We start from the raw sequence: 94,838 nt of genomic DNA, 5'->3' as shown, positions 1-94,838 counted from the left end.
GCCCTTGGGGACGGCGACGCCGGTGCCGTTCTGGAAGTAGTTGATCATGTCGAGGACCTTGAGGCGTTCCTCGGTGGCGCCCATGGTGGTCGCGGTGAAGTCGAACCGGCCGCCCTGCAGACCGGGGATGATGGTGTCGAACTTGACGTTGTCGATCTGCAGCGTCACCCCGAGCTTGGCCGCGATCAACCGCGCCATGTCCGGGTTGAACCCGATCGGCGTCTTGTTGTCCGTCGCCATGAAGGTGGTCGGCGGACTCGACAGGTCCATCGCCACCGAGATCCTGCCCTTGGCCTTCACCGCTTCCGGCAACAGCTTCACCGCGGCGGGATCCGGCTGCACGCCCGCTGAGATGTCGTCGGTGTGCTCGACCTGATCGGACTCCTTGGGCTGGCTGGCGTCGACCGACCCGCACGCGACCAGCGCGAGTGTCAGGGACGTCGCGGCGAACGCGGCACGCAGTGGTGTGGTGACTCGCATGGTGGCCGTCCTTCTTCAGACTGGGAACGTGGTGCGGGACGAGGCGGTCCGCTCACTTCAGGAGGTCCTTGAACTTGTAGTAGGCGCCTGCGAAAGGCAGGAACCAGGGCGGTCCGAAGTGCCCGGGGATGCGGGTGAACTTCAAGTCGCGCCAAGGGTTCGCGCTCGTCGTCCCGTTCAGGTACTCGGCCATCTGCTTGCCCATGTGCGTGGCCATCTGCACGCCGTGACCGGAGTAGCCGAGCGAGTAGAACAACCCGTCGCGCTCACCCGCGTGCACCATGCGGTCCATGCTCATGTCGACCAGACCGCCCCAGCAGTAGTCGACCCGTGCCTTCGCGAGCTGCGGGAAGACCTCGGTCATCGCCTTCTGCAGGATGCGTCCGCACTTCTCGTCGGACTGCGGGTTGGACATGGTGAACCGCGCGCGGCCGCCGAACAGCAACCGGTGGTCCGGGGTGATCCTGAAGTAGTTCAACAGGTTCATCGACGTCGACGCCATCCGCCTGGTCGGCAGCAGCTCGTCGCAGACGTCCTCGCCCAGCGGCTCGGTCACGATGATGAAGCTGCCGACGGGTGCGATCCTGACCTGCTGCCAGCGGAACGGCCGGCCGGTGTACCCGCTGGTCGCGACGAGGACCTGATCGGCCCGGACGGTGCCGCGCGCGGTGACCAGCTCGTGTTTCGTGCCGCCCAGCCGGCGGAACTGCTCGACCGGCGCCTTCTCGTGGATCGTGGCGCCTGCCCGCACGGCCGCCTCGGCGAGCCCCTTCGTGAACTTGCCGACGTGCAGCCCCGCGCTCTTCGTGTCGACCGCCGCGCCGTGGAACCGGTCGGAGCCGATCTCCGCACGGAGCTCGTCCCTGCTGACCAGGCGCTGGTCGAAGCCGAGCCCGGCCAGCATCTCGGTCGTCTTGCGCATGCCGTCGAAGTGAGCGGGCTTGGACGCGAGGCTCAGCTTGCCGGTGCGGGCGAAGTCGCAGTCGATGCCCTCGTCGCCGACGAGCTTCTCCACGGTGTCGACCGCGTCGTGGTACGCGAGCAGGTACGCCTTCGCGGTGTCCAGGCCGTACCGGCCGATCGCGTCGCGAAAGCCGATCGACAGGCCGGTCGTGGCCATACCGCCGTTGCGGCCAGACGCACCCCAACCCACCGTCTCCTTCTCGAAGACGTGCACGTTGACGCCCTTGCGGGCCAGGTGCAAAGCCGTTGACAGGCCGGTGAGACCCGCTCCGACGATCGCGACGTCGACGTGGCCGCCGATGTCGGTGCGCGACCGGTCAGGGCCGCTCGGAGCGGTGTCGAGCCAGTAGGGGGTGAACTTCATGGCTGTTCTCCAGCTCTTCAGGTGCGGGGCAGGCCGAAGAGGACGGGGAGGTCGGCGATGTCGGTGATCCGCTTGCAGCCGAGCCACGGGTGGTCCGGCTCGAACCCGCGGTCCATGTACACCTTCTTGTCGAAGCCCATGACGGTCGCGGAGCGGAGGTCGTACTTCGGGCTCGCCGAAACCCACGCGATCTCGTCGGGCGTGGCGCCGAGCTTGTCCAGCGTGTACCGCCACGCGTGCAGCCGCGGCTTGTAGCAGCCCATCTGCTCGGCGGTGATGACGACCTCGAACGGAGCCTTGAGGTTCTCCGCGAGCTGCGGCGCGTGGACGTCGTCGGTGTTCGTCACGATGACCAGCGGAACCTCCTCGGCCAGGCGGTTCAGGGCCTCGGTGACACCGGGGTAGGGGGTGAACGTGGGGATCTGCTCGTACACGGCCTCAGCGTCACCGGCGCGGTACTCCAAGCCGAAGTGGTGCATGGTGCGCTCCAGCGAGTGAGCGATGATCTGGTGGAACGGCTTCCAGTCGCCCAGGGTCTCGTCGTACCGGAACTCGTTGCCCGTCCGCCGGAACTCCTCGGCGATCTCGGCCGGGAGCCGGTCGCCCAGGACCTCGCGGATCACGTCGTTGATGCGGAAGTGGATCAGCGTCCCGTTCATGTCGAACGCGACGAACTTCGGCTTGCTCTCGAACTCCACTGTTCCTCCTGTGTTCGACCGTCGTTTGTCGATTGTCGACCATCTTGGGAGGGCTGTCAACGCCGCATCGCCTCGACCCGCGGGCCGGGTCGATGGAGTGCAGGGGCGTTCCCGGGTCGACGAAGGCGCTGGAGCATGCGCGGCGGCAGTCGGCTGCCCGTGGGTGTACCCGACGGCCGGATTGGTCCGACCGGTCGCGACACCGGCCGAGCGGGCCAAGCGCCGCGACACATACGGGACCGGTTTCTGATGCAGTGGCGGACGAAGGTGCTCGGCAATCCCCCAGGCGTGTCCAGGCCGTCACGTTCGACCCGGCCACGTAGTTGCCTGACGGCAGGACGACTCGACGCGCTGGAGCAGGGCATCTGGTCCAGTGAGGCCGGCGACGGACAGTTGATCCACCACGGCGGCAAAGGCTCGACCTTCACCTCGCCCGCTTCATGCAACGCTTGGCGGACAAGGGAATCCTGCCGCTGACCGGTTCGGTCGGCGACTCCCGCGACAACGCGCTGATGGAGATCTTCTTCGCCGCACTGAACAAAGTTGCACCCTCACCTCCTTCCGTAACAGGGCATGACAGCCAGCGATACATCCCGCAGCGGCGGAATGCGAGGAGTTGTCATGGCTGAGCGGGGCCTGACGAGCTGCGGCACACGGGCGGTGCTCGGTTCGGCGATGCTCGTGCAGCTGTCCTGCGCGGTGGGCAACGTGCTGCTCGCTGTCACCGAGTCCGTGTGGTGGCCGCTGGCCGCGGGCGTGGGCTGGTGGGGTGTCGCGGTCGCCGTGGCGATCCAGGCCGAGGCGGCCACGACGCCCGGATCGAGAGCGCCGCGCGTGGCGCCGACGCCGATGGCTCCGGCTGTTCCAGCTCGTCGCGCCTGAAGTGCGCGTCTTCGCGTCACGGTGTCAGGGCTGACAACTGTGGCAGATTTCTGCCACTGCTCCCCGGTGTCGCCCAGCTTGCTGGAAGGTGACGTTGGTTCGCGAGTGGGGCCGGCCGTTGAGCCCTCGTCCCCGCTGCGGACCCGTGCTCCACCACGGCCTGTCTGTTCGCGAAGAAGCGGAGGGAAGAGCAGGGTGAAAACAGCCGTCATTGTCAGAAGGTCGTTGTTGGCCCTTGCGGTGCTGGTGTCCGCTGCACTGCTGCCGGTCACGGTAGACCAGTCGCGTGCCTCGGCCGCAGTCCAGGAAACGTATTACGTCGCTCCCGACGGAAGCGATGACAATCCGGGGACGATCACGGCCCCGTTCAGGACGTTGCCGCGTGCACGGGACGCTGTTCGTGCGGTGAACGCGAACATGACCGGGGACATCCACGTCCAGCTTCGCGGGGGGAACTACCCGATTGGCAGCACCGTGGATTTCACGCCGAGAGACTCGGGCACGAACGGGTACCGCGTCATCTATTCCGCGTACCAGAACGAGACGCCGGTGCTCAGTGGTGGCGTGCAGGTGACCGGCTGGACGCAGCACGGCGGCAACATCTGGAAGGCTCCGCTCAATCGCAGCAACAAGCTGCGGGCGCTCTACGTCAACGACAAGCGTGCCTTCATGGCCACCAAGACGATCAACTCGCAAGGGTGCTACGGCACGTACAACGTCACCGCCGGTCAGGCTCCATGGGCGTTGGAGTCGGGCTCGCAGTGTGACGGCGCCAAGTACAGTTTGGCTGATCTGCCCGCGATATCCCGCAACCCGGACGACATCGAGATCGAGACGGCGACCACCTGGCAGACGGCCATCGCCGGGGTCCGCCAGGTCACCACCAGCAGCGACGGCGCCAACCGCGTTGCGCTGTTCCAGCAACCGGGTGCGGCCATCGCGCAGGGCGCGTTCAACGGCAACTTCCAGTCCGGCGGAAGCCACAAGTTCATGAACGCCTACGAGTTCCTCGACGCGCCGGGCGAGTTCTACTTCGACAAGTCGAGTCAAACGGTCTACTACTACAAGGCCGACTCGGAGAACATGGCGACCGCGACGGTCTATGCGCCGAACAACGTGTCCACCCTGCTTCGGGTCGCCGGCACGTCCACGACCAACCACGTACGCAACATCACGTTCTCCGGCATCACGGTGCAGCACTCGGACTGGAACCTCTTCAACGTGGCCGGCTCCGCGTTCAAGCAGGCCCAGCAGGGCGGTCTCGGCAACACCGTGTACGTCAAGGGCAACTTCCACGTCTACTACTACCGCAATGTCGACACCACACCGGGCATCATCCAACTGGAGAACGCCGACGGGATAGCCCTGCTCCGCAATCGGGTGCAGCACACCGGTGTCGACGGGATCAACATGGTCAACGACGTGCAGAACACGCAGTTGATCGGGAACTACACGAACGACGTAGCCGGGTCCGCCATCACCGTGGGCCATCCGCAGCACGTGTACATCGGTGACCACACGCCGACGAACCGCGAGAAGTACTCCGCGCAAGTCGAAGGACTTCCGAAGAACATCGAGATCAAGAACAACTACCTCTACGACAGCGCCGTGTTGTTCAACGGGCACAGCCCCATCGCGGCGTTCTTCGTCGACACCCTGACGGTGCAGCACAACCGGATCGAAAAAGCCCCGTGGAACGGCATCACGCTCGGCTGGGGCTGGTGGAACTTCGACGGCTCATCGGGCTCTATCGCGCCCAACCGGCCGACGACCACGGCGCGGAACAACAACATCAGCTACAACCACATCATCGACACGGTTCAGCGCCTCAACGACACGGCCCCCATCTACACGCTCGGCAGCCAGCCGGGAACCACGATCAACAACAACTACCTCCAGGGTGTCCCGTCCGGGCACAAGTACGGACTTCACCCGGACGAAGGATCGGCGTACATCACCTTCCGCGACAACGTCCTGAGCGTGGACAAGAACGTCACGTGGCTCATCAACTCCGACGACTTCGGACGCAAGCACGACCTGAGCATCACGCAGACGTACGGTCCGATCAACAAGGTCTCCAACAAGAACCTGCCCAACAGCACCGTCCAGGACATCCTCGTCTACTCCGACTACGTCTGGCCGGCGGCGGCCCACGGCATCGCCGTGAACTCCGGTCTGGAGGACGCCTACCGGGATGTCATCCCGCAGAGCAACCTGTCCCGGCCGGACTACGCTCTGCCCGGCAGCACGTTCGTCGGCGCCGGCGGGACGTCGATCCCGATCCGGAGCACCGGCGACGCGACCAGGACTGTCTGGCTGGCTCCGCCGGGTACGACGACCTTCGCGGTCGGCCCGACGATGACCAGGGCGAGCGGGACGGCGACGACGATCGACGTCCCGGCCACCGCCGGTGACTACCGGCTCTACGTCCTCGACGCGCAAGGGAATCGGTCCGCCGAGTCGAAGTCGCTCGTGCGGCGGCAGGGCGGGAGCGGGCAGCAGGGCGCCACGATCGTCGGCGGCCAGTCCGGCCGCTGCATCGACATCAGCGGCGCGAGCACGGCCAACGGCGCACAGGCGCAGTTGTGGGACTGCCACGGCGGCACCAACCAGCGCTTCACCCACACCTCGGGCAAGCAGCTGCAGGTGTACGGCAACAAGTGTCTGGCCGCCAGCAACGGCGGTACCGGCAACGGCACCGCGGTGGTGATCGGGGACTGCAACAGCCAGACCAGCCAGCAGTGGAACGTCAACGCCAACGGCACGATCACCGGTGTGCAGTCCGGGTTGTGCTTGGACGCCAACGGCGCCGGCACCGCGAACGGAACCAGGATCATCCTCTGGACCTGCAACGGCGCCGGCAACCAGCAGTGGAGTCTGCGCACCTGACCACGGGGAGGGCGCTGTGCCGCAGGACTCCCTGCGGCACGGTGTCCTTTGTCGAGGATCGCTCACCATCCCGTGTGGACCTTCCGGCCCGGTGGGTTTCGCGCTGCCTCCACCTGTCGAACGGGATCGCATGAGACTGATCAGTAGTTCACAAATTGATCAGGGAGTGGCAGCAATGAGTCATACAAATATCGTCGGCCACTCGAGGGGGCCTGTGGTCCGTACGGCGCTGGGCGGTCTCCCGCCGCCGGACTACGGGCTGGAGCGATCGCCTGTGTGTCGAGAACGACCTGGTCGACGGCAGGGCCGGATGACTCGGCTGATCGGCGTCGGCTTGCGCCTTGTGGAGCAACCTGACTCATTCGGGCAACATGTACGACCTATTGACCGGGTCTGGCCCAGGCCCTACCGTGGAAACGGTCCGACTAATTGTTCGCTGGTCAACAAACGAATCGCGCGTGTCGGCGCGCGGCCCTGCCCTCGATTCGAGGAGTACCCGTGACAGTGCTGTCTCGTACTCTGTCCAGACCTTCGTGCCCGACGCGGTGGCGCTGCCTGTGATCACCACCAGGCGCGCTTCGCCGCCTCGCTGAGCAGCCGCAGGGCCGAGCTCGTCGACCGGGTTCACCAGCACCCGTCTTCTCCGGTCCGCCCAGGACCACGTCCGGAGCGCCGCCGCCCCCCCGGAACGTCCATCCGTTGTGGACACAACTCGGAACTGTTGCCAGCACGACGACTCCTGGCTGGCGGACAAGGAGTTCACGCATGGCTCGGGGGCGGTTCGCGGCCGTGGTCGCGGTGATGCTCGCTGTGGTCGGTACGACGGTTCCGGTGTCGGCGGCCGGTTCCGCCGCCGCCGCGGTGCCGGACGTGAACGGGGTCGCCGCGGGCGACGCCGCGATCCGGTCGGTCGACCTGGCCGGCAGGTGGAGTTTCACGCCGGCGGGCCGGCCCGCGACAACGATCACCGTGCCCGGTGGTGGCTGGTACAAGCAAGGCTTCACCGACGTGTCCGAGGCGACGTACTCGCGCACCATCACGGTGCCCGACTCGGGGCAGCCTCAGTCGGCGTGGATCGAGTTCGGTGCGGTGAACCACCAGGCGACCCTGTCGGTCGACGGACGGGTCGTCGCCACCCAGACGACCGCGTACACGCCGTCGAACTTCGACATCACCTCCTTCACCACGCCCGGCACGACGCACACGATCAGCGTGAACGTGAAGGGCCGCAACGCGTTGAAGACGCCGGCGGGCAAGTACCTGGTTCCCGACGCCGCCAACTGGTCGGAGGCGGTTCCGCAGGGGATCTTCCGTTCGGCGTTCCTGCGCGTGTACCCGGCCGTGCACGTGAGCGACGCCTTCGTCCGCACGTCGGTGACCGATCAGACCCTGACCTACGACGTGACGGTCGCGAACACCTCCGGCAGCGCCCGCACCGTGACCCTCGGCGGCACGCTCGCCTCCGACAACGGACAGGCCTTCGCCTACCCCGCGCTGCCCAGCCGCACGGTCACCGTCGCGGCCCGCTCCACCGCGACCGTGACGGTCGGTCCGGTGGCGTGGACTCTCGGCGCGGCCTCGTACTGGTGGCCGAACGTGCCGTATCGGCAGGGACATCGCGCCCAGCTGCACCGGCTGTCGGTGCACGCGACCACCGACGACGGCCGCACCAGCGACGCCACGTACCGCTTCGGGTTCCGGGAAAGCACCCAGAACGGCGAGTACTACCGCCTCAACGGCGTGCGGGTGAACGTGCGCGGCGACAACCTGCAGGGCGCCAACTACGACCGGGTCGACAACGGTGGCAAGGGTGACGCCTTCGACACGCTGCCGGGCTTCCTCCCGCCGTCGGCCGGCAACGGCGGCTGGCCGCAGGCGGTCGACAACTACCTGCGGCTCAACTTCAACGTCGTCCGCATCCACCAGGAGCCGGCCAGTCCGTACATGCTCGACGTGGCAGACGAGCTCGGTCTGATGATCATCGACGAGACCGCGATCCGCGGTGCCGGCAACGCCCAGGACTTCAACGCGGGCCGCGCCAACATGGTGGCCCACGCCCGTGCGCTGACTTTGCGCGACCGCAACCACCCGTCGATCATCCGTTGGAGCCAGGTCAACGAGCCGAACCTCGCCGACTCCGACTCCGAGCAGTTCCAGAGAGACCTGTACGCGGCCGTGAACGGTGCTGACGGCACCAGGCCGATCATCACCGAGCTCGCCCCCGGCGGGGCGCCCAACCGGTATCCCACCATGACGCAGGCGAACTTCAACCTCGTCCCGCACTACCTCGACGGCACCGGCCGCTACGGCGAGCAGACCTGGTCCGTGGCAGGCCGGCCGGACGGTGAGGGCGAGTACATCTGGCCGGCGTGCAGCAGCAGGCAGGGCTTCACGTGGTTCGCCACCGCGACCGCGGCCAAGCGCGGCAAGGACACCAGCGACCTGCGGCCCTACACCCTGCTGTCCGCCTGGGCGAGCGTCATCCCCGGTGTGCGGACCACGGACTTCACCCCGGAGGAGGGCGGCCGTCCCGTCTACGGCGCGGACAACCTGCCGGACCCGTGGAGCAACGCCCAGATCCAGCGGGTTCAGGCCGGGTTCAACCCGATCGCCGCGATCGACCTGCCCTACTGGTCGGCCTCCGGCGTGTCCGACGCGAACGGTGGCTTCCCGCTGCCGTCAGCGGTTCCGGGCTTCGCGGGCAACACCAGGGTCGACCGCACCATCACCGTCTTCAACGACGACCTCAGCGGTACCGCCGTGGACTTCGCCTGGAGCGCCCGCCTGGACAGCCCCACCGGTGCGGTGATCGCCTCGGGCAGCACGACGCTCACCATCCCGCTGGGTTCGCGCGTGCAGCAGCCGGTGTCCTTCACGACCCCTGCCAGCGGCTCACGGGTCTACCTCGTCCTGTCCACCAGCAAGTCCGGCGTCACCACGTTCACCGACACCGCCGAGTACTTCACCCTGGGCGCCGGCCAGGGGCCCACGCCCGGCAAGTACCGCATCGTGAACCGCAACAGCGGCAAGCCGCTGGCCATCGCCGGCAACTCCACCGCCGACGGTGCCAAGGCCGTGCAGCAGAGCGGGAACGCGACCTGGACCGTCAGCGCCGGGCAGAACGGATCCTTCACCCTGCGCTACGACGCGACGGGCAAGGTGCTCGACGTCAACGGTTCCTCGTCCACCACGGGCCTGCAGCTGCAGCAGTGGACCGCGAACGGCGGCACCAACCAGCAGTGGTTCCTGCGGTCGGCGGCCGGCGGGTTCTTCACGATCGCCAACGTCGGCAACGGTCTCGTGGCGGACGTGTACGGGCAGTCCACGAGTGACGGTGCCCAGGTCGTGCAGTGGACCGCGAACGGCGGTGTCAACCAGCAATGGCAACTCCTGCCGCAGAACTGAAGGAAACCGCACGGGGAAAGAGGAAGGCGCATGGCACGAGTACTGATGCTGGCGGGGGACGCCGCGGAGGAGCTCGATTCGATGTACCCGTTGTTCCGGCTGCGGGAGGACGACCACGACGTCGTCGTGGCCGCGCCCACGACACGTCCGGTGCAGCTGGTGGTGCACGACTTCGAACCGGGATGTGACGCCTACACGGAGAAGCCGGGTCGTCGGTTGCCCGTGGACCTGGCGTTCGCGGACGTGCGTCCGGAGGAGTACCAGGCGCTGGTGATTCCGGGTGGCCGGGCACCGGAGTACATCCGCACCGACCCGGACGTCGCCCGCATCGTCGCGTACTTCTTCGCTCACGAACTCCCGGTCGGCACGATCTGCCACGGTCCGCAGGTCCCGGCCGCACTGGGACTCCTGCGCGGTCGCACGACCGCCGCGTACCCGCCGCTGAAGGTCGACGTGGAGCAGGCCGGCGCCACCTTCGCCGACGGGCCGGACGTCGTGGACGGCGCGATGGTGTCCTGCCGCGGCTGGCCCGACCTGCCTCAGTGGTCGCGTGCGTTCCTGCGGGTTCTGGCGAAGTCGGGTGTTCCCGCCGAGTGATCGTCCACAATGGACGGCTGCGCGAACGTCGGTCGGGAAGGGCTGCTTCGACCGCTGGGTCAAGGGGCCAAATTGGCTGATATGTGACACCGTCACGACCTTGACCGTGCGAAAGGCGGCTCATTACTTTGACGGAAGACTGAATTCCCTGCTGTAGCAAGCAGTTCTCGGGGTTCGGAGGACTCAATGGTGAGCTCGTCCAGGCGTGACCTGATGACGGCCGCATCAGCTCCGCCACTGTCGGTCAGGGGACTGGTGAAACGCTTCTCCGGCGTGATGGCGTTGCAGGGCGCGGACTTCGGCGATCCGGCCGGACTGTCCACAATGGGCTTCGCCCGCCGGGCGGAGGCGGGTCGGCGGCAGGTCGGCAACGGCCGCACGGGTTCGCACCTGTCGTGGGCCGATCCTCGGCGGGGCTGGGACTTCGTCTCCACCGGACTCGGAAACGGATCGGTTCGTCGGTGCACGACGCGGTGTTCGGCTCGGACGGCAGAGCGGCCGGCCGGGGCCGGCTGACGAGAGGAGACGGTCGTGGCCGAACGAATCGGCTTGTGGTTGAACGGTGCCAGGGGATCGGTGGCGACCACCGCCGTGAGCGGGTTGCTCGCGTTGCGCGCGGGTCTGGTGCCGCCGGTCGGCTGCGTCACCGAGCTGCTGGACGCGCACCTGGCACCGTGGGGCGCGTTCGTGGTCGGCGGGCACGACATCGTGACCACGCCGCTGGCGAAGCGGGTCGAGTCCCTGGTGCGCGACGGCGTGCTGCCGTACGACGTGACGGGAGGTATCGCGAGCGGGCTGGACACCGTGGATGCGGAGATCCGGCCCGGTTACGACCCGGCGGCGTTGTCCGGAAGCCAGGCCGACGCCGCCCGGCGGCTGGCTGCGGACATCGCCGACTTCCGCGCCCGGCACGAGCTGGCCCGCGTCGTGGTGGTGAACGTGGCGTCGACCGAGCCACCCGTGCGGGTCGAGCACGACTCGCTCGCCACGCTGGAGGAAGCGCTCGCCGTGCCGGGAAACGTCGTGCTGCCGCCGAGCTCTCTCGTCGCCTACGCCGCTTTCCGAGCGGGATGCGCCTTCGTGGACTTCACGCCGTCCACCGGGGTCGCGGTGCCGGCACTGGCCGAGCTGGCGGTGGCGAAGGGACTGCCCTACGCGGGAAGGGACGGCAAGACGGGGGAGACGCTGCTGCGGGCGGCGCTCGCACCGATGTTCACCTCGCGAGCGCTGCGCGTGCTGTCCTGGACGGGCACGAACCTGCTCGGCGGTGGTGACGGGGCGACGCTGGAGGACCCGGCGCACGCGGACAGCAAGCTGGCGTCCAAGACCAGGGGGCTGGCGGCGTTGCTCGGTGAGGACGTGACCGCGCCCCTGCACATCGACCACGTACCCGATCTCGGCGAACGCAAGACGGCGTGGGATCACGTGTCGTTCGAAGGGTTTCTCGGCGCGCGGATGTCACTGCAACTGACCTGGAGCGGCCTGGACTCGTCCCTGGCCGCCCCGCTGGTGCTCGACCTCGCCCGCCTGATGGCCGCCGCCCACGCGGCGGGCCGGACCGGCGCCCAGGGCGCGCTCGCGTTCTTCTTCAAGGACCCGTTGGGCAGCGACGAGCACCGGCTCGCGGAACAGGCCCGCGAACTCCACGAGTGGGCCCGAACCCTGGGCACACGCTGACAGATCGATCCACCAGGTTGGACTCCGCTGCGCAACCCTTTCCCTGCAAAGGAGCAGGCGTGAACACCACCACGAGGAAGCGACGAGGCCGGCGAGCGGTTCTGCCAGTGCTCATGGCCCTGTTGTCCGTCATCGCCTTCGCCGTGCCGGTGCGGGCGGCGGACGAGTCCATCGCCGTCGACTTCTCCACGGGCGCCGGCGCTCCGACCTACCGGGCGTCGGGCTGGATCTACGGCATGACCGAGAACGCGTCCGGGCCCGCGGACAACTTCTACCGCGACGTGAAGTTCCGGTACATGCGCGCGGGCGGTGCCCAGCTCGACAGTCCGGGCGGCTGGGTGTCCGGGAAGTACGACCGCCGGTGGAACTCGACGCGCGCGCAGCTGTTGCGCACCCGTGCGCTGGGCGGCGAGTTCGTGTTGCTGCCGCACGACCTCTGGGGCGCGGACGGGTTCGCGATCTCGCGCTTCCCCGGTGACAACGGCAACTGGACCGACTACGACAACTTCCTCACCCGCCTGATCAGCGACGTGCGCGCCACCGGTGTGCCCGTCCAGTGGGACATCTGGAACGAGCCCAACATCACGTTGTTCTGGAACCGCCCGCAGTCCCAGTACTTCGAGCTGTGGCGCCGCACGTACCAGCGCATCCGGGCGGAGTTCCCCACTCAGCTGATCGTCGGGCCGAGCTGCGCGTGCACGCCGTCCACCGGCGGCTGGTGGCCGCAGTACCTCGACTTCGTGCGCTCCACCAACACCGTGCCGGACATCATCAGCTGGCACTCACTGCCCGGTGATCCGGTGTCGAACGTGCAGGTGGCGAACCAGACGCTCGACTCGCGCGGCATCCCGCACCCGAGGCCGTACCAGATCAACGAGTACGGCGCGTCGAACGAGCAGAACCCCGGCGACGGCTCGTGGTACATCTCGCGGCTGGAACGGGCGGGCGCGGACGGCCTGCGCGCCAACTGGGCCGGCGGCGGCAACCTGCACAACGACCTCGGCAACCTGCTCGTGCGCAACTCGGCCGGGCAGCACCAGCCGAAGGGGGAGTGGTGGGTCTACCGCTTCTACGGCTCGCAGACCGGCCAGATCACCACGGTCACGCCGAGCCAGAACTACGACGGGTTCGCGACGAAAGCACCGGGTGAAGCCAAGGTGCTGGTCGGCGGCGGTCGCACGACGGGCAACATCGCGGTGAACCTGCGGCGCCTGGACGCCACCGAGGGCATCGTGAAGAACAACCAGGTGCGCGTGCTCGTCGAGCGCATCCCGTACAACAACGGCGGCGCCGTCTCGGGCCCCGTGACCGCCATCGACACGGTCGTGACGCTGAACAACAACGGCACCACGGTGAACCTGCCGCACTCGAACGTCGACGAGTCCTTCACCATCACGGTCCTGCCGCCTTCCGGCACTCCTGGTGGGGCCTTCCAGTCCACCGCGGTCGCCCAGCACTCGCAGCACTGCCTGACCAACCCCGGCCGCAGCACCGCCGACGGCACCCGGCAGCAGCAGGTCACCTGCGGCACCGCCGACGAGCAGCGGTGGAACTTCAGCCCGGTGGCCGGAACGGCCGACACCTTCACTGTCACCAACCAGCAGTCGGGCAAGTGCCTGGACGTCAACGGAGTGTCCACAGCGGACGGTGCCGCGGTCATCCAGTGGAACTGCAACGGAGGGACCAACCAGCAGTTCACCCTGCGGAAGGTCACCTACGCGGGCAGTGCTCCCACCGACTTCCAGCTCGTCGCCCGGCACAGCGGCAAGTGCGTCGCGGTCGTGGGCGCCTCCACCGCGTCGGGTGCCCTGCTCGACCAGCGGACCTGCAACCCCGTGAACCAGGGCAGCCCGCTCAACCAGACCTGGCGCCTGCCCGGCCGCCAGACCACCTAGCACCACCTCGGCCCGCACTCCCGGCAACGGGGAGGCGGGCCGATTTCCGCCCCTTTCTGGGAGCGCTCCCGGAAAGGGGCGGAGCGGCAGACACCTTCAACGAAGAAGGACGATCATGGCCTCGTACCTCCATCCTCCGGCGCCGCCGCCGGGTTTTCGCGCGTTCCGCGGTCTTCTCGCTCGTCTCGGCCGGCGCCGTGACGCTCGCACCGGGTCCCTCTCCGACGGGTCCGCTCACCCGGACCTGCTCGACGTGCCGAATCCCCGGCCGTCCACCGCGAACCCCGCATCAGCGCGTCAACGAGACCCGAAGGTATGACCTCCCATGAGAAACCGACTCACCGCGGCGTTCTCCGCCGCGCTCCTGACCGTGGCCACAGCCGTCGCGGTGGCCACGACCGCCGCACCGCCCGCCGCTGCCCACACCGTCAACCCGGCCGACTTCCAGCAAGTCGAACTGGCCAAGGGCGTCGCCGAGATGGGCGAGCCGATGTCGATGGCCGTGCTGCCGGACCGCTCTGTGCTGCACACGTCCCGCAACGGCACGCTCCGCCGCACCACGGCGGCCGGCGCCACGAACGTGATCGCCAACATCCCCGTCTACACCCACGACGAGGAGGGGCTGCAGGGCGTCGCCGTGGATCCCGGCTTCGCGACCAACCGGCACATCTACCTCTACTACTCGCCGCCGTTGTCGACACCCGCCGGTGACGCGCCGTCCACCGGGACGAACTTCTCCCAGTGGAACGGCGTGAACCGCCTGTCGCGGTTCACCCTCAACGCCGACTTCACGCTCAACACGGCGAGCCAGGTGACCGTGCTGGACGTGCCGACGAGCCGGGGAATCTGCTGCCACGTCGGCGGTGACATCGACTTCGACGCGGCGGGCAACCTGTACCTGTCCACCGGCGACGACAGCAACCCGTTCGACTCCGCCGGCTACACGCCGATCGACGAGCGCTCGGGACGCAACCCCGCTTACGACGCGCAGCGCAGCGCGGGCAACACCAACGACCTGCGCGGCAAGGTGCTGCGGATCAAGGTGAACGCCGACGGGTCCTACTCGATCCCGGCCGGCAACCTGTTCGCGCCGGGCACGGCCCGCACGCGGCCGGAGATCTACGCGATGGGCCTGCGCAACCCGTTCCGGTTCAACGTGGACCCGGCCACCGGCACGATCTACCTCGGTGACTACGGACCGGACGCCGGCTCGACCAGCTCCAGTCGCGGACCGGCCGGGCAGGTGGAGTTCAACCGGATCACCTCGGCGGGCAACTACGGCTGGCCGTACTGCACGGGCACGAACACCACCGATGAGAACTACGTGGACTACACGTTCCCGTCCGGGCCGTCCGGCAGCCGCTTCAACTGCGCCGCGCCGGTCAACAACTCGCCGAACAACACCGGCCTGACCAACCTGCCCGCCGCGCGCCCGGCGTGGATCAAGTACGACAACTGCTCCTTCGCCGCGTTCGGCTGCGGGTCGGAGTCCCCGATGAGCGCGCCCGTGTACCGCTACGACGCGAACAACCCGTCGACCGTCAAGTTCCCCGCCTCGCTGGACGGGCACGTGTTCGCCACCGAGTTCGGCCGGCGCTGGATCAAGACCATCGACGTCAACCCCGACGGTTCCGCCGGGCAGGTCGGTGACTTCCCCTGGCGCGGCACCCAGGTCATGGACGCGAGCTTCGGTCCGGACGGTGCTCTCTACGTGCTGGACTACGGCACCGGCTGGGGCAGCGGTGACGCGAGCTCCGCGCTCTACCGCATCGAGTACATCGGTCCGCAGGGCAACCGCGCGCCGGTGGCACGGGCGTCGGCCAACCGCCTGTCCGGCACCGCGCCGCTGACCGTGGACTTCTCGTCGGCCGGCTCCTCCGACCCGGAGAACGGCGCGCTGACCTACTCGTGGAACTTCGGTGACGGCAGCACGTCCACGGCGGCGAACCCGAGCCACACCTACACCGCCAACGGTCAGTACACCGTCACGCTCACGGTGAGAGACCCGGCCGGGCTCACCGGCAGCACCAACGTGATCATCACCGTCGGCAACACCGCACCTGTCGTCACCTTGAACACCCCGGTCAACGGAAGCCTGTTCAGCTTCGGCGACAGCGTCCCGTACACGATCACGGTGTCCGACGCGGAGGACGGGACGATCGACTGCACGAAGGTGACGTTGTCCTACCACCTCGGCCACGACAGCCACTCCCACAAGATCACCTCGCGCAACGGCTGTTCGGGGACCATGGAGATCCCGGTGGACGGTGAGCACGACACGGCGGCGAACATCTACGCCGTCTTCGACGCCGAGTACACCGACAACGGTGCGAACGGCGTGCCGCCCGCGACCACCCACACCCAGCACGTGCTCCAGCCCCGGCACCGCCAGGCCGAGCACTACACGACGCAGTCCGGCACGGGCCTGTTCGACAAGACGGCGGCAGAGGGCGGCCGCACCGTCGGCGACATCCACAACGGCGAGTGGATCGCCTTCGACAACTACAACCTCACCGGCGCGAACCGGTTCACCGCGCGCGTGTCCTCCGCGGGAGCGGGCGGCACGATCACGGTGCGCACCGGCTCCCAGACCGGTCCGGCCGTGGCCACGCTGACCGTGCCGGTGACTGGCGGCTGGGACACGTTCCGGGAGGTCTCCACCGCGCTGACGAACGTGCCCACGACCACAGACAGGCTGTACCTGACGTTCGCCGGCAGCGGCACCGGTTACCTGTTCGACGTGGACGCCTTCACGTTCGACACGTCCTCGGGTGGCGGCGGCCGCACCGGGCCGATCACCGGGGCGGCGTCCGGCAAGTGCGCCGACGTCACCGGCGGCAGCAGCGCCGACGGCACGCGGATCCAGCTGTACACCTGCAACAGCGGCGCGAACCAGCAGTGGACGGTCGACGGGACCACGTTGCGGGCGTTGGGCAAGTGCATGGACGTCGCGAACGGCGGCACCGCCGACGGTGGAGCCGTGCAGCTGGGGACCTGCAACGGTGCCACGAGCCAGAACTGGTCTGCCGGAGCCAACGGTTCCGTGGTCAACACCAAGTCCGGCAAGTGCCTCGACGCCAACGGCGCCGGCACGGCCAACGGCACCGTGCTGATCATCTGGAGCTGCCACGGCGGCACGAACCAGCGCTGGACGTTGCCATGACGACTCCGCCGCGTGCTTCCACACCAAGGAGGATGAGATGACCTACCAGGCTTGGCGACGGGCGCTCGGCGTGGCCGCCGCGGCGCTCGTCGTGGGCGGGGTCGCACCCGCGCCACCGGCGGCGGCCGCGGACGCGCCTTACGACGTGCTGGTGTTCTCCAAGACAGCGGGCTTCCGGCACGACTCGATCCCCAACGGCATCCAGATGATCCGCGAGCTGGGCGCGGCCAACAACTTCACGGTGACCGCCACCGAGGACGCGGCGCAGTTCACGACCGCTAACCTCGCGCAGTACGAGGCCGTGGTGTTCCTCAGCACCACGGGGGACGTGCTGAACGCCACCCAGCAGAGCGCCTTCGAGTCCTACGTCCGCGGCGGCGGCGGTTACGTGGGGATCCACTCGGCGGCCGACACCGAGTACGACTGGCCGTTCTACGGCGAGCTGGTGGGTGCGTACTTCGCGTCGCACCCGGCCATCCAGCAGGCGACGGTCCGGACGGAGAACCGTGCGCACGCCGCCACCGCGCACCTCTCCCCGGCCTGGGTGCGCACCGACGAGCTGTACAACTACCGCGCCAACCCGCGTGCCAACGTCCGTGTTCTGTCCACTTTGGATGAATCCACGTACTCCGGCGGGTCGATGGGGGCCGACCACCCGATCACGTGGTGCAAGCCCATGGCAGGTGGACGCTCCTTCTACACGGGTCTCGGTCACACGAAGGAGAGCTACACCGAACCGGCCTTCCGCACGATGGTCCTCGGCGGCATCCGGTACGCGGCGAACAGGACCAAGGCCGACTGCCGTCCGGAGACCGGATACACGACCCTCTACAACGGGTCGACGACCGGGTGGACGCAGGCGGGCCCCGGCGGGTTCACCAACAGCGACGCCACGCTCACCTCGTCCGGTGGCCTGGGCATGCTGTGGTACAGCGCCAAGGAGTTCCGGTCGTACTCCCTCAAGCTGGACTGGCGGATGCCGGGAGACGACAACTCAGGTGTGGTGCTCGGGTTCCCGGCGGGCAGCACCCCGGACTCGGCTCTCGCCAACGGGTACGAGGTCCAGATCGACGCGACGGACACCGCGGACAAGACCACGGGAGCGATCTACGGGGTCAAGGCCCCCGACACCGCCGCCAGGGACGCCGCGCTGAACCCGCCCGGCGAGTGGAACACCTACGAGCTGCTCGTCGAGGGCGAACGCCTCCAGGTGTTCCTGAACGGCGTGAAGATCAACGATTTCACCAACACCGATCCGGCCAGGTCGCTCACCTCGGGGCACATCGCCCTGCAGAACCACGGGTCCGGTGACGACGTGTCGTTCCGCAACGTCCGGATCAAGGAGCTGGGCGGGACGGTTCCGCGCACCGGGCGGATCACCGGCGGCTCCGGCAAGTGCGTCGACGTCGCCGGCGGCAGCAGCGCGGACGGCACGAAGATCCAGCTGTGGACCTGCAACACCAACGCGGGTCAACAGTGGACGGTCAGCGGGAACACGTTGCGCGCCCTCAACAAGTGCATGGGCGTCGCGGGCGGCAGCACGGCCAACGGCGCGCAGGTGCAGCTGATGACGTGCAACGGCAGCGGATCGCAGAACTGGACGGCCGGGGCGAACGGCTCGCTGGTCAACCAGCAGGCGAACAGGTGCCTGGACGCCAACGGAGGCAGTTCGGCGGACGGCACCCAGCTCATCCTCTGGACCTGTCACGGCGGCACGAACCAGCGCTGGACCCTGCCGTGAGCGGCTCGACCCAGCGGCAGACCTTCTCAGGAGGTGCGGAATGAGACTCTCGGCAGTCTCGCCGGCGGTGCGGGCTCGCATCGCCTTGGCGGTGACCGTGTTGGCCGCGGCCACGTTGACGTGGTCCACACCGGCACCCGCGGCGGCGGCGACCACAGGACCGTGTGACATCTACGCCAGCGGTGGTACGCCCTGCATCGCGGCGCACAGCACGACGCGGGCGCTTTACGGTTCGTACAACGGAAATCTCTACCAAGTCAGGCGTGCGTCGGACAACACCAGCAAGGACATCGGGTTGCTGGTCGCGGGAGGCAACGTCAACGCGGCGACGCAGGACACGTTCTGCGCCGGCACCTCGTGTGTCATCACGGTGGTCTACGACCAGTCCGGTCGCGGGAACGACCTGTGGTACCAGGGATCGAGCGTGGTCCCGGGGTCGCCGCAGAGCCGTCCCGCGAACGCGACCTCCGAATCGCTGGTGATGGGTGCCGACAAGAGCAAGGCGTACTCGCTCTACATCAACCCCGGCAACAGCTACTGGCGGGACGGCAGCCGGACCGGTGTCCCGACCGGCGCCGCGCCGGAAGGCATGTACATGGTGACCAGCGGTACGCACGTCAACGGCGGCTGCTGCTTCGACTACGGCAACAGCGAGACGACCCGCAAAGCCGACGCCGCCGGGGCGATGGACGCCATCAACTTCAGCACGCAGTGCTGGTTCGGCGGCTGCCAGGGCCGCGGTCCGTGGGTTCAGGCGGATCTCGAGTGGGGCCTGTTCCCCGGCGGAAGCCAGCAGTGGAACCCGAACCAGCGGGCTTTCACGGACAAGTTCGTCACGGCGATCCTGAAGAACAACGGGACCACGCGGTTCGCGCTCAAGGGCGGCAACGCCCAGGCGGGCGATCTGACGACGTTGTACGACGGCTCGTTGCCCAACGGCTACAGCCCGATGAAGAAGCAGGGCGCGATCATCCTGGGCAGCGGTGGTGACTGCTGCAAGCCCGACGGTGGTGCCAACCTCAGTGCGGGCACCTTCTACGAGGGCGCGATGGTCGCGGGCTACCCGTCCGACGCGACCGAGAACGCCGTGCAGGCCAACATCATCGCTGCCGGGTACGGCGGTGGCGGCGGCAACGTGCCCGTGCCCGGTGGCGCTGTGCGTGCGGTGGGCGCGGGCAAGTGCCTGGAGGCGCCGAACGGCACCGCGGGCACGCAGACCCGGATCTGGGACTGCTCGGGCAGCGCGGGCCAGAAGTGGGCCCGGTCGGCGTCGGGTCAGCTCACCGTGTTCGACGGCACCGCCCAGCGGTGTCTCGACGCGTACGGCCAAGGGACCACCGCGGGCACCAGGGTGGCGATCTGGACGTGCAACGGCCAGTCCAACCAGCAGTGGAACGTCAACGCCAACGGCACGATCACCGGCGCGCAGTCCGGTCTGTGCCTGGACGTGTCCGGCGCGTCCACGGCCAACGGCGCGCTCGTCCAGCTGTGGACGTGCAACGGCCAGTCCAACCAGCAGTGGAGCTTGACCTGATCAGCGGTCGTGAGTGCTTTCCGCCGCCGCGGCGCCGGAAAGCACTCACGACCATCCCCATCACTGACAAAGGAGTCGTGTGATGCGCATGCCAGAGCCGAGGATCCACGACACCAGCCCGGCCGCGTGCTGGACGGACGGCTTCCGCACCGCGAACGGTGAATGCGGTGCCGTGCTGTACGGCGAGCCCGCGATGGAGAAGGTGGTCTTCGAGGCCGGCCGGTCCTGCCACCCCGCCTACGAGTTCCGGATCTCCAGTCCCGGCATGACCGCCGTCGGCGGCTACGGCCGGATCACCGACTCCCGGACCGGCGAGGTCACCTCGACCTGGACCGACCGGCACGGCACCTGGGCCCGCCGGGCCTTCGCGTCCAGAGCCGACCAGGTGATCGCCCACGAGCTGCTGCCGGCGCCCGGCCGGACGGTCGACACCACGCTGAGCGTCGACACCGCCCTCGACGGGCTGCTGGGCAGTACCCGCTGCACGACCAGGGCCACCGTCAGCAACGGCTCGGGCTACCTCAGCCTGCGGGGCGTCGGCCGGTCGGGTCGCGGTGTCTTCGGCTGCGAGGGCATCACCAGGGTGGTGGCGTTCGGTGGCAGCGTCTTCGCGAGCGGGGCCACGCTCGTCGTCATCGGGGCGGCCAGGCTGCTCCTGCTCACCAAACTCGACAGGTGCGAGTCGTCCTCGACCGGCTGGATCTTCCCCGCGCTGCGCACGGCGCTGGCCGGGCTCGAGAGCGACTACGCGACCCTGTTCGCGCGGCACACGGCCGCCACACCGGCCTGACCCGCGTTCGGCGACGATCACACGCAAGCCTGACGTTGAGCCCGGCTCTTTCGTTGCCGGTGTGACAATTGCCCGATGGAGAGCACCCATGGCATCGATTCCGGTTCGCCGAGCGCCGTGCTGCGCCTGTTGATGGACGGCAGGCCGCGCACCCGAGCGGAGATCGTGGCCGCGACCGGCCTCGTCCGATCCACCGTGCGGTTGCGGCTCGACCTGCTCCTGGCCGCCGGCCTGGTGACCGGAGGCGGCACCGAGGAGTCCACCGGCGGGCGCCCCGCGAGCCGGTTCGTGTTCAACCAGGGCGCGCACCTCGTGCTGGCGGCCGAGGTCGGGGCCACCCACGCGACCGTCGCGGTCTCCGACCTCGGGTGCCGGTTGATCGCGGTCGAACAGGTGGGCCTCGACATCGCGGACGGACCGGAGGCGATCCTCGAGCTCCTGGTCACGACCTGGCGCGAGCTGCTGCGTGGGGTGGACACCGCGGAGATCGCCGGCGTGGGCATCGGCCTGCCCGGCCCGGTCGAGCACTCCACCGGCCGTCCGAACAACCCGCCGATCATGCCGGGCTGGGACGGGTTCGACGTGCCGGCGGCGATCAGGGCGGAGTTCGACGTGCCGGTGCTGGTCGACAACGAGGTCAACCTGATGGCGCTGGGCGAGCACACCGCCTCGCACGCGGACGTGCTGCACATGATCGTGGTGAAGGCGGCGACCGGTGTCGGCGCCGGGCTGATCAGCAACGGCGTGCTGCACCGCGGCGCGGCGGGCGCGGCGGGGGACCTCGGTCACATCAGGGTGCCCGACGGTGAGGACGCGCTGTGCCGTTGTGGCAACACCGGGTGCCTGGAGGCGGTCGCCGGTGGTCCGGCGCTCGCGGCGAAGCTGAGGGAACTGGGACTCCCCGCGCACTCGACGGCCGACGTGGTGCACCTGGTCCGTGCCGGCAACCTCGAGGCAGGCCGGGTCGTGCGCCAGGCGGGCAGGGACATCGGCGAGGTGCTCGCCGGGTGCGTGAGCATGTTCAACCCGTCGCTCGTGGTCATCGGCGGGCTCGTGGCGGAGGCGGGGGAGATGCTGCTGGCGGGGGTGCGCGAGTCGATCTACCGGCGCTCCCTGCCACTGGCCACGGAGAACCTGAGGATCGTCGCGTCGACGGCGGGTGCGACCGCCGGTGTGCTGGGCGCCGCGGCAATGGTCGTGCAGCACGTGCTGTCGCCGGAGGTGCTGGACGCACGGCTCGGTGCGGTCGTCTCCGCGATCTCCGCCGGAGAGGCCTGAACTACTTTTGGCACATGCTTGCCATAATTTAGCCCGGTTGCGTCGTACTTTTGCATTGACCCTGCCATATGGTCGGGCTTACGTTCACCTGCATGTGGGACATCGGCGTCAACACATGGGTTTGGACCTCACCGCTCACCGATGACGGGTTGGCCGCGCTCGCGCCGAAGGTTCGCGAGTGGGGATTCGACGTCATCGAGCTGCCGGTGGAGCAGCCGGGCGACTGGGACCCGCGCCGTGCCGCCGACCTGCTGGCCGAGTTGAACCTCAGAGCCACCGTCTGTCTCGTCATGCCGCCGGGCCGTGAGCTGGTCGCGGCGGACACGGTCGCGGAGACCCAGGACTACCTGCGGCGGGTCGTGGACGTCGCGGCGATCGTCGGCAGCCCGGTCGCGGCGGGCCCCGCGTACAGCTCGGTCGGCCGCACCTGGCGCATCGACGACCGGCCGCGGGTGTACCGCGAGCTGCGCGCGAACCTCCTCCCCGTCGTCGAGTACGCGGCGCAGCGCGGTGTCCGCATCGCCGTGGAGCCGCTGAACCGGTACGAGACGAGCTTGCTGAACACCGTGGACCAAGCGCTGGAAGCGCTGGACGGGCTACCTGCCGAGGGGTGCGGGCTGGCGCTCGACACCTACCACCTCAACATCGAGGAAGCGGCGCCGGTGAAGGCGGTTCTCGCCGCCGGCGCGCGCATCGCACACGTTCAGGTGTGCGCCAACGACCGCGGTACGCCGGGTCGCGATCACCAGGACTGGCCCGCGCTGCTGGGTGCCCTGGGCGATGCCGGCTACCGCGGTCCGTTGTGCATCGAGTCGTTCACGCCGGACAACGCCGCCATCGCGACGGCCGCCTCGATCTGGCGGCCGCTGGCCGACTCCCCGGACGCCCTCGCCGTCGAAGGCCTCGCCTTCCTGCACGCTGCCGCCGCCGCTCTCACCCGTTAGCCGACCGCGTCACCACCCCCGGAGGAGTGGCAATGCAAGACAGACTCAAGCGACTACTGGCGGTGTTGGCCGGTGCTCTGGTGGTGATGGGGCTCGTCACGCCGATCACCCCGGCACAGGCCCACGGCCTGCACGTCCTGCTGTTCACCAAGACCGCCGCCGGGGCGTACCGGCACGACTCCATCCCGGCGGGCATCACGATGATGGAGCAACTGGCCGCCCAACGCGGCTGGGAGATGACCAAGACCGAGGACGCGTCGGTCTTCAACGACACCACGCTCGCCACGTTCAGCGTGGTCGTGATGCTGCAGACGTCGGGCATGGTGTGGGACACCGCCGCGCAGCGCACCGCGATGCAGAACTACGTGCGCAGGGGCGGTGGCGTGGTGGCGATCCACAACGCCACCGACATGAACATCGAGCAGCAGTTCCCGTGGTGGGACCAGATGCTCGGCATGACCATGACCCAGCACTCGTCGATCGTCTCCGGCACCGCCAAGGTCGCGGACCGCAAGCACCCGTCCGGCGCGAGTCTGCCGGACCGGTGGACGCGGACGGAGGAGTGGTACAACTTCAACCGCTCCGCGCGCGGTGACGTGCACGTGCTGGTCACGGCGGACGAGTCGACCTACGACGCGGGCCCGCAGAAGATGGGCGTCGACCACCCGATCTCGTGGTGCCGCAACTTCGAGGGCGGCCGGGTGTGGGCCACCGGCATGGGCCACAACGCCTCGAGCTACTCCGAGCCCCTGTTCCGCCAGCACATCACCGGTGGCGTGGAGACCGCGGGCGGCATCGTGGGCGCGGACTGCGGTCCCACGGTGTGGAGCAGCTTCCAGAAGGTGCAGCTCGACAACTCCACGATCGCGCCGAGCACGCTCGACGTCGCTCCGGACGGCCGGGTGTTCTTCAACGAGTACAACGGCAACCTGAAGATCTACAAGCCGGACACGAGGACGACGGTCGTCGCCGGCACGCTCAGCGTCTACGGCCAGGGGCAGACCTCGGAGGACGGCCTGGTCGGCATGGCGCTCGACCCGGCGTTCGCCACGAACAAGTGGGTCTACCTGAACTACTCCCCGGCGGGGAGCCAGGAGATCGCGAGGATCTCGCGCTTCACCATGAACGGCGACAAGATGGACATGGCGAGCGAGAAGATCCTGCTCACCGTGCCAGCGTCACGGCGTGAGGAGCCGGGGCACACCGGCGGCCAGCTGAACTTCGGCCCCAACGGCAACCTCTACATCAGCGTCGGCGACGACACGAACCCCAACGGTGACTCGGGCGGCTACGCGCCGATCGACGAACGCCCCGGCCGCGTGCTGTACGACGCGCAGGCAACCGCGGCCAACACCAACGACCTGCGGGGCAAGATCCTGCGCATCCACCCCGAGCCCGACGGCACCTACACCGTGCCCTCGGGCAACATGTTCGCGCCCGGCACGGCCAAGACGCGGCCCGAGATCTACGCGATGGGCTTCCGCAACGTGTTCCGGTTCAGCGTGCACCCGACCACCGGCGTGATCTACGCGGCCGACTACGGCCCGGACGCGGGCGGCGACAACCCGAACCGCGGTCCGGCCGGTCTCGTCGAGTGGAACGTGATCAAGTCGCCGGGCAACTACGGCTGGCCGTACTGCGTGGCGAACAACATCGCGTACAACGACTGGAACTTCGCCAACAACACGTCCGGACCGAAGTTCAACTGCGGGTCGCCGGTCAACAACTCGCCCAACAACACCGGCCTGACGACGCTGCCCGCGTCGCGGGGCGCGGACCTCTGGTACGGCAACGGAGCGAACGGCAACGCCTTCCCGGAGATGGGCCCGAGCAGCGGCGGCGAGGCGCCGATGGCGTTCCCCGCCTACCAGTACGACGCGGGCAACCCGTCGAGGACGAAGTTCCCCGCCTACTTCGACCAGACCCCGTTCTTCGGCGAGTGGTCCCGCAACCGCATGTGGGAGTTCCGGATGGACTCGTCCGGGAACCTGCTGAAGGTCAACAACTTCCTGTCGAACATGTCGTTCGCCTCGCCGATGGACGCGAAGTTCGGTCCCGACGGGTCGATGTACCTGCTGACCTGGGGAACGGGCTGGGACGACAACAAACCGTTGCCCGGCGCCGGGTTGTGGCGCATCGACTACACGACCACCGGTGAACGGCTTCCGGTGGCGCAGGCCTCCGCCAGTCCGCTGACCGGTCCGTCGCCGTTGACGGTGCGCTTCTCCAGCGCCGGTTCCAACGACCCGGGTGGTCTTCCGCTGACCTACCGGTGGACGTTCGGCGACGGCGCCACGTCCACGGAGCCGAACCCCTCGCACACCTACACCGGCAGCGGGAAGTTCACCGCCCAGCTGACCGTCACCAACTCGGCCGGCAAGATCGGCACCGCGAACGTGACGATCAGCGTGGGCAACACCGAGCCGGTCGTGAAGTTCACCGGTCCCGTCGACGGCGGGATGATCAACTTCGGTGACCCCGTCCCGTACACGCTGTCCGTGACCGACCTGGAGGACGGCACGATCGACTGCGGCAAGGTGAGCGTCCAGTCGAACATGGGCCACGACTCGCACAAGCACCCGATCGGCTCGCCGATGACCGGCTGCACCGGGTCTTTGCAGACGACCATCGACTCGGGGCACCAGGGGCTCAACGTGCACGTCATCGGCTCGGCCGAGTACACCGACAACGGTGCGAACGGGGTGCCGCCCCTGACCGGCAGCGCCCAGGTCGTGCTGCAGCCCAAGCAGAAGCAGGCCGAGTTCTTCAACGACTCGTCCGGCGTGACGATCGTGTCGCAGGCGGGTGCCGAGTCCGGTGCCAGGGTCGGTGACATCGGCAACAACGACTGGATCTCGTTCAAACCGGTCAACTTCACCGGCATCAACCAGGTGTCGTTCCGGGTGTCCGCGCCGTCGGGTGGCGGAGGGACGATCGAACTGCGCGCCGGTTCGCCGACGGGTCAGCTCATCGCGTCGTCGCCGGTCACCAGCACAGGTGGCTCGGACACCTACGCCAGCACGCCCGCGGTGAACGTGACCGCGCCGACCGGCACCGTCGAGCTGTTCGCGGTGTTCAAGACGTCGTCGTCGACCAGCTTCGACCTCGACTCGATCACCTACGTCGGACCGGGCGCGGGACAGCCAGGCGGTGGCGGTGCGAAGGAGATCGTCGGCGCCAGCGGCAAGTGCGTCGACGTCAACGGAGCCAGCTCCACCGACGGCGCCAAGGTCCAGCTGTGGACCTGCAACGGCGGCAACAACCAGAAGTGGACGCAGAACGGCACCACGCTGCGGTCGCTCGACAAGTGCCTCGACGTGACCGGCAACAGCCAGACCGACGGCGCGATCGTCAGGTTGTGGACGTGCAACGGCGCGTCCGGGCAGAACTGGTCCGTGCAGTCCGACGGCTCGATCCGCAACGGCACGAAGTGTCTGGACGCCAACGGCGCCGGCACGGCGGACGGAACCCAGCTCATCATCTGGACCTGCCACGGCGGGACCAACCAGAGGTGGACCTTCCGGTAGTCGAGGAGCCGGTCAGCGGTCTTCCGCTGACCGGCTTCCCCGCAACGGCGTCGAGGGAGCAACCATGAGCAGGACCGTTCGGTCACGTGCGACCAAGGCCGCCGTCTGGGCCACGCCGCCGCCCAAGCCGAAAGGGCGGCTGTGGGCCGGTTTCCTCACCGCCTTCCTGCTCGGCCTGGCGGTCGCGTACGTGATCACCTCGGGGAACGGACCGGACGCGACCCAGCGGCGGATCGCGGAACTCGAACGAGAGGACGCCGCACGCGACGCCGCGCAGCTCGGCCCGCTGACCGACCAGGCCAAGGACATCAGGGACCGTCTGGCCCCGGTGCTCGCGGCCATGGCGCAGGCGGCTCCCGTCGACGGGTCGGCCCCGAAGTCGCCACTCACCGCGGAGGTGGTGAACGGCTGGAAGGACGTTCTCTCGGCAGCGGAGAAGTCGTACGAGCAGTCTCCTTCCGCGGGAAACGGGATCAACGTGGCGCGCTCCGGCCTGCGCACGGCCGTGCAACAGCTCGCCGCGGCGGTCAGGGGGTTCGAGACGGCACTCGGTGTGGCCGAGCCGGTCAGGGGCACTCTCGTGGCGCTGGCGGGTGAGCAGCGCACGCTGGCACTGCGCACGTGGTCGGTGGCCGCGGTCCAGCTGGACGTGATCAACATCGACGCGGGGAGAGGGCACGTGCACGTCCAGCTCTCCACCGGCGGCGACACGGGCGCGCTCGCCCCTGACGGCGCGCCGGAGGGACGGTGATGACGGGTCACGTGGTGCTGCCGGCGTCCCGCCCCGTCCGTCTCCTGGTCGACGCGCGCACGCTGATCGAGCCCGTGCACCGGGCCGCGGTCGACGAGCTCGGCCCGGCGCTGCGTCGCGTCGCCGGCTACCACATCGGGTGGTGGGACGCGGACGGCAGACCTTCACCGCCGGGCGGCAAGGCGTTGAGGCCCGCTCTCACCCTCGCCTGCGCCCGCGCGTTCACCGACGGGCCTCCGGCGCCGGACGTGATCGCGGCCGCGACGGCGGTCGAGCTGATCCACGACTTCTCGCTCCTGCACGACGACGTCATGGACGGCGACGAAACGCGGCGGCACCGTCCCTCGGCCTGGGAGGAGTTCGGGACCACGGCGGCGATCCTCACCGGGGACGTCCTGGTGGGACTCGCACTGCGCCTGGTGCCGCCGTCCCTGGCCGGTGTGCTCGCCGACGTGCTGGTCGACCTGTGTGAAGGGCAGTCGGCCGACGTGGCGGCCGAGACCTCGGCGTCGGCCGACGTCGAGCAGTGCCTCACCACCGCGGCGAGGAAGACCGGTGCCCTGCTGGGGGCGGCCTGCCGCCTCGGCGCTCTCGCGGCCGGAGCCGGCCCCGCCGTCGCTGACCACTACCGGTGGTTCGGGGTGCATCTCGGCGTCGCCTTCCAGCTGGTCGACGACATCCTCGGCATCTGGGGAGACCCGGAGAGGACCGGCAAGCCGGCCCACTCCGACATCAGGGCCCGCCGAAGAACCCTGCCGGTCGTGGCGGCGCTGGCCGCGGACACGCCGGCGGGGCGCAGTCTCCGACGGATCTACCTCTCCGACCGCAGCGCGGACGAGACCGTTCAGCGCATCGTCGCGCTGGTCGCGGAAGCGGGCGGCCGGGAGTGGGCGGAGGCCGAGGCGGATCGCCGCGTGCGGCTGGCGTTCGGCTGCCTGGACCGAGCGGATCCGCGTCCGGCCGCAGCCCTGGATCTGCGCGGTCTGGCCCGTCTGGTCACGAGCAGGGACCGCTAGTGCTCGATGAACGGCGCTTTTGTCCACCTCAGGTGGACAAAAGCGCCGTTCATCGAGATCGAACGCGACGTCAAGGGGCGCTAGGCGAGTTGCTGGTCGACGATGCCGGGTGACAGGACGTGGTGGACCACCATGGTCGCCGCCCCGAGCACGCCTGCCACCTCGCCGGCACGCGACGGCACGATGCGCAGGTTCTCCGTGGCCAGTGGCAGCGAACGGCGGTAGACCGCCTCCCGCACTCCGGCCAGCAGCATCTCACCCGCAGCGGCGAGGTCGCCGCCGACGACGATCAGCGAGGGGTTGACCATGCTGACGCAGGCGGCGAGCACCTCGCCGATGGCGCGGCCGGCCTGCCGGATCGCCTGGCCGGCTTCGACGTTGCCCGCGCGGACCAGGGCGACGACGTCGGCGCTGGTGTGGGCCTCCACCCCCTTGGCGCGCAACCGGGCGGCGATCGCGGAGCCGCTGGCGACGGCCTCCAGGCATCCGGTGTTGCCGCAGCTGCAGGGGGCGTCGTCGCTGCCCGGTGTCCGGATGTGGCCGAGGTCGCCCGCCGCGCCGACCGCGCCGCGGTGCAGGACGCCGTTGCTGATGAAACCCGAGCCGATCCCGGTCGCCACCTTCACGACGATCATGTTGTCGGTGCCGGGGAACGAGTGCGCGTGCTCGCCCAGCGCCATCAGGTTGACCTCGTTGTCCACCAGCACGGGCACGTCGAACTCGGCGCGGACGTGCGCCGGCACGTCGAAGCCGTCCCAGGCGGGCATGATCGGCGGGTGGTTGGGCCTGCCCGACGAGTGTTCGACCGGGCCGGGCAGACCGATGCCGACACCGGCCGGCGACACGGAGGACACGCCGGCGTCGGAGACCAGTTCCCTCCAGGTCTCGGCCAGGCGCGCCAGCACCGGCTCCGGCCCGTCGGCGACGTCGAGGCCGAGCCTGCGCACGGCCAGCGGCCCGCCGGCGAGGTCGGTCACGGCGACGGTCGCGTGCGTGGCGCCGACATCGGCGGCCAGGACGGAACGGGCGGCCGCGTTGAACGCCAGCCGGCCCGCGGGTCTGCCGCCGGTCGACACCCTGATGCCGCGGTCGGTGAGGAACCCCGCGTCCTGCAGCGCGTCGAGCCTGGTTCGGACCGCGGCGCGGGTCAGGCCTGTCTGGCTCGCCAGTTCGGCACGTGTGCGCGGCACTCCGTCGAGCAGCAGCCGCAGCAGCTGTCCAGGAGAAGGCACAGGAGCCCAAGGTACGTCCGGCACTGGCCCAGTGAACCAGGGAACACCGAGTAATGGTGACGTTCATCCGTAAGACATGTGTTATCTGGCAGATAAGCGCCAACTTTTGATTGACAGTCGCCAATAGCCGCCCTACGTTCGCCTCATGGCTGTGACCCACGGAACACCGGGGACGGAACACCCCGTGGCCGTCGTGCGGCTGGAAGGCATCGAGAAGAGCTTCTTGGGCGTACCGGTGCTGCGCGGCGTCGATCTCTCGTTGCGCGCGGGAGAGGTGCATGCGCTGGTGGGGGAGAACGGCGCGGGCAAGTCGACGCTGCTGAAGGTGCTGGCCGGAGTTCACCGGCCGGACTCCGGACGGATCGTGGTGCGGGACGAGGAGGTCTCGTTCGCCGCGCCGCGTGACGCGCAGGCGGCGGGCATCGCGATCATCCACCAGGAGTTCACCCTGCTCGAGCACCGCACGGTGGCCGAGAACGTCTTCCTGGGCCGGGAACCCGTGCGGCGCGGCCAGGTCGACCGGCGCGCGATGGAGGCGGAGACCCGGCGGCTGCTCGACTGGCTGGGAGAGGACGGCATCGAGCCCGGCACCGAGGTGGCCCGGTTGTCCGTGGCCCGCAAGCAGGTGGTGGAGATCGTCAAGGCGCTGTCGGCGGACGCCAGGGTCCTCGCGATGGACGAGCCCACCGCGGCGCTGGCGGACCACGAGGTCGAGCTGCTGTACGGCTTGGTGCGCCGGCTTCGGGACCGTGGGATCGCAATCCTCTACGTGTCGCACCGGATGCGTGAGGTGTTCGATCTCAGCGAACGGATCACGGTGTTGAAGGACGGTGCGTTCGTCACCTGTGCGCCGACCGCCGATCTGGACACCGATCAGGTCGTGCGGCACATGGTCGGCCGTCCGCTGGAGGCGCTGTATCCCGAACGCACGGGCGTCCCCGGTGCGGTGCGGATCTCGTTGCGGGGAGCGGGAAACGAACGGGTGCGGAACCTGACGTTCGACGTGCGGGCGGGGGAGATCGTGGGCCTCGCCGGGCTGCAGGGCTCCGGTCGTTCCGCGATCGCGCGGGCGATCTGGGGCGTCGAGCCGTTCACGACCGGCACCGTGGAACTCGACGGCGTGCCGATCCGCGTCACCGGTCCGCGCACGGCCGTCCGCAAGGGCATCGGGTACGTCACCGAGGACCGCAAGGGCGAAGGCCTGGCGCTGCGGCAGTCGGTGCGGGACAACACCTTGCTGGTCCGTCGTGCGGCGTGCCGCGGCGCGGCGGCTCGCCAGGCCGCGGATCTGACGCGACTGCTCGGCGAGGTCGGCGTCATCGCGCGCGGGCCGCATCAGGAAGTGCGCTACCTCTCCGGCGGCAACCAGCAGAAGGTGGTGCTGGGCAAGTGGCTCGCCGTGCGGCCGCGCGTGCTGATCGTGGACGAGCCGACTCGGGGCATCGACATCGGCGCGAAGCAGGCGCTGTACCGGTTGCTGCGCGAACTGGCGGACGACGGCATGGCGATCCTCATGATCTCCTCCGAGCTGCCCGAGCTGATCGGCATGAGCGACCGGATCCTCGTCATGCACGAAGGCGCCCTGGCCGGCGAGCTGCCGGCCGGTGCCGACGAGGAAACCGTGATGGCACTGGCCACCGGGCATCGGCCGGAGGCGGTGGCGTGAGCACCGTGCGCGAGCAGGTCCGGGTCCGCGGCGCGGCGCCGCGGCGGACGCGCACGGGCGCGATCACCCCGGTCGTGGTCGTGTACCTCGCACTGGCCGTGCTGCTGGTGGTCGGCAGCGTGCTGGTGGGAGCCCAGGGAGGCGTACTCCTCGACCACGGCGGCATCCTCAACATCCTGACGCGCGCTACGGTGCTCGGACTGGTCGCGATCGGACAGACGCTGGTGATCGTCACCGGTTCCCTCGACCTGTCGGTGGCCTACCTGATCGGACTGTGTTCGCTGGTGGCCGCCGAGACGATGGCGGGCAGCCCGGCGATGATCGTGCCGGGTGTGCTGGCGGCGCTGCTGGTCGCGGCGGTGGTGGGACTGGTCAACGGACTGGTGATCACCGTGCTGAAGGCCAACGCGTTCATCGCCACGCTGGGCGTCGCGCTGGTGTTGCGCGGCTACCTGGAGCACAACTACACAGGCCCGGCGGGCAGCGTGCCGCGCGCGTTCCAGCACATCGGCTACGACCGGATCGGGCCGGTTCCGGTGGCGGCGCTGCTGATGTTGCTGCTCGCGGCGGCGGCGTGGTGGTACCTGCGGCGCACCCGCACCGGCTACCACATGTACGCGGTCGGCGGGGACGTCGACGTGGCAAGGCTTTCCGGCGTGCGCACCGGGCGGACGATCGTCACCGCGCACGTGCTGTGCGCGGTCATGGCCGGGCTCGCCGGGGTGTTCCTGGCCGGGCGGCTGGGGTCGGGCGCCCCGTACGTCGGCACCGACGCCGGGTACGACCTGGAGTCGATCGCCGCCGTCGTGCTCGGCGGCACGGCCCTGGCGGGCGGACGCGGCGGTGTGGCCGGCACCATCGGAGGAGTGCTGATCCTGTCCACATTGGACACGATCTTCGACGACCTCGAGCTGGACTCCTTCTTCAAGGACGTCGTGCGCGGCGTCGTGCTCATCGCGGCGGTGGCGCTGTACGCCCGCCGCAGGACTGCCGGGCGGTCGGCGTGAAGGCGCGGCCACGCCTGACCGACGGCACCGGGCCCGTGCTGGTCGTGCTGCTGATCCTGGTGGTGGCACTGGCGTTCGCAGGTCCCGCGTACGCGGAGCCCAGCGGCTACCTCGCGCTGCTCAAACGTGCGGCGCCGCTCGTGGTGCTGGCCGTCGGGCAGTACTTCGTGATCGTGTCCGGTGGTTTCGACCTCTCCGTCGGCTCGCTGGTCACGGCCGAGGTGGTCGTCGCCGCCCGGCTGGTCGACGGTGACGACGCGAACACCTGGTGGGTGATCGCGTTGCTGCTGGGCTGCGGAATCCTCGTCGGCCTGGTCAACGGGCTGATCACGACGAAACTGCTGGTGCCGTCGTTCATCGTGACCCTGGGGATGCTGCTGGTGCTCGACGGCGCGGTGTTCCTGTGGTCGGGCGGAGCACCGCGCGGCGCACTGTCCCCGTCGTTCCGCGTCCTCGGCCGGGGCAGTGCCGACGTTCCGGTCCTCGGCCAGCTGCCGTGGTCGGTGATCGTTCTGCTGGTCGTGGTCGTCGCGGCGGTGTGGTTCATGCGCAGCGGAACCGGACGCATGCTGCTCGCGGTGGGGGACAACGAGAACGTGGTCCGGCTCGCGGGCGGCCGGGTGGATCGGCTGCGCCTGCTCGCGTTCGTGCTGTCGGCGCTGCTCGCGTCGGTCGCCGCGATCCTGCTCGCCGGGTTCGCGGGAGTGTCGGCGCAGGTCGGTGAGGGCCTGGAGTTCCGTGCCATCACCGCGGTGGTGCTCGGCGGTGTCCTGCTCGGCGGTGGCCGCGGATCGGTCGTCGCCGCGGCCGCGGGCGCGTTGTCGCTCGAAGCGCTCTTCTCCCTGTTGAACCTGCTCGGTGTCTCGGGCGCGCTCGAGTCCGCCGTGCAGGGCGTGATCATCATCACGGCCGTGGCCTACGCCGCGCACGGAGCCGGTCTGCGGCAGCTGCTGCGCCGGCCCGTTCCCGACACCGCCTGAACCCTGCCTGTATCCCGTCGACGAAGCCGAGGAGCAGCTCAATGAACAGGAAATGGTCCGCCGCGGCCTTGGCGGGCGCTCTCACACTGGCCGGCTGTTCCAGCGACCTTCCCGCCCCGCAGGCCCCCGGCGGCACCTCCGAGTCCGCCAAGGCGAAGTCGGAGTTCTTCGACCAGGCCGAGTTCGAGCGCCAGCTGCGGTTCCGCACCGCGAAAGCTGTCGGGCTCGACTCGCAGGACGGTGCCGCGAAGCCCTGGGAGCAGGCGCTCGAACCGCAACTGGTCGACACGGCCAAGTACGCCAAGCCGGGCGGCGGCTACCACCTCTGCTTCTCCAACGCCTCGGTGGACAACCCGTGGCGGCAGGTCGGGTTCAAGACCATGAAGGAGGAGGTGAAGCTGCACCCGGAGATCACCAAGTTCACCGTGCTCGACGCGGAGGCCAAGGACGACAAGCAGATCAGCGACATCCAGTCGCTCGCGTCACAGGGGTGCAGCGCGCTGGTCGTCTCGCCGAACACGACCGCCACGCTCACCCCGGCCGTCGAGGCCGCCTGCGCGACCGGCGTGCCCGTGATCGTCTTCGACCGCGGTGTCAAGACCAGTTGCCCGGTGACGTTCATCCACCCGATCGGCGGGTTCGCGTTCGGTGCGGACGGGGCCGAGTTCCTGAAGGACAAGGTGAAGCCGGGTGGCAAGGTCCTCGCCCTGCGCATCCTGCCCGGTGTGGACGTCCTGGAGCAGCGCTGGGCGGCGGCCGACCAGATCTTCTCCGGCAGCCAGGTGAAGGTCGTGGGGGTCGAGTTCACCAACGGCGACGCGGCCAAGACCAAGAGCATCGTCAACGAGTACATCCAGCGCGAAGGCAAGATCGACGGCGTCTGGATGGACGCGGGCGCCACCGCGGTCGCGGCCGTGGAGGCCTTCCAGGACGCCGGCGCGGCGATCCCGCCGTTCGTGGGGGAGGACCAGCAGGACTTCCTGCGGATGTGGGCCGACGAGAAGATGACCGCGGTCGCCCCGACCTATCCGACCTACCAGTGGCGCACGCCGGTCATCGCCGCCCTGCGCGTGCTCGGCGGCAAGCAGGTGCCGAAGGAATGGGTGCTGCCGCAGCCGAAGGTCACCCAGGACACGTTGAAGGACTTCATCAAGCAGGACATGCCACCGCTGCACTACGCCATGTGCGGCTGCGAGGGCATGCCCGGCTACCCGGCGTCCTGGAAGTAGCCCGGGATGTTGAAGGCGTACGTGGACCTGGTGCGTGCACCGGCGGCGCTCACGGTGCTGGGCGACACGCTGGTCGGCGCAGGAAAACCGTTGCGGGGAAAGGGCTTGTTGCTGCCGCTGGCGTCCGTGTCGTTGTACTGGGCGGGAATGGCGCTCAACGACTGGGCCGACCGCGACCTGGACGCGGCCGAACGTCCGGAACGGCCGATCCCGTCCGGCCGGATCAGCCCGGACGCGGCCCTGGCCACCGCGGCCGGACTCACCGCGCTCGGAGTCGGTCTTGCCGCGGCGGCCGGGCGCAACGCACTGCCGCTCGCTTCGGCGGTGTGGGCCTACGACACCCTGCTGAAGGCCACGCCCGCCGGGCCGTTCGCCATGGCCGCCTGCCGGGCGTTCGACGTCCTGCTGGGCGGCCGGGCCGTCCTGCCCGCCGGACTGATGGCCGCGCACACCCTCGGTGTGACGGTGTTGTCGCGAGGCGAGGTGCACGGCACGTCACCCGCTACGGCGAAAGCGGTCCTGTCGGGCACGGTGCTGACGGCGGTGGCGGCGGGTTTCTCCACCCGGCGGTTCGCCGGGATCGCGGCGGCACTGGGCTACGCGGTCACGGTGGGGCGTGCGCAGTGGCAGGTGGTCCGGCAGCCGTCGGCAGAGTCCGTCCGCGCCGCGACGAAGGAAGGCATCCACGGCATGGTGCTGCTCCAGTCCGCGCTGGCCGAGCACGGCGCCGCGCTGCCGCTCGTGCTGCCACTGGCTCGTGCGTTGAGCAGGAAGGTGAGTCCCACATGACGTTCCACCTCGGCTACGGCACCAACGGGTTCGCCAACCACCGGCTCGACGACGCGCTCGCTGTGATCGCCGATCTCGGCTACACCGCGGTGGCGCTCACCCTCGACCACCACCACCTGGACCCGTTCGCCGCCGACGTCGTCAAGCAGACCGACCGGCTGGCCGCTCGCCTGCACGAACTGGGGCTGCGCGTCGTCGTGGAGACCGGCGCGCGTTACCTGCTCGACCCGCGCCGCAAGCACCACCCGACCCTGGTCAGCTCAGACCAGGAGGTGCGGATCGACTTCCTGGTGCGCGCCAAGCAGATCGCGCTGGACCTCGGCGCGGACTGCGTGTCCTTCTGGTCGGGTGTGGGATCCGCGGACGCCTGGGATCACCTGAAGTCGGGCGTCGCCGCGGTGCTGGAGAACGGGCCGTCCGTCCCGACAGGACTGGAGCCGGAGCCGGGCATGGTCGTGGAACGGCTCGACCAGGCACTGCGGCTGCGGACCGAGCTCGGGAACCCGGACCAGCTGCGGATCACCCTCGACGTCGGGCACTGCGTCGCGGTCGAGCCGCAGGACGCGGCGGCGTGCATCAGGCAGGCGGGCGACCTGCTCGTCAACGTGCAGCTCGACGACATGCTGCCGGGAGTGCACGAGCACCTGGAGTTCGGTGAGGGACAACTGGACCTGCCCGCCACGCTCGCCGCACTGACGGACATCGGCTACACCGGCGTCGCCGCGGTGGAACTGCCCCGGCACAGCCACGCCGCACCGGACGTGGCGGCGCGGGCACTGCGAGCGCTGCGCGCGGCGCAGTGGCTGGCCGACGCGGAACGGGCGGTCCGCGCCGACCCCGGCGTGATCGACACCTTCTTCCCCGCGGCGGGAAGGGCGGCGGGACCAGGGCAGGACGCCGCACGGGTCCGCCTGCTCACCGCGTTCGCCGACGTGTCCGACGATCCGGTCGACGGCTTCACGAGGCTCTACCGGTACGGCACCTCCGCGGAACGGAGAGGTGTCCTGCGCGGGTTGGCCGAGATGGGGGACCGTGCTCCGGCAGCCGGGGTCGCGTTGGTCGAGGACGCCCTGCGCAGCAACGAGACCGACCTGGTCGCGGCGGCGCTCGGCCCGTTCGCCACCCGGCACCTCGGCAGGCACGCGTGGCGGCACGGTGTGCTCAAGTGCCTGTTCATGGGCATCCCGCTGACCGTGGTCGACGGTCTCGACCGGCACTCGGACGCGGAGCTGCTGCGCATGGTGGCCGCGTTCGCCGACGAACGCCGCGCGGCCGGCCGTCCGGTTCCCGCCGACGCTCTCGCCCTGCTCGGAAAGGCTTGTTGATGCGCATCTTCGACCCGCACATCCACATGACGTCCCGCACCACCGACGACTACGAGGCCATGCGCGACGCCGGCGTGCGAGCGCTGGTCGAGCCCGCGTTCTGGCTCGGCCAGCCCCGGACGAACGTCGGGTCGTTCGTCGACTACTTCGACAGCCTGCTCGGGTGGGAGCGGTTCCGCGCCGCCCAGTTCGGCATCGCACACCACTGCGCGCTCGCCCTGAACCCCAAGGAGGCCAACGACCCCCGGTGCGCCGAGGTGCTGGACGTCCTGCCGCGCTACCTGGCCAAGGACGGTGTGGTCGCGGTCGGCGAGGTCGGGTACGACTCGATGACACCGGAGGAGGACGACGCGTTCGCTCGCCAGCTGGAACTGGCGCTGCGGCACGACCTGCCGGTCCTGGTGCACACACCGCACCGGGACAAGCAGGCGGGCACGCAGCGGACGCTGGACGTGGTCCGCGAGTCGGGCCTGGCGCCGCACCGCGTCCTGGTCGACCACCTCAACGAGACCACCGTGAAGATGGTGGCGGACGCGGGCTGCTGGATGGGGTTCTCCGTCTACCCGGACACCAAGATGGACGAGGCGCGGATGGTGGCGCTGCTCGCCGAGTACGGCACCGAGCGGATGCTGGTCAACTCCGCCGCCGACTGGGGCCGGTCCGATCCGCTGAAGACCCGCAAGACCGGGTTGGCGATGCTGGACGCCGGATTCGACGAGTCCGAAGTGGACACCGTGTTGTGGCGCAATCCGGTCGAGTTCTACGGCCAGAGCGGCAGGCTCGCGCTCGAACCGGTGGCGGCGGGTGCGGTCGACGCGGCCACCGGCAGCTCGGTGCTGCGGGGTGAACGGTGATCGCCTACTGCACCAACGTCCACCCGGCTCCCGATCTCGCGGGCATCCTGACCCAACTCGACCGGCACGCGGTCCGGGTGCGGGAGGCGCTGGAGGCGGACACGCTCGCACTGGGACTGTGGTTGCCCGCACCGGTCGCACGAGGACTCGTGGAGGACGGCAGCGCACTGCGGCAGTTCCGCGCCGAGCTCGCGAGCAGAGGGTTGACGGTCTCGACGCTCAACGCGTTCCCGTACGGCGACTTCCACGACGAGGTGGTCAAGCACGCGGTGTACTTCCCGACGTGGACCGATCCGCGCCGTCTGGAGTACACAGTGGACTGCGCGGCCGTACTGGCCGAGCTGCTGCCCGATTCCGCGTCCTACGGCAGCATCTCGACCCTGCCGCTGGCCTGGCGAGAGCCGTGGACGGGGCGCGACGACGACCGTGCCGCGGAGGCTCTCGCCGAGCTCACCCTGGCGCTGCGCGCCGAGACCCGCCGGCACGGCAGGCCGATCAGGCTGGCCGTCGAGCCGGAACCGGGCTGCGTGCTGGACACCGTCGCCGACGCGGTCGGCTGGCTGGCCGGCCGCGTCGACCCGGACCACATCGGGATCTGCCTGGACACCTGTCACCTCGCGGTGTCGTTCGCCGATCCGGCCGAGACGGTCGCGTCGGTCCGCGCAGCGGGGTTGGACGTGGTCAAGGTGCAGGCGTCGGCGGCACTGGAGGTGCCGGAACCGGGCACCGCGGCGGGCAGGAGCGCGGTCGCGGAGTACAGCGAACCCCGCTACCTGCACCAGGTCCGGGAGAACACCCCAGGCGGTGTCCTGGCAGCGGACGACCTGCCGGAGGCGTTCGAGACCCTGCCCGCCGAGCACCCGTGGCGCGTGCACTTCCACGTGCCGTTGCACGCTGTTCCGTCCGCACCGCTCACGTCGACCACCGACGTGCTCGTGGCCGCGGTGGCGGCGGTGGACCCCGGCACCCACGTCGAAGTGGAGACCTACACGTGGACCGTGCTGCCGGGTGCGGGCGATCTCTCCGACGGCATCGCGGCGGAACTGCGCTGGGCGGCGCAGCACCTGCGGACGGGGGTGGCGGTGTGAAACCGTTGGTGGTCCTCAACGTCGTCGGCATGACCCCGGCGCTCCTGAAACACATGCCCAATCTCTCGCGGCTGGGCTGGCAGGCGGAACTCGGCACGGTGCTGCCCGCCGTGACGTGCAGCGCGCAGGCCACGCTGCTCACCGGCCTGACCCCGGCACAGCACGGGATCGTCGGCAACGGCTGGTACTTCCGCGACCTGGGCGAGATCCACCTGTGGCGTCAGCACAACCGCCTCGTCCGCGGGGAGAAGCTCTGGGAGACCGCGCGTCGCGGCCGTCCTGGCTACACCGCTGCCAACATCTGCTGGTGGTACGCGATGGGAGCCTCGACCGACATCACCGTGACCCCTCGGCCGATCTACCACGCGGACGGGCGCAAGTCGCCGGACTGCTACGTCCGTCCACCCGGTCTGCACGACGAACTCACCGAGGCTCTGGGCGAGTTTCCGCTGTTCCAGTACTGGGGACCCACGGCGGCACTGGCGTCGAGCGAGTGGATCATCGGCGCCGCGCGGAAGGTCCTCGCCGAAAAGCGGCCTGACCTGTTGCTGGTCTACGTGCCCCACCTGGACTACGACCTGCAGCGGTTCGGACCGTCCTCACCGCAGGCGGCCGAGGCGGCGGCGGACGTGGACCGGGCGCTGGCGCCTCTGCTGGCCGACGCGTCGGACGCCACCGTCGTGGCGTTGTCGGAGTACGGCATCACCGACGCACGCCGCCCGGTCGACATCAACCGGGCGTTGCGAGCCGAAGGCCTGCTCGAGGTCTACGCACAGGCGGGCATGGAGTACCTGGATCCGTGGACGTCACGGGCCTTCGCGGTGGCCGACCACCAGATCGCGCACGTCTACGTCGCCGATCCTGCCGACCTCCCGAGGACGAGGGCGGTCCTCGCGGACCTTCCCGGTGTCGACGTGCTGTACGACCGGGCCGCGCAGGCGTCCGTCGGGCTGGACCACGAGCGGTCCGGTGAACTGGTGGCGGTGGCCGAGCCGGACGCCTGGTTCACCTACTACTACTGGACCGACGACCAGCGTGCACCGGACTTCGCCCGTGGTGTGGACATCCACCGCAAACCCGGCTACGACCCCGCGGAACTGTTCTTCGACCCGGCCGACCCGCTCGTCAAGGCCAGAGCCGGGTTGAACCTGGCCCGCAAGAAGCTCGGGCTGAGATACACGATGAACGTCGTGCCGCTGAACCCTTCGTGCGTGCGCGGCACGCACGGCAGGCTGCCCGACCGGGCGGCGGACGGGCCGGTGCTGTTGTGCTCGGATCCGGTGGCACCGCGATCGGTCGAGCTCACCGGCAGGATCACCGCGACCGAAGTCCGCGCTTTCCTGCTGGAACTGCAGGGGATTGAAGTGGAGGAGCTCAGCCGATGATCAGCTCCCCGACCGAGGCGCACCCGAATCGCGATTTCTCCGTGACGGTGGCCGAGGAGCCCACGGCGGCGACCCAGCGCCTGCTGAGGCTCATGCGCACGGGCGCGACCGATCCCGCGATCGCCCGCGAACTCGGTGTCAGCCTGCGCACCCTGTACCGGCGCATCGCCCGCCTGCAGTCGTTGCTCGGCGTGCAGTCGCGGTTCCAGCTCGGCGTGCTCGCCGCCGAGCTGGGATGGCTCCGGCCGGGTTGACCGACACGTGAGCCCTGAGCAGGCGGTCACCCGAACACGCGGCGCTGGATCTCCCGCCGGTAGTCCTCGAGGGTCCTGTCGACGTGCACGGCGGCGGCCGCGGCAGCAGCGTCCTCGTTCCCCTCGCGGATGGCCCGGTAGATCGCGGCGTGCTCCTCCACCGCCTCCGCGGTGTGACTGCCGACCCCGCCGTTCAGCCCGATGACGTTGGACTGGCGCTGCAACCGGCGCGCCTCGCGCACCGCCGCGAGGAGGAACTGGTTGTGCGACGCGGCCGCGATGCCCAGGTGGAAGTCCTCGTCGCCGCGGTCGAACAACGCCGCCTGCCCGGTGACGTGCCCTTCCCGGCACAGCTCGGCGGCGACCTCGATGGCGCGCAGCTCGGCAGGCGTCGCGCGGGTGGCCGCGATCCTCGCGGCTGCGGTCTCCTGGACCCGGCGGAACTCGAAGAGCATGTACACGTGGTCGAGGTCGGTGGGCATGAAGAAGCCACCCCACCGCGACGTTCCCAGCATGCCGTCGTCGTCGGCCACGTAGAGCCCGCGCCCCTTGTGGGCACGCACCCTCCCGAGCGCCGAAAGGATCTTCACCGCCTCCCTGACCACGGTCCGGCTGGTCCCCATCCGGCCCGCCAGCTCGTTCTCGGTCGGCATGCGATCGCCGGGACGCAACTCCAGCTCCGCGATGAGCTGCAGGATCCGCTCCGCCACCAGCTCGTAGCCCGGTCGGTAGGAGGCTGGCGGTGCGTAAGCGGCATCAGCGTCCACCGAGGGACTCCTCGTCATGAGTACGACTTTGCTTCTGGCAACGAGGGTACAGACGCCCGGGACGAGCAGGACCATCCGTTGAACGAGGAATGAAAGCTGGAAGAGCCGGCGGTCGAATGTCGTTTCAGCACGGGCGATGCAGGGTCAACCGTCGACGATCTGCCACTGCTGGTTGGTGCCCGTGTTGGTGGGCCACTCGATCACGCGGGCGCCGTCGCTCGTCGAGCCGCCGTCCACGTCCGCGCACAGACCGGTGCGCACGTTGACGAGCCGGTGGTAGCCGTCACCGGTGCCGGTGAGCTTCCACCACTGGTTGTCGCTGTTGGTGTCCTGCCACTGGTCCAGCTGGGTGCCCTGGCCGGCTCCGCTCGGGCTCTCGAGCAGCCGCCCGCTGTTGCGGTTCACCAGGCGGACCGAACCGTCCGGATTGGACAGAAGCTGCCACTGCTGGTTGGCACCGCCGGACCAGGTCCACTGGACGACCTTGACACCGTCGGCCGTCCCGTTCCCGGTGACGTCGAGAACCTTGCCGCTGCGCCGGTTGACCAGTCGCACGTACCCGCCCTGCAGCGCGACGGTGACGTCGACGAGCCGGCCTGCCGTCAGGGACAGGACTCTGGCGTGCGGCCCCAGCGGCGACACGGTGACGGGCGCGGAGGTGGTCACGGACGTCATGCCGCGGCGGCTGATCAGCGTGACGTCCTGGTCGACCGCCGACGTCACGGACAGCGTGGCCGTGCGGGCGGACAGGTCCCAGCTGAGGTTGTGGACCCGGATCTGGCCACGCGCCCGCACACCGGTGATCGAGCCCTTGGCCAGTTGCCCGGGCAGGGCGGGGAGGATCTCCAGCACACCGGGCCGGGAGTAGAGCAACGCCTCGGCCAGCACACCGGGTATCGCGTGGGCGGCGTCGGCGTTGTAGGTCTCCAGGTTCGGGTTGTGCGAGGTCATCAGCGACCGGAAGACCATGTTGTTGCCGATGATCTTGCGGAGGTTGGCGTAGACCTTCCCGCCGTCCTTGAGCCGGGTGGCGGCCAGTGCCCGGTGCAGGCTCCCGTGGGCGGAGAGGTTCTCGTCGCCGCGCAGCTCCAGTGCCCGCAACGCGGGTGCGACCAGGTCGGGCCGGGTCTCGGGATTGATCTCGTGCAGTGGCCAGGCCCCGTACAGGTGGTGGACGTGCCGGTGGTTGTAGTTGTCGTTCAGGCTCGGCCAGGACCACTCCGCCAGGGCGTTGTCCCCGTTGATCCGGTACGCGGGCAGTTTCCCGAGCAACGCCGTCCAGCGCTGGACGCCCTGGCCGCTGCCCTGCTCCACGCCGAGTGCGTTGGCCGCGGCGATGGCGGCCTGGAGCGCGTGCTTGCCGGCCATGATGTCACCGGTCGCGTTGACGGCGAACAACACGCGGGTGTTGCCGGGCGCGTTCTCCATCGAGAACGACGGTACGAACACGACTTTGCCGCTCGCGTCGGTTCGGGTCAGGAAGTCCTCGTAGAAGAGCGCCAGTTCCATGAGCGCGGGCCCCAGCTTGTCCCGCAGGAACGCCTGGTCACCGGTGACCTCCCAGTACTCGACGAGCGGGTAGAGCAGCCAGTCGGCGCCGCCGGTCCAGGTCTGGCCGGGGAAGCCGGCGTCGAAGTGGAGCATGTGCCCGTACTCGCCGTCGGTACGGGACGGGGCGAGGAATCCACGGGCGCCGTAGAGGTTCCGCGCGTTGGTGCGCCACTGGGCGAGCTGGCCGAGGACGAGGGCGAAGTAGCCCTGCATGGCTTCGGGGGTGTCCAGGATGTTGCCGCCGGCGACCTGGAGGTTGACGTTGGCGTCGGTGGTGAAGTCGTCGGCCCAGGCGCCGGTCCACGTGCCGGTCCAGATCCCCGTCAGCCGCGGCGGCAGGATCCCGCTGGAGCTGATGAACAGGTACCGCCCCGAGTCGTAGAGACGCTCCAGCAGCGCGATGTCGATGACGCTCTTGTTGTTGTTCTGCCTGGCGATCAGCTGGCTGACCGACAGGCTCCGGTCGGCGGACGAGACGTTGAGGTCCAGCCGCGAGCGGTCGTACCAGGCGGTGTGGATCGCGGTGTGCCGTGCACGCAGCGCGGTGTAGTCGGTGTCGACCGCGGCCAGCGCCGCGTGCAGCGGCTGGGAGTCCCACGCGTTCGGCGTCTCGTACCGGTCGAGCTTGGTGAGCAGCAGCAGCCGCGCTGCCCTGGACACGACGACGGTGGCCCCGCTGGCGGAGACGGTGCCTCCGGTCGCGACAACGCGCGTGACGCCCTCGTAGCCGAACGCGCCCTGCCCGGCGGGATAGGTGCCGCGCAGGTTCAGGTAGCCGGAACCGTTGCTGACCGCGGCCCGGGTCGCGAAGCCCACGTTGCCGGGCACTCCGTCCAACGCGGTGTGCACGCTCAGGGTCGCATCGATCGTCCGGCCGGGCGCCGGCGTCAGTTCGTGGACGATCACCCGGTCGGCGCGGGAGACGAACGCTCGGCGGGTCCACGTGCCGTAGCTGTCGGTCCAGCTGGTGGTGACCTCGCCGGTGCGGAAGTCGGTCACGCGGCCGTAGTCGTTGGCCGTGGTCATGTCCGGCGTGGCGATCCGCAGCTCGTACGCCGGGTGGTAGGTCTGGGTCCAGCGCAGCGACCAGCCGGCCGCGAAGTCCCGGTTCGCGCCGGCGTAGTCACCGGCGAGCGCCTTGTCCCGGACACTTTGCAGACGTCCCGAAATCACCGGCGGGGTCAGCGATCGGGAACCGTTGGGCAGCACGAGGCGGTGATAGTTGAGGATCACCTTCTCCAGCGTCGGCGCTCCGTACAGCGTGGCGCCGTACTCACCGTTGCCGGTGAGGAAACCGTCCGTCCAGGACGTGGCCGGACTGGTGTCGTGGACACCCCGCTCGGGCAGGGTGATCTGCGACGGTACGGCCGCCGCCGCAGTACCGGACAGCCATCCACCGGGCAGGCCCGCGGCCCCGGTGAGCGCGGCGGCGGTGAGGAAACGCCTGCGGTCGATGGGCAGGTCCATCACGCAACTCCTATCCCAGCGTCCATCGCTGGTTGCTGCCGCCGTTGCACGTTCACAGCTGGCCCATCACACCGTCGGCCGTGGACGCCCCGGTGATGTCGAGGCACTGTCCTGACTGGACACCGATCATCGAGCCGGCGGAGTTGCACAGCCACTGCTGGTTCGTCTGTTCGCGAGTGCTGAGCATGCTGTTGTAGTTCGCCGCGATGTCACCGGTGGTGCGCCAGCTGTTGTCCATACCTGCGCCCCAGGCCCACACGTTGTCCTGGCCCCAGTCGAAAATCAGTCGACTGCGCAGGAAAGAGACTTTCGTCTTCTGTCGACGTCGAAAGCGTGCTGGACTGCACATGCGGACCCCATCATCGTTGACGGCGAGCACGAACAGCGCAACGGCGACCGATCCGATCTGCACACGAATCGGCACACGCTGTGATGTGAACGCTAACGCAATCTGTGACCGGCGCCAAGCCGCCTACTGGCAGCAGGAGTTCCTGATCGTTTCGAAACCATGGTTGGTCATCAGTGAGCGTGCTCATCGAACTTTCGCAGACATGGCCTGCAGATGAGCGCCGGTGCACGGCCGACGACGGTCAATGGCCCGGAGCAGCAGCTGGGCTTTCATCGTTCGCACATCTCAACATCCGGGCCACGGGAGTGGAGCCTGCTCCACCTCGCACACGGCAGCTGAGGGGATCTTCAGAACAGCACCTGTTCACTAGCGTTTGTGGCATGACGAACATCGCGACGAACGCAAGCAAGCAACGCCAACGGTTTCTGCTGTGGACCGCCCTCGTGGTGAGCGCGATCTGCAACGCGGGGACGTCGATCGCAGGTCTCGGCACCGTCGTCAGCGTCACCTTCGGCGTGCTCACCCTGCTGTGCGGTGCCGGCTTGATCGCCCACTACCGCCAGCGCTGACCCATCAGTCTCATCCGTTGTGCGGCAACGAGTGCAAGGCGGAGCAGCAGCGACGAGCCCCGTTACTCCCGTGACCGTGTCACGTGGGTTTCGACGTCCGCGACTACCACCGCCTGGCCCCGACGGTCCGGCTACCAACTCCCGGCCCCAACGACCCGGCGTCGCAGTCCGAGGCCTCGGCGAGCGGGACGGCGAACACCGCCCGCTCGCCGACCTGCCCTGAGCTAGCGGGCGAACTGGAACCAGTTCACGTTCGCCAGGTCACCGCCGGTGCCACCGGTCGCCACCAGGTACAGCCGGTGCACCCCGGTCGCCCCCGACGCCGCCGCGGTCCGGCTCGTCCACGTCTGCCACCCGCCGGTGTTCGCCGCCGACACGGTGGCGACCAGCGGACCGATCGGGCTGTCTAGGCGGTACTGCAGGGTGCCGCCCGCGTTCGAGCCGGACGCGATCCGCGTGGTCACCGAGGTCGGTGGGGTGGCGCCGAAGTCGACGTCCGCGTAGGCCACGTAGTCGCCTGGCGTCAGGTAGCCGACGTTCTGCCCGCAGCCCGAGTCGGTGCACCGCTCGACCTGCGTGCCGCGCTGCTCGTCGTAGTAGGAGGCGCCGATCAGCGCGTAGGCGTTCTGCGTGGCCGGGAACTGCGCGCCGAACCCGTGGGGGAACAGGGGAGTCTTGCTGTCACCGACGTTGATCGGCTGCTGGCCGGCGCTCTGCATCCACGTGAACGGCAGCGTGCCGGTCGGCTTGTGGTCGCCGAACAGGACGTCCGCCACGCCGTTGCCCTCGGTGCCCGGCAGCCAGGCCGCGACCAGTGCGTGCCAGCCCGGCAGCTGGGCCGCGATGTCCAGCGGGCGCCCGGACACGAGCACCACGACGACCGGGACGCCGGACGCGCGCAGGGTGTTCAGCGTCGCGAGGTCCTCGTTGTCGAGGCCCATGCCGCTGGGGCGGTCACCGGCGCCCTCGGCGTACGGGGTCTCGCCGATCACGGCGACCGCGGCCTGGTAGCTGCCGTCGATGCCCGTGCCGTTGCGGTTGTAGGTCACCGTGGTGGAGGAAGACACGGCCGCGCGAATCCCTTGTAGCACAGTGGTTCCCGGGGTCACCGGCCCGCTGCCGCCCTGCCAGGAGATCGTCCAGCCGCCGCTCTGGTGGCCGATGTTGTCCGCGCTCTTGCCCGCCACGAACAACTTCGAGGCGGTCTTCGGCAACGGCAGCACGCCGTTCTGGTTCTTCAGCAGCACCTGGGACTTGCGCACGGCCTCCCGCGCCAGCGCCCGGTGCGCCGCGTTGCCGACGGTCGAGGTGTACGAGCGGTCGGTCAGCGGCTTCTCGAACAGGCCCAGCTCGAACTTCTTGGTCAGGATCCGGCGGTTCGCGTCGTCGATGCGCGACATCGGCACGCGGCCCGCCTGCACCTCCGCCTTGAGCAACGTGATGAACGACCGCCACTCGGTCGGCACCATGATCATGTCGAGGCCCGCGTTGATCGACGTGCGGACCTCGGCGGCGGTGAAGCCCGGCTGGCCGTCGATCTGGTCGATCGCGTTCCAGTCCGACACGACCAGGCCGCTGAAGCCCAGCTCGTTCTTCAGCACATCGGTGACGAGGTACTTGTGGCCGTGGGTCTTCACGCCGTTCCAGCTGCTGTAAGTGATCATCACCGAACCGACGCCGCGGGCGACGGCCTCGCGGAACGGCGGCAGGTGGACCGCCCGCAGCTCCGCCTCGGTGAGCTGCGTGTTGCCCTGGTCGTCGCCGTCGGTCGTGCCGCCGTCGCCGATGTAGTGCTTGGCGGTGGCCATCACCGAGCCGGGGTCGGACAGCTCGGTGCCCTGCAACCCGGTGATCAGCGTGGTCATCGACGTCGCGTTCTCGGGCGTCTCGCCGAACGACTCGTAGGTGCGGCCCCACCGGTCGTTGCGCGCGACGCACAGGCACGGCGCGAAGTCCCAGTCGATGCCGGTGCCCGACACCTCTTCCGCCGTGGCCCGGCCGATCCGCTGCACCAGAGCCGGGTCGCGGGTCGCGCCGAGGCCGATGTTGTGCGGGAAGATCGTGGCGCCGGCGACGTTGTTGTGCCCGTGCACGGCGTCCACGCCGTAGATCAGGGGAATTCCCAGCGGCGTCGCCGTCGCGGCGCGCTGGAAGTTGTCGTACATGTCCGCCCACGCCGTGGCGTTGTTCGGCGAGGGCGCGGACCCACCGCCGGACAGCAGCGAGCCGATCCGGAAGTTCGTCAGGTCGGCGTTGCTCACCGCGGCGCGCTCCGCCTGCGTCATCTGCCCGACCTTCTCGTCGAGCGACATCCGGCCGAGCAGGTCGGCGACGCGGGCGGGGATCGGTTGCGCCGGGTCCTTGTAGATCGGGTCGGCCGCGGCGGCGGCGCTGGTGGGGACTGCTGCGGCCGTGAGCAGGAGCACGGCCGCGAGGAGCTTTCTCATGAAGCCTCCGCAGGACGAGGGCCTGTTCACCTTGCGGCACAACAGGTTCGCCGAGCGTATCCCGCACCCCCAAAGTGGTGTAGACCATTGGTGAACCGGAACGATGACCGGTTCACCGGCACCAGGACTGCACCGTCTCCGCGAAGTCCGGGAACTCCGCCCGCGCCGCCGCCAGCACCTCGGCGGGCGTGCGGGGCTCGACACCGGAGTGCTTTTCCGCCACAGCACGGAGTTCCTCGTGCGGCACACCGCTGTCGGCTCCGAACTCCACGGCCTCCAAAGGCCCGACGCCACCGGCCAGCAGCCAGAGGAACTCGCCCAGACTGCGGGCCACGACACCGACCTCGCCCTCGGAACCGAAGAACGCCACGGGTTGCTCGGTCAACGCTCCCGGCCGCACGAGCCACAGCACGGCCAGACCACCGGTGCCGTCCTGCCCGAACGCCCGGAACGCGTCACCGTTCAGCTCGTCGTTGCCGGTCCAGGCCCTGATCCAGTCAGTGGTCTCCTCGGCGGAGTCGAACTCGTCGTAGGGCTCGTAGTCGATGTTGCCCGGATCCGGGGTGTCGGTCTTCTCGTCGTAGTCGTACGGGAAGTCGATGCCGCTCAGCGCGGCCAGCGCGGCGGGGAAAGCGCGGTCGTCGGTGATCTCCACGCGCGCACGGTACAGAGCTGCCGTCACTGAGCCGACGCGCCATCGAGCTGGGCTCGCTGGATAGGCGACCGGCCCTGAAGCACCACACCGGCGCTCAGCGCCCCGACCCACCCCGCGAGCACGGCGGCCCACGTCGGTTCCCACCCCGTCTGGCCCAGCCGCAACGCCCAGCTCACCCCGAACAGCGCGAGCACGAAGACCGCACCCAGGTCACGCCCGGACGCGCGGGTGACCGTCTCGCCGAAGATCCGGTCGAGCCACTGCGCGGCGGTCACCGCGATACCGAGCAGCAGGCCGGCGGCGATCAGGTGCCACGTGACGTAGGCGACCGCCGCGCTGCCGGTGAGCAGGTGCACGAGGTCGAGTCCGGCCGCGGTGGTCAACAGCACGAGCGGCAGCACGGCCAGGCGACGCGGCATGGTGGTGTTGCTTCCCCTGAGAAGCTGGGGGAGAGGTACCCGCGCGGAACGGGGATCACACCGCAACCACCCCAGGATCTCTGGTGTACGCCGCGTGCGGGTCTGGCTTTGGGTGGTTCGGCGCGGGTTCCAGCGGGGTGGGTCACCTTCTGCTGGTGTGGTCGCCTTGTGTTGGTGGTCGCTTTGGGTCGTATGACGAGCCGGGCCATTTCATCGCCGCTTCGCGACGATTGCGATTGGGGCTTGACTTCGGGGCCCTTGCGAGGCGCTGTGTCGGGCGGAAAAGGTCGGATGCTCCGCACCCGCCCGATCCGAAAAGGCTAGCACCTCGCACCCAAAGTCAAGCCCCAATCGCACTTGTGCGTGGTTGCGTTGGGTTGTTCGGCTCGCCTCATTACCGCTTGCCTGCGTTCGCCTAGCCCTGTACGGCTCGCCTTCGGCATCGCGTTCCCGTTGGGGTGTGACGGCTGGGTGATTCACTCGATTGTGTTCGCCATTTCCCGTTATCTTGTTGTGATCTTGCGGTAGAGTAGAACACGTGATCGAAACCCGCCTCCTCTCCACCGACGAGCTGCTGCGCAGTCTCGTCGACGAGGTGACGGAAATCCGGGTTCGTGAGAATGCCGCGTTGCAGATGATTGCCGAGTTGGATCGGCGTGGGGCCGCGAGCGAGCTGGGTTACAGGAATTTGCCGCAGGTGTTGCGGCATGTTGTCCGCTGGGATCTGCATGTCGCCACGCGGTGGATCGACACTGCCTTGTTGCTGACCGGCGAGATCACCCCGACCGGTAGTGAACTGGCTCCGGTGCTTCCGCTGACGGCGGAGGCGGTGGCCGAGGGCGTGTAGTCGGTCGAGCACGTGGCGGCGGTGGCCGCGGTGATGAGGACCGTGCCCGCCGAGCACGAGGCGACCGTGGTGGGCTACGCCCGCACCTTCGAGCCCCGCACCGTGCGCACCCTGGGCGGGAAACTCGCCTACTCCCTCTACCAGGACGACCCCGAGCCCCGCGAGCCCGACCCGACACCGCCACCTGCGAACGAGCATTCGATGCAGTGGAAGAACGGGCGGCTGGAGATCCGGGCGAAGCTGGACAAGGTCACCGGCGCCAAGTACGAGGCGCTGCTCGATCCCTTGGCCAAGCCCCGCCCGCAGACTTCGGACGAGGGCCCGGACCCGCGCACCCTCTCCCAACGCGAAGGCGACGCCCTGGCCGAGCTGATCGAGTTGATGCTGCGCGCCGACCAGCTGCCCGAACACGGCGGCGAGCCGGTCACGATGACGGTGACGATGCGCTACGAGGACCTGGTCCAGCAGGTGGGCGAGGCGATGCTGGACACCGGCCAGCACCTCCCCGCCGACCAGCTCCGCCGGGTGGCCTGCGACGCGGGCATCATCCCGGCGGTACTGGGTGGCGAGGGTCAGCCGCTGGACATCGGCCGCAAGACTCGTAGCTTCCCCGCCCGCATCCGCCGCGCCCTGGTTCTCAGGGATCGTGGCTGCGCCTTCCCGGGGTGTGACAGACCGCCCCGGCACTGCGACGGCCACCACGTCCGGCATTGGGCCGACGGCGGGGACACCTCGGTCGACAACGCGGTGTTGCTGTGCCGTGCGCACCACACGCTGATCCACCAGAGCAAGTGGGAAGTCCGGATGATCAACGGCATCCCGACCTTCTACGCACCGGCCTGGCTCGATCCCCAGCGAAGGCCCAGACGCAACCTGATCAACACCGCCTGACCACGGCCAGGCGGTGCCGATGAAGGCCGCCCCGGCCACGGCCAGGCACTCTCGCTACCGCTGCCGGGCCACCGCCAGGCACCTCGCCAACGCCGAGAAACCAACGGCGGCATGGGGCGGCCGTTGCCCCCTGCCTCGTGGTACTACAGCCGCGTAGAGACAATTCCGCGAGGCGATTCCCGCGAGGCGATTCCGGCGAGGGCAATCCCCCGAGATCAATCCTGCGGAGCTAGTCCCGCCGAGGTAATCCCGCAGGGGGTCCTGGGTGGTCACGTCCAGTGCAGTCAATCTCGCTAAGCCGAATCCGAAGCCGAGCCGGACAGGGCAATGCGTCATCGGGCAAGCGGTAATGACGGAAGCCGAACAACAAACGGGACCACGCACGATTGCGATTGGGGCTTGACTTTGGGAGCGAGATGCTACGCTGGTTGGATCGGCCGGGCTCCTTATGCCCGGCTTTTCAAGGCCGATGAGCGCCTCGCAAGGGCCCCGAAGTCAAGCCCCAATCGCAATCGTCGCGAAGCGGCGATGAAAAGACCCGGCTCGTCATACGACCCAAAGCGACCGTCAACACAAAAGTGACCACACCAGCGAAAGGCGACCCCTCTGCTGGAACCCGCGCCGGAATCACTCAAGCCTCCCGTGCGGGTCGGAGCCGTTGAGCGCGGCCACGACCTGGTCGTAGTCGCCGCGCGCCTCGCCGTAGCGCAGGAACTTCACGCGCTCGACCTGGATCTCGCGCGCGTCCGGCTGTCCCTCGATGATGCTCATGACCTCGGTGACGTAGGAGTCGAGCGGCATGGCGTGGTCGTTGTCCGCCTGGCCGGGCAGCAGGTCCGTCTGCACCGACGGCGGCTCCAGCTCCACCACCTTCACGGTCGTGTCGGCCAGTTGCAGGCGCAGCGTCTCGCTGAGCATGTGGATGGCGGCCTTGGACGCGTTGTAGCTCGGCGTCACCTTCAGCGGCGCGAACGCGAGGCCCGACGACACGGTCATGATCGTGGCGTCCGGCAGGCTCTGGAAGTGCTCGACGAACGCGGCGATCAGGCGGATCGGGCCCAGCACGTTGGTCGTGATGATGTTCTCGGCGGACTCCAGGAAGTCCGGGCGGTGCCAGTCCTCCACGCGCATGACACCCGCCATGGTGATCAGCACGTTCACCGCCGGGAAGCGGGCGATCACGTCCTCGGCCGCAGCCTGGACGCTGCCGGCGTCGGTGGTGTCGATGCGGACGGTCTCGACGCCGGGGTGTTCGGCCGCGATCTTCTCGAGCAGCTCGGTGCGACGTCCGCCCACGATCACGGTGTTGCCGCGCTCCTTCAGCGCGAGGGCGAGCGCCAGGCCGATGCCGCTGGTGGCGCCGGGGATGAAGACGGTGTTTCCGGTGATGTCCATGACCTGAGCTTCTGGCACCGCGACGAGCCGCGGCAGAGACCGCTCATCGGGGGATCGGCGATCCCTGGTCAAGGCGCGCAGTCTCTCCATACTGGGCCCATGGATCGTGTGGAGCTCGCGGCGTTCCTGCGCCGCCGCCGGGAAGAGCTGCGGCCGGAGGACGTCGGCCTGCCGGTCGGTGCGCGCAGGCGGGCGCCGGGGCTGCGGCGGGAGGAGGTCGCGTCGCTCGCCGCGATGTCCACGGACTACTACACGCGCCTGGAGCAGCAACGGGGTCCGCAGCCGAGCGAGCAGATGCTCGCCGCGCTGGCCCGCGCGCTGCGGCTGAGCGACGACGAACGCGACTACCTGTTCCTCGTCGCCGGCCGCAACGCCCCGTCGCCGCAGGTCACCTCCACGCACGTCGCGCCCGCGTTGCAACGGGTGCTGGACCGGCTCGACGACACGCCCGCGCTGATCCTGTCCAACCTCGGCGAGATCCTGGTGCAGAACCGGTTCGCCGAGGCCCTCTACGGCGACTCGTCCCGCTTCACGGGCCTGGCGCGCAGCGGGATCTACCGCTGGTTCACCGACCCGGACGAGCGCCTGATCTACCCGGAGCACGACCGCGAACGGCAGAGCCGCGCCCAGGTGGCGAGCCTGCGCGCCGCCTACGCGTCGATGGGCGCGCGTTCACGGGCCGGGGAGCTCGTCCGCGTGCTGCAACGCGAGAGCGACGAGTTCGCCGAGCTGTGGGAACGGCACGAGGTCTCGAAGAGGTTCGAGGACCACAAGGTGCTCGTGCACCCGCAGCTCGGCGAGATCGAGGTGGACTGTCAGGCACTGTTCACCGAGGACCAGTCACAGGCCCTGCTGGTGCTGACCGCACCGCCACGCACCGAGGCGTTCGAGAAGCTGCAGCTGCTCGGCGTGCTGGGCACGGAGAAGTTCGTCAGCTGAGTCGCAGGATGGTCTCCTCGATCTCCGCTTGCCTCGCCTCCGCGTAGCCGACGTCGGTGCCGACGACCTCGAAGCCCGCCCTGGTGAGCACCCGCAGCGAGCCCGCGTTGTCGCTGGCGGCGCGTGCGTACAGCGGGCGAACGGTGACCTCGCGCAGCAACAGTTCCACGGCCCGGCTGGCCACGCCCTGACCCCAGACGGCGCGGTCGACCCAGTAGGTGATCTCGGTGTCGCCCTCGATCACGAAGGCCGCGACGGTGCCAACGACCCGCCCGTCGCCGACGATCACGCGGTTCGTGACGTCGGTCCGCGCCAGGTTCCTGCGCAGGTGCGCGTCGAACGCGGCACGGTCGTCGGGGTCCTTCGCGGTGAACGCGGCCATCCGCACCGACTCCGGATCACGCATGAACTCGAACAACGTGTCGAAGTCCGCTTCCTCGACCGGCCTCAACGACACTTCACTCATCCCCATTTCCTGATTCAATCACAGTGGACCGGCTGGTCCAGGCTATTCTCGGAGGAATGGCACTCACGGCCAAGGGGCGCGCGACCAGGCAGCGCATCATCGAGGGCGCGGCGGCGTACCTGCGCAGCGACGACCCGGCAGGCGTGACGCTGGACGACATCCGCGCGATCACCGGCACCAGCAAGGGGCAGATCTTCCACTACTTCCCGCACGGCAAGGAGGAGCTCTTCCTCGCCGTCGCCCGCTTCGAAGCCGATCGCGTGCTGGAGGACCAGCAACCGCACCTGGGCTCGCTGACCTCGTGGGCGGCCTGGGACCGGTGGCGTGACTCGGTGGTCGCCCGGTACCGCGCGCAGGGTCGGTTGTGCCCGCTGGGGGCGCTGATGAGCCAGGTCGGCAGCACACCGGGCGCCAACGAAGTCGTGAGCACGTTGCTCAGCCAGTGGCAGTCCCACGTGCGACGAGGGATCGCCGAGATGCAGGCGGCCGGACTGGTGGGCGAGAGCGTCGACGGCGATCGCGTGGCGGCGGCGTTCATCGCGGGCATCCAGGGCGGCGTGCAGGTGCTGAGGTCTACCGGCGACATAGCGCACCTGGAGGCGGTGCTGGACACGTTGATCGATCACCTCCGATTTTCTGGACTTGCTGGTCCAAAAATGCCTGCCTGACTTCGAGGACGTGGCACAACGTCTGCAGGGCAGGACCGCCCTCGTCACCGGTTCCACCAGCAACATCGGCCGCGCGATCGCGGTCGCCCTCGCGGGGGAGGGCGCGCACGTCGTCGTCTCCGGGCGGGACGACGTGAGGGGTGCGGCCGTCGTCGACCAGATCCGCCGGGCCGGTGGACGGGCCGACTTCGCCCGCGCCGACCTCGACGGCAGCGCCGCGGCCAGCCGTGCGCTCGCCTCCAAGGCCGCCGAACTGCTCGGCGGCCGCGTCGACGTCCTCGTGAACAATGCAGGCATCTACCCGCCGTCGATCATTCCGACGACCGACGAGGAGACGTTCGACCGCGTCTACGGGGTCAACGTGAAGGCACCGTTCTTCCTCGTGCAGGCCCTCGTCCCGTCGATGATCGACTCCGGCGGCGGCGTGGTGATCAACCTGGGCTCGTGGATCGCGCGGCTCGGCGTGCGGGTGAACGCGATCTCGCCCGGCGTCATCGTCTCGCCGGACTGGGCCACCGCCACCGACCACCCCGGCGAGGTGATGATGAACGGCACGCCGGCCGGGCGTTCCGGGCATCCCGACGCGATCGCGGCCGCGGCCGTCTACCTCGCGTCCGACGACGCCGCGTTCGTGCACGGCACGGTCCTCGACGTCGACGGCGGCCGGACCGGAGTGGCGGTCGTCGCCGTGTGATCTGGATCACCTGTCGGCCCGGTTTCTGTGACCTGAGGTGAGACTCGCCGGTCTCCCATGACGTGCGGAAGTCGTCGGCGAAAGGTGTGGCAGTGACGGGTCGGGAGTGGCTGGGGCAGGTGGACGCGGAGCAGGTGGAAGCCGCGCGGGCCGGTGATCGGGCGGCGCTCGACACGGTCGTCGCGGCCTGCCTGCCGCTGGTCTACAACGTCGCCGGCCGGGCGCTGAACGCCGACGCCGAGGTCGACGACGTGGTGCAGGAGACGATGGTCCGCGTGATCCGCGGCATCGACGCGCTGCGGGAGCCCGACCGCTTCCGCTCGTGGCTCGTCGCCGTCACGATCAACCAGGTCCGCGAGCACTACCGGCGCCGCGACCTCGCACCGGCCCCGCTGGAGGAGTACGACAGGGCCGATCCGGGTGCCGAGTTCGTCGAGGCGGCCCTGTCGCGCCTGCACTTCGCCCAGCAACGCCGCGAGGTCGACGAGGCGGCCCGCTGGCTCGACCCGGCCGACCGCGAGCTGCTGGCGCTCTGGACGCTGGAACGCGTGGGGCAGCTGACCCGCGCGGAGGTCACCGACGCTCTGGACCTCGGCGCCCACGCGGTGACCGTCCGGGTCAGCAGGCTGAAGGGCCGGTTGGAGACCATCCGCCACCTGGTCCGCGCCTTGTCGGCGGAACCGAGGTGCGCGGGCCTGGACCGGGCGGCACAGGGCTGGAACGGCGAGCCGAACCCGTTGTGGCGCAAGCGGCTCCTGCGGCACGTCGACGAGTGCGGCCGGTGCCGTCGCGGGGTCGCCGACGCGATGCCGGTGGAGCGCATCCTGACGGGCGCGGCGCTGCTCACGGTGCCGGCGGCGTACCTGCCGCGGCTGCTGGAGAGCCTGGGGGAGGTGTGGCCGGTGGCGCACGCGGCGGACTCGGGTGCACAGGGCGCGCATGCCGCCGACCCTGGTGCCCACGTCGCCGATGCCGGTGCGCACGCTGCCGATCCTGACGTCGCAACGGCACTCGCCTCCAGCCTCGACCACCGCGCCGCCCATCTCGCGGAAGCCTCCGGCCCCTTCTCCCGACTCGCCGGTTTGGCCGGCGGCAAACCCGTCCTCGCCGTCGCGGGCGCCGCCGCCATCTGCGCGTTGGCAGGCGTCACCGCGACCATCGTGCTGTTCCCGTCCGACCCACCGGCCGCCGTGGCGATCCCGAACACCCCACCTCCAACGGCCCTGACCACATCGTCGGCCGCGGCGGAGACCACGTCCGCGACGACCACGAGCACCACCACTACAACGACCACGACCACCCAGACCCCGGAACCGGTCCGCGTCGCCACCCCCGAAGAACGCGTCCTGGCGCTGATCAACGAGACCAGGGCGAAGCAGGGCCTGCCGCCGTTGACCGTCGACCCGGCCCTGGTCACCGCCGCCGACCGGCACACGCGGGCGATGATGGGCAACGGGTGCGGCCTCTCCCACCAGTGCCCCGGCGAGAGCGGGCTCGGCGAGCGGAGCACCGCGGCGGGCGTGAAGTGGAGTTCGGTGGCCGAGAACGTCGGCATGGGCGGTCCGGTGAAGGACACGGTCGAGTCGATCTCGAAGATGGCGCTGAACCTGACCCAGGGCATGATCGACGAGAAGCCGCCGAACGACGGTCACCGCAAGAACATCCTCAGCAGGTCGTCCACCCGGATCGGCATCTCCGTGATCCGCGACGCCAAGGGGACCGTGTGGATGACGCACGACTTCGCCGGAAGTTGAGCGCGCCGGAAAAGATCATCCTGAAGTCGTACGCGGGAACGCGACCTCAGTCGGACGCGTGACGATCCGTCCCAACAGCACTGTCTCATCCGTGCAGACCGTCACCTACCGCTGGCCCACGCGCGTCACCGCCGACACCCCGGATCTGCTGCGCTGGACGGGTTTCGCCGGTGCGGCGCTGCTCACCGGCGGGGCGTGGGCCGTGAGCGCGGGGGCAGGGACGACCGCACTGGGTGCCGCGGTCGGGGGCGCCGGGCTGGTCGTGCTGGCGTGGGCGCTGCTCGGCCGCACCCGGCCGGACTCCTCGTGGCTGCGTCGCACGCTGGCCTGGTGGTGCGGTCCGCTGCTGGTGGCGCCGCCGTTGTTCAGCGCGGACGTGTTCAGCTACCTCGCCCAGGGGGAGGTGGCGGCGCGGGGGTTCGACCCGAACGTCGTGAGCCCGGCGGCCGGGGCGAGCGCGGAGGCCGTGGCGCGGGTCGGGGTCTACTGGCGTGAGACGCCGTCGCCGTACGGGCCGCTGTTCACCACGATCGAACGGCTGATCACCCAGCTCACGGGCGGGGATCCGGTGCTCGGGATCGTGCTGCACCGCGTGGTCGCGGTGGCGGGACTGCTGCTGATCGTGTGGGCGGTGCCGAGGCTCGCGGCGATCGCGGGGACGTCCGAGCGGGCGGCCTTGTGGCTCGGCGTGCTGAACCCGTTGGTGTTGTGGCATCTCATCGGCGGGATGCACAACGACGCGTTGATGCTCGGTCTCATGCTGTGCGGCACTGTCATCGCGTTGGACGCTTTGCCCGAGCTCAGGTGGTGGTCGCTCACGGCTGGTGTCACCCTCATCGGGCTCGGAGCGCAGGTGAAGCTGCCCGCGCTGGTCGCGCTCGCGGTCGTGGGCACGGCGCTGGCCCGCCGGCTGGGCGGAGGCGTGGTCCGGTTCGTGATGGCGGGCGCGAGCATGGTCGCGGCCGCCGTGGCGGTGTCGGTCATGACGTCACTGGCCGGCGGTGCGGGATTCGGCTGGGTGCAGGCGCTCGGCACGCCGTCGAAGGTCAACAGCTGGATGGCGCCGACGAACTGGCCCGGCTTCCTGGCGGGTGCGGTGTTCGGGCCGGAAACCGGTCAGGCGATGATCTCCTCGGCACGGATCGCGGGGCTCGTGCTGATCCTGTGCGGGATCGTGGTGGTGCTGAGCCACCAGCTGCGCGGCGGGATCTCTCAGGTGACGGCGCTGGGGATGATGATGAGCCTGATCGTGGTGCTGGGGCCGGTGATCCAGCCGTGGTACCTGCTGTGGGCGGTGCTGCCGCTGGCCGTGTGCCTGCCGGAGGGGAAGTGGCGGACGAGGGCCGCCGTGCTCGCCGGGGTGTTCGCGCTGCTGGTGCCGCCGCTCGCGGGCAACTTCGCGGGCCGCGTCCCGGAGCTGGTGCTCGCCTACGCGCTGGGGATCGCCCTGGTGGGTGGCGCGCACCTCGTCCTGCGCCGGGCGAGGGTGTCCGTTGCGCAGGCATGACCGGGTGCCGGCCACCACGCTCGTTCGCTACGGCGCAGCCGCACTCGCCGGTGGCGCCCTCGCGCTGAGCTTCCCGCCCCGCACCATCTGGTGGCTCGCCGTCCCCGCGTTCGCCGTGCTCTGGCTGACGTTGCGGGACGTGACCGGCCGCCGCGCCGCCGGCCTCGGGTTCGTGTTCGGCCTGGCGTTCTTCCTGCCGCACCTGTGGTGGATCCAGCACTTCCTGGGCCGCGAGTTCGGCCCGTGGCCGTGGCTGGTGCTCTCGGCGTTGATGGCGCTTTTCATCTGCGCCGTGCTGGCGCTGGTGCCGCTCGTGTCCAAGCTGCCCGCCGCACCGGTGTGGGCGGCGCTGCTGTTCGTGCTCCAGGAGACCGCGCGCGGCCTCGTCCCGTTCAACGGCTTCCCGTGGGGCCGCGTGGCGTTCGGCCAGGTCGACGGCCCGTTCGCGCGGCTGGCGATGGTCGGCGGCGCGCCGCTGGTCACGTTCGCGGTCGTCTTGACCGGGTTCGGGCTGGCGGCCTGGCTGCCGAAGCTGCGGGAGTGGCGTCGCGGCTGGGCTCTTCTGCCGTTCGCCGCGGCTCTCGCGCTCGGTCCGCTGGTCGCGGTCGACGCGCAGAACGGGCAACGCACCGTCGCAGTCGTCCAGGGCAACGCGCCCGACGTCGGCCTCGGCCTGTTGGAGGAGAGCGCCACGCTGCGGGCGAACCACCTGCGCAAGACCGCGGAACTGGCGGCGCTGATCCGCGGCGGCGCGGTGCCGAAGCCTGATCTCGTGGTGTGGCCCGAAAGCGCGACCAGGACCCGTGACCGCGACCCGGTGCTCGACCGGGCGATCACCGACCTCGGCGTGCCGACGCTGGTGAGCGCGTTGCGCGACGGGCAGAACTCCGTCATCGCCTGGCAGCCGGGCACCGGCGCGGGGGAGTCGTACGCGAAGCAGGAGCTCGTCCCGTTCGCCGAGCACATCCCGCTGCGCCCGCTCGCCCGGCTCGTCACGCCGTTCGCGGACCAGCCGGACCTCGAAGCGGGCACGAAACCGGGGCTGCTGACCATCGCGGACACGAAGGTGGGCCTCGGCATCTGCTACGAGGTCGCCTACGACTACGTCCTGCGGGAGAGCGCGGCCGAGGGCGCGCAACTGCTCGTGGTGCCGACCAACAACGCCTGGTACGGCCGCGGCGAGATGACCTACCAGCAGCTCGGGATGGCCCGCCTGCGCGCGATCGAACACGGCCGGGCGGTCGTGGTCGCGGCGATCAGCGGCGTCAGCGCGGTGGTGCGCCCGGACGGCAGCGTCGTGCAGACCGGGATGTTCACCGACGACCTGATCGTGGACACCGTGCCGTTGCGGTCGGACATCACGTTCGCGACGAAGTTCGGCGGCGCGATCCACGTCCTTCTCACCGGGGCCGCGTTCGCCGCGTGCCTGATCGGGTTGTGGACGCGCCGCCGTGCCTCAGTCGGTGCCGAGCAGGGCTGATCTCACGACCGCCGGGTGTACCTGTGCTTCACCCCGACCGGGAAGTACTCCGGGTCGCCGGACGGTCGCAGCACGACTTCGGGCAGTTGGCGCCCGGCAGGGACGTAGTGCGCGAACTCGCTGTTGAGCCGCAGCAACTGGTCCCGCACCGACTCGGCGATCGCGGTGGCGTCGGCGGTCCTGCCGGGCGCGGTCTCGACGGTGATCCGCAGCAGCCGGTCGCGGTCGGCGTCCTCGACGGACTCGATCACGAACTTGCCCGTCACGGTGTCGCTGATCCCCGGCTGCTCCAGCCCGACCGTCACGTTCTCCGGATAGACGTTGGCCCCGAAGAACGACACGGTGAACAGCGACCTCCCGAAGAGGTAGACGAACGGGAGCTCGGGGCCGGGCGGGGGAGTGAAGCCGTGGCCCGCGCAGAACTCCAGCAGCTCGGCGTGCCCGAAGATGCCGCCCTCGTCGGCGATCCGGTAGCGGATCAGCGGAATCCCGCCGTCCGCGGTGAACACCAGCGTGCCGTCGTGCACCTCGAAGAACCGGCTCGCCGGGTCGTACTGCACGAGCGTCGGCAGCCGCGCGTCGCCGAAGACCTCCCGCGCCAGGTCCGGGCGGATCGCGAAGAACCGCCGGATGCCGGTCGAGACCGCGGTCTCGTTGCCCAGCACGCCGGAATCCGCTGTGCCGTAGAGGGACGCGATGTCGCGGACGGGGTCGGCGATGCCCGCCCGCTGCGCGACCAGGTCGCGCCACTGCTCGCTGAACACCTCGCCGGCCAGCACCAGCTTGATCACGAACGACGGCCAGTCCACGCCCTCGGCCAGTCCCGTGTCGACGACGTCCTTGACGAACGGCGGATAGCCGAGCAGCACGACCTGCTCGAAGTGCGGCGCGAGCTCGGGGAGGACCCGCAGGATCTCCGCCTTGTTGTTGCCCGGCGCGACCACGGTGATCGGGCAGCCCTTGGCCGCGAGGTGCCGCACGCACGCCTGCGTGAACAGCCCGCCGACCCACGTGCCAAGAGGGAAGCACACCACGGCGAGCGAGCTGCGCCGGTCGGCGCCGAACCCGTCCACCAGCACCTGTTCGAACCGCCGCGCCACGTGCAGCTCGTCCTCCAACGACCGCGGCCAGATCGTCGGCCGTCCGCTCGAACCGGACGACACGGCGATCATGTCGCAGCCGCTCAAAGCCCCGTCGCGGCAGAGCTCCGGCAACGGATGGCGCTCGTGGTAGTTCGCCTTGTCGAGCAGTGGCAGCCGCTGGAAGTCCTCGAACGTCGTGATCGTCGCGGGGTCGATGCCGTTCTCCTGCAACAGCTTCCCGTAGGCGGGCACGGTCTGGGCGGTGTGCTGGAACAGGTCGAGCACCCAGCTGCCGGACCTCGGTTCGGTCGGTGCGAAGAAGTCGTCGAACGCCTGGCGCACACGGGTCTGCCGACTGCTGTCCATCGCCTGAGCCTATCGATCAACTTGCTCACTTCGTCAGCTCGATAGCTTCAGTGTTAACCAAAATAAACCATCTCATCGCATCTGCCCACACCCTCAGCGAACGATCACTACCGTCAAGGACGTGCGCATCCTCTTCTCGTGCCGCCCCGCCTACGGCCACCTCTTCCCGCTGGTGCCCCTCGCCCGCGCGGCGCGCGGGGCAGGCCACGACGTCGTCTTCGCGACCGGCCCAGGTTTTCTCGGCACGGTGCGCGAGCTCGGCTTCGAAGCGCACCCGGCCGGCATCTCGATCGGAGAGGCCGAAACCGAGGCACGGCGGCGCCACGGTGACGCGGACGTCGTCAAACTCATGATCACGATGTTCGGCGACGTGCTGCCGCGTGCGACGGTCGCGGACCTGACGACGCTCCTGCCGCAGGTGCGGCCGGACCTGGTCGTCTACGAGCAGAGCGACGTCGGGGCCGCGAAGGCAGCGCGGGACGCCGGGATCCCGTTCGTGTCGCACGTGATCGGACGGTCGATGCCGTCCGCGATCCTCGAGATCGCCGCCGGGGAGATGGCGTGGATGTGGGACGGCGAGGTGCCCGCCGACCTGATGCTGGGCGACACCGTGATCGACATCTGGCCGGACACCGTGCGCGATCCCGAGGTGACCAAGGTGCCCACGGTGCTGCGTGAGCGCCCGGCGGCGTTCGACCTGGACGTGCCGATGCCGGAGCTGGACTCGAAGAAGCCGTTGGTCTACCTGACGCTGGGCACGGTGGCCTTCGGCGCCGCGGACGTCCTCCGGGCGGCCATCGACGGACTCGCCCGCCTGCCCGTCGAGGTCCTGGTCGCGCTCGGCCCCGGCGACCCCGCCGCGCTGGGAGAGGTGCCCGCGAACGTGCGCGTCGCGAGGTTCGTGCCGCAGGCGAAGGTGCTGCGACGCGCGGACCTCGTCGTGCACCACAGCGGCACCGGCACCGTGCTCGGGACGCTGGCGGCCGCCCTGCCGCAGCTGGTGCTGCCGCAGGGCGCCGACCAGTTCGTCAACGCCGACGTGCTCACCGAAGCCGGTGCCGCAGCGAAGCTCGTCGGGCCGGAGATCACGGCGGACGCGGTCGCCGGCGCGGCGGCTCACCTGCTCGACGACCCGGCCGCGCGAGAGGTCGCCGCGAAGGCAGCGCGGGAGATCGCCGTGATGCCGGAGCCCGCCGCGGTCGTCGCGCGGCTCACCGAACTGGTGCGGGGGAGCGTTTGACGTCCGCCTGTGCCTCCAGGTGGTCGGGCAGCGAAGCGCGGTAGATCGGCATGGCCGCGGCGGTGGTGACGATCGCTACGGCGACGAGGATCGCGAACATCTCGGGTGTCACGAGGTCGTAGGCGAGACCGATGTTGATGAAGATCAGGATCATCAGGCCGCGGGCGTTCATCAGGCCGCCGACCGCGGACGCGTAGCGCCACGAGTAGCCCTGGGCGCGCACGACCAGCCCACAGCCGAGGTACTTGCCGGCGAACGCGGCCAGCATGATCACCGCGAGCGGGAACCACAGCTCGCCGCCCGCCCCGAACCCGGAGACCTGGGTGTTGAGGCCGCTGAACGCGAAGAACACCGGCAGCAGCAGGATCGAGTTCAGGTCGGTGAGCTTGGTTTCGAGCTCGTGGCGCACGACCGAGTTCTTCGGCATCGCGAGGCCGGTGATGAACCCGCCGAACACCGAGAACACGCCGATGTAGTCGGTGAACCAGCCCGCGACGAGCACCACCAGCAGGATGATCGCCATCATGTCCCGGCTGAGCTTGCCGTCGCGTTCGGCGCGTTCACCGAGCTTGGCGAGCCACTTGCGGCCGAGCGTCAGCATCAGCACGGCGAAGATCGCGGCACCGACGATCGTGCGCACCGCACCGCCGGGGCTGCCGGACGCGCCGACCGCGATGATCAGTGCGAGGAACGCCCACGCCACGGCGTCGTCGATCGCCGCCGCGACCAGGGTGAGACCGCCGATCGGGGTGTTGGCGATGCCGCGTTCCTGGAGGATCCGCGCCAGCATGGGAAAAGCCGTGATCGACAGGGCGCCACCGACGAACAGCATGAACACCCACAGTCGCGATCCCTGCGGGCTCAGCGAGTCGAAGAAGATCACCGCCGTGCCCGCGCCGAGCAGGAACGTCGGCACGATCCCGGAGACGGCGAGCACGGACGCCTTGCGCGCGTTCGCACCTGTGGTCAGGCCGTGGTCCAAAGAGGACCCGACGAGGAACATGTAGAACGTCAGCCCGATCGTGCTCAGCACGTACAGGGTGCTCTTGACGTCGGCGGGGAAGAGCTGGGCCTGCACACCCGGCGCCACGGCACCGAGCAGCGCCGGTCCGAGCAGCACGCCGGCGACCATCTCGCCGACCACTCTGGGCTGCCTGACCAGCATGGCGAGCCGCCCGCACACGGTGGTGGCGACGAGCACGACGGCCAGTGCGGCGAAGACCTGCAACGCGAAGTGGATCTGGTTCACGAGATCTCCCGGTCGGTGTCGAAGTAGCGGCCGGCGAGCCGCAGCCGGTGGGCGTGCAGCACCATCGCGGTGCCGAGCACGAGCTGGACGACGCTGAGCCAGACGTCCTCGCAGCGGTCGCGCACCCGCATGAGGGTCAGGCGCCAGGACGGGACGCGGCCGTCGCGCACGAGCAGGCACGGGCCGCGGCTCGGCAACGACCGGGTGTGGGTGACGGGGGAGTGCAGCGTGACGCGGCGCAGCACTTCCCTCGTGGCCGCGCGCATTGCGAGCGGGGACAGCCGCCACGCCGGGCACGGCCGGTTCGCGGCGATGCCGAACGGGATGTGGTGCGCGGTGCGGGCCGCTGTGCTCTGCCAACGGTCGGGGTCGAACCGCTGCGGATCCGCGTAGCCGGTGGCGTGGTAGGCGGGATAGTTGAAGCACAGCACCGAACCCGCCGGGAACGTCGTCTGCTCGTCGAGCGAGATGTCGGCGGTGGTGATGCGGTGGGCGATGCCGAACAGCGGGTAGAGGCGGAAGGTCTCGTCGAGGACGTGGGCGAAGTACCGGTCGTCGTCGATGCGTTCCGCCACTTCGGGGTGCTGGGCCAGGGCGAGCAGCAGGTGCGCCATCGCCTCGGACATCTGCACGACGGCGGTGTTGAAGTACGTGCCCTGCAGGTAGTGCACCTGCTCGGTCTCCGACAACGTCCGGGGCAGGGGGTGCCGGACGTCCGGAAGCCGTTCTCGCAGGTAGCGGGTGAGCTTCGCCCGCCGGGCGGGGTGTCGCAGGCCGGTGCACTTCAGCGACGTGACGACGTCGTCGGCGTGCCCGACGATCAGGTCACGGGCTTCGCGTGGACACGGTTCGCCGAACACCAGCTCGTAGAAGTACTCGGCCCACACCGGCATCATCAGGTCGCGCAACCGGACGCGGGTGACCCGTTCGGTGATCACCTCGTCGAGCACGTGGGCGGTGCACCGTGCTGCCAAGGCCGCGAGTGCTTCGCTCGACCCTGCGAGGAACGTGCGTGTCGTGCGCGCGACGTCGTCGTAGCGCGGCCCGGCTTCGAGGTGTTCCTGGTGCACTTCGGGGCCGGGGGAGAGCCAGTACCAGAACAGGTCCGACAGCCCCGCGCCACGGCTGCGGCCGTTGGCGGCGGGGTGGCCGTAGAGCTCCTCGAAGCGTTCCGGTCCGACCTGGGCGTTCGGGAAGGTGATCGCGTTGTCGCCGTTGACCTTCTCGAACACCTTGGCGCGCAACGCGACGACCCGCGCGGGCAGCCGGCTCAGCACCGGACCACGACCATGTCGCGGCTGAGCTGTCCGCCGCACAGGGCGAGGACGTGCTCGAACTCGTCCCGCAGGGCGTCGAGGACCTTGCGGACCCCTGCCTCGCCGTCCGCCGCGAGCCCCCACAGCACCGGCCTGCCGATGCCCGCGGCGGAAGCTCCCAGCGCCAGCGCCAGCGCGATGTCGGCTCCACTTCGGACACCGCCGTCGAGCACGACCGGTATCCGGCCGCCCACGGCGTCCACCACCGCGGGCAACGCGTCCAGAGCCGCCGGGACGACGTCGAGCTGACGGCCGCCGTGGTTGGACACGAAGATCCCCGCCACGCCGTGCTCGACGGCCAGCACCGCGTCGTCAGGGTGCAGAACTCCCTTGAGCCACACCGGAAGCGAGGTGAGATCCCGCACCCTATCGATGTCGGCCCAGGTGAACGGCGCCATCTCGATCCTGCGCAGACCGGGGGTGCCGGGCAGGTCCCGCATGTTCTCCGCCGCGAGTCCCGCGGGCAGGTCGTGGAAGCCGTGCGCGAGGTCCCTGCGGTGCCGGCCGAACACGGGGGAGTCGACCGTCACGACCAGCGCGGCGCACCCCGCCCGTTCCGCCCGGCGTATCAGCTCCTCAGTGACCTCGGGATCCGGCTGGAGGTACAGCTGGAACCACACGGGCCCGGTCGCGGCGGCCACGACGTCGGCGATCGGCACGGTCGAGGCCATGCTGGAGACGAGGACCGTGCCCGCTGCTCGTGCGGTCGCGAGTTCGCCGTCGGGGTGAGCGAGCTTGTGGAACGCGGTCGGTGAGATCAGCACCGGGAACTCGGGACCGTTCTCCTCGCCCCGCAGCACTCTCGGCAGCAACGCCAGGCGCCGGAACGCGGCCTCGTTCTCCGCGAGCACGACCTCGTCACCTGCCCCGCCCGCGAAGAAGTCGTAGTGGACGGGGTCGAGCACCGCGCGTGCCTTCTCGTGCAGTTCGGCGAGCACGGGGTTCACCTGAGGAACGTCCGCAGCGGCGCCTTGTGGACCTGTTCGCTGTCCCACTCGTTCTCGAGGTTCTCGGTCAGGTGGTGCTCGTCGACCAGCTCACCGGCGCGGAACCGGCGGACCACCGGGTGCAGGTAGCGGCCGTCGAGCCCGCTGGTGTCCTGCTGCGACGTGCGGCCGGCGGTGATGTCGAACGGGTTGACCTTGTCGTGGTCCGCGCCGTACTCGAGCGTGACGGTCAGGTAGGACTCGACGTCGCCGAACTCGCCGCGCGCCACGGCTTCGTGCAGGTGCGCGACCGGCACCTCCTCGACGTACCTCGCCGTGCCGTCGTGGGCGATCAGGACCGCGTCCGCCATGAACGCGAACAGCTGCCACAGCGCGGAGGTCCGGTTGACCCGTTCGATGATCGCGTCGGCGACGGCCTCGGGTGCGATGTCGCGACTGGGCCAGTCCACGCCGTGGCAGCGCTGTTCGAGGATCCGGTGCAGGGCGCGGACGCCGTAGCGGAAGCCGTGGATGAACCCGCTGGTGGACTTCTTGAAGTCACGCGACTGCGTGATCGTGCCCGCGAAGTAGAGATCCGGCACGTTCACCGACTCCCAGGCCGGGGTCAGGTGCGGGAAGCGCGAGTTGATCGTGAGCTCCGGCCGGCACTCCGCGGCGAAGATCGAGGCGTCGAACCGGAACCCGGTCGCGAGGATCACCCGGTCGTAGCGGATCTCCTTGATCACCTCGTTGACCCGCTGGAAGCTGACCTCCACCAGGTAGCCGTCGCCGTCGCGGCGGATGCCCGCGATGTGCCCGTCCAGCACGGCGTTCTGCGACTTGAGCTGGTAGGTGTCGAGGAAGTTGTTGTTCACCGCCCGCAGGTGGCCGACGAAGTGCGTCTGCCACGCGAGCTTGAGCGAGCCCGGTCCGGCGACGTGGATGACCGACGCGGTCTCGACGAGGTTGTCCGCGGTCTCGAACGCCGAGTTGCCGCGGCCGATGATCAGCACCTTCTGGCCGGTGAAGTCCTGTGGGGAGACGGAGACGTCGGAGTACGGCTCGGCGTGCTCGACACCGTCGATGTCCGGCACGTGCTGCTTCGAGACGCCGGTCGCGACGATGATCCGCTTCGCCCGGTAGGTCGCGCCGTGCTGGTCGCGCACCACGAAGTCGTCCGGCCGCGTCACCGAGACGACCTTGGTGTCGTAGCGGACCGGCAGGTCGTTCTTGACGGCGAAGTCGCCGAGGTAGCGGACCATGTCGTCGGCGTGCGGGAAGTAGCGCGGGGTGTAACCGGTGAACAGCAGCTCGGGATCGTCGCTGAGCAACGAGTTCCAGTCGACGCGCAGGTTCAGCTCCGGATCGTCCCAGCCCGTGTGGACCTTGTTGATGGAGATCAGCTGCCGGTGGCGGGGGAAGCGGGTGAAGAACGTCCCCGCCGTCGACCCCGCCTCCAGCACCAGGTGGTCGCGGCCGGCTCGCTGGAGCAGGTAGGACGCCTGCAACCCCGCCGGACCGGCGCCGATCACGAGACACTCGGTCGATACCTGGCTGGACACGGCTTCTCTCCTCACTCAGCTCAACTTGCGCTTGTCGGGTTTGCCGCTCGGAGCGAGGGGCGGTTCGGCGATGGCGGTGACGCGGACGGGTGCGCAGGCCGCGCCCAGCCGTGCGGTGACGAGGACCCGCAGCTCTGTCAGCGCGGGCTCGCGGTCCCGTCGCGGCACGACGAACGCGTGCACCGCCTCGCCGGTGTCGTCGTCCGGCACCGCGACCACGTAGGCCTCGGCGACGTCCGGGTGCTCGGCGAGGACCTGTTCGATCGGCCCGGCGTGGTGGAGGTTCGCGTTGACGATCACGACGTCCCTGGCGCGGCCGGTCAGGTGCAGGTGTCCGCCGGCGTCGAGGTGCCCGAGGTCGCGGGTGCGGACCCAGCCGTCGACGAACACCTCGGCCGACTCCTCGGGATTTCCCCAGTAGCAGCAGGCTTGTGCGGGTGTGCGGACGTAGATCTCGCCGTCGCGGATCTCCACGTCCACCGGCGGCGTCCCGACGGTGCCGGGCGGGTCGGACGGCGTGGCCATCGAGATCATGCCGGTCTCGGTCTGGCCGTAGCCGTGGAACACGACAGGGCCGAGCACTTCCAGGGCCTCGCGGTGGCGTTCGACGGTCAGCGGCGAGCCCGAGACGAGCAACGCGCGCAACGTCGGCAGGTCGGGGGAGCGGGCCACGAGTTTCGCCAGCGCGGGCACGGTGATCACGCGCGCGGTGGCCTCGTGGCGGGTGATCGCGTCCGCGGGGTCGTCGGCGACAACGACCACTCCGCCCGCGGTGAGGGTGATGACGGCGTACTCGAACATGACCTGGCTCGACAGGGACCCGAACACGAGGTAGCGGTCGAGGCGCCGGGCCAGCTCGCGGATCGCGGGTGGCCAGGCTTCCGGGCGGGCCGCCCAGGCGTTGGTCATCGAGGTGTAGGTCTGGGCGCACGCCTTGGGGGCGGACGTGCTGCCGCTGGTGTGGATGAGACGGGCGATGTCGTCGGGGCGGCCGTCGCACAGCAGTGAGGCGGGGGAGTTCTGTCGCAGGCCGGTGAGGTCGGCGTCTTCGACCACCAGCTTGATGTCGAGCCCGAGCAGGTGCCGGACCTGGTCGTCGGTGAGCCCCGGCCGCACCCCCACGACCCGCGCGCCCACCGCGTGCGCCGCGAGGATCGTGGCGAACGCCTCGACGGTCACCCCGAGCAGCAAAGCGACGCCGTCACCGGGGCCGAGTCCCTTGCGGCGAAACCCGTTCGCGATCCTCGCGATCAGGTCGAGCAGGTCGCCTCCGGTCACCACGCGGGTGCCGTGCTCGAACACCGGCCGGTCCGCGGCGGCGGCGAGCACGTCGAGCACCGCGCGCGGGAACGGCTCGGCCTCACGCGCCGGCAAGGCATTCCTTCACGAACACCACCAGCGGCTGCTGGTGCACCTCCGGCAGGTCCCAGTGGTTCTCCAGGTTCTCGGCCAGGTGGTGGGTCGCGGCGAGCACGCCCTGGCGGTAGTGGCGGATCACGGGGTGCAGGTAGCTCGCGTCGGCGGCGTTGGCCGCGTCGTTCTCGGCGACGCGGGGGATCGTGATGTCGAACGGGTCCACGGTGTCGTGGTCGGGTCCGTACTCGAGCGTCGCGACGAACCGGTGCTCTGCCGGGCCCAGGCCGCCGTCCGCGACGTAGGCGACCGGCACCTCCTCCTCGTAGCGCGCGGTCGTTCCGTCGACCGTCACCACGTCGCCGATCACCGCGAACTGCTGCCACAGGCACGAGGACCGGTTCACCCTGGCGACGATCGCGTCGCTGATCGCCTCGGGGGACAGCTCCAGTTCCGTTGCGGGCCACGGGGTGTCGTGGTGGCGGGCGTTGAGGACGCGGTGCAGGGCGCGGGCGCCGTAGCGGAAGCCGTGGATGAACCCGCTGGTGGACTTCTTGAAGTCGCGCGACTGCGTGATCGTGCCGGCGAAGTACAGGCCGGGGACGTTCACCGACTCGAACGCAGGGGTGAGCTCGGGGAACCGGTCGTTGATCACGAGTGCCGGGCGGCAGGTCTCGTCGAAGATCGAGGCGTCGAACCGGAACCCGGTGCACGCGATGATCCGGTCGTACTCCAGTTCGCGCAGCTTCTCGACCGTGCGGGCGTACCGGAACTGGATGCGGAACCCGCCCTCCGGCCGCGGCTCGATGCGTTCGATCGTGCCGTCGATGACCGCGTTCTCGGACTTGAGCTGGTAGGTGTCGAGGAAGTTGTTGTTCACCGCCCGCAGGTGCCCGACGTAGTGGGTCTGCCAGGCGAGCTTCACCGAGTGCGGTCCGGCGACGTGGATGACGGCGGCGTGCTCGACGAGCGCGTCGGCGGTCTCGAAGCCCGAGTTGCCCTTGCCGATCACGAGCACCCGCTGGTCGGTGAACCCCTCCGGGTCGGTGTCGAACGTGTCGTACCGTTCGACGTGCTCGATGCCGGGGATCGGCGGCACGTACAGCTGCGAGACCCCGGTGGCCATCACGAGGTTCCTCGCCCGCCAGATCTGTCCACTGTGGTCTTGTACCGTGAACCCGCTGCTGTTCTTGGAAATCCTGCTGACGTCCACGTCGTAGCGGACGTGCAGGGTGGCGGCGAAGTCCTGGAAGTACCGGACGATGTCGTCCGCGGCAGGGAAGTACTTCGGGCTGTAGCGGGTGAACAGCAGCTCCGGGTCGTCGGTCAGCAGCGAGTTCCAGTCCATCCGCATCCGCTGCTCCGGGTCGGTGAACCCGGTGTGGACCTTGTTGATGGAGATGAGCTTGCGGTGCCTCGGGTAGCGGGTGAAGAACGTGCCGGCCCCGCTGCCGCGTTCGAGGACGGCGTAGTCGCGACCGTCCCGCTCGAGCAGTGCGGCGAGCTGCAAACCGGCCGGTCCAGCGCCGATGATCAGGTAGTCGTACGCCATGGCACGGGAAGCTACCCACGTGATCTCAGAACTTTCTGAGATCGGCTGCCTACCGTCCGTGCAGTGACCACGACCGCTGTCCCGGTGGACCTCGGCTCCCCGCTGACCCCCGCACACCTGCTGCGCGCCGCCGCACCACTCGACGTGCTCGTCAGCGCCGCCGTCTCGGACCGGGTCGCGCGCGGCCGGGCGTACCTGCGCACCGTGCTCGCCGACGACGAACGCCCGGTGTACGGCGCCAAGACCGGATTCGGCGCCCTCGTGGGCTTCGCGGGCCGTTCCTCGGAAGCCGACCAGTGCGACAACACCCTCGCACACCTCGGCGCGGGCCAAGGGCCCGACCTCCCGTTGGACATCGCCCGTGCCGCGCTGCTCGTGCGGACCTGGTCGCTGGCCCAGGGCTTGTCGGGCGTGTCCGCGCACGTCGTGGAAGGGCTCGCGACCACGTTCGTGCCGGCGATCCCGTGCTACGGCTCCGTTGGCGCCAGCGGAGACCTGATCCCGCTGGCGTACGCGGCCCAGGCGTGGCGCGGCCGCGGCCACGCCTACCTCGACGGCGTCCGGCTGCCCGCTGCCGAGGCTTTGGCGTCGGCGGGCTTTCGGCGTTGCAGCTGGACGGGCGCGACGCACTGGCGTTGGTCAACGGCACCTCGGTGACCACTGCGGCCACCGCGCTGGCGCTCTCGTCGGTGCGCGCCTCACATCGCGCGTTGACGGACCTCACGTGCCTGCTCGTGGACGTCCTCGGCTGCGACCCGGGGTTCGTGGACGCGCGCCTGATCTCCGCGTTGCGCCTGCTGTGCGGGTCGCTCGCGCTGGGGCTGCGACAGGCGGTGCACGTGGGTGGCAGACGGCCGACGGCTGCGCGGTGTGCGGTGCTGCTGGACGCGCTGGTGGAGGTGATCGAGCCGGTGGATCCGGACCGGCCGCTGGACGCGGACGTGAGGGTGGCCGCGGACGTGGTGACGGGCAGGTAGTGGCGTCTGCAAGTACCACCAACTGCGAGTTGGTGGTACTTGCAGACACGGTCGATCACCCGCCCTCACGAGCAGCCCGACCCGATCCTCTCCCGCCTCACCAAGCCACGCCCCGCCACCGGCAACCGCAAGATGAACCGAGCCCCTCGCCCCGGATGCCCCACGGCCCGAACCGTCCCCCCGTGCCCGGCCACGATCTCCCGCACCAACGCGAGCCCCACCCCGAACCGCCCCTGGGCCCCGCGCTGGAACCGCTCGAACAGCCTCTCCGCCTCGGACTGCTCGAACCCGGACCCGGTGTCGGCCACCTCCAGCTCCACCCACCCGGCACCGGCCCGCAGCCGCACCGCGATCCGCCCACCCTCCGGCGTGTGGCGCACCGCGTTCGCCAGCAACTCGTCCACCGCCCGCCGCAACGCCGTCTCAACCCCCACGACCACCACCGGCCCGCCACCATCCTCAAGATCCAGCGAGATCCGCCGCTCGACGGCCCGCTCGGTCTCACCCACCACTGCAGCCGAAGCGATCGCGGCCAGATCCACCGGCGCCCCGGCAGACCCCTGGGACAGCTGAGCCGACAGCAGCAGGTCGTCCACCACGTCCGCCAGCCCGCGGATCGACCTGGCCAGCGCGTCTAGGTCGCCCCGCTGGTCCTCGGGCAGGTCCGCGGCCAGCAGCTGGGCCCGCAGGTACGCGCGGGCGATCGGGGTGCGCAGCTCGTGGCTCGCGTCCGTGACGAACCGTCGTTGCCTGGCCAGCGCTTCCGCCAGCGGGCCCACGGCGCGGCGGCTCACGCCGAGGCCGATCAACGCGGCCGCGATCAGGCCTGCCACCTGGGCGATGCCGAGCGCGAGCAGCAGGTGCCACCGGTCGGCCAGCAGGTAGCGCATGTCGAACACCGCCTGCACCACCGCGTTATCCGACCCCGCCGCCGTGAGCACCATGTACGAGGTGCCGTTCGCGGAGACGTCACGCGAAACAGCCGCACCCGTCGAGCGCACGGCGTCGAGGTCCGCGCGCAGCGGGAAACCGTCCGGCACCTTCAGCGTGCCCTCGTCGAGCACCCCGTCCCGGAGCGTGAACACCCACGCGCAACGAGGAGCGACGTCCGGCACGCCGTAGCGGGCGTTGTACCGCAGCTCGCGCGCCACCTGTGTCTCCTGCGCGTGCACCATGACCACGTAGGCGATCCCGCCGACGAACGCGATCATCAGCGTGATCGCCAGCCCCACGAGCACGCTGACCCGCAGCCGCGCCCGCCGCACCTCCGCGCGTTCCGCCTCGGCCCACGTCCTCACAGGGCCCCCAACCGGTAGCCGACTCCCTGAACCGTGTGCACGACGGTCCGTCCGACCTTGGACCGCAGGTAGTGCACGTAAGTGTCCACAATGGACGGTGAATACGCGTCGTGGAACACCGTCCGCCGCAGCGCCGCCCGCGTGTGCACGGTGTCGGGATGGGTGGCGAGCACCCGCAGCAGCGCGAACTCCCTGGAGGTGAGCGGGACCGTCGAGCCGTCGGGCAGCACGACCTGGTGCTGTTCGAGCTCCAGACGGCCGGCGCCGATCCGCAACACGGCGGCCAGTTCCGCGGCCCTGCGGCACAACGCCCGCAACCGCGCGGTCAGCTCGCCCAGGTCGAACGGCTTGACCAGGTAGTCGTCCGCGCCGGCGTCCAGGCCGTCGATGCGGTCGTGCACCGAACCCATCGCGGTGAGCACCAGCGCCTGGGTTCGCACGGACCGGGATCGCAACCGGGACAACAGGTCCAGCCCGTCGAGCACCGGCAGCCCGCGATCGATCACGACCACGTCGTAGGGCCGGGTGAGCGCGAGGTGCAGCCCGCGTTGCCCATCCAGCGCGACGTCCACCGCGTACCCCTCGCCGCGCAACGCTGCGGCGAGCAACTCCACCAGCTCCCGGTCGTCCTCCACGAGCAACAACCGGAACTGCTGCACAGGCCGGAACTTCGAGGTCCCCCGCACGTCATCACGATGGCACGTGATCACCGGGCCCGGCCAGCTCCCCGAAGTGGGCCAACAGCCAACGGACAGCGGTTCGCAAACGTGATCACCAGGCGTTCAGCAGCGGGATCTCAGCCGCGGGGAACCGGTTGATGCGTCATTCGGCGGACGCCTGAGCAGCAGGCGCACCGCCGGGCCGGTAATTCAACGGTAAACAGGGAAATCACGGGCCCAGCCTGACCTGCGGGCACGCCACAGGTGTGAACAGCTACCAGGCGGGAGCCACGGCGGCACCGGTCGGCAGGCCACCCACCCAGCCCGCGGTCGCGACCGCGCGCAGCCCGTCGTCGCCCTCGGCGAGCCGTCCGTGCGGGCCCAGCACGTCGGCGTTGCCGTCGTGCCAGCGCACCGGCAGGCGGCCGTGCCGTTGCAGGAGGTCGGCGAACTTCGTGGTCAGCTTGGCGCTGCCGATGTGCACCCACCGGCTGGGGAAGAGGTCGAGCAGCTCGATCGTCGCCGGGCTGAGCTCCGGCACCACCGTGATGCCGTGATCGCGGCCGTACTCGACGAGGTCGCGCAGGGCCTCCGGATCGCCCTCGGGGAAGACGTGCAGGACGTTGAGCTTGTAGGCGGCCATCCTGTCGATGGCCTTGCGCATCTCCGGCGCGGGCAGCAGGGCGCTCGACACCCCGCGCCAGGCGAACGCGGGGGAGTCCCGCAGGTCGGCCGCGCGGACCGTGCCGTCGCGGGTCATCAGCTGCCGGAACGACTGCACGCCGTGCCGCAGTCCTGCCTGGGTGCCCGCGCGGAGCATCACCGCGTCGTTGCTGACCAGCAGCGCGTAGCCCTCCGGACCGAGGCCGCGCATCGCCGGGTCGTGCGACACCATGAGCATGCCGTCCGGCGACTCGGCGAGCAGGTATCCGGTCTGGTTGAAGACGTGGTCGCGCAGCATCGCGGCCGCGGTGCGGGCCTGTCCGGTCACGCGGACCGCGACGTCTTCGGTCAGGACGAACGAGCCCGTGCGACGGGGCGCGCTCGTGGGCATGGGAACAATCACCGGTTTCCTCTCCAGCGGACTAACGCTGGCAGTATCAGGTGAGTTCCGGCAACCGGAGGGTGAACGTGGTGCCCAGGCCTGTTGTGCTGGTCACACCGACGGTGCCGCCGTGCGCCTCGACGAGCTTGCGGACGATCGCGAGACCCAGCCCGCTGCCTCCGGTGCTGCGGCTGCGCGAGCGGTCCGCGCGCCAGAACCGGTCGAACACGTGCGGCAGGTCCTCCTGCGCGATGCCGGTCCCGGTGTCCGCGACCGCGATCACGACCTCGCCGTCCCCGGCGGACGCGCTGACCGTCACGGACCCGCCGGAAGGTACGTAGCGCAGGGCGTTCGCGACGAGGTTGTCGAGGATCTGCCGCAGCCGCACCGCGTCAGCGCGGACGACGAGTGAAGGGTCCGCCGTCACCGACAACGTGACGCCCGCCTGCGCCGCCCGTGCCTCGTGCGCCGCCCGGACCTGCTCCAGGGTGCCCGCCACCGGCAGCGGTTCGACGGTGAGCCGCAACGCGCCGGCGTCGGCCACGGCAAGGTCCTGCAGGTCGTCGACGACGTGTTGCAGCACGAGCGCTTCCTTGAGCAGCAACGTGATCAGCGCGGGGTCGAGGTCGCTCACGCCGTCCTCGGCCGCCTCCAGCCAGCCCCGGATGTTGCTCAACGGCGTGCGCAGCTCGTGCGCGACGTCGCTGACCATGGCCTTGCGCGCCTGCTCCAGCTGCGCCCTGTTGGCGGCCATCGTGTTGAACGCCCTGGTCAGGCCCGCGATCTCGTCCTGGCCGCGTACGGGAACCGGTGGGATGTCGCTGCCTCCGGACATGTGCTGCGCGGCGGCGGTCAGCGCCCGCAGCGGCCGGGTGATGCGGGCTCCCGCGAACGCCGCCACCCCGACCGCGGCCAGCAGCACGGCGGCCGCGGCACCGGCGACCGGCCAGCCGTTGCCGGACAACGAGATCGCGGTGGTCGGCGTGCCGGAGGGGTTGGTGAGGTAGAGCAGGACCGGCGGGGCCACGTACGGCGCCAGCTGCTCCTTGCGCGACGCCGTGACGCAGGCGGCGACGGCGGGCTCGTCGGGGACCGGCAGGCCGGTGGTCTGCTTGGCTGCGGGGGTGTAGTCGGGGTCGAGCTCGACCGGCGGCAGCGATTTGCGCGTGAGGCAGGCGTTGACCAGGTTCTCCAGGTCGAGCAACGCGTAGAAGTCGGCGGCCGTGTCGAACGGCAGCTGCGAGTCCCTGCAGTCCACCCCGATCTCCTTGCGCTTGACGAACCGCAGGCAGATCAGCGTTCCGGTGCGGTCCTCGCGGTCGCGGAAGTCGATCGGCGTGCGGAACGGCCCCAGCACCCGCTTGTCGATCCGGTCGGCGGGCGCGTCCGGCACCAGCACCGGGTCGACCGCCAGCGGGTCGACCACCGCCGAGGCCGTCGCGGGCAGCTGGCCGCCGTCGCCGCCGCGGTCGGAGATCGTGCGGCCGTCCTTGGTCACCAGGACCATCCGGCGGCCGGGGTGCTCCGACATCAGCGACGACACGTAGGCGTCCACTTCGGACCAGTCGCGGTGCCCGGCCGCGTAGGCGAGCAGCGTCGCGTAGATCCGGTTGTCCGAGGCGAGCTCCCTGCCCTGTTCGCGCGCGATGGAGGCGGTGGTGAGCAGGGTGGCGAGCCAGGCGGTCGCGGCGATCGAGCAGACCGCGATCAGCACCACGACGACGAGCAGGCGGGTGAAGACGCTACGGCGCATCGCGGCGTCCGGCGGTGAGCTTGTAGCCGATGCCGTACACGGTGACCAGGTGCTCGGGTGTGCGGGTGTTGGTCTCGATCTTGCGGCGCAGGTTCTTCACGTGCGTGTCGATCGTGCGGGTGGTCAGGAAGCTGTCGAAGCCGTGCATGCGTTCCAGCAGCTGCTCGCGGGTGAACACCCGGTCCACCTGGGACGCGAGCACCTCCAGCAGCCCGAACTCGCCCGGCGTGCACTCGATCGGCTCGCCGCGCACCGTCACCTCGTGCCGCACCGGGTCCACCACGATCGGCCCGACCCGCAGCGACGGCACCGGACGTGCGGCCGGGCGTCGCCGCAGCAACGTCCGCACTCGTGCCACGAGTTCGCGGGGGCTGAACGGCTTGGTCATGTAGTCGTCGGCGCCGATCCCCAGCCCGTGCAGCAGGTCGTCCTCGGTGGACCGCGCGGTGAGCATCAGCACCAGCACGTCGGAGTCCGTGCGCAACGCACGGCAGACGTCCAGGCCGCCCAGGCCCGGCAGCATCAGGTCGAGCACGACGAGCTCGGGCTGGTGGATGCGGACCACGTCGAGCGCGTTGCGGCCGTCGTGCACCACGAGCACCCGGTGGTGGTCCTGCTCCAGGTAGCGCCGGACGAGTTCGGCCTGGTTCTCGTCGTCCTCCGCGACCAGGATGAGAGCGCTCACGGGGGCGATCATAGAAACGCCCTCGGCGTGATCACCGGTTCGTCACAGGATCCTCACAACCGCCTTCGAAGATCCACGGCATGCGCAGGACAGTCATCGCGGCCACGCTGCTCGTCGTCGTGGTCGCCACCGCCGTCGTCGTGCTGGTCGTGCGCGGCAGACCGCCGGAGCCGGCGGCGGCACCACCACCCGCGGTGAAGACCACGACCGTGCGGAAAGGAGACCTCGCGAACACCCGCCTGCTGCAAGCCAACCTCGGCTTCGGCGCCGCCCGCCCGGTCAAAGGAGGCACGGGAACCGTCACGAAGCTGCCCGCGGTCGGCCAGGTTACGGAGCTCGGCAAGGAGCTGTACCGGGTGGACGACCAGCCGGTGGTCGTGTTCTTCGGCGCGACGCCGCTGTTCCGCGCCCTCGACGCACCGGGACTCAAGGGCTCGGACGTCGCCGTGGTGATGGACAACCTCGCCGCACTCGGCTACCAGGTCGGCACCAGGCCCGGCGACGTCTCGAAGGCCGAGTTCACCCCGCGCGTGGTCGAGGCGCTGAAGAAGTGGCAGAAGGCGCTGGGCGTGGAGCAGAGCGGCGCGCTGGCACCCGGCCGCGTGCTGGTGCTGGAACGGCCGATGCGCGTGGCGTCGGTGAAGGCCCAGCTCGGCGCGCCCGCCGCCGAGGAGCTGTTCGAGATCACGCCGACGACCCGCCTGGTCACCGCCCAGGTGCCGGTGAACGAGGCCGGCGTGCTGAAGGCGGGCCTGCCGGTGACGGTCGTGCGTCCGGACAGCCGCGAGGTGCCCGGCAAGGTCACGTCGGTCACCACTGCGTCCGCGCAGGAGAACAGCCCCGGAGAGAAGATCGACGTCGTCGTCACCCCGGACAACCCCGCCGACGTCGGCGACCTGGACACCGCACCGGTGCGGCTGAAGGTCACGACCGAGAGCCGGACCGGTGTGCTGACCGTCCCGCTCGCGGCGCTGATCGCGTTGAAGGAAGGCGGCTACGCCGTGCAGCTGCCCGGCGGCGGCTTGAAGGCCGTGAAGACGGGCCTGTACTCGCAGGACAAGGTCGAGATCTCCGGCGACGGCATCTCCGACGGCCTGGAAGTGGTGACGGCGCAATGACCCCGGTGCTCGCGCTGCGCTCGGTGACCAAGACCTACCCCGGCGGCGTCACGGCTCTGAACGACGTCTCCCTGCAGGTCGGCGCGGGGGAACTGCTCGCGATCGTCGGCCCGTCCGGCTCCGGCAAGTCGACCCTGCTGCACCTCGTCGGCACGCTCGACCTCCCGTCGTCCGGCACCGTGGAGATCGACGGCCAGGACGTCTCGTCGCTGTCGGACCGCCGGCTGTCGGCGTTGCGCGGCAGCAGGCTCGGGTTCGTCTTCCAGCAGTTCCACCTCTCCGACGGCCTGACCGCCACGGACAACGTCGCCACCGGCCTGCTCTACGCCGGCGTGCGCCGCAAGGACCGGCGCGCACTGGCCGTGGAGGCGCTGCACCGCGTGGGCCTCGGCCACCGCACCGACCACCGCCCGCCGCAGCTGTCGGGAGGGGAGAAGCAGCGCGTCGCGATAGCCCGCGCGGTGGTGAACAACCCGTCGCTCGTGCTGGCCGACGAACCGACCGGGGCGCTCGACACCGCGAACGGACGTGCGGTGCTGGAGCTGCTGCGGGAGCTGAACGATCAGGGCACCACGATCGCGTTGATCACGCACGATCGCGAGATCGCGGCGTCGTTGCCGCGGCAGGTGGAGTTGCGGGACGGGCGGATCGTGGCGGACACGGGGGTCGCTGGTGAACGGACTGTGGTGGACGTGAGGGGCGAGCGGCGAAGCGATCCGTCCGCCGTCGACCCCACCGCCGCACCCACGCTCCGGTTCCCCCGCCCCAGGAGCGCCCGGTGAACCGCCTCTCCTTCGCCGACCTCCTCGCCCTGGGCTCCCTCGGCATCCGCACCCGCAGACTCCGGGCCGCCCTCTCGGCCCTGGGCATCGCGTTGGGCATCGCCACCGTCGTCGTGGTCACGGGCATCCCCGCCTCCAGCCAGCAGGCGCTGCTGGACGAGCTGACCGCGCTCGGCACCAACCTGCTGCGCGCCCAGCCGACCCAGCGGCAGGAGAACCCGGTGCGGTTGCCGGAATCCTCCGTCGCGATGGTCGGGCGCATCGGCCCGGTGACCGCCGCCGCGGCCGTGGCCAACACCCACGTCCGCGTCCGCCGCAACGACCTGCTCGACCCCGGCCACAGCTCGGACATCACCGTCCTCGCCGCCACCCCCGGTCTGCTGGAGACGGTCAACGGCCACGTCCAGAGCGGGGAGTTCCTGTCCCGCCCCGACTTCCCGTCGGTCGTGCTCGGCAACGTGGCCGCGCAACGGCTCGGCATCCCCGACGTCGGCGAGCGGCCTGCGGTGTACGTGGGGGAGCGCTGGTTCACCGTGACCGGCGTGCTCGGCCCGATGCCGCTCGCCCCCGACCTCGAACGCTCGGTCCTGGTCGGCTGGGACGCCGCGCGCACCCAGCTGGGCTTCGACGGCCACCCGACCGTCGTGTACGTGAAGGCCCGCGAGGAGTCCATCGAGGACGTCCGCGCGGTCCTGCCCGCCACCCTGTACGGCGAGGTCCCCGGTCTGGTGCAGGTGAGCCGTCCGTCCGACGCGCTGGCGGCCAAGCGCGCGACCCAGAACGCCTACAGCGCCCTGTTCCTCGGCCTCGCGGGCGTGGCGCTGCTGGTGGGCGGCGTCGGCGTGGCGAACACCATGGTGATCTCCGTGCTCGAACGCCGCAGCGAGATCGGCCTGCGCCGGGCGCTGGGCGCCACCCGAGGCCAGATCCGCGTCCAGTTCCTCACCGAGGCGGTCCTGTTGTCCGGCCTGGGAGGCCTGGTGGGCACGGCGCTGGGGGCGGCCGGCGTCGCCGGCTACGCGACCCTGCACCGCTGGCCGCTGGTCATCCCGCTGCCGATCCTCGCCTCCGGTGTGCTCGCCGCGTTCGTCGTGGGCGCCGCCGCGGGCCTCTACCCCTCCATCCGCGCCGCGCGGCTCACCCCGACGCAGGCGCTCTCCGCGTGACGAAAAGGACTCCGATGAAGAAACCCGCACTGGCTCTGCTGCTGCTCCTGGCCGCCTGCTCCAAGCCCGCGGACCAGCCCCAGGTCGCGTCGATCTCAACGCCGCCGAGCAACTCGGCCCCGTCGTCGGCCGCGCAGGAACAACGTCCCCGCGAGCGCCTCGACATGTCGCCGGAGGACCTCGACGCCCTCTACAACGCCTACGACCGGTGCATGGGGCAGTTCGGCCTGGACAAGAAGGGCCAGGTGACCTCGGCCCAGGCCGGTTCGCCGCCGATCAGGGGAGACGTCGACAAGGCGGTGAAGGCCTGCGAGTCGAAGGACCCGCTTCCCCCGTGGGAGAAGGACGTCAACAACCCGGACGCGCTCGACTTCGCCGCCCGAGTCGTGCAGTGCCTGCGGGAGAAGGGCGTCCGCTACGTCGAGGTGCACAACGAACCCGGCGCCGAGGCCGTCGGCTACGCGTTCGGCGGCCCCAACAACGACGCGGCGTCGATCACGCTCGGGCTGGAGCACGTGAAGGAGTGCGAGATCGCCTCGTCCAAGAAGTGATCAGCTCGCGCTTGTCTCGCGAGGCGGGCTCGGGGCACGCCCGCTAGCTTTCCAGGCATGTGGGACGGCGGTGACGCGTACGAGCGCTACGTGGGCCGGTGGAGCCGGCCGGTCGCGGTGGAGTTCCTGAAATGGCTGGACGTACCGCCCGGCCGGACGTGGCTCGACGTCGGCTGCGGCACGGGCGCGCTGAGCGAAACGGTGCTGGCCCACGCCGAACCGGCGTCGGTCACCGGAGTCGACCCGTCGGCGGCCTTCCTGGAACTGGCCCGGCAGCGGGTGTCCGGCGCGACGTTCGAGCTCGGCAACGCGATGGACCTCGGCGACCGGGCCGTCGACGTCGTGGTCAGCGGCCTGGTGCTCACGTTCGTGCCCGACGTGCCCCGCGCGGTCGCGGAGTTCGCGCGCGTTGGGGCGTACGTCGGGTCGTACCTGTGGGACTACACGAGCGGCATGCAGATGATGCGGCTGTTCTGGGACGCGGCGAAGGACGTCGACCCCGCCGCGGCGTCCGAGGACGAGGGACTGCGCTTCGGCGAGGTGAGCGCCCCCGATCCGCTGCGCATGTTCTGGCGCGACGCCGGTCTGCGCGACGTCGAGGCCCGCGCCATCGTCGTGCCCACGGTGTTCCGCGACTTCGACGACTTCTGGAACCCCTTCGAAGGCGGCACCGGCGCCGCGCCCGCCTACGCCGCGACCCTGCCGGCGGAGCAGCGCGGCGCCATCCGCGACCTGCTCCGCTCCCGGCTGCCCCAGGCGGGCCCGATCGAACTCACCGCGAGGGCCTGGGCCGTCAGAGGTTCGCGCTGAGGAACCGCTCCAGGTGGGGGTTCACGTCGGCGGCGTGCGTGAGGCTCAGGAAGTGCGCGCCGTCCTCGACCAGCACCAGTTCGGCCTTGGGCAACGCCGCCACCAGCGCCTCGGCCTTCGCGACGGGGTAGGCGAGGTCGGCCGTGCCGTGCAGCACGAGCACGGGCGTGGTGATCTCCCCGACCCGGTCGAGCACACCGTCGCGACGGGTGAGCGCGTTCGCGATCAACCGCAGCCGCTCGGGCTCGACCGCACTCCACTTCGGCGTCCACTCCGACGCGTCGTAGTCACCCAGGCAGATCTTGGCGGTCGCGTCGACCACCGTCTCGGGCCCCTGCGCGATCCACACCTCGGCGAGCTGGTCGTACGCGGCGGCGATCTGCTCGTCCTCCGCCTCCCCGGACGTCCCGAGCACCGCGAGCGCCGTGACCCGTTCCGCTGCCAGCAAAGCCATCCGCAGCGCCACGAACCCGCCCTGGCTCGTGCCGACGACAGCAGCCCGGTCGATGCCGAGGTGGTCCAGCACCGCGAGCGCGTCGCGGGCGACGTCCCAGTAGTCGAACGGCGCGTTCACCGGCGTCTCACCGTGGCCGCGCTCGTCGATCGCGATCAGCCGGTACCGCTGCCCGAACGCGGCGACCTGCGGCGCCCACATCGTCACGTCCATCAGGAAGCTGTGCAGCAGCACGACCGCCGGGCCGTCACCACCGTGGTCCACGTAGGACACCAGCTGCCCGTCACCCGTCGTCATCGTCGCCATGCTGTGCACCCCAGTCGTCGTTTCCGTCGAGTGGATCATGAGCCGCCGCTCGCGCGGTGCGCAACAGCCTGCCGGGATGCGACAGCTGATCGAACTCCCGTGGGACCCGTCGACCCCGTCCGAGGTCGCGGAGCTGTTCTCCGCGACGTCCTGGTGGATCGCGGGCGGCCACGCGATCGAACTGGCTGCCGGTCGCCCGTTGCGCCCGCATTCCGACATCGACGTGGCGTTGCTGCGCCGCGACCAGCTCACCGCGCAACGAGCGCTCACCGGCTGGGAGTGGTGGGCGGCCGACCCGCCGGGAGAGCTGCGTCCGTGGCGGCCCGGCGAGATCCTGCCCGTGCGGGTGCAGGACGTCTGGTGCCGCCCGGCCGGTTCCGAGCGCTGGCGAGTCCAGGTGATGCTCGACGAATCCGACGGCGAGGAGTGGATTTTCCGGCGTGACCCACGTGTGCGGCGTCCAGTCGCCACGCTCACTCACGTCACCCCGTCCGGCATTCCGCACCTGGCGCCGGAGATCCAGCTCCTCCACAAGGCCGCGGCGCCGCGCGCGAAGGACGAAGCGGACTTCGCCGCGGTGTTGCCGCTGCTCAGCGCCGCGCAACGACGATGGCTGGCCGAGGCGATCGCCCTCACCTGCGGCACGCATCCGTGGCTCGACCGGCTGCCGGAAATGACATTTCCTGATTTCGAAAAGGATAGGCTCGCCTAATTCCTTTCGAATTGCGGGCCTTCTGCCGTGGTGGCATCGTCCGAATCACCCGAACCTTTCCACCACGGCAGGAGCGGACATGACCACCCTCGAGAACCCGGCGATGCCCGCCGTCCACGATTGCACCGTGAGCGACTGCTCCTACAACCACGACGGCTGCCACGCCTTCGCGATCACCGTGCGCGGCGACAACGGGGCCGCCGACTGCGGCACCTTCATCCCGCTGGGCACCAAGGGCGGCCTGGACAAGGTCATCGCGCAGGTGGGCGCCTGTTCCCGCACGGACTGCGTGCACAACTCGTCGCTGGAGTGCACGGCGCAGAGCGTGCGCGTCGGCCAGGGCGAGGGCGACCACCACGCGAACTGTCTGACGTACCAGCCGCGTTAGACCTCCTCGTCCTTGCGGTCCACGGCCCGGCCCAGCTCCCGCAGACCGACGTTGACCGCGATGATCGCCACCGTGCCGGCCGCCGCGACGACGTGCAGGCCGGCACCGGCCAGTGAGCCCACCGCGGCCGCGCACCACAGCGTGGCCGCGGTGTTGAGCCCGCGCACCGACAACCCGTCGCGCAGGATCACGCCCGCGCCGAGAAAACCGATGCCGGACACGACCTGTGCCGCGACCCGCGTGGGGTCGCCCTGGCCGTCGAAACCCTGTGCGGACAGCAGAACGAACAGCGCCGCCCCCACCGCCACGAGGGCGTTGGTCCGCAGGCCTGCCATGCGCGAGCGGTACTGCCGCTCAAAACCGATCAACGCGCCGAGGCCCATGCTCTCGGCAATGCGCAGCGTCATGTCGAAGACGTGCATCGTGTGACTCCCCTTGTGTGCAGGGGTGTGCGTCACACGCCAGAACTCGAGCGTGCGAGGTGAAATGACCTGCGCGGGCTACTGTCGCCTGGCATGTGTCGCTCACCTCGCTTCCTGTGTCTGGTTGGCAAGACCTGTCCACGTTAGCGGAGCGGGCGTGAGTCCGGCGTGAGAGTGGGACGCACGTCCCAGTCGATGTGGCCGTCCTCGAACACGAGGAGCCGGTAGACGGGGTCGGTGTTGTTCCGGAGCATCTGCAGGACGTGCTCGAGCATCGCGGCCACGCTCGTCCACTCCGGTCCGGAGTAGCGACCGTGACCGTGTTCGTACATCACGACGTTCCCGTGCGTCAGGCCTTCGCGAAGATCGACGAAGAGCACGTCCTCCTCACCGAAGCAGTCGGCGGCGATGGGCAGCCACTCCGGCGACCAGCCAGCGTGCGTGCGCAGGCAGGTCTCCCGCTGCCGGAGCGCGGCGTCAGGGCCGAGCGGATGCCAGTACACCGGGATGAGCGGGCTGTCGTCCTGCAGCGCCGCCCGATTCACCCCGCCGAAGACCTGCCACCAGGCCGCCAGGTCCGGTGGCAGCCCCGCGATCCGGACGTCCGCGGGCGGCAGGAAAGCCGCGTGCAACGCAGGTGCGTTCTGACGAACCCAGTTCTCGATCTCTCCCCAGCTCACGTCCGGAACTAAAGCATCTCGAGCGGCCCCGGCCCCTCCGGAGGCGGAAACGCGCCATCCAGCTGGGCGAAGTCCTCGTCGGTCAGCCGCAACGACAGCGCCGCCGCGTTCTCCCGCACGTGCTCCACCGTGCCCGCCTTGGGGATCGCGTTCACGTGCGGCAGCCGCAGCACCCACGCCAGCGCCACCTGAGCGGGTGTGGCGTCGTGCCGGGCCGCCACCGATGCCAGCGCCGGCGAGTCCAGCAGCCGACCCTGTTCGACGGGGGAGTAGGCCATGACCGGGATGCCTGCCGACGCGTGCCACGGCAGCAGGTCGTGTTCCGGGCCGCGGCGCGAGAGGTTGTAGAGGATCTGGTTGGTCTGGCAGTGGCCGGGCAACGCCGTGAGCTCGCGCATGTCGTCCAGGTCCAGGTTGCTGACGCCCCAGTGCCGGATCTTGCCCGCTTCCTGCAGCCCCGCGAACGCCTCCACGGTCTGGGCGAGCGGCACGCTGCCCCGCCAGTGCAGCAGGTACAGGTCGAGGTGATCGGTGCCCAGGCGGCGCAGGCTCGCCTCGCACGCGCGCACCGTGCCGGACGCGGAAGCGTTGGACGGCAGCACCTTCGACACGAGGAACACCTCGGAACGCCGTCCCGCGATCGCCTCGCCGACGAGCGACTCGGCGGCGCCGTTCGCGTACATCTCCGCGGTGTCGATCAGCGTCAGACCCAGGTCGAGGCCCTCGCGCAGGGCGGCGATCTCGGAGGCGCGGCGGGCAGGGCTCTCGGCCATCATCCACGTGCCCATGCCGAGCGCGGGGATGGTCGAGCCGGACGGCAGCGCGACAGTCATGCACCCCAGCTTGCCGGGTACGTTGGTGTGATGCGACGCGGAGGCCTGATCCTGCTGGTGCTGCTCGTCGTCGCGTTGGCCGTGCTCGCCCAGTTCGCCGAGATCCCCGACGGCGCGGTGCTCCGCGACGAGGTCGGCAAGGCGGGCGGTGCGGCTCCGCTGGTCTTCGCCGCGGTGTGCGCGCTCGGGACGGCGGTGTTCTTCCCCAAGCCGGTGCTCGCGACGGCGGCCGGGTTGCTGTTCGGCGTCGGGTGGGGGAGCGTGCTGGCGATCGCCGGGTTCACGGCCGGGGCGATGATCGCGTTCACGATCGCGCGCAGGCTCGGACGGGCCGCGGTCGAGGGCTGGTTGGGGGAGCGGCTGCACGTTCTCGAACAGGTCTTCGCGCGCAAGGGCGTCGAGGCGACGCTCGTGATCAGGCTGCTGCCGGTCGTGCCGTTCACGCTCGCCAACTACGGGGCGGGCGTCACGTCGGTCAAGGGCAGGCACTTCGCGGCGGGCACGGCGCTGGGGCTGGTGCCGTCGACGGTGCTCGCGGCGGTGCTGGGGGACGCGCTGAGCGATCTCGGGTCGCCCCGCTCGATCGCCGCGTTGTCGATCTGGGCCGTGCTGGCGGCCGTCGGGGTGTGGTGGGGCCGGAACTTGATCACAGGGGTTGCACGGGCCTCCTAGACGCGCGAAAAGCCGCCCCGGCGGGAGACCGGGACGGCTTGAAGCGTGTGTGATCTTCTCCGCGAAGAGATCAGGCCGTGCGGGTGCGGCGTCCGCGAAGCTCTTCGAGTCGCTCGTCGAGCAGCTCCTCGAGCTCGGGGATCGACCGGCGCTCCAGGAGCATGTCCCAGTGCGTGCGCGGCGGCTTGACCTTCTTCACCTCCGGCTCGACACCATCGATGATCTTCGACTCGGTGCCGTGGAGACGGCATTCCCAGGTCGGCGGCAACTCGGCGTCGTCGGAGAACGGGACCTCGAAGTCGTGTCCCTTGGGGCAGGCGTACCGCGCTGCCCGGCGCGGAGCGAGATCGTGATTGCGGTCGGTCTCGTAGCTGACTGCTCCGAGCCGGCTTCCACGCAAAACGCGGTCGGCCATGGCGGTGTCCTTTCGCTCGGCTCAGGGCCGGGGCCCAGGCTTCTTGCTCACCGTGTGCAACGCCCGGATTGCTCCGTTTGTTTCCGGCTCGCTCTCATGGTCGCCCACAGTGACGTCGTTCACTCGTCAACGAAGGCTTCCTACTAATGGATGCGATCGCCACAGGATCGTGACGCGTTATCAAGCTCCTGCGCTCACGCATCACTCTAATGGCCTAGCCAACCCTGTGGGTAACCGCCTAGGCCAAGCGCAGCTGGCCACTTTGTGCGACGTCAGGGCCTAGGTCGCCCAACCGGAAGTGACGCCTGCAGAGCACCTGATAACGCACAGTAGTTTCCGTGGTCTCGGTTACACCGTTGCTCTCTGTACCCGATCGGTGCTGTTCCGTGTCCGAAACCGTGTCGGCGACGAGAACGGTGTCTCCAGCGCGAATCACCCGTCCGGCCCGCACCCGCGCGTTGAACCGTCCCGGCACCCCGCACCAGCACAGAACCTCGACCTGGATGGCCTTGAGCTCGTCCGCCAGCTCGAACAGCCGCTGCGAGCCGGGGAACATCTCGCCGCGGAAGTCCGTGGCGAGCCCGAAGCAGTAGACGTCGACCTGAACGTCGTCCGCGAGCTCCGCCAGCTGTTCCACCTGATCGGGGGAGAGGAACTGCGCCTCGTCGACGATCAGGTAGTCGACCCTCCGGCCCTCGGCCCACTCCGCGCGGACCAGTCGGCGGAGATCGTCGTCGCGGATCTCCGCGGCCTCCCGCGTGATGCCGATGCGGCTCGAGATCTGTGGCCGGCCCGACCTGTCGTGCCGCACCAGCAACAACCCGCGGCGACCCTGCCGGGAGTTGTTGTGGTCGATCTGCAGCGCGAGCGTCGACTTGCCGCAGTCCATGGGGCCGAAGAAGAACTTGAGGTGGCCCACCACCGGCGTCGTTCGTCGGGAACCCGCGACAGGTACAGCGGAGAGGGCATCTGTCGGATCGGGAAGGGCGTCCACGGCGGGTCACCCTAGTGCCTGGATCCCGATCATGAGGAATCCCCACGGAATGTCCCCGCCCATCGCTCTGTCCTTCACGTCGGTCGCGCCGCTGTCGGGTGTGCATAGCCGCTGCGCAGGTTGTCGAAACATCTTCTCGATTCGGGTTGATTGATAGCTTCAGTGTTGACTGAAGTTAATCCCTCACATGGGTGCTTGAGCCCCCAAAAGCACGTTCACCCACTTCGCCAAGAGGGGGAGACTCGCACGCCGGACATCGGCACCCCGGCACGCTGACCGCGCGTGAACGAGGACCTTCGCTCCGCCAGCCGCCCCCGTGGCTCGATCCATCCCGCGGCTCCGGCAGGCGCTGCCGGAGCCGTCTGTGGACCCTCTCGAAGTATCCTGCTTCCCGATATAGCTCGCCGCGCGATATATTCAGCGACATGAGTGGTCGAGTCATGTCCGAGCAGACGTTCCTCGTGCTCACCGCCCTCGCGGAGGAGCCGCTGCACGGCTACGCGATCGTCCAGGCGGTCGAGCAGCTGTCCGAGGGGCGCACGGTGCTGCGGGTCGGCACGCTCTACGGGGTCCTGGACCGGTTGGTGGCCGACGGGTTCGCCGAGCGCGACCGTGAAGAGGTGCACCAGGGCCGGCTTCGGCGTTACTACAAGCTCACCGACTCCGGTGTGCGGGCGTTGCAGGCGGAGGTCGCGAGGCTGAGCGCGAACGTGCGGGCGGCTTCTGCGGTGTTGAGGGGGAGGGGCGTCCAAGCATGGGCGAACAACGCGTGAGCAACTTGGAGCGCCGGTACCGGGTGCTGCTGAAGGTTCTGCCGCGGTGGTACCGGCAGGACCGCGAGGAGGAGATGGTCGGGATCTTCCTGGCCGACCGGACCGACGAGCTGGATCTGGAGCACAGCTGGCCGGGGTGGGGCGAGGCCGGGGCGGTGCTGGGGCTTGCCGTGCGCACGCATCTGGCGGCCGGGGCGGCGCTCACCAACGTGCCGATGAAGGTCGCGTGGCGGGGCGAGATCGTGCGCGCGTTGGGCATGATCGGGCTGTTGCTCGGCGTGTTCTACGCGGGTGCGTCGATCACGAGCATGGTCTACGCGTACCAGCACCCGGAGATCGTCGGCGGGCTCACCTGGCTGCGGGTCTTCGACGTGGCGCCGATCGTCGCGTTCGTGGCGCTGCTGGCGAAGAAACGGACGACGGCGAAGCTCGCGGCGCTGGCCGCCGCGCTTCCTGCCGTTGTCGTGGTCGGGCCGCACATCGGGTCGTGGTTGCTGTTCCAGCTGCCGTCGCTGGTGACGTTCGTGGCTCTGTGTCTCGGTTTTCACCGTGAGGCGCCCACGCCTCCCGTGCGCAGGCTCGCGTGGTGGGGTGGGGGAGCGCTGCTGGTCGGGGTGCTCGGCGGGGTCGGGCTGGGGTCGTTCGTGGTGCCGGTGGTCGTGGTGGTGCTGCGGGTGGTGGCGTTCGTGCGCGGCGACTTCGTGCTGGGGCGGGCGTTGTCGGTGTTCGCGGTGCTGGAGCTGGCGCCGCTCGCGTTCCTGCTGGCTGGGGGAGAGGTGTTCGGGATCGCGCTCGTGCTGGCGGTGTTGCTGGTGATCAGTGCGGTGGCGCCGGTGCGTCGGTTGCGCGCGTCGTGAGCAACCTGGAGCGCCGGTACCGACTGCTGCTGAAGGTTCTGCCGCGGTGGTACCGGGAGGACCGCGAGGAGGAGATGGTCGGCCTGTTCCTGGCCGACCGGACGGACGAGCTCGACCTGGAGCACAGCTGGCCGGGGTGGGGCGAGACGGGGGCGATGCTGGCGCTGGCGATCCGCACGCGGTTCGCGGCGTCCGGTGCCCCTTCGAACGCCGTGCGGCTGGGGGAGGTCGCGCGGTGGCTCGGTGTGCTGGGGTTGTTGCTGGGCCTCAAGAACGTGGTCCACGTCGTCTACGGCGAGATCATGTTCGGCACGGGCGAGGCGCCGCAGTGGACAGCGGTGCTGGCGAACTTCAGTCCGGTCGTGGTGATCGCACTGCTGATGCGCGGCCATCGGACGTGGGCGAAGGTGGTGGCCGGTGCGGCGTTGGTGCCGTGGGTGGTCAACGCGGTGACGGATCCCGGTCCGGCGGGGGCTGCGAGCGTGCTGTGGCAGCTGCCGACGCTGATGGCGTTCGTGGCTCTGTGCCTGGGTTTTCACCGTGAGGCGCCGATGCCGTCGAGGTCGGTGCTGTGGTGGTGTGGGGGAGCGGTGCTCGTGGGTGCCGCAGAACTGCTCGTGTGGGGGTTCAACCCGGTCGTGCTGCCGGTGGTGGTGCTCGCCGTGCGCGTCTATGCGTACGTGAGTAGCGCACCGGCGTTGGGGCGTGCGTTGTCGATTTTCGCGTTGTCGTTCCTGCCGGACGTCGTCGTCACGGGCGTGCGTGGTCCGGCGGAGCTGCGCGTGGTGTTCGTGGTGGCGGCGGCGCTGTGGTTGGTCAGCGCCGCCGCGCCGGTCGGACGGGTCACACGAGAGCGGGTTCTTCGTTCCCGACGGCCTTGATGGCGCGGCGCACCGGCACGAAGATCAGCAGGACGAAGCCGGCGACGAAGAAGATGATCAGGGCGAGGATGGCGGGGCGCAGGCTGCCGGTGGCCTGGCCGACGCCGGCGAACACGAGCGGGCCGAGCCAGCTGGTGGAGCGTTCGCCGACCTCGTAGAGCGAGAAGTACTGCGCCTCGCGGCCGGGCGGCACCATCTGGCTGAACAGGCTGCGGGACAAGGCGTTCGTGCCGCCGAGCACGATGCCGATGCCCGCGGCGACGAGGTAGAACTGCATCTCGTCGCCTGCCTCGACGAAGAACGCGGCGGTGATCACGACGATCCACACGAGCAGCGAGCCGAGGATCGTCTTCTTGGCGCCGACGCGCTTGGCGACGAAGCCGTGCAGCAGGCCGCCGATGAACGCGACGAACTGGACGATCAGGATGACCGTGATCAGGGTTTCCTGCTCGAACTTGAGCTCGATCTTGCCGTACTGGGCGGAGACGTTCGCGACGGTCGCGATGCCGTCGGTGTAGATCAGGTAGGTGCCGAGGAACGCGAGCGTGAGCGGGAAGGCCTTGGCCTGCTTGAGGGTGGCGCCGAGCTCCTTGAAGCCCGCGGAGATCACCGAGGCGCCGTGTTCGCGGCCGTGGGGTGACTGGTGCTCGGTGAGGCGGGTGAGCGGGATGAACGTGAAGGCCGCCCACCAGAGGCCGGAGATGACGAACGCGATGCGCGCGGCGTCGCCTTTGGTGATGCCGAGGGGTTCGGCGGACAGGGTGATGCCGAGCTGGATCGCGAGGGCGATGCCGCCGCCGAGGTAGCCGTAGGCCCAGCCGCGGCTGGAGACGCCGTCGCGTTCGTCGGGTGCGGCGATCTCGGGCAGGAAGGCGTAGTAGACGACGACGCTGGCGCCGTAGCAGATGTTGGCGATGACGAAGAGCAGTACGCCGAGTGTCCAGTTGGTGCCGGTCACGGTCGCGAGCGTGATGGTGGCCGCGGAGCCGGTGAAGGCGAAGAAGGCGAGCATCTTCTTCTTGTTCTGGGTGCGGTCGGCGATGGCGCCCATGACCGGCAGAACGACGACCTGGATCACCGTGGCGAGGGAGAGCAGGTAGCCCCACAGCGAGCCGGCGGGGAAGTGGAGCCCGAGGAACGTGACGGTGCAGTGGTCGAACGCGTTGTCGCCGGGGCAGGGGCCGGCCCCGTTGAGCGCGGTGTCGGCCTTGGCGGCGTTCATCGCGATGTCCGTCAGGTAGATCGAGAAGAAGACTGTGACCACGGACGTGGGGAACACGGAGTTCGCCACGTCGTACCAGACCCAGCCGCGCTGTTCGCGGCGGCGGGCGGTGTTGGCGTCGGCGGCGTCGTCGCCCTTGACCTTCATGTCGGCGGACTGTACTTGTCCGCCGACACGGCCGATGATCGACTGCCCAACCTGTTACCAGTTGCCGCGCGAGCGGAGCACTTCGCGCAGGACGTCGGGTCTGTCGGTGACGAGTCCGTCGACGCCGAGGTCGAGCAGGGCGCGCATGTCGGCTTCGTCGTCGATCGTCCACACGTGCACTTCGAGGTCGCGGCGGTGGGCGGCCTGGACGAACTTCCCGTCGACGATCTTGAGGCGTCCCTGGTTGACGGGTACCTGGGCGACCTGGCCGCGGACGGCGAGTCCGGCGAACGGGATGCGTCCGGCGGCCCAGAGGGCGCCGGCGGAGCGGGGGCCCATGGAGGTGAGCAGGCCGGGTCCGCCGCCGCGGCGCAGGCGGGCGAGGCGGTTGTCGGAGAAGCTGGCGAGGCAGACGCGGTGCAGGGACTTGGCCTTGCGCAGCAGGGTGATGATCGGTTCGACGGCGTTGTCGGCCTTGACGTCGATGTTGAAGAACGTGTCGGGGAGTTCTTCGAGGACGTCGGCGAGGCGGGTGATGGGTTCGCGTCCGCCGATGCGGGCGTTCCGGACCTCGGTCCACGGCAGGTCGGCGACGCGTCCTTGGCCGTCGGTGGTGCGGTCGAGCGTGTGGTCGTGGTGGACCACGACCTCGCCGTCGGCGGTGGCGTGGACGTCGGTCTCGATGTAGCGGTAGCCCTCCTGGACGGCTCGGCGGAACGAGCTGAGGGAGTTCTCCATGCCGGTGAGGTCGTCGACGTGCCAGCCGCGGTGGGCGAAGGCTCGGGGGCGCGGGCCTGCGAGGTACGGGTGGGTCACCTCCTGAGTGTGCCTTCCGGGAGTGGCTCCGGGGTGGACAGTGGGTGGCGTGACACTTTCTTCTTGTCCTCTATTGCTTCAGTGTCACCTGAAATCAGACCTATCGGTCGTCCCGTCCACAGAACAGTCGTAAGTCAACAACGCCACGGAACCAGGGGAGCCCTCCGGCCATCGAAGTGGATCCGGAGCCGCGCCAGGGAGAAGTCGTTGAAAACCGATCAATCGAAGCAGCCGCAACGTCATCAACCGACTCAACGCGACCAAACCCCACCCGAAACGAACAGCAATCGCCGTGCGGGTAGTGTCCGGTTCCCTACGAAGGTCGGGCTTTCTGGCGCGTCGCTGGAGGTCAACCGCCGCAGTTCGCTACCGTCGCGCGCCATGGAGCGCTCCATGGAGGCGGATGAGCCCAGGCACTGTGCGTGGTGCGGGCGGAGGTTGCCGGGGAGTGGGCGGATCGGCCGGCCGAGGCGGTACTGCGCACAGCCGTGTCGTCAGCGGGCTTACGAACGCCGGGCGGCGCTGCAGCGCGGTGGCCTTCCGGAGGACGCGGTGGTGTTGTCCACCGCGGAGCTGGCGGACCTGCAGGACAGGTTGTTCCAGCTGCGGTGTGCCGCGGAGGACGTGGTGACCGCGGCGCAGGACGGTGCGGAGAACGAGGAGCTGAGGAAGCTGGCGGCGGAGCTGGTGGAGTCGGCGAAGGGTTTGGAGCGGCTGCGGTAGCCGTTCGTGAAGTTGCGAACTGACCGGCGTAGCGGGTTGCTTACGTCCGGTGATCGGACGATCATGACGCGCGTGACCTCCTACTGCCGCACGGTGCTGGACCGAGCGGATGTCGGCTATGCCGTGACGGACGCGCGCGGGAACCTGTTGTGGTGCAACCGCGCTTTGGGTGCTGTGCTGGGGGTTCCGGTCGAGCAGGCGTACGGGCGGTCGTTGCCCGCGCTGCTGCCGGGTGTGCCCGAGGGGCCTGCTCCGACGCGGGAGGTGCTGGCGCCGGGTCCGAAGTGGCTCGAGGTGCGGTGTTCACGTCTGGGTGACGACCTGATGTACGAGGTCGTGGACGTGTCGGCGTGGCGTGATCGCGAGCTGACGGTGACCCAGGAGGCGGACGCGCTGCGGCGGGCTCAGGCGCTGGGGCGCATGGGGACGTGGGAGTGGTCGATCTCCGAGGACCGGGTGACGTGGTCGGACACGTTGCTGGAGATGTTCGGGTTCGAGCCGGGGACGGCGTTCGACTTCGAGCTGTACTCGCGGCTGGTGCACCCGGACGACCTGCCGATGATCGAGGAGACGCTGGACGCGGCGTTGAAGACGGGGTCGGTGTTCACGTACACGCACCGGATGTTGCGTCCGGACGGTGCGGAGCGGGTGTTCGAGTGTTTCGGTGAGGTCGTCGTGGGGGACGACGGGACGCCGTTGCGTGCGTTGGGGACGGCGCACGACGTGACGCAGTCGTCGCGGGTGCACGACGAGCTGGTGCGGATGGCCGAGCAGGACCCGTTGACGGGGTTGCCGAACCGGCGTGCGTTGACGCGGGCGTTGGAGAAGGAGCTCGCGAACAACGGTTCTGGTGCGTTGCTGGTGCTGGATCTGGACAACTTCAAGGACGTCAACGATCTGCGGGGTCACGCGGTGGGTGACCGGGTGATGCGGATGCTGGCGTCGGCGTTGCAGTCCCGTCTGGGTGATCGGTTGATCGCGCGTCTGGGCGGGGACGAGTTCGCGGTGGTGTTGCCGGGTGCGTCGTTGAAGGACGCGTCGGAGGTGGCGGACAACCTGAAGGAGGCCGTGGCGGGTTTTCCGCTGGCGGGGATCGGTACGCCGGCGCGGATCACGGTGTCGACGGGGTTGGCGGAGTTCGGTCCGGGGGATTCGTGGGAGCTGGTGCTGGCGAACGCGGACCTGGCGTTGTACGCGTCGAAGGCGGCGGGCCGGGACCGGGTGACGGTGTACGAGCCGAACCACTACGCGGACACGGTGAAGCGGGTCAGTGTGCTGGACCGGTTGCGGTCGGCGCTGGCGGGTGGCGGGCTGGCGTTGTACGGGATGCCGATGGTGGAGCTGTCGTCGGGGCAGACGCTGGGGCACGAGTTGTTGTTGCGGTTGGAGGACGGGCAGGAGCCGTATCTGGGGCCTGCTGACTTCCTGCCGGTGGCGGAGCGGTCGAACCTGATCCTGGACGTCGACCGGTGGGTGTTGTCGACGGCGATCGACGCGTTGGTGGCGGAGCCGGATTCGCGGTTGCGGTTCAACGTGAACGTGTCGGGCCGGACGTTGGAGGATCCGGACTTCGGGAACTTCGTGCTGGACAAGCTGGGGTCGGCGGGGGTGGCGCCCGGCCGGTTGGGGTTGGAGATCACGGAGACGGCGGCGGTGACGAACCTGGACGCGGCGGTGACGCTGGCGACGCAGCTGCGCAGTTTCGGGTGCCGGATCACGTTGGACGACTTCGGTTCGGGGTTCGGGTCGTTCGTGCACCTGAAGCACCTGCCGATCACTGGGATCAAGATCGACGGTGAGTTCGTGAAGGGCATCGAGACCAACGACGCGGACGCGGTGCTGGTGTCGGGGATCGTGCAGATCGCGAACGGGCTGGGTTTGTCCGCGGTGGCGGAGTGGGTGGAGCGGCCGTCGCAGGTCGAGGTGTTGCGGGGGCTGGGCGTGCGGGTCGGGCAGGGTTTTCACCTGGGCCGGCCGGTGCCGTTGCGTGACGTGGTGAGCGCGGAGCGCATGCCGCCGAATGGCGCATTGTCGTCTCGGGTGGTCGGAGCAGAGGATGGTGCGCGCTCCTGATCACCGCCCGATGGGATGCCCGTGTCGTCTTGTGGTTTGCGTCGTCTTGAGTTGAGTGTTGCCGAGCCTGAGCTGTCGGTGGACTTCTTCGCCGGTGTGCTCGGTTGGACGGTGATAGCGGAGCCGGGCGGGTCTTTCTCGGGCTGGGTGGGTGACAGACTCGTGGCCGGAGTCGTTGCGGGAGAACAGGGTTGGCGTGTGTTCTTCGGTGGTGACGGGCCGCGGGAGCTGAAGATCAATTCCTCTGTGGACACCGGCAGGGTGCTGCACGGTCCGTGGGCTCCGGCGCCGCGTGCTGGTGAGCCGTGCTGGGTGGAGTTGATGACCGCGGAGCCCGAGGACGAGTACTGGGTGGGGGAGCTGGGCTGGGAGGTGCGGCCCGGTGTCGAGGACTTCGTGTTGTTCACGTCGTCGCGGCACGGTGATCCGCGCCCGGTGGCGGGTCGTCTGACGACGGATCGGGCGTCGGGCTGGCAGGTGTACTTCGCGGTGGACGACCTGGAGGCCGCGTGTGCGCGGGTGTCCGAGTTGGACGGTCGTGTGCTGCTGGAGCCGGCGACCGTGCCAACGGGACGGATCGCGTCGATCGAGGGTCCGCACGGTGGTGCGTGCGTGTTGCTGGAGCAGCCGAAGGGCTGGGGCGGGACGTGGGCTGCCAGCTAGCGCAGGTATCGAAGTAGAGCGCCTCGGCCGACCGGATATATTTTTTGGC

82 protein-coding genes and 2 pseudogenes are annotated in these 94,838 nt (G+C 69.7%); 51 read left to right on the top strand and 33 right to left on the bottom strand.

Going from position 1 to position 94,838, the window contains the following annotated elements:
* The 3 genes from ACFOWZ_RS21405 to ACFOWZ_RS21395 form a co-directional block, all read right to left on the bottom strand.
* The coding region (locus tag ACFOWZ_RS21405; RefSeq protein WP_382375055.1) for a transporter substrate-binding domain-containing protein at window positions 1-480 on the bottom strand (480 nt) is incomplete at its 3' end.
* A gap of 52 nt (window positions 481-532) precedes the next feature.
* On the bottom strand, window positions 533-1,807 hold the full coding sequence (locus ACFOWZ_RS21400) for an NAD(P)/FAD-dependent oxidoreductase (protein WP_382375053.1): 1,275 nt from the start codon (window positions 1,805-1,807) through the stop codon (window positions 533-535).
* Window positions 1,808-1,824: 17 nt separating this feature from the next.
* Window positions 1,825-2,505, bottom strand: coding sequence for a haloacid dehalogenase type II (locus tag ACFOWZ_RS21395; protein ID WP_382375051.1), 681 nt, complete (start codon window positions 2,503-2,505; stop codon window positions 1,825-1,827).
* A gap of 621 nt (window positions 2,506-3,126) precedes the next feature.
* Here ACFOWZ_RS21395 and ACFOWZ_RS21390 point away from each other — a divergent pair.
* From ACFOWZ_RS21390 to ACFOWZ_RS21315, 16 genes are all read left to right on the top strand, one after another.
* Window positions 3,127-3,387: a hypothetical protein gene (locus tag ACFOWZ_RS21390; protein WP_382375049.1), complete on the top strand. Its 261-nt coding sequence runs from the start codon at window positions 3,127-3,129 to the stop codon at window positions 3,385-3,387.
* 417 nt (window positions 3,388-3,804) lie between these two features.
* The gene (locus ACFOWZ_RS21385; RefSeq protein WP_382375047.1) at window positions 3,805-6,276 is read left to right on the top strand and encodes an RICIN domain-containing protein; all 2,472 of its coding nucleotides are present in this window, start codon (window positions 3,805-3,807) and stop codon (window positions 6,274-6,276) included.
* Window positions 6,277-7,041: 765 nt separating this feature from the next.
* Window positions 7,042-9,681, top strand: a complete 2,640-nt coding sequence (locus ACFOWZ_RS21380) for an RICIN domain-containing protein (RefSeq protein ID WP_382375045.1) — start codon at window positions 7,042-7,044, stop codon at window positions 9,679-9,681.
* Window positions 9,682-9,711: 30 nt separating this feature from the next.
* Window positions 9,712-10,278, top strand: coding sequence for a DJ-1/PfpI family protein (locus ACFOWZ_RS21375; protein ID WP_382375043.1), 567 nt, complete (start codon window positions 9,712-9,714; stop codon window positions 10,276-10,278).
* 189 nt (window positions 10,279-10,467) lie between these two features.
* Window positions 10,468-10,794 carry a hypothetical protein gene (locus tag ACFOWZ_RS21370; protein WP_382375125.1) on the top strand — a complete coding sequence of 109 codons (327 nt, stop codon included), beginning with the start codon at window positions 10,468-10,470 and terminating at the stop codon, window positions 10,792-10,794.
* A gap of 15 nt (window positions 10,795-10,809) precedes the next feature.
* Entirely contained in the window at window positions 10,810-11,955 is a 1,146-nt protein-coding gene (locus ACFOWZ_RS21365; RefSeq protein ID WP_382375041.1) for an inositol-3-phosphate synthase, read from the top strand.
* 59 nt (window positions 11,956-12,014) lie between these two features.
* Window positions 12,015-13,850, top strand: a complete 1,836-nt coding sequence (locus ACFOWZ_RS21360; RefSeq protein ID WP_382375039.1) for an RICIN domain-containing protein — start codon at window positions 12,015-12,017, stop codon at window positions 13,848-13,850.
* A gap of 325 nt (window positions 13,851-14,175) precedes the next feature.
* Window positions 14,176-17,013, top strand: coding sequence for a PQQ-dependent sugar dehydrogenase (locus tag ACFOWZ_RS21355; protein WP_382375037.1), 2,838 nt, complete (start codon window positions 14,176-14,178; stop codon window positions 17,011-17,013).
* A 37-nt stretch (window positions 17,014-17,050) separates the two neighbouring features.
* Window positions 17,051-18,754, top strand: coding sequence for a ThuA domain-containing protein (locus ACFOWZ_RS21350; RefSeq protein ID WP_382375035.1), 1,704 nt, complete (start codon window positions 17,051-17,053; stop codon window positions 18,752-18,754).
* A gap of 40 nt (window positions 18,755-18,794) precedes the next feature.
* Window positions 18,795-20,288, top strand: coding sequence for an arabinofuranosidase catalytic domain-containing protein (locus ACFOWZ_RS21345; protein ID WP_382375033.1), 1,494 nt, complete (start codon window positions 18,795-18,797; stop codon window positions 20,286-20,288).
* An 82-nt stretch (window positions 20,289-20,370) separates the two neighbouring features.
* Entirely contained in the window at window positions 20,371-21,078 is a 708-nt protein-coding gene (locus tag ACFOWZ_RS21340; protein ID WP_382375031.1) for a glycoside hydrolase N-terminal domain-containing protein, read from the top strand.
* Window positions 21,079-21,153: 75 nt separating this feature from the next.
* Window positions 21,154-22,356: an ROK family protein gene (locus tag ACFOWZ_RS21335; protein ID WP_382375029.1), complete on the top strand. Its 1,203-nt coding sequence runs from the start codon at window positions 21,154-21,156 to the stop codon at window positions 22,354-22,356.
* Window positions 22,357-22,448: 92 nt separating this feature from the next.
* On the top strand, window positions 22,449-23,300 hold the full coding sequence (locus tag ACFOWZ_RS21330; protein WP_382375027.1) for a sugar phosphate isomerase/epimerase family protein: 852 nt from the start codon (window positions 22,449-22,451) through the stop codon (window positions 23,298-23,300).
* A 32-nt stretch (window positions 23,301-23,332) separates the two neighbouring features.
* Window positions 23,333-26,827, top strand: a complete 3,495-nt coding sequence (locus tag ACFOWZ_RS21325) for a ThuA domain-containing protein (protein ID WP_382375025.1) — start codon at window positions 23,333-23,335, stop codon at window positions 26,825-26,827.
* 64 nt (window positions 26,828-26,891) lie between these two features.
* Window positions 26,892-27,578, top strand: coding sequence for a hypothetical protein (locus ACFOWZ_RS21320; protein ID WP_382375023.1), 687 nt, complete (start codon window positions 26,892-26,894; stop codon window positions 27,576-27,578).
* Entirely contained in the window at window positions 27,578-28,594 is a 1,017-nt protein-coding gene (locus ACFOWZ_RS21315; RefSeq protein ID WP_382375021.1) for a polyprenyl synthetase family protein, read from the top strand. The genes ACFOWZ_RS21320 and ACFOWZ_RS21315 overlap by 1 nt, the downstream gene beginning before the upstream one ends.
* An 80-nt stretch (window positions 28,595-28,674) precedes the next feature.
* Here the strand turns inward: ACFOWZ_RS21315 and ACFOWZ_RS21310 are convergent, their stop codons facing one another.
* A complete protein-coding gene (locus ACFOWZ_RS21310) occupies window positions 28,675-29,826 on the bottom strand; it encodes an ROK family transcriptional regulator (protein ID WP_382375019.1) in 1,152 nt (383 codons plus the stop codon).
* Between the two features lie 145 nt (window positions 29,827-29,971).
* Here ACFOWZ_RS21310 and ACFOWZ_RS21305 point away from each other — a divergent pair, with 145 nt between their 5' ends.
* The 10 genes from ACFOWZ_RS21305 to ACFOWZ_RS21260 are packed head-to-tail and all read left to right on the top strand — an operon-like array spanning window position 29,972 to window position 40,403.
* Window positions 29,972-31,492: a sugar ABC transporter ATP-binding protein gene (locus ACFOWZ_RS21305; protein WP_382375017.1), complete on the top strand. Its 1,521-nt coding sequence runs from the start codon at window positions 29,972-29,974 to the stop codon at window positions 31,490-31,492.
* 5 nt (window positions 31,493-31,497) lie between these two features.
* Window positions 31,498-32,499, top strand: a complete 1,002-nt coding sequence (locus ACFOWZ_RS21300; RefSeq protein WP_382375123.1) for an ABC transporter permease — start codon at window positions 31,498-31,500, stop codon at window positions 32,497-32,499.
* A complete protein-coding gene (locus ACFOWZ_RS21295) occupies window positions 32,496-33,479 on the top strand; it encodes an ABC transporter permease (protein WP_382375015.1) in 984 nt (327 codons plus the stop codon). The genes ACFOWZ_RS21300 and ACFOWZ_RS21295 overlap by 4 nt, the downstream gene beginning before the upstream one ends.
* A gap of 41 nt (window positions 33,480-33,520) precedes the next feature.
* On the top strand, window positions 33,521-34,708 hold the full coding sequence (locus tag ACFOWZ_RS21290) for a substrate-binding domain-containing protein (protein WP_382375013.1): 1,188 nt from the start codon (window positions 33,521-33,523) through the stop codon (window positions 34,706-34,708).
* A 9-nt stretch (window positions 34,709-34,717) separates the two neighbouring features.
* On the top strand, window positions 34,718-35,497 hold the full coding sequence (locus ACFOWZ_RS21285; protein WP_382375121.1) for an SCO3242 family prenyltransferase: 780 nt from the start codon (window positions 34,718-34,720) through the stop codon (window positions 35,495-35,497).
* Window positions 35,494-36,822 (top strand): EboA domain-containing protein, encoded by a 1,329-nt coding sequence (locus ACFOWZ_RS21280; protein WP_382375011.1) that lies wholly within the window; start codon window positions 35,494-35,496, stop codon window positions 36,820-36,822. The genes ACFOWZ_RS21285 and ACFOWZ_RS21280 overlap by 4 nt, the downstream gene beginning before the upstream one ends.
* A complete protein-coding gene (locus ACFOWZ_RS21275) occupies window positions 36,822-37,676 on the top strand; it encodes a TatD family hydrolase (RefSeq protein WP_382375009.1) in 855 nt (284 codons plus the stop codon). Before ACFOWZ_RS21280 ends, ACFOWZ_RS21275 begins: the two co-directional genes overlap by 1 nt.
* Window positions 37,673-38,764: a metabolite traffic protein EboE gene (eboE, locus tag ACFOWZ_RS21270; protein ID WP_382375007.1), complete on the top strand. Its 1,092-nt coding sequence runs from the start codon at window positions 37,673-37,675 to the stop codon at window positions 38,762-38,764. The genes ACFOWZ_RS21275 and eboE overlap by 4 nt, the downstream gene beginning before the upstream one ends.
* Complete coding sequence (locus ACFOWZ_RS21265; protein WP_382375005.1) at window positions 38,761-40,149, top strand: alkaline phosphatase family protein; 1,389 nt, start codon at window positions 38,761-38,763, stop codon at window positions 40,147-40,149. The genes eboE and ACFOWZ_RS21265 overlap by 4 nt, the downstream gene beginning before the upstream one ends.
* Complete coding sequence (locus ACFOWZ_RS21260) at window positions 40,146-40,403, top strand: helix-turn-helix domain-containing protein (protein ID WP_382375003.1); 258 nt, start codon at window positions 40,146-40,148, stop codon at window positions 40,401-40,403. Before ACFOWZ_RS21265 ends, ACFOWZ_RS21260 begins: the two co-directional genes overlap by 4 nt.
* Window positions 40,404-40,429: 26 nt before the next feature.
* Here the strand turns inward: ACFOWZ_RS21260 and ACFOWZ_RS21255 are convergent, their stop codons facing one another.
* From ACFOWZ_RS21255 to ACFOWZ_RS21245, 3 genes are all read right to left on the bottom strand, one after another.
* A complete protein-coding gene (locus ACFOWZ_RS21255) occupies window positions 40,430-41,188 on the bottom strand; it encodes a FadR/GntR family transcriptional regulator (protein ID WP_382375001.1) in 759 nt (252 codons plus the stop codon).
* 126 nt (window positions 41,189-41,314) lie between these two features.
* Window positions 41,315-44,188 carry a glycosyl hydrolase family 95 catalytic domain-containing protein gene (locus ACFOWZ_RS21250; RefSeq protein ID WP_382374999.1) on the bottom strand — a complete coding sequence of 958 codons (2,874 nt, stop codon included), beginning with the start codon at window positions 44,186-44,188 and terminating at the stop codon, window positions 41,315-41,317.
* Between the two features lie 52 nt (window positions 44,189-44,240).
* Window positions 44,241-44,612 carry a hypothetical protein gene (locus tag ACFOWZ_RS21245; RefSeq protein WP_382374997.1) on the bottom strand — a complete coding sequence of 124 codons (372 nt, stop codon included), beginning with the start codon at window positions 44,610-44,612 and terminating at the stop codon, window positions 44,241-44,243.
* Window positions 44,613-44,917: 305 nt separating this feature from the next.
* Between ACFOWZ_RS21245 and ACFOWZ_RS21240 the strand changes: the two genes are divergently transcribed.
* On the top strand, window positions 44,918-45,106 hold the full coding sequence (locus ACFOWZ_RS21240) for a hypothetical protein (protein WP_382374995.1): 189 nt from the start codon (window positions 44,918-44,920) through the stop codon (window positions 45,104-45,106).
* A gap of 224 nt (window positions 45,107-45,330) precedes the next feature.
* Here ACFOWZ_RS21240 and ACFOWZ_RS21235 read toward each other — a convergent pair whose 3' ends face one another.
* The 4 genes and pseudogenes from ACFOWZ_RS21235 to ACFOWZ_RS21220 all read right to left on the bottom strand — a co-directional run bounded on the left by ACFOWZ_RS21235 (window position 45,331) and on the right by ACFOWZ_RS21220 (window position 48,627).
* Window positions 45,331-45,717, bottom strand: a complete 387-nt coding sequence (locus tag ACFOWZ_RS21235) for a carbohydrate-binding protein (protein WP_382375119.1) — start codon at window positions 45,715-45,717, stop codon at window positions 45,331-45,333.
* A gap of 27 nt (window positions 45,718-45,744) precedes the next feature.
* A pseudogene (locus ACFOWZ_RS21230) lies at window positions 45,745-47,553 on the bottom strand (glycoside hydrolase family 3 protein); the annotation flags it as partial.
* A gap of 112 nt (window positions 47,554-47,665) precedes the next feature.
* The gene (locus ACFOWZ_RS21225) at window positions 47,666-48,208 is read right to left on the bottom strand and encodes an SMI1/KNR4 family protein (protein WP_382374993.1); all 543 of its coding nucleotides are present in this window, start codon (window positions 48,206-48,208) and stop codon (window positions 47,666-47,668) included.
* Between the two features lie 23 nt (window positions 48,209-48,231).
* Window positions 48,232-48,627 (bottom strand): hypothetical protein, encoded by a 396-nt coding sequence (locus ACFOWZ_RS21220; protein ID WP_382374991.1) that lies wholly within the window; start codon window positions 48,625-48,627, stop codon window positions 48,232-48,234.
* Window positions 48,628-49,165: 538 nt separating this feature from the next.
* Here ACFOWZ_RS21220 and ACFOWZ_RS21215 point away from each other — a divergent pair.
* Window positions 49,166-49,474 (top strand): hypothetical protein, encoded by a 309-nt coding sequence (locus ACFOWZ_RS21215; protein ID WP_382374989.1) that lies wholly within the window; start codon window positions 49,166-49,168, stop codon window positions 49,472-49,474.
* A 33-nt stretch (window positions 49,475-49,507) separates the two neighbouring features.
* Window positions 49,508-50,365, top strand: coding sequence for an HNH endonuclease signature motif containing protein (locus ACFOWZ_RS21210; RefSeq protein WP_382375117.1), 858 nt, complete (start codon window positions 49,508-49,510; stop codon window positions 50,363-50,365).
* 627 nt (window positions 50,366-50,992) lie between these two features.
* Here the strand turns inward: ACFOWZ_RS21210 and ACFOWZ_RS21205 are convergent.
* Window positions 50,993-51,760 (bottom strand): SDR family oxidoreductase, encoded by a 768-nt coding sequence (locus ACFOWZ_RS21205; protein WP_382374987.1) that lies wholly within the window; start codon window positions 51,758-51,760, stop codon window positions 50,993-50,995.
* A gap of 99 nt (window positions 51,761-51,859) precedes the next feature.
* Between ACFOWZ_RS21205 and ACFOWZ_RS21200 the strand changes: the two genes are divergently transcribed.
* Window positions 51,860-52,699 (top strand): helix-turn-helix transcriptional regulator, encoded by an 840-nt coding sequence (locus ACFOWZ_RS21200; protein WP_382374985.1) that lies wholly within the window; start codon window positions 51,860-51,862, stop codon window positions 52,697-52,699.
* On the opposite strand, the gene ACFOWZ_RS21195 is transcribed toward ACFOWZ_RS21200, so the two are convergent.
* A complete protein-coding gene (locus ACFOWZ_RS21195) occupies window positions 52,692-53,165 on the bottom strand; it encodes a GNAT family N-acetyltransferase (protein ID WP_382374983.1) in 474 nt (157 codons plus the stop codon). The two genes, ACFOWZ_RS21200 and ACFOWZ_RS21195, sit on opposite strands and share 8 nt — an antisense overlap.
* 56 nt (window positions 53,166-53,221) lie before the next feature.
* Here ACFOWZ_RS21195 and ACFOWZ_RS21190 point away from each other — a divergent pair, with 56 nt between their 5' ends.
* From ACFOWZ_RS21190 to lnt, 5 genes are all read left to right on the top strand, one after another.
* The gene (locus tag ACFOWZ_RS21190; RefSeq protein ID WP_382374981.1) at window positions 53,222-53,833 is read left to right on the top strand and encodes a TetR/AcrR family transcriptional regulator; all 612 of its coding nucleotides are present in this window, start codon (window positions 53,222-53,224) and stop codon (window positions 53,831-53,833) included.
* 10 nt (window positions 53,834-53,843) lie between these two features.
* Complete coding sequence (locus ACFOWZ_RS21185) at window positions 53,844-54,527, top strand: SDR family NAD(P)-dependent oxidoreductase (protein WP_382374979.1); 684 nt, start codon at window positions 53,844-53,846, stop codon at window positions 54,525-54,527.
* 92 nt (window positions 54,528-54,619) lie between these two features.
* Window positions 54,620-56,281, top strand: a complete 1,662-nt coding sequence (locus tag ACFOWZ_RS21180) for a sigma-70 family RNA polymerase sigma factor (RefSeq protein ID WP_382374977.1) — start codon at window positions 54,620-54,622, stop codon at window positions 56,279-56,281.
* Between the two features lie 91 nt (window positions 56,282-56,372).
* Window positions 56,373-57,788, top strand: coding sequence for a polyprenol phosphomannose-dependent alpha 1,6 mannosyltransferase MptB (gene mptB, locus ACFOWZ_RS21175; protein WP_382374975.1), 1,416 nt, complete (start codon window positions 56,373-56,375; stop codon window positions 57,786-57,788).
* Window positions 57,775-59,268, top strand: a complete 1,494-nt coding sequence (gene lnt / locus ACFOWZ_RS21170) for an apolipoprotein N-acyltransferase (RefSeq protein WP_382374973.1) — start codon at window positions 57,775-57,777, stop codon at window positions 59,266-59,268. The genes mptB and lnt overlap by 14 nt, the downstream gene beginning before the upstream one ends.
* Window positions 59,269-59,270: 2 nt before the next feature.
* Here the strand turns inward: lnt and ACFOWZ_RS21165 are convergent, their stop codons facing one another.
* Window positions 59,271-60,716 (bottom strand): phenylacetate--CoA ligase family protein, encoded by a 1,446-nt coding sequence (locus ACFOWZ_RS21165; protein WP_382374971.1) that lies wholly within the window; start codon window positions 60,714-60,716, stop codon window positions 59,271-59,273.
* A 121-nt stretch (window positions 60,717-60,837) separates the two neighbouring features.
* Between ACFOWZ_RS21165 and ACFOWZ_RS21160 the strand changes: the two genes are divergently transcribed.
* Complete coding sequence (locus tag ACFOWZ_RS21160; RefSeq protein WP_382374969.1) at window positions 60,838-61,956, top strand: glycosyltransferase; 1,119 nt, start codon at window positions 60,838-60,840, stop codon at window positions 61,954-61,956.
* Here ACFOWZ_RS21160 and ACFOWZ_RS21155 read toward each other — a convergent pair.
* From ACFOWZ_RS21155 to ACFOWZ_RS21130, 6 genes are read right to left on the bottom strand one after another with little or no spacing between them, the layout of a single operon-like run.
* Window positions 61,928-63,205, bottom strand: coding sequence for a cation:proton antiporter (locus ACFOWZ_RS21155; protein WP_382374967.1), 1,278 nt, complete (start codon window positions 63,203-63,205; stop codon window positions 61,928-61,930). The two genes, ACFOWZ_RS21160 and ACFOWZ_RS21155, sit on opposite strands and share 29 nt — an antisense overlap.
* A complete protein-coding gene (locus tag ACFOWZ_RS21150) occupies window positions 63,202-64,482 on the bottom strand; it encodes a cytochrome P450 (protein ID WP_382374965.1) in 1,281 nt (426 codons plus the stop codon). The genes ACFOWZ_RS21155 and ACFOWZ_RS21150 overlap by 4 nt, the downstream gene beginning before the upstream one ends.
* Complete coding sequence (locus ACFOWZ_RS21145) at window positions 64,476-65,468, bottom strand: alpha-hydroxy acid oxidase (protein ID WP_382374963.1); 993 nt, start codon at window positions 65,466-65,468, stop codon at window positions 64,476-64,478. The genes ACFOWZ_RS21150 and ACFOWZ_RS21145 overlap by 7 nt, the downstream gene beginning before the upstream one ends.
* The gene (locus tag ACFOWZ_RS21140; protein ID WP_382374961.1) at window positions 65,465-67,009 is read right to left on the bottom strand and encodes an NAD(P)-binding domain-containing protein; all 1,545 of its coding nucleotides are present in this window, start codon (window positions 67,007-67,009) and stop codon (window positions 65,465-65,467) included. The genes ACFOWZ_RS21145 and ACFOWZ_RS21140 overlap by 4 nt, the downstream gene beginning before the upstream one ends.
* 15 nt (window positions 67,010-67,024) lie before the next feature.
* Window positions 67,025-68,383, bottom strand: coding sequence for a class I adenylate-forming enzyme family protein (locus ACFOWZ_RS21135; protein WP_382374959.1), 1,359 nt, complete (start codon window positions 68,381-68,383; stop codon window positions 67,025-67,027).
* Window positions 68,370-69,914, bottom strand: a complete 1,545-nt coding sequence (locus ACFOWZ_RS21130) for an NAD(P)-binding domain-containing protein (RefSeq protein WP_382374957.1) — start codon at window positions 69,912-69,914, stop codon at window positions 68,370-68,372. Before ACFOWZ_RS21130 ends, ACFOWZ_RS21135 begins: the two co-directional genes overlap by 14 nt.
* Window positions 69,915-69,977: 63 nt before the next feature.
* Here ACFOWZ_RS21130 and ACFOWZ_RS21125 point away from each other — a divergent pair.
* Window positions 69,978-70,891: pseudogene (locus tag ACFOWZ_RS21125) on the top strand (aromatic amino acid lyase).
* A gap of 65 nt (window positions 70,892-70,956) precedes the next feature.
* On the opposite strand, the gene ACFOWZ_RS21120 reads toward ACFOWZ_RS21125, so the two are convergent.
* The 5 genes from ACFOWZ_RS21120 to ACFOWZ_RS21100 all read right to left on the bottom strand — a co-directional run bounded on the left by ACFOWZ_RS21120 (window position 70,957) and on the right by ACFOWZ_RS21100 (window position 76,331).
* Window positions 70,957-72,189, bottom strand: coding sequence for a sensor histidine kinase (locus ACFOWZ_RS21120; protein WP_382374955.1), 1,233 nt, complete (start codon window positions 72,187-72,189; stop codon window positions 70,957-70,959).
* Window positions 72,186-72,833, bottom strand: a complete 648-nt coding sequence (locus ACFOWZ_RS21115) for a response regulator transcription factor (protein ID WP_382375115.1) — start codon at window positions 72,831-72,833, stop codon at window positions 72,186-72,188. The genes ACFOWZ_RS21120 and ACFOWZ_RS21115 overlap by 4 nt, the downstream gene beginning before the upstream one ends.
* Before the next feature lie 289 nt (window positions 72,834-73,122).
* Window positions 73,123-73,914, bottom strand: a complete 792-nt coding sequence (locus ACFOWZ_RS21110) for a glycoside hydrolase family 20 zincin-like fold domain-containing protein (RefSeq protein WP_382374953.1) — start codon at window positions 73,912-73,914, stop codon at window positions 73,123-73,125.
* Between the two features lie 34 nt (window positions 73,915-73,948).
* Window positions 73,949-75,646 carry a HAMP domain-containing sensor histidine kinase gene (locus tag ACFOWZ_RS21105; RefSeq protein ID WP_382374951.1) on the bottom strand — a complete coding sequence of 566 codons (1,698 nt, stop codon included), beginning with the start codon at window positions 75,644-75,646 and terminating at the stop codon, window positions 73,949-73,951.
* Window positions 75,636-76,331 carry a response regulator transcription factor gene (locus tag ACFOWZ_RS21100; RefSeq protein WP_382374949.1) on the bottom strand — a complete coding sequence of 232 codons (696 nt, stop codon included), beginning with the start codon at window positions 76,329-76,331 and terminating at the stop codon, window positions 75,636-75,638. Before ACFOWZ_RS21100 ends, ACFOWZ_RS21105 begins: the two co-directional genes overlap by 11 nt.
* 80 nt (window positions 76,332-76,411) lie before the next feature.
* On the opposite strand from ACFOWZ_RS21100, the gene ACFOWZ_RS21095 reads away from it, so the two are divergent.
* The 5 genes from ACFOWZ_RS21095 to ACFOWZ_RS21075 are packed head-to-tail and all read left to right on the top strand — an operon-like array spanning window position 76,412 to window position 80,758.
* On the top strand, window positions 76,412-77,449 hold the full coding sequence (locus tag ACFOWZ_RS21095; RefSeq protein ID WP_382374947.1) for a peptidoglycan-binding protein: 1,038 nt from the start codon (window positions 76,412-76,414) through the stop codon (window positions 77,447-77,449).
* The gene (locus ACFOWZ_RS21090) at window positions 77,446-78,231 is read left to right on the top strand and encodes an ABC transporter ATP-binding protein (protein WP_382374945.1); all 786 of its coding nucleotides are present in this window, start codon (window positions 77,446-77,448) and stop codon (window positions 78,229-78,231) included. Before ACFOWZ_RS21095 ends, ACFOWZ_RS21090 begins: the two co-directional genes overlap by 4 nt.
* Window positions 78,228-79,397 (top strand): ABC transporter permease, encoded by a 1,170-nt coding sequence (locus ACFOWZ_RS21085; RefSeq protein ID WP_382374943.1) that lies wholly within the window; start codon window positions 78,228-78,230, stop codon window positions 79,395-79,397. Before ACFOWZ_RS21090 ends, ACFOWZ_RS21085 begins: the two co-directional genes overlap by 4 nt.
* Before the next feature lie 14 nt (window positions 79,398-79,411).
* Window positions 79,412-79,948, top strand: a complete 537-nt coding sequence (locus tag ACFOWZ_RS21080; protein WP_382374941.1) for a hypothetical protein — start codon at window positions 79,412-79,414, stop codon at window positions 79,946-79,948.
* Between the two features lie 57 nt (window positions 79,949-80,005).
* Window positions 80,006-80,758 (top strand): class I SAM-dependent methyltransferase, encoded by a 753-nt coding sequence (locus ACFOWZ_RS21075; protein ID WP_382374939.1) that lies wholly within the window; start codon window positions 80,006-80,008, stop codon window positions 80,756-80,758.
* Here the strand turns inward: ACFOWZ_RS21075 and ACFOWZ_RS21070 are convergent.
* Complete coding sequence (locus ACFOWZ_RS21070; protein ID WP_382374937.1) at window positions 80,742-81,518, bottom strand: alpha/beta fold hydrolase; 777 nt, start codon at window positions 81,516-81,518, stop codon at window positions 80,742-80,744. The genes ACFOWZ_RS21075 and ACFOWZ_RS21070 overlap by 17 nt on opposite strands.
* A gap of 76 nt (window positions 81,519-81,594) precedes the next feature.
* Between ACFOWZ_RS21070 and ACFOWZ_RS21065 the strand changes: the two genes are divergently transcribed.
* Window positions 81,595-82,230, top strand: a complete 636-nt coding sequence (locus ACFOWZ_RS21065; RefSeq protein ID WP_382374935.1) for a nucleotidyltransferase domain-containing protein — start codon at window positions 81,595-81,597, stop codon at window positions 82,228-82,230.
* A gap of 79 nt (window positions 82,231-82,309) precedes the next feature.
* Window positions 82,310-82,618 (top strand): DUF1540 domain-containing protein, encoded by a 309-nt coding sequence (locus tag ACFOWZ_RS21060; protein ID WP_030466139.1) that lies wholly within the window; start codon window positions 82,310-82,312, stop codon window positions 82,616-82,618.
* Here the strand turns inward: ACFOWZ_RS21060 and ACFOWZ_RS21055 are convergent.
* From ACFOWZ_RS21055 to ACFOWZ_RS21045, 3 genes are all read right to left on the bottom strand, one after another.
* Window positions 82,615-83,040: an MgtC/SapB family protein gene (locus tag ACFOWZ_RS21055; RefSeq protein ID WP_030466138.1), complete on the bottom strand. Its 426-nt coding sequence runs from the start codon at window positions 83,038-83,040 to the stop codon at window positions 82,615-82,617. The genes ACFOWZ_RS21060 and ACFOWZ_RS21055 overlap by 4 nt on opposite strands.
* 143 nt (window positions 83,041-83,183) lie before the next feature.
* Window positions 83,184-83,720: a hypothetical protein gene (locus ACFOWZ_RS21050; RefSeq protein ID WP_382374933.1), complete on the bottom strand. Its 537-nt coding sequence runs from the start codon at window positions 83,718-83,720 to the stop codon at window positions 83,184-83,186.
* 8 nt (window positions 83,721-83,728) lie between these two features.
* Window positions 83,729-84,553: an aldo/keto reductase gene (locus tag ACFOWZ_RS21045; protein ID WP_382374931.1), complete on the bottom strand. Its 825-nt coding sequence runs from the start codon at window positions 84,551-84,553 to the stop codon at window positions 83,729-83,731.
* 30 nt (window positions 84,554-84,583) lie between these two features.
* Between ACFOWZ_RS21045 and ACFOWZ_RS21040 the strand changes: the two genes are divergently transcribed.
* The gene (locus ACFOWZ_RS21040) at window positions 84,584-85,225 is read left to right on the top strand and encodes a TVP38/TMEM64 family protein (protein ID WP_382374929.1); all 642 of its coding nucleotides are present in this window, start codon (window positions 84,584-84,586) and stop codon (window positions 85,223-85,225) included.
* Between the two features lie 70 nt (window positions 85,226-85,295).
* Here the strand turns inward: ACFOWZ_RS21040 and ACFOWZ_RS21035 are convergent, their stop codons facing one another.
* Window positions 85,296-85,640, bottom strand: coding sequence for an RNA polymerase-binding protein RbpA (locus ACFOWZ_RS21035; RefSeq protein WP_030466135.1), 345 nt, complete (start codon window positions 85,638-85,640; stop codon window positions 85,296-85,298).
* Window positions 85,641-85,878: 238 nt separating this feature from the next.
* Window positions 85,879-86,634, bottom strand: coding sequence for a thymidine kinase (locus ACFOWZ_RS21030; protein ID WP_382374926.1), 756 nt, complete (start codon window positions 86,632-86,634; stop codon window positions 85,879-85,881).
* A 425-nt stretch (window positions 86,635-87,059) separates the two neighbouring features.
* Here ACFOWZ_RS21030 and ACFOWZ_RS21025 point away from each other — a divergent pair, with 425 nt between their 5' ends.
* Genes ACFOWZ_RS21025 through ACFOWZ_RS21015 form a run of 3 tightly spaced genes read left to right on the top strand, consistent with a single transcriptional unit; the run spans window position 87,060 to window position 89,145 of the window.
* Window positions 87,060-87,407, top strand: coding sequence for a PadR family transcriptional regulator (locus ACFOWZ_RS21025; protein ID WP_308202576.1), 348 nt, complete (start codon window positions 87,060-87,062; stop codon window positions 87,405-87,407).
* On the top strand, window positions 87,404-88,264 hold the full coding sequence (locus ACFOWZ_RS21020; RefSeq protein ID WP_382374923.1) for a hypothetical protein: 861 nt from the start codon (window positions 87,404-87,406) through the stop codon (window positions 88,262-88,264). The genes ACFOWZ_RS21025 and ACFOWZ_RS21020 overlap by 4 nt, the downstream gene beginning before the upstream one ends.
* Window positions 88,261-89,145, top strand: coding sequence for a hypothetical protein (locus tag ACFOWZ_RS21015; protein ID WP_382374921.1), 885 nt, complete (start codon window positions 88,261-88,263; stop codon window positions 89,143-89,145). Before ACFOWZ_RS21020 ends, ACFOWZ_RS21015 begins: the two co-directional genes overlap by 4 nt.
* Here the strand turns inward: ACFOWZ_RS21015 and ACFOWZ_RS21010 are convergent.
* Entirely contained in the window at window positions 89,108-90,514 is a 1,407-nt protein-coding gene (locus ACFOWZ_RS21010; protein ID WP_382374919.1) for an MFS transporter, read from the bottom strand. The genes ACFOWZ_RS21015 and ACFOWZ_RS21010 overlap by 38 nt on opposite strands.
* Before the next feature lie 54 nt (window positions 90,515-90,568).
* Window positions 90,569-91,330 carry a glycerophosphodiester phosphodiesterase gene (locus ACFOWZ_RS21005; RefSeq protein ID WP_382374917.1) on the bottom strand — a complete coding sequence of 254 codons (762 nt, stop codon included), beginning with the start codon at window positions 91,328-91,330 and terminating at the stop codon, window positions 90,569-90,571.
* Window positions 91,331-91,711: 381 nt separating this feature from the next.
* Here ACFOWZ_RS21005 and ACFOWZ_RS21000 point away from each other — a divergent pair, with 381 nt between their 5' ends.
* From ACFOWZ_RS21000 to ACFOWZ_RS20990, 3 genes are all read left to right on the top strand, one after another.
* Complete coding sequence (locus ACFOWZ_RS21000) at window positions 91,712-92,053, top strand: hypothetical protein (protein ID WP_030475304.1); 342 nt, start codon at window positions 91,712-91,714, stop codon at window positions 92,051-92,053.
* Between the two features lie 72 nt (window positions 92,054-92,125).
* Window positions 92,126-94,126 carry a putative bifunctional diguanylate cyclase/phosphodiesterase gene (locus ACFOWZ_RS20995; RefSeq protein ID WP_382374914.1) on the top strand — a complete coding sequence of 667 codons (2,001 nt, stop codon included), beginning with the start codon at window positions 92,126-92,128 and terminating at the stop codon, window positions 94,124-94,126.
* A 51-nt stretch (window positions 94,127-94,177) separates the two neighbouring features.
* Window positions 94,178-94,789 carry a VOC family protein gene (locus ACFOWZ_RS20990; protein ID WP_382374912.1) on the top strand — a complete coding sequence of 204 codons (612 nt, stop codon included), beginning with the start codon at window positions 94,178-94,180 and terminating at the stop codon, window positions 94,787-94,789.
* Window positions 94,790-94,838 lie beyond the last annotated feature (49 nt).

It is taken from the genome of Lentzea rhizosphaerae, assembly GCF_042649515.1.
Taxonomy (GTDB): Bacteria; Actinomycetota; Actinomycetes; order Mycobacteriales; family Pseudonocardiaceae; genus Lentzea; species Lentzea aerocolonigenes.
Note: the sequence above shows the minus strand (reverse complement) of the source record. Positions and strands in the feature narration are given on the sequence as shown.

What these genes read in the sequence shown, in the direction of transcription:
- ACFOWZ_RS21045 (WP_382374931.1), bottom strand. Translation starts at nt 84,553, where the DNA reads ATGACTGTCGCGCTGCCGTCCGGCTCGACCATCCCCGCGCTCGGCATG.
- ACFOWZ_RS21065 (WP_382374935.1), top strand. Translation starts at nt 81,595, where the DNA reads ATGCGACAGCTGATCGAACTCCCGTGGGACCCGTCGACCCCGTCCGAG.
- ACFOWZ_RS21105 (WP_382374951.1), bottom strand. Translation starts at nt 75,646, where the DNA reads ATGCGCCGTAGCGTCTTCACCCGCCTGCTCGTCGTCGTGGTGCTGATC.
- ACFOWZ_RS21345 (WP_382375033.1), top strand. Translation starts at nt 18,795, where the DNA reads ATGAGACTCTCGGCAGTCTCGCCGGCGGTGCGGGCTCGCATCGCCTTG.
- ACFOWZ_RS21335 (WP_382375029.1), top strand. Translation starts at nt 21,154, where the DNA reads ATGGAGAGCACCCATGGCATCGATTCCGGTTCGCCGAGCGCCGTGCTG.
- ACFOWZ_RS21280 (WP_382375011.1), top strand. Translation starts at nt 35,494, where the DNA reads ATGACGTTCCACCTCGGCTACGGCACCAACGGGTTCGCCAACCACCGG.
- ACFOWZ_RS21075 (WP_382374939.1), top strand. Translation starts at nt 80,006, where the DNA reads ATGTGGGACGGCGGTGACGCGTACGAGCGCTACGTGGGCCGGTGGAGC.
- ACFOWZ_RS21260 (WP_382375003.1), top strand. Translation starts at nt 40,146, where the DNA reads ATGATCAGCTCCCCGACCGAGGCGCACCCGAATCGCGATTTCTCCGTG.
- ACFOWZ_RS21305 (WP_382375017.1), top strand. Translation starts at nt 29,972, where the DNA reads ATGGCTGTGACCCACGGAACACCGGGGACGGAACACCCCGTGGCCGTC.
- ACFOWZ_RS21380 (WP_382375045.1), top strand. Translation starts at nt 7,042, where the DNA reads ATGGCTCGGGGGCGGTTCGCGGCCGTGGTCGCGGTGATGCTCGCTGTG.
- ACFOWZ_RS21385 (WP_382375047.1), top strand. Translation starts at nt 3,805, where the DNA reads ATGACCGGGGACATCCACGTCCAGCTTCGCGGGGGGAACTACCCGATT.
- ACFOWZ_RS21250 (WP_382374999.1), bottom strand. Translation starts at nt 44,188, where the DNA reads ATGGACCTGCCCATCGACCGCAGGCGTTTCCTCACCGCCGCCGCGCTC.
- ACFOWZ_RS21040 (WP_382374929.1), top strand. Translation starts at nt 84,584, where the DNA reads ATGCGACGCGGAGGCCTGATCCTGCTGGTGCTGCTCGTCGTCGCGTTG.
- ACFOWZ_RS21375 (WP_382375043.1), top strand. Translation starts at nt 9,712, where the DNA reads ATGGCACGAGTACTGATGCTGGCGGGGGACGCCGCGGAGGAGCTCGAT.
- ACFOWZ_RS21275 (WP_382375009.1), top strand. Translation starts at nt 36,822, where the DNA reads ATGCGCATCTTCGACCCGCACATCCACATGACGTCCCGCACCACCGAC.
- ACFOWZ_RS21205 (WP_382374987.1), bottom strand. Translation starts at nt 51,760, where the DNA reads ATGGACATCACCGGAAACACCGTCTTCATCCCCGGCGCCACCAGCGGC.
- ACFOWZ_RS21340 (WP_382375031.1), top strand. Translation starts at nt 20,371, where the DNA reads ATGCGCATGCCAGAGCCGAGGATCCACGACACCAGCCCGGCCGCGTGC.
- ACFOWZ_RS21090 (WP_382374945.1), top strand. Translation starts at nt 77,446, where the DNA reads ATGACCCCGGTGCTCGCGCTGCGCTCGGTGACCAAGACCTACCCCGGC.
- ACFOWZ_RS21035 (WP_030466135.1), bottom strand. Translation starts at nt 85,640, where the DNA reads ATGGCCGACCGCGTTTTGCGTGGAAGCCGGCTCGGAGCAGTCAGCTAC.
- ACFOWZ_RS21400 (WP_382375053.1), bottom strand. Translation starts at nt 1,807, where the DNA reads ATGAAGTTCACCCCCTACTGGCTCGACACCGCTCCGAGCGGCCCTGAC.
- ACFOWZ_RS21210 (WP_382375117.1), top strand. Translation starts at nt 49,508, where the DNA reads ATGAGGACCGTGCCCGCCGAGCACGAGGCGACCGTGGTGGGCTACGCC.
- ACFOWZ_RS21290 (WP_382375013.1), top strand. Translation starts at nt 33,521, where the DNA reads ATGAACAGGAAATGGTCCGCCGCGGCCTTGGCGGGCGCTCTCACACTG.
- ACFOWZ_RS21325 (WP_382375025.1), top strand. Translation starts at nt 23,333, where the DNA reads ATGCAAGACAGACTCAAGCGACTACTGGCGGTGTTGGCCGGTGCTCTG.
- ACFOWZ_RS21000 (WP_030475304.1), top strand. Translation starts at nt 91,712, where the DNA reads ATGGAGCGCTCCATGGAGGCGGATGAGCCCAGGCACTGTGCGTGGTGC.
- ACFOWZ_RS21200 (WP_382374985.1), top strand. Translation starts at nt 51,860, where the DNA reads ATGGATCGTGTGGAGCTCGCGGCGTTCCTGCGCCGCCGCCGGGAAGAG.
- ACFOWZ_RS21355 (WP_382375037.1), top strand. Translation starts at nt 14,176, where the DNA reads ATGAGAAACCGACTCACCGCGGCGTTCTCCGCCGCGCTCCTGACCGTG.
- ACFOWZ_RS21165 (WP_382374971.1), bottom strand. Translation starts at nt 60,716, where the DNA reads ATGGACAGCAGTCGGCAGACCCGTGTGCGCCAGGCGTTCGACGACTTC.
- ACFOWZ_RS21255 (WP_382375001.1), bottom strand. Translation starts at nt 41,188, where the DNA reads ATGACGAGGAGTCCCTCGGTGGACGCTGATGCCGCTTACGCACCGCCA.
- ACFOWZ_RS21055 (WP_030466138.1), bottom strand. Translation starts at nt 83,040, where the DNA reads ATGCACGTCTTCGACATGACGCTGCGCATTGCCGAGAGCATGGGCCTC.
- ACFOWZ_RS21025 (WP_308202576.1), top strand. Translation starts at nt 87,060, where the DNA reads ATGAGTGGTCGAGTCATGTCCGAGCAGACGTTCCTCGTGCTCACCGCC.
- ACFOWZ_RS21350 (WP_382375035.1), top strand. Translation starts at nt 17,051, where the DNA reads ATGACCTACCAGGCTTGGCGACGGGCGCTCGGCGTGGCCGCCGCGGCG.
- ACFOWZ_RS21195 (WP_382374983.1), bottom strand. Translation starts at nt 53,165, where the DNA reads ATGAGTGAAGTGTCGTTGAGGCCGGTCGAGGAAGCGGACTTCGACACG.
- ACFOWZ_RS21070 (WP_382374937.1), bottom strand. Translation starts at nt 81,518, where the DNA reads ATGGCGACGATGACGACGGGTGACGGGCAGCTGGTGTCCTACGTGGAC.
- ACFOWZ_RS21190 (WP_382374981.1), top strand. Translation starts at nt 53,222, where the DNA reads ATGGCACTCACGGCCAAGGGGCGCGCGACCAGGCAGCGCATCATCGAG.
- ACFOWZ_RS21080 (WP_382374941.1), top strand. Translation starts at nt 79,412, where the DNA reads ATGAAGAAACCCGCACTGGCTCTGCTGCTGCTCCTGGCCGCCTGCTCC.
- ACFOWZ_RS21240 (WP_382374995.1), top strand. Translation starts at nt 44,918, where the DNA reads ATGACGAACATCGCGACGAACGCAAGCAAGCAACGCCAACGGTTTCTG.
- ACFOWZ_RS21315 (WP_382375021.1), top strand. Translation starts at nt 27,578, where the DNA reads ATGACGGGTCACGTGGTGCTGCCGGCGTCCCGCCCCGTCCGTCTCCTG.
- ACFOWZ_RS21010 (WP_382374919.1), bottom strand. Translation starts at nt 90,514, where the DNA reads ATGAAGGTCAAGGGCGACGACGCCGCCGACGCCAACACCGCCCGCCGC.
- ACFOWZ_RS21095 (WP_382374947.1), top strand. Translation starts at nt 76,412, where the DNA reads ATGCGCAGGACAGTCATCGCGGCCACGCTGCTCGTCGTCGTGGTCGCC.
- ACFOWZ_RS21320 (WP_382375023.1), top strand. Translation starts at nt 26,892, where the DNA reads ATGAGCAGGACCGTTCGGTCACGTGCGACCAAGGCCGCCGTCTGGGCC.
- ACFOWZ_RS21060 (WP_030466139.1), top strand. Translation starts at nt 82,310, where the DNA reads ATGACCACCCTCGAGAACCCGGCGATGCCCGCCGTCCACGATTGCACC.
- ACFOWZ_RS21390 (WP_382375049.1), top strand. Translation starts at nt 3,127, where the DNA reads ATGGCTGAGCGGGGCCTGACGAGCTGCGGCACACGGGCGGTGCTCGGT.
- ACFOWZ_RS21220 (WP_382374991.1), bottom strand. Translation starts at nt 48,627, where the DNA reads ATGCCGCGTCGCCTGGCCGTGCTGCCGCTCGTGCTGTTGACCACCGCG.
- ACFOWZ_RS21130 (WP_382374957.1), bottom strand. Translation starts at nt 69,914, where the DNA reads ATGGCGTACGACTACCTGATCATCGGCGCTGGACCGGCCGGTTTGCAG.
- ACFOWZ_RS21330 (WP_382375027.1), top strand. Translation starts at nt 22,449, where the DNA reads ATGTGGGACATCGGCGTCAACACATGGGTTTGGACCTCACCGCTCACC.